The following is an 89,923-nucleotide window of genomic DNA, read 5'->3' as shown; positions in this document are numbered from 1 at the left end:
GGGGCTGGGGGGGGTGACCAAATTGCCCGCGCAGGGGGCCACAAACCCACGCCCGCCTCCCGCAGCGCGGGGGCGGGTTAAGAAACCCCCGAGGCGCCGCCCCCGAACCCCCGGTAGGGGCGCGCCCATCGCACGCTCGCGCTTCCTGATGATAGCAGTGGCGGTTTTTGCCGGCCTCGGTCTCGCCTGGTGGGCGGCAACGGGGCTGGGGCTGGTAAAGCCGATTTTCCTGCCCTCGCCGGGGAGCGTGGTGACCCAGCTCGGCAAGCTCTCGGGTGACGGCACGCTGTGGCTGGATGTCAGAGCCTCGATATACCGTATTTCCATTGGCTTCCTCATCGCCTCGGCATTGGCGATTCCGATTGGCGTGCTGATCGGCAGCTTCAGGACCTGGGAAGCGGCGATCGAGCCGCTTGTGGATTTTATCCGCTACATGCCGGTGGTCGCTTTCGTGCCCCTCTCCATCCTGTGGTCGGGGACCGGCGATGCCCAGAAGTTCCTGATCATCTTCATCGGCACCTTCTTTCAGCAGGTGCTGATGATCATGGACAATGTGAAGCGGGTTCCCGCTGATTTCATTGGCCTTGGCAGGACACTCGGCCTGCCGGATCGCAGGATCCTGACGCGCATTGTGGTTCCCAGCGCCTTGCCAGGCATCTGGGATACGTTACGCATCAGTCTCGGCTGGGCATGGACCTGGCTGGTGTTGGCGGAACTTGTCGCGGCGACATCAGGCCTCGGCTACCGCATCACCGTGTCCCAACGCTATTTCCAGACAAACACCATCATCGGCTACATCCTGCTACTGGGCGTGCTTGGCCTCATTACCGACCAGGTCATGAAGGCACTGGGAAAAGTGCTGTTCCGGCAGGAGGGCCACGTGCAATGAGGCCGGGCCGATGAGTTTGCCCAAATTGGGGATCAAAGGTCTCCACAAGAGCTTCGGCACGGGCGCGCGGCGCACGGAAGTGCTGCGCGATATCAATCTCGATCTTGCCGACAACGAGTTCGTCTCGCTGGTGGGCACGTCGGGTTGCGGCAAGAGCACGCTGCTGTCGATCGTTGCCGGACTGCAGGATTTCGACGCGGGAGATCTTGCCATCGATGGCGCGCCGATCCTGCAGCCGGGCCTCGACCGCGGCGTCGTCTTCCAGTCCTACACCCTGCTTCCCTGGCTGACGGCGCAGCAGAACATCGAGTTCGCGCTCAAGGCCGCGGGTCATGATCGCGCGACCTGCCGCAGGATAGCACGCGAGCATCTCGATCTGGTCAAGCTCCCGCACAGCGCCAATCGCTATCCGTCTGAGCTTTCTGGCGGCATGAAGCAACGGGTGGCCATAGCGCGTGCCCTTTCCTATCGACCCAAAATGCTTCTGATGGACGAGCCCTTTGGCGCGCTCGATGCCTTGACCAGGCATCAGATGCAGGAACTCCTGACGCAGATCTGGGAGGAGCACAGGCTCACCGTGCTCTTCGTCACCCATGATGTGGAAGAAGCCGTCTACCTGTCGGACCGCATCGTCGTGATGGGGATCGGCCCGGGACGCATCATGCAGACCTTCAATGTCGACATCGAGCGCCCGCGCCGGGAAGAGGTCATGGAAACCCCGGCCTTCATGGATTTGCAGCGCAGCGTACACAAGGCGATCCGCGAGGCTTCAAAACGTCCCGAAATGGTTTAGGCGGGCCACTCAATTACTTACAATCGGCGACCACCGTTGCGCCCAATCTCGATATCGCGCCATCGCGATTCCTGACCAGGGGAGCCGCGATCGGCGGCTTTCTCCTCAACCTCGAAAAAAATTTGCAGGACAATGTCGATTTCCTAAACTCCGTTCGTCGTTTCGATGCCGGCCGGTGAGTCCGGCTCAACAAGGAGACAGACGATGCGTGTGATGGTGCTCGTGAAGGCTACCGAGGACAGCGAAAAGGGCTTTGTCCCCACGCCCGAGGCGAAGGAGGCGATGGAGGCGATGGGCAGGTTCAACGACGAGCTGCGCAATGCCGGCATCTTGCTCGACGCCGATGGCCTCAAGCCCTCCTCGCAGGGCAAGCGCGTTGCGTTCGATGGTCCCCGCCGGACGGTCATCGACGGGCCTTTCGCCGAGACCCGCGAACTGGTCGCCGGCTTTTGGCTCTGGGAAGTCAAGGACATGGACGAGGCTGTCGCCTGGGTGAAGCGCTGCCCCAATCCCATGCCCGGACCGAGCGAGATTGAAATCCGGCCGCTGTACGAGATGGCTGATTGGCAATGGGAATCTGACGCCGGAGGTCACGGAAATCCATGACCGGACGCGCGAGAAGCTCAGCGGCAACTGAACCTGTCGGCCGCAACCTGCTTTGCCTTCGTTATGGCTTTGGCCGATAAGGCAGCATGACGGCAGGCGAGACGCAGCAGGCGATCGAGGCGATTTTTCGCATTGAACGTGCCCGGCTCATCGCGGGCCTGGCCCGCCTCGTGCGCAATGTCGATCTTGCAGAGGAACTGGTGCAGGACGCCCTCGTCATAGCCCTATCCGAATGGTCCAGGACCGGCGTTCCGGCTAATCCCGGCGCTTGGCTGATGACGGTCGCCAAACGCCGCGCCATCGACGCGATCCGTCGCGACAAGATGCGCGAGCGCAAGCATGAGGAGATCGCGCGGGAGCTGGACGGCGACTGCGATGGTACGGCCGAGGGAAACGAAATGGCCATGAACGACGATCTTGGCGACGAGCTGCTGGGCCTCATCTTCACAGCCTGCCACCCCATACTTTCGGCCGACGCCCGCGCGGCCCTCACGCTGCGTGTCATCGGCGGCCTGACGACGGACGAGATCGCCCGTGCTTTCCTGTCGAGCGAGGTGACGATCGCCCAGCGCATCGTCCGCGCAAAGAGGACGATCGGAAAGGCCGGGCTCAGCTTCGAGGTGCCGCGCGGCGCCGAGCGTGCGGCGCGTCTGTCCTCGGTGCTGGAGGTCATCTATCTCATCTTCAATGAAGGCTATGCTGCCACGGCAGGCGACGACCTTGTCCGCCCGAGCCTGTGCCTGGAGGCACAACGGCTCGGCCGCATGCTGGCGGGGTTGATGGCCGAGGATGCCGAGGTGTTCGGCCTGCTGGCTCTGATGGAAATCCAGGCATCGCGCCTGCCGGCACGCATCGGGCCGGACGGCGCCCTCTTGACCCTGACCGAGCAAAACCGCGCGCGCTGGGACCAGCTGCTGATCCGCCGAGGCCTTGACGCGCTGGCCCGTGCCGAAGCCCTCGGGGGCGATGGCCCCTATGTGTTGCAGGCCGCGCTTGCAGCCTGTCACGCGCGGGCGCGCAGTCCGGCCGATACCGACTGGCCCCGTATCGCAGCGCTCTACGACCGGCTGCGTGCAGTGATGCCCTCGCCGGTGGTCGATCTCAATCGAGCGGTCGCCCACAGCATGGCCTTCGGGCCCGAAGCGGGCCTGCGGCTGGTAGACGAGATTGCCGACGCCGCCGCCTTGCGCAATTATGCGCCATTGCCGGCGGCGAGGGGCGATTTTCTGTTTCGGGCCGGCCGGCTGGCCGAGGCCCGCGCCGAATTCGAGGCTGCGGCCAAGCTCACCCGCAACGTGCGCGAAGCGGCCTTTCTCCTCGCCCGCGCAGACGCTTGTGGTTGACAGCATCGCTCTCCGTGCCCGACGCGCCGCTCGGCAACATCGAAAGCCGCCAGTTCGCTCCCGGCCAGCCCCCTTCAATGAGCGTGATCAGCTCGCAACGCGAAAGGGATTAACGATGCGCAAGCCTTCGTCGAGCGCCATTGCGTGCTGCATGTCCTCCGACCAAAGTGTATCGCAGCCAGCGTGAACCGCCGCGGAGGCGATCATCGCGTCATAGGTGGAAAGGCCGTACCGCTCGGCGAGCCTCAATCCTGTTTCGTGGGTCTCGAGCGTGAGCGGATGAACCGTCAACAGGCCGCGCAGCGTGGTCAGCAGCGCATGCGTTTCGTCCCATGACATTTGCATCTTCCGACGCGCGACATTGGTGAGTTCATTGAGAACCTGCACGCTGATCGCCCCGCCATCGGCGATGACCGCCTCGGCCCGATCCGCCTTCGCCGTGTCGCCTGACGCGATATGAAGAAGGACATTGGTATCGAAAAAACTAACGGGCATTTGCCTCGTCCCGATCGAATTTGAAGTCAGCGGGAAGCCGACCGCGGAAGGCGCGGAGACGCTTCAGCAACTCCTCACGCCCGGGCTTCCGCGCGACGCCAAGCTGGCGGGCGTCAGCGACATGGATTTCGATCTCATCGCCTTCCCTGAGTTCAAGCGCTTCGACCACAGCGGCGGGAAGGCGGACCGCAAGACTGTTTCCCCATTTGGCGACCTGCATGCCACTTCCTCTCTTAGATATACGCTGGAAGAAATGTATATCCACAAGTCGTCAAGGTCAAGAATTGCAGCCAATCGGTTTATTCATTTTGGAGGAGAGGGCCTCGATCATGCCAGCAACTGCGTCGGCACGCCGAGAATCGGTCCTGCCTCGGCGAGCCGCTGGTCGAGGGTCCACACCGTGGCGCCATGCTCCGATGCCGTCGCGAGGTGCAGGGCGTCGCCAGCACGAAGCCCGAGCATATGCTGATCGGCGAATTTCGCGGCGACCCGAAAATGCCCGCCCGTCACCGGCAGCACGGTGAAGCTCTCAGCGACAAGCTTATTGAACATCGCGAGCGCTGCCGCGCGTTGCTCCAGGTCGATTTGTCCGGTCCGAAGCTTGATCGCCATGGCGCAGGACATCTCGGTGATGGTCCAGTCGCTGATCACAAGTTGCGCAGGGTCCTGCTCCGCTAGCCCAGCCCTGAACGCGCGCGGTCATGGCTTCGTTGGATAGCGCCGCGATGATCAGCGAAGTATCGAGATAGGACGTCAATAGCGATCGCCATCTCGCATCGATCGCACCAGATCGGTGGCAGCCTGAGCCTGCAGAGGCATGGTTGCGGTCAGGGATTGGAGCAGGACGGCGTCGATCCGTTTGCGAGGGCGGGCCACGGCCGTGAGCCTGGCGACCGGCTTGCCACGCCGGGTTATGTCGATCGAGTCTCCAGCTTCAACCCGGTCGACGAGCTCACTCAGATGTGCCTTGGCGTCCGCCAGATTGACCGCGTCCATGTCACGCTCCTGACCATGTAGATAGTCATATAGCGCATCACACTTGACGATTCCAGCGCAGAGTACTTTGGCACACCAGGCTGCCCCCAGGTCAGCGACCGTCGCGGCGCTCGTTCCACTTCTTGAAGCAGACCGCTGTGTGAGCGAAGCAGGTGATCGCTCCTGCAACGAGAATTGTGCCGCTTCCCGCTTGACTCACACATATCCCGGTGGTTATACATCGATCAATAGCCGAAGGGTTATCGATCCCAATGCCAAAGGCTCACGATGTACTCTTCAGAACGCTTGCCGATCCGACTCGGCGCGCTATTTTTGAGCGGCTGTGTCGCGAAGGAGAGCAGACGGTCGGGGCTCTGACGGCTCAGGCCGGGATCTCGCAACCGGCCGTGTCAAAACATCTCGGCGTTTTGAGGCAGGCCGGGCTCGTGCGCGACCGCCATGCAGGGCGACAGACCCATTATAGCGCGCAGCTTGCTGCGCTTGCCCCCCTGATTGACTGGACAAGCCAGATGACCGGGTTCTGGCAGAGCCGGTTCGACGACCTCGAAGACCTGCTCAAAAGGATGGACCAGTGAACCGAACGTCGACCGAAACACTCTCCGTCATTGTTGAACGGGAAATCGCTTATCCGCCCGAGAAGATCTGGCGCGCGCTCACGCAACCACACTTGATCGAGGAGTGGCTCATGAAAAATGACTTCAAACCTGTCGCGAACCACCGCTTCAATCTTCACGCAGACTGGGGCTCTGTCGAGTGTCAGGTGCAGACGGTCGAGCCGAACAGAACACTGACTTACACGTGGGATACCAAGGATCTCAAGAGTGTCGTCTCCTGGACCCTCACCCCCACGAGCACCGGAGCCCGCTTGCGCATGGAACAGTCGGGCTTCCGGCCGGATCAGCAGCCTTACTTCCGGGGTGCCAAAGTCGGCTGGCCGAGGTTCTTTGACGATCTGGAGCAGGTTCTGGCGCGGACGGACTGAGATCCGCTGGGCTATCCAAGCAAGGGCTCTGTTACAGAGCGACATCACGAGGCGATAATGGAGGCAAGCCAATGAAGATCAAGTTGGCCAAAGTATACGTGGACGACCAGGAAAAGGCACTGGGCTTTTACACCGAAACGCTCGGCTTTACCAAGAAGGCCGATTTCAGCAATGGGCCGTTTCGCTGGCTGACCGTTGGATCACCCGACGAGCCGGACGGTGCCGAGCTGCAACTCGCGCTCAATGACAACCCGGCTGCAAAGACCTACCAGCAAGCCATTTTCCAGCAGGGCCAGCCCGCGGTCATGTTCTTCACCGATAACGTCAAGGGCGACTACGAGCGCATAAAAGCGCGCGGCGCCGAGTTCACGATGCCGCCGACCGAAGTAACCGGCTCGACCATCGCCCAGCTGAACGACAACTGCGGCAATCTCGTTCAAATCACCCAACTGGCGCGCTGGTAAAGCATGCGTTCAGTGGCGTGGCTGCCCGGCGGGAGTCGCCAAACGGGCCGCCCGATCCGCTTCGGTTCGTCTTCAGAGGAGGTCTCAATGGATTGGAACAAATGGGTTCGGCAGATCCACCGCTGGCTGTCGATTATCTTTGCGGCGGTCGTCGCCGCCATCTTCATCAGCCTGGGAGCAGGCAAGGAACCCGCCTACTGGGTATACCTCTTGCCGCTGTTTCCACTCGGCTTGCTCCTGCTTACCGGTCTGTACATGTTCGTGCTGCCTTACGCGCCCAAGTGGCGCAACGCAGGGGGCACCGGCGCATTGGAGTGAACGCATGGCCAACAAGACGTCCATCAAGTCAGCGGCGGTCGCGAAGAAGCCCGCCGCCAAGCCTGCAGCCGCCAAGCCGGTCCTCCTCGCAGGCGGCAACCCGCAGATCCCGAAGGGTGATGGTGACGCTCCTGTGCAGGCCTACATCGCGGCCATGCCGGGCTGGAAACGCGACGTCGGCCGCCGCCTCGACGCACTCATCGAGCGCAACGTTCCCAACCTGCGCAAGGCCGTCAAATGGAACTCGCCCTTCTATGGCGTAGAGGGTCAAGGCTGGTTCCTCAACTTCCATTGCTTCACAAAGTACATCAAGCTGGCTTTCTTCCGCGGCACGTCGCTGCATCCTGTCCCTCCAGGCGAGTCCAAGCACAAGGACGTGCGCTACCTCGACATCCGCGAGGACGACCAGCTCGACGAAGCTCAACTCACCGACTGGGTAAAGCAAGCCAGCCAGTTGCCTGGCGAGCGAATGTGAGTGGAATGCGAGTCATTCCCGCAAACCCGGTGCCGACTAGCGGTATTCATGTGACGGGCGAGCGGCAACAACCCTAGGGAAAGCGACAATGATGATGAAGAGTGGCTCTATGGAAGGAAATGCAGAAAGCTCTCCCTCTCAGCTGATAGATGCGAGGATCAGTGAGCTGGGCGATTGGCGAGGCAAGACGCTTTCCCATATCCGCGCTCTCGTCAAGCAGGCTGACCCGGAAGTGGTCGAGGAGTGGAAGTGGCGAGGCGTTCCGGTGTGGTCGCACGCCGGAATAATCTGCACCGGCGAGACCTACAAGAACGTCGTGAAGGTGACCTTCGCAAAGGGCGCCTCCCTGCCGGATCCTTCAGGCCTGTTCAACTCCAGTCTCGAAGGCAACACCAGGCGCGCCATCGATATCCGTGAGGGCGAAGATATAGATGAGAATGCGTTCAAGGCGCTGATACGCGCTGCTGCCGCCCTGAACGCGGCCCGATAGTCAGCTCCGGCCGATATGGTCGGCTAGCGGGCCGAGAGCGGCGAGCAAAGCTTCGCCGGTGGCTTGCGTCGCGTTCTCATGCGGCGCGCGCAGGTTCAGCCAGCGTCTGTCGCCGGACCGTACCGCCAGCACTGCCTTCATCGCGGAGATGAGGCCGGCGTCCTGGATGATTTTGCGGAACGCCTTGATGGCGGCATCCGCGTCAGTAATGTCCTCTCCCGCCAGTGCTGCGTCGTAGAGGGCCCGGATCGCTGCGGCATTCAGATTGACCGTCGCCGAGATGCATCCCGCAGCACCGTTGGCGAGGCCTTTCGTCAGCTGTGCTTCCGAGCTCGGGAACACCGCGACCCTTGGGGCTGCCGCAATGACTGCCGCGGTGTTGTTCCAATCGCCGGCGCTGTCCTTGTAAGCCACCACGACATCCGGAAACGCTTGGCTCAAGCGGGCGGTCAGCGCCGGGCTCACCGGTACGCCGGAATTCTGCGGGATGTGGTAGAGGATCATCCTCATCGCCGGGTTCGCCACCCGTTCGATCAGCTCGCCATAGTAGCGGGCCTGTCCGTTGTCGCCGGCGGCCGTATAGAAGAACGACGGCAGCACCATCACCCCGGCACAGCCGAGCCCGACGGCATGCGCCGTCAGCTCGACGGTCTCGGCAAGTGCTGTGACACCGGTGCCGGGCATCAGATGGCTTGGCGAAATGCCGGCCTCGACCAGCCACTCCAGCGCTTGCATTCGCTCGCGCAACGAGACGGACAAGGCCTCGCCCGTGGTGCCGAACGGCGACAGGAAATGCGCTCCCTGATCCAGCACCCATTTGGCGTGGGATATCCAGAGATCGCGGGCGATCCGGCCGTCGTTTTCGAACGGCGTCAGGATCGGTGCGATGGTTCCTTGTGGGCGGATCATTTGCGTCCTTCTAAAGCCGGCATCAAAAATGTCGAGCAAGCTACATGAAGCAATGTTGCTGAGTACCGGCCGTTCGACCTCGAAAGCAAGCGGCTCGCGCATAGGCGCGCGATTGTGATCGGGCGGCGGTTCTGAGGCTCTCGAGGTATATCCTTGTCACGGGATAACGTCGTCTGGCCGAAAGGGGGGTGACAAACGAGTTCTGCTGTTTCATCAATGCCGCCTTTTGAGGAGAAGCCCATGCGGAGGATCGGTGTCGGCATTATCGGCTGCGGCAACATTTCGGATGCCTATCTGAAGGCATCGCCACAATTCCCGGTGCTCGACATTGTCGGCGTCGCCGACATCAACCGGGCGGCAGCCGAGGCCAAGGCAGCGGCCTACGGCCTGGCTGCCATGCCGGTCGACGCGCTGTTGGCCGATCCGCGCGTCGAGATCGTGCTCAATCTGACGACGCCGCAGCATCATGTGCCGGTCGGCCTGCAGGCTGTCGGGCAAGGCAAGCACGTCTATTCCGAGAAGCCGCTGGCAACGACGCTCAGCGACGCCGAGCGGCTGGTCGCGGCGGCGCGCGAACAGGGCGTGCGCGTCGGCTGCGCACCCGACACCTTTCTTGGCGGCTCCCACCAGACGGCGCGGCGGCTGGTCGATGAGGATACGGCTGGGACCATTGTCGCCGGCTCTGCCTTCATGCAGGTGCCCGGCCACGAGCTCTGGCATCCCAATCCGGATTTCTACTATCAGCCCGGCGGTGGGCCAATGCTCGACATGGGACCGTACTATCTGACCTGCCTGGTCAATCTCCTGGGTCCGGTAAAATCCGTGACCGGGCAGGCGAAGTCTTCCTACGCCACCCGCACCATCGGTTCTGGACCGCGCCAGGGCGAAACCATCCGGGTCGAGGTGCCGACCCATATTTCCGGCCTGCTCGCATTCGAGAATGGCGCCGCGGTCTCGATCACCACCAGCTTCGACGTCTGGAAGCATGAACACAATCACATCGAACTTTACGGAACCAAGGGCTCGATGATCGTCTCCGATCCCAACCAGTTTCAGGGCGACATCAGGACCAGCCAGCGCAAGGGCGACTGGACGGTGGCCGATCAGATCCATTCGTATGGCGACGGCAATTACCGGGGCCTCGGCCTTGCCGACATGGCGCAGGCGGTCGTCTCGGGCAGGCAACACCGCGCCAGTCTCGATCTTTCCCTCCATGTCCTGGAAATCATGGAATCGATCATCTCTTCAGCAGAGATAGGGCAGGGTATCGATCTCAGATATCGCTGCGCCCGGCCGGCGCCGATGCGCGCCGACCTGCCTTTCGGAATTCTGGAATAGGGAATAATGCGATGAGCAAGACGGCACTGATTTTCTGGGGCGGCTGGGAAGGTCACACCCCGGCCCGAAGCGCCGAAATCGTCAAGGAGATGCTGGCCGGCAACGGCTTCGACGTGCAGCTGGAGCAGGGGACTTCGGCACTTGCCGATCCGCAGCTGGACAAGCTCGATCTCATTGTCCCGGTGATCACCATGTCGACAATCGAAAAGCCGGAGCTGCAAAACCTGACCAGCGCCGTCGGGGCCGGCACCGGCCTTGCGGGCTTTCACGGCACTATGTGCGACAGCTTCCGCAACGAGCCGGAATACCAGTTCATGACCGGCGGCCAGTGGGTCGCCCATCCCGGCAACATCATCGACTATCACGTCGACATCACCAGGCCAGGCGATCCGGTCATGCAGGGCATCGACGGCTTCGCCTACCGTTCAGAGCAGTATTACATGCATGTCGATCCGACCAACGAGGTGCTGGCGACGACTACTTTCACCGGCGAGCATCTCGATTTCATCGCCGGCGTCGTCATGCCGGTTGTCTGGAAGCGCCGCTACGGCAGGGGCCGCGTCTTCTACAGCGCGCTCGGGCACACCGCCGACGAGTTCGCCGTGCCGCAAATGCGCACGATGTTCGAACGCGGCGCGATTTGGGCCAGCCGAAACTCGGACCTTGGATAGCCGTTCAATCTGAACGCCACGTATCGTTGTAATCTCTCATAGGGCGGCCACCCGAACGCGGACACAGGCACTGGACTGCGGCAATTGACTGCCATGGTAGCATCCAATACTTGTAGTCTCATCGAAAATTCCGTAGCTGGAGGTCGAATGAAGCAGACGTGGCGATGGTTTGGTCCGAGTGACGCGGCAACGCTTGCCCACGCAAGGCAGGCCGGCGCAACCGGCATCGTGACGGCATTGCACGACATCCCTTACGGCGAAGTCTGGCCGATCGACGCCATCAGGCAGCGCCAGGGGCTTATCGAGGCGGATCCGGCGATGGGCCTCAAATGGAGCGTCGTCGAGAGTGTGCCCGTGCACGAGGACATCAAGCTCGGCCGCGGCGATCTCGACCGGCTCTACGACAATTTCAGGCAGACCTTACGCAATCTCGGCGCCTGCGGTGTGCGCACGGTCTGCTACAACTTCATGCTGATCCTCGACTGGACCCGGACCGACCTGGCTGCGCCGCTGCCGGGCGGCGGACGGGCGCTCCGGATGAACATGCACGAGCTTGCCGCGTTCGATTGCTACATGCTGCAGCGCAAGGGATCTGAGCGCGACTATGCGTCCGATGTTCTCCAGCGGGCGAGCGAATGGTTCGAGGCGACGCCGGATGCGTCAAAAGAGCGTCTGCTTGCCAACATCATGGCCGGCCTGCCGGGCGCCTTCAAGCGCTATGACATAGCGGAATTGCGCGAAGTGGTGGCCGAGCAGTCGGGCCTGTCGCACGACCGGCTGCGCGAGAACGTCGTCCGGTTTCTCGAAAACGTGCTGCCGGCGGCCGAAGAGGCGGGCGTCACGTTGGCGATCCACCCGGACGATCCGCCGCGCGATCTCGTCGGCCTGTGCCGGATCGTCAAGAACGCCGACGACATCGCCCTTATCCTGGACGCCGTGCCATCGGCCCATAGCGGCCTCACCTTGTGCACGGGGTCGCTGGGCGCCAACCCGGCCAATGACGTGCCCGCCATCGCCAGGCGCTTTGCGCACAAGATCAACTTCGTGCATCTGCGCAACGTCAGCAAGGACCCGGACGGCTCGTTCATGGAATCCGAGCATCTGAGCGGCGATGTCGACATGGTCTCGGTGGTTTCGATCTTGCTCGACGAGCAGCAACGCCGCCGCGACGCCGGGGAACCGGCGGCGCTGCTGCCGTTTCGCCCGGATCATGGCCACGAGCTGATCGATGACGCCGCGCGGCACACCCATCCCGGCTACCCCGTGATCGGCCGTCTTCGCGGCCTTGCCGAATTGAGAGGCGTGATGACGGCGATTGCCCATCAGCGCGGCTACGGGCTGCAATGACGGCGCCCCGCCTGCTCTGCGTCGGCGCGCTCACCTACGACACGATCTTGCGCCTCGATGTCCTGCCCTCCGGCGCCGGCAAGTTCCTGCCAAGCGAGGCCGTGCAGATCGCGGCCGGCATGGCAGCAAGCGCGGCCGCGTCGGCCAGCCGCCAGGGCGGGCAGGTCTGGCTATGGGCAAGCGTCGGCGACGATGCTGTCGGCCGCGATGTCATCGGCCAGATGGAGGCGGAGCGGGTCGACTGTTCGCTGGTGCGCAGGGTTGAAGGTGGCCGCTCGGCCATTGCCACGATCCTGGTCGATGCCGCCGGCGAGCGTATGATTGTGCCCTTCTACGATGCAGTCACGCAAGCCGATCCTGACCGTCTTCCGCCCGCGGATTTTTCCCGCTTCGACGCCGTGCTGGTTGATGTCCGCTGGCCCGGAGCCGCGGCCCTGGCGCTGGCGAAGGCTCGCGAGTGCGGCATCCCGGCGATCCTTGACGCCGATGTCGCGTCGCGACCGGTGCTCGACCGGCTGCTGCCGCTCGCCTCGCATGTCGTTGCTTCGCTGCCGGCGGCACGCATCCTTTGCGGTCCGGAGATATCCGCCGGTTCTGCCGTCGCCATTCTCGGCGAACGGACCGGCGCCTTCGTGGCGGTCACCGATGGGGCGAACGGCACCGTGTTCCGCTACTCGGGCAGCAATGACGTCCGTCATCTGCCGTCGCCGCGGGTCGAAGCCGTCGACACTCTGGCGGCAGGCGACGTGTTCCACGGCACCTTCGCTCTCGGCCTGGCCGAAGGTTGGGACGAAGAGCGGGCGATAGCAGTGGCCAGCGCCGCCGCCGCCCTGAAATGCCTGCGCTTTGGCGGACGTCTTGGCGCACCGACGCGCGCGGAAACGCTGGCTTTCATGCAAGGATCGACATGATGCCGAACACGCTTGGGCCGGCTCGGTGGAAAGAGCACGTCAAGTGGCGCCCGTCGACTACCATGGCAGTCGCTGCGCAACTGTTCGAGGGAGGATAAATGGCTGAGTTCAAAAAACGCGCACTGGTCACCGGGGCGGCCATGGGCATTGGCCGTGCTGTCGCCGAAAGACTGGCCGAGCAAGGCGTCGACCTGATCCTGTTCGACCGGGCGGGCGATCAGTTGGATGAGGTAGCGGCGCAGCTTTCGGCGCGCGGCGTGACCGTGCACACCGTGCTTGGCTCGACCGCCGACACTGAGGCCTGTGGCCGCGCCGTCGAGCTTGCCCGGTCCGCGTTCGGCGGGCTCGACATGCTCTCCCACAATGCCGGCATCCAGCGTTACGGAACGGTGGAGACCACGGACGAGGCGCTTTGGGACGAGGTGATGAACGTCAACCTCAAGGCTGCCTACCTGCTCTCCCGCGCGGCGATGCCGCTGCTGCGGCAAAGCCGCGGCGCCATCGTCCATATGAGCTCGGTGCAGGGTCTGGCCAGCCAGGAAGGGGTTCTGGCCTACAGCACGGCCAAGCACGGCCTGATCGGCCTGGTCAAATCGATGGCCGTCGACTATGCGCCGCTCGGCGTGCGCGTCAATGCCGTCGCTCCGGGTGCGGTCGACACGCCGATGCTGCGGGATGCGGTGAAACTCAACGATAAGCCCGACGAGATCCTGCGCATCCTCGACAATATGCATCCGCTCGGCCGTACCGCCCGGCCGCAAGAGATTGCCGCAGTCGTCGCCTTCCTGCTGTCCGACGATGCCTCCTTCGTCACCGGCGAGGTCGTACGCGTCGATGGCGGCCTGCTGGCGCGCATCGGCGGTTCTCCGCGCAAGGAATAACGTCGGCGCTGCTGCTTGCGCAGGCATTTCATGAACGGCTTGAAGCTGCAGAGCCTATAAGGGGCGCCGATGGCAGGGCTTTTGGGAATGCGGACCATCACCGAGGGGCGGCTCGGCGAAACCGCCCCTGGCGCTTCGGTTGCGGCTAGGACGTTCGAGGTTTTGCTCGACCAGATCCTGACCTTCCGCCTGAAGCCGCACGAGCTGATTTCTGAAAAGGCGATGTCGGAAGCCCTCGGCGTGAGCCGCACGCCGGTCAGGGAGGCGCTCGCCCGGCTGGCCGGTCTTGGCTTGATCGACATTTATCCGCAGCGCGGCAGCATGGTGGCACCGCTGCGGATTGCCGATCTCGAGAAATCGCAGTTTCTGCGCGAAGCGCTCGAAGTCGGCCTGATCAAGCGCGCGGTCGAGAGCCCGCGCCGTGCTGACCTGCTTGCCGTGCTAAAAGGCGAACTGGCCGTCCAGGAGACGTTCGCCTCCATCGCGGACGACAGGCGCTTCTTCAAGTCGGACGAGCTGTTCCACCAGCATATCGCCAGTCATGCCGGGTTTCCCGGAATCTGGGCCGACATCAGCGCGGCGAAGCTGCACATGGACCGCTTCCGCTTCCTGTCTTTTCCGCGCCTCGACAGCATGTCGGTGGTCCTCGGCCAGCATCGGCGGATTGTCGATGCGCTCGAGCAGGCCGACGCCCTTGCCGCGGAAGAGGCGATGCGAACGCATCTTCGCCGCATCTTCGAGGTGCTCGAAATCGTCCGGGAGCGCTATCCCCATTATTTCGAGGCAAACGGCAGTGTGAGCCCGCTTTCGGCCGGCTCAATCCAAGCCTGAGCCTTTCTTGCGCGCTTCCGAAGGCGTCTTGGTCTTGCTGCCGGATTTGTCGGAAGCTGGCTCGGCTTTGCGATCTTGACCCTCGCCGCCTTGCTCCTTGCGGAGCTGATTTTCCACTACCGATCGCGATCCTTCCGCCGGGTCTTGTTCAGGATGAGTATCGGTTCCCGTCATGTCGGCTCCTATCCATTTTGATCAATTGCGTGCGGCGTGGGCTGACCTCCGCCGCCGGTTCTGTCGCGCCCGATCATCAGCCAGGCGGCGAACAGCACGACCAGTACGACCACGATCCAGGCGACGAAACGAGGCATCGGCCTCATGTCCCTCGCCGCCGCTTGCTGCCGCGTGCCTCCGGATCGGAGCCGGCCTCGACCGTTGGATCGGGCACGACCGGGCCGCGTTCGGCCTCGGAACCCTCAGCTTCGATCTCCTGCACGGCCTGATCCCAGTGCTCGCGCTCGCGTCCTTGCGGACGGCCTTCGCGCTCCCAGATCTCATGGGCTCGCTGCCTGATACGCTCTTCCCTATCCATGGCCTTTGCCTCCTCAGCCCCTAATCCGGCGATCGCTGGTTTGTTCCGCGGTGCCAGCGCCGTTCATCGCGGTTCAGTTGACCTGATCACCCAGCGCTCTAGATCAAACTTCGCGCCGAAGTCGCTTGGTGCGGGGAGAACAATCGTGTGGCAGCAACGCTACAAGCACGTATTGTAAATGCCGTTACAGCCGTCGGTCTTCGACCAGACCGCCCGTGCTTGCTGCTGATAATATTTGTATTGACGGCATGCTCGCCTTCCGACCAGGTCGAGCAGCAGTCGAAAACCGCGGCTTCCGCCACACAGACTGCATCGCTGGTCCTGGAGAGCTGGATCGCTGGGGGAGCCCCGTCGGAATACACGTCGCGCACTTTGCAATCGGCCGGCAAGGCGCTCGCCGATGCCGGTGCGCAAATCCAGTCCGCCAAGTCGCCTGAGCCCAGCGGGCAAGCCGGTCTGACGATGGCGGTTGGACGGCTTTCGGCAGCGGTAATTCGCGCGGCGACGGCCGTGCAGAACGGCAACCGCTCGGAAGTGGAACACGCGCAGCAGGATCTGCGGGCCGCCGCCGCCGATCTGAGCACGTCCTACGCGAAATATTTCGCGCCGAAATCATGAAGAAGCTGCTCGAAATATCGCTCGGCGTCGTCACCAGCGTTGGCGGCTTTCTTGAGGTCGGATCAGTGGCGACCGCCGCTCAGGCCGGCGCGGCGTTCAGGTTTCAGCTGATATGGGCCGTCGTCCTGGGCACGTTCTGCATCATCTTCCTGGTCGAAATGGCCGGACGCTTCGCCGCAGTTAGCCATCACACCATCGCCGACGGGATCCGGGAACGGTTTGGCTTCAACGCCTTTCTGTGGCCGTTGCTTGCGACCTTGCTGGTCAACTTCCTGGTCATGGCAGCCGAAATCGGCGGTGTTGCCATTGCGCTCGAGCTCGCCACCGGCATCGGCTTTCAGTGGTGGGCGCTGCCGGTCGCTTTTCTGGCATGGCTGTTCCTTTGGAAAGGCACGTTCGGATTCATCGAAAAAGGCGTCGCGATCCTCGGGCTGGTCACGCTGTGCTTCGTGGTTGGCGCAGTCATGCTGAAGCCCGATTGGGAGCAGGTCGCGGCCGGGGCCGTGCCCACACTGCCGGATCACGACGCGGCCAACTACTGGTTCATGGCGGTCAGCATTCTTGGTGCGTCGATCTCGCCCTATCTGTTCATGTTCTATTCGTCGGGAGCGATCGAGGACGAGTGGGACAAGAGCTATCTCGGAGCCAATCGGGCCATTGCCGGCCTGGGCATGAGTTTTGGCGGCACAATCGCTATCGGTGTGCTGATTGTGGCGGCGCTCGTGCTGGCCGCGCACGGCATAGAGCAGGTCGATGACTACCACCAACTGCCACTGATGCTGATTCCGATCTTCGGTTTCTGGGGATTTGTCCTGTTCGTTGCTTCACTAGGCATTGCCTGCTTCGGTGCCGCGCTCGAAATCGGCCTGCAGCAAGCCTACCTTGTGGCGCAGGGTTTCGGCTGGACTTGGGGCGAGAACCTGAAACCGCGCGACGACCCGGGTTTCAGCACCGTCTATACGATCTTGTTGGTTCTCGCCGCCATTCCGATCGCACTGGGCCTCGATCCGCTGAAGCTCACCATCTTTTCCATGGCGCTGACGGCCGCCAGCCTGCCGCTGACCGTGGTGCCGTTCCTCTTCCTGCTGAATGACGAGCGTTATGTCGGCGAGCACCGCAATGGCATGATAGCGAATGCCGCGGTCATCTTCATCATCGCGCTCGGTTTCGTGCTCGCGATCGTGACCATTCCTTTGCAGATATTCGGAGGCACGTGATGAAGTTGCTGCGCGACATCCTGGACAAGCAAGTAGTCGACCGCGAGCAGGTCAAGATCGGCAAGGTCGACGGGCTGGTGGCCGAGCTCAGGCCAGGCGAGCCGCCTAAAATCGTTGCGGTCGAGCTCGGCTCGATCACGCTGGGGCGTCGGCTTGGCGAGCGACCCGGGCGCTGGATGGCGCGGGTTGCGGCAAGGCTCGGCGGCAAGCGCCATGCCGAGCCGCACCGCATCGCCTGGAACAAGGTGCGCGACATCGGCGTCGACATCGAGTTCGATATCGACGTCCGCGAAACGGCGATTTTCGACTGGCAGGACTGGCTGCGCGATCATGTCATTGGGCGTATTCCGGGAGCTGGATGATGGCCACCGTCAATCTTGAGCAATTGGCTGGCAGGAATGTGCTTTCGCACGGCAAAAGCATCGGCCGTATCGAGGAGATACGCGCCGAACCGGATGGCGACGACCTGGTGGTCACCGAGTACCATGTCGGCATCTACGCGGCCTTCGAGCGTCTGTCCGCTTCGGCTATCGGCATTGCGGTCCTCGACGTCTTTCGATTGCGCAGTCGCGACAGCGTGTACCGCATTCCCTGGGACAAGCTCGACATCTCCGACCCGGCGCGGCCGCGGTTGTTATGCACGACGGAAGAACTTTCCGGTATGAAGGGGAGTATCGAGGGCGATAAACCGGAATGAACGATACTTTCCCGCCGTCGGAGAATGGGGTCCAGTGAAAGTCCTGGTTACCGGCGCCACCGGCCTGATCGGTGCCTCCGTCGTGGCACGCCTTCTTTCCGAAAGGCATGAGGTGATCGGATTGGTCCGCAGCCCCGGCGCAAACCGGGCCGGCAATTATCAATTGCTGGTGCTGGACATGGCGGCGGCGCTGCAGCCCGAAGACTGGCTACCGCATCTCAGGGGTGTCGACGCCGTCGTGAATTGTGCCGGCGTCCTGCAGGACAGCCCTCGCGAAAAGACGCGCGAAGTCCATCGCGATGCGGCGGCAGCACTCTTCCTCGCCTGTGCGCGGGCAGGGGTTGCCCGGGTAATCCACTTCTCGGCGATAGGCGTCGATCGGGCGCAGCCTTCGGCATTCTCGGCGACGAAACTGGCCGGCGACCAAGCGCTTATGGCGCTTGATCTGGATTGGGTGATCCTGCGCCCGTCCGTGGTGCTCGGCCGGCCGGTGTTTGGGGCCAGCGCATTGTTTAGGGGTCTCGCCTCGCTGCCGGTGCTACCGTCCATGCCCGGCACCGGCCGGCTCCAGGTGGTACTACTCGACGATGTGGTCTCAACAGTCGTCTTCCTTCTCGATCCCGACAGTCCGTCTCGCGTCGTGTTGGAACTTGTCGGTCCCGAACAGCTGAGCATGGACGAGGTCGTCGGCAGCTATCGCCGATGGCTCGGCTGGGCTCCTGCAGCCAGGTTTGTCTTGCCGGCGGCTGTTGCAAGGCTTCTCTACCGCCTCGGCGACCTTGCCGCGATGTTCGGCTGGCGTCCACCGATGCGCACCAACGCGGCCAGAGAGATCGCCCGAGGAGCGGTTGGAGATCCCTCGGACTGGACCGCCGCGACCGGCATACGCCCGCAAACCCTGGCGGGCCTCCTCGCGCTCAATCCGGCAACGGTGCAGGAAAAATGGTTTGCCCGGCTGTATTTCATCAAGCCTGCGATCTTCGTCGTCCTGCCCTTCTTCTGGATCGTGACGGGTATTGTGTCGCTGACCACCGGCTATAACGGTGGCATCGAGCTGATGCAAAGCACGGGGGCTGGCATCTTGTCGGCGCCGACCGTGATAGCCGGTGCTCTTGCCGACATCGCCGTCGGCGCGCTCCTAGCCTGGCGGCCAGCGACGCGAAAAGGCCTCTATGGCGGCATCGCGCTCTCGCTCTTCTACCTGGTCGTCGGAAGCCTCCTGAGCCCCGATCTGTGGAACGACCCGCTTGGGCCGTTCCTCAAGGTGTTGCCGATCCTGGTGCTGCACTTTGTGGCCTTGGCAGTGCTGGAGGAGCGTTGATGCTCTATTTCCTGCTGAAATTTCTGCATGTCATCGGCGCATCCGTGCTGCTTGGTACCGGCGCCGGTATCGCTTTCTTCATGCTGCTCGCCCACAGGACCGGCAATGCCGCGACGGTTGCGGCCGTGGCGCGTATCGTCGTCGTCGCCGACTTCCTTTTCACCGCGACGGCCGTGGTCGCGCAGCCTTTGACCGGAGCCGCGCTCGCCTGGCAGGCAGGCTACTCGCTGTCGGAGGGCTGGATCGTACTTTCGATCGCGCTCTATATCTTCACCGGAATGTTCTGGCTCCCGGTCGTCTGGATGCAAATGCAGATGCGCAAGCTGGCATCGCAAGCCGCCGCTGCAGGCGCGCCGTTGCCGCCGCGCTATCATCGGCTCTTCTGGCTGTGGTTCGCCTTCGGCTTCCCCGCCTTCGCCGCGGTACTCGGGATTTTCTGGCTGATGATCACTCGGCCTGCGATCGACTGGTGAAGACAGGCCGCGTGCAGCTGCCGGGATGAGCGATGACTTTCATTTCAGCGAATAGAGATAGGCCGCGATATCCCGCGCCTCCTGCTCGGAAATTCTGGTCGAAGGCATTGCCGTGTGCGGATTGATCTCTCTTGCGGCGCGTATCCAACGGACCATGTTTCGCGGGTTGTTGGACAATACGCCGCCGATATAGACCCGGGTGGCCAAGCTGGCGTCGAGGCGTGGACCGACCAGTCCCTGCGCGCCGGGCACGCCGGTGATCGTGTGGCATCCGGCACAGCCATTGGCCATGATGATTGGTATGGCGCGGGCGCCAACACCGCCGGTTGCATTGTCGGCCTTCTGCTCCACTCGACGGCTTTGCTCGAAGTACAACGCGATCCCGGCCAGGGCTGCAACAAGCACGACAATTGCCGCGGCGCCGAGGATGGGTCCGGACGGAGTGAAGCGCGATGTTGCGCGCACGCCGATGCTGCCAGGGGCATTGTCCGTCTTATGCGCGACCCTGACGAGCCGCTCCGGCCACAACGTCAGCGCCGCCCAAGCTGCGGCCAGCACGGCAATTGCCGTCCCGGCACCAATGACCAGCTTAGACAGCCTGGAGCGCATGCGACGCCTCCCATCTTCTCTGTCCACTTGAGCGAATCCACAGACCGGCCAGCAGCAACGCGGCTCCGCCATAAATCAGGCCGGCCGGAACCCACATCACCAAGCCGGCGAGCTGCTGGTCCTCGAGCGGGCTAAGGCTCCACAATTCCGCGCCGGCTGCGTTTACCGGGTACCACAGCCTTGGCGAGACCAGCAGCAGCACCCCGAGCAGGCCGGTGTGCAGCGAGGTGAAAAAGAGGTGCATGACTGCGCTGCCGTAGGCTTGTTCGCGGCCTGAACGCGGCAGCAGCACCCACCAGAACAGCAGCCCCGTACCAAAGAAGCTGGCATGTTGCGCATAATGCAGGACACCCTGTGCAAGCGCCGCCTCGAACAGCGCCGGAACGTGCCACGCCCAAATCGCGACGCCGTGCAGGAAGGTCGCGGCTAGAGGGCGGCTGACGGCGGCCCAAACGGTTCGAAGCACCTTCGCCTGCCCGGCTGCGCCAAATGCCAGCCGCAGCTTGGTCGGCAATGCCCACATCATCGCCGCCGCCGGACGGGAGGCGACCAGCAGGGGTGCCGCCACCGCCATCAACAGCTCGTGCTCGATCATGTGGGCGGTGAAAACGCGCTCACCCAATGCATGGAGCGGACTGACCAGTGCTGCCGCCAAAATGGCCCAGCCGGTCGCAAACAGCAGGGCTTGCCGCAACCGCAACGGGCGGCTGCGGGCACTCCGCCGCCACAGCCGAAAGGCGCCTGCCGCGTAAAGCAGTGCGACCATGGTTAGCGGCAGCGTGATCGGCAACGCCAGCGTCCAGCCGGCCTGCGGGGCGCCGGCACCGTAGCAGATCGAGGTCGAGAAGAGCGCGTCGAAGCTCATCGTAGGCAGCCGTCAACAATGAGCGAAGCCGCGCCTTGCATGACGATTACCAGCGCAAACAGCACCGCGCTGAGAATGCCGATATTGGCGACGAAATGCTCGGTGCCGCGCGTACGATCCGGTTTAAAGGCGGCGCCACCTTGCTGTCGCGCCCGCCACGAAAGCACGCCGCCGAGCAAGGCCAGCACTGTCAGCACCAGCGCAATGACCGGTATGACGGGAATATCGTGGGCGCACTGCCACTCCACGAACGCATAATTCAGCTGCGTCGACATCGCCCAGGCCAAAGGCCCGGACAACAGCCCGCCCCATGATGTGCCCAAGCGAAGCGCACGCATCTCAGTCAAGCCTCGGCATCCAGTAGATCAACAGGTAGATCGGGATCCAGGTCGCGACCACGAAATCCCAGTAGAAGACGTTGTCGCCAACGTCCCCGAAACGCCGGCCGCTATAGCCATGGCGCGTGAACATCAGGACCGTCAGCACCATCGTGTCGCCGACGTCGGTAATCAGGTGCGTTGTGTGAAGGCCGAGCAGGACCCACAGCATCGAGCCGTACGCATTGGTATCCCAATAAATGTTGAGGGCCGGAAATTCGAACCACCGCACGACAAGCGGTGCGATGCCGAGCAGCGACATGACGATCAGGCCGATGCGCACGGGCACCATGGCACAGGCTTCGGCGTAGCGGTTCAGTATGTGATTGGGCACCACGCTGGCGAGCAGCAACAGCGTGACGATGGTGCCCGGCCAATGGTTGGGCGGCGGCACGCCCAATGGCCATTTGGGCGACAGATAGGCGAGGTAAAGATAGGTGCCTGCGGCGAGCGCGAAGCCGGTGCCTTCCAGCGCCATGAAGGCGAGAGTGCCCCACCAGGTCGGGCTGCGCGGTCCGATCCCGAAGGTCGGGAGTTTGGAAAGATCGGCGACAGGACGCTGTTTCATTCCTCATCCTCCGGATCGCCTTTCGGCCAGAACCAACCGATCAAAGTGATGGCGATCGGCCCGGCTCCCCAGACCACCGCCCACGGGCTGAAGATCGAATAGAGAAAGGTGGCGCCGACGGCGAGCGCGGCGAACAATGGCCAGATCGACGGCGTCGCCGACTTCTCGCGCACATCTGGATGCGCCTCTGCCACGGTCGAAATGACAAGTTCGCGCGCGTCGACGCGAAGCCCGGTCGCGACAGGCAGCGTGTCACGTTCGGCCCAGAGCGGCTCGGCGTGGGTAACCACCGGGATCCGAGCGAAATTATAGCTCGGCGGTGGAGAGCTCGTCGCCCATTCCAGCGTGCCGGCATTCCAGGGATTGTCCCCGGCCGGGGCGCCCCTCGAGGCGCTGTACACCAGGTTTATAGTGAACAGAACGAAGCTTAGGAACAGGATGACCGCGCCGGCTGTGATGAACAGGTTGATGTTGCCCCAGCCGAGTTCCACCGGATAGGTGTAGACCCGCCGCGGCATGCCCCACAGGCCGACAATGTGCATCGGAAAGAACGCCGCATTGAAGCCTAGGAAGGCAAGCCAGAAGTGCCAGCGTCCGAGACGTTCGCTCATCATCCGGCCGGTGATCTTGGGGAACCAGAAATAGGTCGCGCCGAGCAGCGGGAACACCGACCCGCCGATCAGCACGTAATGGAAATGCGCGACCACGAAATAGGTGTCGTGCACTTGCAGGTCCAATGGCACCGACGCCAGCATCACCCCAGTCAGGCCGCCCGCGACGAACGTGAAGAAGAAGCCGAACACGAACAGCAGCGGCGTTCTGATTATCGGGCGTCCGTCCCACAATGTCGCCAGCCAGCAGAAGATCTGCAGCCCGTTCGGGATGGCGATCAGCATGCTCGAGGCGGTGAAGAAGCTCGCGCCGAGCTTGGGCAGACCGGTTGCGAACATGTGGTGAACCCACAGGCCGAACGACAGAAAGCCGACCGCGATCAAGGCCAGTACCATGCCCAGATAGCCGAATACCGGACGCCGGGCGAAAGCGGTGATGATCGAGGACACCATGCCGGTAGCCGGCAGGAATATGATGTAGACTTCGGGGTGGCCGAAGAACCAGAACAGGTGCTGGAACAGCAATACGTCGCCGCCCTCGGCGGGATTGAAGATATGGGTGCCGACCAGGCGGTCGAGGATCAGGAACGTCGACGTGATCATGACCGCCGGCATGGCGAACACGATGACGAAGGAGGTGACCAGCATCGCCCAGACATAGAGCGGAATCTTGTCCAGCGACATGCCCGGCGCACGCTGCTTCAGCACGGTGACGATGGTGGCAACCGCGACCGCCAACGATGACACTTCGGTATAGGTGATCATCTGCGCCCACACGTCGGAACGCTTGCCTGGCCCGAATTCAGGACCGGACAGCGGCACGTAGGAGAACCAGCCGACGTCGGGCGCCATGTCGAGAGCAAACGACACCCAGGCGAAGAGGCCACCGGAGAGATAAATCCAGAAGCTGAATGCATTGAGGCGCGGAAAGGCGATGTTGCGGGTGCCGACCATCAGCGGCACGAGGTAGATGCCGGTCGCCTGAACGATCGGCACCGCAAACAGGAACATCATCGTCACGCCATGCATGGTGAACAGCTGGTTGTAGCGGTCGGGCCCGATCAGCCCGCGCTCCGGCCCCGACAGTTGGATGCGCATGGCAACGGCGCTGAGGCCACCGAGGCATAGGAAGGCGAAAGCGGTGATCAGGTAGCGCCGCGCGACAATCTTGTGGTCGACGCTCGAGAGCGCACCGATGATGCCCGGCGCCGTCTGCCATGTCCGCGCCAGCCAGCGGTCAAGGCTGGAGTCGTCGAGGCTGGTATCGCGAGGACCGTCGCGCTCGGGGGCCAGGTCTCCTTTGCCGGCCGCTGCTCCCTCGCCGGCGAGCCGACGCTCACGGGCGCTGCTCATTTCAGGCCCTCGAGATAGGCGACGATCGCATTCAGTTCGTCCCCGTCCAGTCGCACCACGGGCATGTGGGCGCCTGGCTTGATCCCCTGCGGATTGGCTATCCAGGCTGCGAGATTGCCGCGGCTCATTGTCAGCGTGCCGGCAGCGAGCGTTTGCCGGCTTGCGATATGGGTGAGGTTTGGGGCGACCGTGCCGCCGGCGATGGTGCCGCCGATCTTGTGGCACATCACGCATGGCCGTTTGAGGAACAGGTCGTGGCCGGTTTTGGCCTCGGCCGACACGGGGGCGGCCGCCGGCCGCAGCTGATCGTTCAGCCAGGCATCGAAGACGGGCCGAGGTTCGGCGATGATGAAGGTGCTCATATTGGCATGCTGTGCGCCACAGAACTCGGCGCATTGCCCGCGATAGACGCCGGGCTTGTCCGCCTTCAGATCGAGAACGTTCTCGTGGCCTGGAATGACGTCCAGCTTGCCCGAGAGGTTCGGCACCCAGAAGGAATGGATAACGTCGGTCGAGGTCACCACAAGCCGCACCGGCTCGCCCGCCGGGATGTGGATTTCATTGGCGGTCGTCAGGATGCGGTTCGGCTGGTCGTTTTCGTAGCGCACCTCCCACCACCATTGATGCCCGGTCACCCGGATCGTCAGCGCCGCATCCGAGCCGATAGCAGCGAGCGTCCGGTTAGCGAAGTAGCTCAGCAGCGTAAGGCCGACCAGGATCAGGGCGGTAGCGGCGAGTGCGGCGACGACAATTCGCATCTTGCTGCGCTCGGCGGCAGCGTCGAGGACAAGCGGATCGCCGACCGGCGCCGGGCGCCGGGCCAATGGCACGATCAGCACGGCCATCACCAGAAGCCAGACCACCGTGCAGAGTGCTGTGAAGAACCAGATCAGCCATGCGAGCTCGTTCGCGGCCGGGCCCTTTGGGTCGAGCGCGGATTGCCAGCCGCTGCATCCTGCGAGGAGCAGGATGCAGGCCGTGCACCAGCACATCGTCCAGACACCGCGGCTCACGGCGACTTCCCCAGCGTCGCGGCGTCCGGCAGGCGATTCTCGGATGGATGGGGCATCATGTCGTCGTCGCGGCCCGGCGCGGCGGAGGACGGTGCGTTGCCGCTCAGTGCCCGGACGAAGGCAGCAAGCTCCCATATCTGGTCATCCGGGATCGTGTCGCGGAAGCTCGGCATGCCGTTTGGCCGGCCGTCCCTGATCGTGGCGTGGATGCTTTCGATCGAGCTGCCATAGAGCCACTTCTGGTCCATGAGGGCCGGGCCCATGCCGCCGCCGCCATTGGCATGGCAGCCGGAACAGTTGAACCAGTTGAACAGACGCTTGCCCTCGCTGAGGTGGAAGGCGTTGGCCTCGAACACGCCGGCCTTGTTGTCGGACGAGGTCGGCCGTTGGCCGCCCGGCTCGAGGGCCGTCACGGCTGCCGGTTGATCGCCCGAGCCGAGCGCCGACTGTGGACGCGTTTCGCGTTCCTCACGCTGGCAAGCGGCAAGGACGAGCATCGCCGACAGCAAGCATGGAAGGCAGCGGTTCATCGCACTGCCGCCCCGGCGACGTCGAGGCGAGGCACGCCATATTCCGCCAGGATTGCATCGATCTCGGCGCGGTGCTTGGCGAGCGCTGCGTCTACCTCGCTGCGCAGCGCATCGTCGTCGTGGCGCACACCCATCGAGATGTCGTAGATCATCGGCAGCAGCGGACCGTCGATGCGCGGCGCAACCGGCGTAATCCGCAACGGCATTTTTTGCCTGGCACCGAAGTAGCCGGCCAACGGTCCCCAGACGACGGCCATATCGATGTCGCCATTCGCGACCGCCTCAATGATGCGTGCTGGCGGGTTCGGCGCCGAATAGTCGCCATAGACGGGGAAACCGATGAGATGGCCGACGATGCCACGACGGCCAAGCGCCTGGACGGGGGGCGAGTTGGCGCCATCATCGCCTATCAGCTGGACGCCGATGTGCAGATCGCGCAGGCGAGGATCGTTGAAGGACGTGATTTCGGGCACATCTTGGCGTGTCACGAACACATAAGAAGACCGGTAGTAGGGCGCGGTCGTGCGCAGCATCTCGAGATTGGCGGGCGTGCCGGGCACAAGATCGCACAAGCCGGCTTTCAACGTGTTGCGGACGAAGCCGCGCCGCTGTGCCCACCACGTGTAGGAAACAGTCGCACCAAGCTCCCGGGCGATGAGTTCGGCGATCTTGTTTTCAAAGCCCCGCCTGGCGGCATTGGAGAACGGCATGTTGTTGGGATCGGCGCAGATCCTCAATTCGCGCGCATCGGCAACGGCGGCGACGAGCGAGAGTGCCAGTGCGCCGACCGCGGCGCCAAACCGCCGGGAAGATTTTCTCCGTGCGCGCGCAACTCGACCGGTCGTCTCAAGGGAGCCGGAACACATACAGCGTACCTCCCGGCGTGGTTACATCCTTCAGATCCTTCATGACGTTGACGAAGCCGAGCGCGGCGGTGGCGTCGCGCGGATCGAGATCGCCGGATACGATCGCGCCGGCCCAGCCGCCGACGCCCGAAAGAATCGCGACATATTGGTGCCCGTCCGGGCCGCGATAGGTGATCGGCTGGCCGATGATGCCGGACGACGTCTTGAACTGCCAAAGCAGTTCGCCGGTCCTGGCGCTGACCGCCTTGAACCAGCCTTCCATAGTGCCATAGAACACGACGTTGCCGGCGGTGGCGACGGCGCCGCTCCACACCGGAAAGTTCTCCTTCAGGCTCCACGCCGGCTTGGCGGCGGCGACATCCCAGGCGGTGAAAGCACCGCGATTGCCGCCCGGCCCGGGGATCATGCGCACGTTCATGCCGACATAGGGCGTGCCGGCGATGTAATTCACGTCGACGCCCTCTTCGTCCATGCAGAGATTGTTGTGCGGGATGTAGAGCAGACCGGTCTTGGGCGAGAATGCCGAAGGCTGCCAGTCCTTGAGGCCCGATGCGGTCGGGCAGATGTCGCGCACGACCTTGCCGGTGCCGGTCTTCTTGTCCGGATTTACAATCAGCCGGCCGGTCTTGAGGTCGACGCCCGTGCTGGAATTGACTGGCCCGAAGGGGACTGCCGACAGGACCTCGCCTGTGGTGCGATCCAACAGATAGACGTAGCCGTTGCGTTCCGGTCGGACCAGCACCTTGCGGGGCTTGCCCTGCCAGGTCATGTCGAGCAGCACCTGTTCGTTGATGCCGTCGTAGTCGTGCAGATCGTGCGGGGTCCATTGATAGAACCATTTGGCTGCGCCGGTGTCGGGATCGCGGGCAAAGATTCCGGCGGTCCATTTGTTGTCGCCGGGCCGCAGATCCGGATTCCACGGACCGGGATTTCCGGTGCCATGGAAGATCAGGTTTAGGTCCGGGTCATAGGAGATCCAGCCCCACACATTGCCGCCGCCGATCTTCCAGGCGTCGGGCGGCCACGACGTCACGCCGAGATCCTTGCCCTTGTCCATGTCGTAATGCGGCTTGAAATCGGGGCCGATCAGCACCTCGGCGTCCGGTCCGGTATTGTAGGCCGTCCAGACGACGTGCCCGTCGCCGGCGTCGAGCGCCTTGATCCAGCCGCGTACGCCCATTTCGCCGCCGGAATTGCCGACCAGCACTTTGCCCTTCACCACCAGCGGCGCCATGGTGATGGTCTCGCCGATGTTGATGTTGCCGATGTGGGTGTTCCAGACCGGTTTGCCGGTGGCCGCATCGACGGCGATCGTGTGGCCATCGAGCGTGTTGAAATAGATGCGCCCTTCGAAGAAGGCTGCACCGCGGTTGACCACGTCGCAACAGGCAACGCCCTGCGCCGCAGGCTCGGGATTGGGCTCGAACTTCCACTTCATCGGCGCGCCGGGCTTGGTAAGGTCAAGCGCGTAGAGAATGTTGGGAAACGGTGTCACGATGTACATCGTGTTGCCGACCACCAGGGGCGCAGCCTCCTGACCCTTGTTGACGCCGGTCGAGAAGGTGAAGGCCACCTGCAGGTTTTTGACGTTGTCTTCGGTGATCTCCGCAAGTTCGCTGTAGCGAGTCGAGGCGTAGTTCTTTGCCGGCATCGCCCATTGGCCGTCGTCGGGCGGAGCAGCTGCGGCAGGCGGATTTATCGCAAAGCTTGACGTTGACTGAGCAACCGCCGCGGTAGTCAGCGCGAAGCTTGCCAGCAGCGTCCATCCCAGCATCGCAGCCAATGGCCTCTTTCCCCTTTTGCCAGGCACCCTATTTTTCGCCGCCACCAGTCGCGCTTGCCTCATTGGCTGTCGAGTTTGCCGACGTTGGCGCAGAGCTCCATTAGCTGCAGCTGCGCCGTGTTTGTTGAACACTCTCCAACGCGTGAGCGGCGCAGAAGTGCCAAATGCAACGAAATAAATGTCGGGTTCGGTTGGCCAAAGTCGGCGGCCGGGCGCTCGGAACAGCCGATCCGAGTGTTCGCACTCACGTCGGAAGTAAATCTATTCCGGCGGCGGTCCGGGCTCGGCTGGAACGGAGCGGCGCCTATCGCAGTTGTGTCGAATGCTGTCTGCAGTCGAGCAACTGGCTCAATCGGTGAAAGAGCGACGAGCTATCTTGTTCGTTGGAGCCGGGGTGTCGATGAGCGTCGGCTTGCCGTCCTGGCAAAAGCTCATCGAGCACATGCAAAGCGAACTCGGCCTTCACGAGGACATGATCGGCGCACCGGAGGCCAGCTATCAGGCCCTTGCCGAATACTACCGGCTGAAGCAGGGGAGCCTCGGCCCTTTGCGCAGCTGGATGGATCGCGAATGGAGCGTATCGCGCGAAGAAGTGCAGCGGTCGGCAATCCACAAGCTCATCGTATCGCTCGATTTTCCGATCATCTACACCACCAATTATGATCGCAATCTCGAGGTTGCCTTCGAGATCCATAGCCGGCCCTTTGTCAAAGTCGCCAATGCAAAGGACTTGCCAAAGGCCACCGGCGAGGTGACGCAGATCATAAAATTCCACGGCGATTTCGACGACGACAAATCGCTGGTTCTGGCGGAGACCGATTATTTTGAGCGGCTTTCGTTCGATTCGCCGCTCGACGTGAAGTTTCGCGCTGACGCGCTCGGGCGCACCATCCTGTTCATCGGCTACAGCATGTCCGACATGAACATCCGTCTGCTGCTGCACCGGCTTTGGCAGACCTGGCGCCGCTCCGGCTATGAGAAGAATCGCCCGAAATCCTTCATCTTCATGTCCCAGCCGAGCATCGTCCAGGAGGCTGTCCTCGGCCGCTGGGGCATCGATATGCTGACCGAAGCGGCCGACGATCCTGAGGACGCGCTGCTCGCATTCCTGAACGAACTCAAGGACAGGGTGGGCCGGCCAGACGGCGCGTGAGAAAACTTGCGGAAACGGATTGGCCAGGCGCTGGGAACCGGCTGATCCGGGACCGAGCCTGAATGGGCGCACGCAAACACCAGCGAAAAATGCATGCCAAACACGACCTGTCGGCCGAGTTGGCCTATGAGATCGATTGTTTTGCCCGCAGGTGCGGCCTGACCAGGGACGAAGCACTCAAGATGATGCGAAATGCCGGCAGGTCCAACGATGGCACCAAGGCATCTGGCGAACCCGGGCCGAAGTGGCCGCATGGGTTCTACATAGCGGGCGGCCGGACGGTCATCCGGCACAGCTGCTTCGTCGTCTGTCTCGGTATCCGCATGGCAGTCGGTGGTGGAGCGCACCGCTGAGGATCGAGCGATGCAGCGGCCGCCGATGGAACATCCGCCGACAATTTTCGTTGACATGCTCCACTAGGCGAAGAGGTCGAGCATGTCGAAGTTCCAAGCCGCTACCCCGGAGCGTTTGCAGCAGCTCAGGCTCGAGGCGACAGCGCACTTTGCGCCGCTCATACTGCGCGAGGCGCTGGTGCGTCTCTGCCGAGCGTGTGGAAGCGAGAGCCTCGAACGGTTCGAGAAGACCATGGTTGACCAAATCGAGGCATCGCGTGACGAAAAGGCCGATTTCGACACAATGAAGGAATTTGCCATCGAACAGCTCTATGGCTGGATTCGAGAAGTCAGGTCTTCACCGGACATGACACAGCCGCTGGAGAATGTAGACACCCGAAGGACCCCTGGCCGCTCGGAAGAGCCGCAGACGCTGGAAGACCAGCTGCAGGCGGGTCTGGAGGATTCTTTCCCCGCAAGCGACCCGCCGGCTGTTGTTTCCACCGCGATCCCCGGCGGATCGAAGAAGCTGGTCGGAACCGACGAGGTCCTCAGGCAGCAGCGGGAGAAAAAGGCCGAGGAAGCCAGCCATTCGTGATAAACGGCTCTGCGGGGAAGCAGCCTGCCGGTTCACCCGCCGTCCGGCATGAAGGCCGTCCGGGCATGTGTGTCATGCGGCTCGCCTTCGACAAGAATCTTCGCTTCCAAAGCCGCGTCGATAAATGCTTCGCGGGCTTCCGCTGCCGTAATCTGGCCGATCTGGGCGCCATCCAATGCATCTCCCGCCATCAGCGACAACGGGGCATTGCGGGCAGGCCATTTCTCGCTTTTGAGGCAGTAAGAAGCCTCGAAAACGGAGCTGACCATTCGCGATCGTCCCGGCTTGCCGAAGTAGATGCAAACCGGAGCATCGAACTTTATCTCCAGCATGGCGGTCCTCCCGATTTAACCACCCTTGATATAAATTAGCCTCAGCAGGTCACATGGCCTGCTGGGCATTTTAGCCGACGTCGCGAACCGCAGTGGGATTGGTGCCTGCTGGTATTTCGGCGGCGACATCGTGCGCCAGAATGCCCGCCTTGCGGGCGAATGCTTCGAACGCCGCGCGCACGGTCTCGGCATCGACCTCGTCAGCCAGCCCGGCGCGACAGGCGTCGAACGCCGCCTTGTGCGCCGGGCCGCGACTCGGCCATTCGTTCAAGACGTCATAGGCCTGCCAGATATTTTCGACATGGCGAGGGAAACCAAGGCCGACGAGAATTGGAACGGGGCGGCCAAACGATTTTTTTGTCATCTGTGTCTCCGCGAAAGAGCCTGTCGCATCAACGCTGGGCGGACGCGAGGCCCATGCTCTTTAACGCGGGATTGCTGCACGGGTTGCAGCGGGTTGTTCGATCGTGCGCCGGCCGATGCTGGCGTCATTTGTTGGTCCGCATCTTTTGCCGGGGATTGATACCGCCTTGAGGCGTGGTGTCGTTCTCGACATCGCCTTCGAACGTGTTGTCGCCCTGATCGAGCCGGTCGCCCTCCTTGATCGTGCCCTTGGAACTGCCGATGCCGGGATCGTTGGCAAGGTCGCTATCGGCCGGCGTTTTGCCTTTGGCGTGCTTGTTTCCTGTCATGGGTTCCTCCTGTTTTGAGGTGGCGGACTGTCCTTGAGGTGGCGGCCCAGGCTCGCTGCGAAAATCGCGTTTCGACACGCCAATGGCGGCGCCCCGGATTTTCGGACGGCCTGGATTCCAACTCCGCGATACCGGTGGTTGTTCCGTCAAAAATATCACCGCCGGCTGGGTTGCCCAGCCAAGCCGCTCCGGTTCCCGATCCGGGTGATTTTCGCCAGCCGGAACGATCTTTCGCCCAATGCATTTAACTGGTCTGCGCTCACGAACTCATTCTGGACGGGAGCTGGACCATTGCCACCTACAGCCTACGCCTTGGCGACTCGCGAAACCGAAGAAGTTTCCATCGTCGACCTCATACCCGCTTTGAGGGCTTTCGCCCGCACCTTCTGCCGCACTCCCGATGATGCCGACGACCTGGTCCAGGAGACGCTGACCAAGGGCTTGGCCAACATTGACAAGTTCGAAGCTGGAACGCGCATGAAGTCATGGCTCTTCACGATCATGCGCAACACCTACTACACGCGTGTCAGGGCCGCGGTGAGGGAAGCGCCCGGCCTGCTCGACTGCGCTTCGCTGCGGCCGATCTCGGAAGCGACGCAGGAATGGTCCGTACAGGGCAAGGAAGTCCACCAGGCCATCCAAAGCCTTCCTGAGCACCAGCGCGAGGTTCTGATGTTGATAGGCGTTCTGGGCATCAGCTATGAGGAAACGGCCGAAATATGCGGTTGCGCGGTGGGAACCGTGAAGAGCCGGCTCAACAGGGCACGCGCCGGCGTGCTGGAATACCTTGGCGAAAGTTCCTCGCAAACCCTGATGGAAAGGCGCAGCTATCTGTCCGAAGGACAACTGGACTTCGAAGCCGAGAGGCGCCGCTAATACACGTCACGTTAGTTACTGGTTTCGCGCAAGCGCCTTTCGATAAGCGCATGCTGCAACTCGATCGCAAGTTTGGTCAGCCTGTCAGGAACCCTTTCCTGTTCGATGGCCGCAAGCAAGGAAGCGATTTCCCGGTCTATCGTCAGATCGGCACGCGTGCTGACGGAATCTTCCCTTGAGCGAGACATCGCGTTCTCTTGGCAAATGTTGGTCCCTTCACTTCACTCTGGTGGCAACAGTGCGAGTTTGCAAGAATTTGCAGGGCGTCCATGCGACCGGCATCGGTCCTTGCACAGCTTCGTCAGCGGTTGGGCTCTCGCCGCCTTTCAATTGCTCACCGGCTGCAAGCTCGCATGCTGCCGCAACGATCAGTCTTCAGGCCGCCGATCCGCTGAATGATCCTGGTACTGCTCGGACTTGACCCGATTGCCGTCGAGCCCACGCTCCTTGGTGTGCTGCTTCTTGTCTCTGTTGGACAGAACGGCGTTCTCTCCGATCTTGTCCTTGGGAAGATCGGTCATCGCGCCAGCGCCAGCGCCTTTGCCGTGACTGCCGCGACCGATGTGCTTCTTGCTGCCGGACGCCATCTTGTTCTCCTTCATACTGTCGAATAGCGGCTTTTCCCGTTCGGCATCCGAACCAGCGTTGGGCCGCAATGTTCCGATGGAAATCGTAAGCAGGAAGGCATCGCCGTCCCAGTGCCGGAAAGGCTTTTCGCCGTCGACGAGGACTTGCATGCCATTTGCGTTGGCGAAGTTATGGACATCGGCGCGATCCAGCGCCGGCGATCCGCGATATGAATAATTCAAAAGCGCGGCCATGCCCGGCCTCTTCAGCACGCGCGCGATTTCCACGAAATGTCGCTCCGCAAGGCCGGCCAGCACCAGATAGGGAAAGCTGTCGACGGCCAGCACGCGGTCGAAGCTGGCATCGCAAAAATCGGCAAGATCGAAACCGCGCGTAGGGCGGAATTCTACATTGCCGAGCCCGGCGCATCGCCGGCGGGCGATCGAGATCATCGCTGGGGATATATCGCTGCCGACGATCCGGCGCGACAGAGCGGAGAGCGCCTGTTCGAACCGACCGATACCACAGCCGATATCCAGTATGTCGCGGTCAGTGCCGGTAAAGCCTCGCCTCTCCAGCCATGCAACGATCTCAGCCGTAGCGGCAGAGAGCTTTTCCTCATTGCCCAGCGATGACAGCTGGACGCTCGCCGCCGGGGAGATCGCCGCCGCCGCGTCAAACCCGGCCGCCAGCCGCTTGACGACCGCATCGTCGGTCTCGTCCTCGCCACGCTCGTGCCGAACGGCACCACCTGTTTTGCGCAGCGTGGCGAATATCTCGGGCCTGCGCCGCAGCAGGTCGGCAATCCGTTGCAGTTTTGCCGTGTTTCGCGGGTCAGCCGAGTGCGTGTTTTGCGCAATCTTCGCCAATTCTGCAGCATCGATTCCTGTCTCGAAACGGAGAGCCAGCCTTGCGATGACGGCTTCGACGCCGGCACCGTCTGCCATGCAATCCTCCAGCACCCGCCTTGCTGATGTCGACCGCCGAGATTCCGGCTGGGTCGCGCTCATCGCCCTTTGCTCCGCGTCCAGATCTTGCGCATCGTCCACCGGTCTACGGCGCCCCAGCTGTACTTGTAGGCCTCTTGTCCGCGCAGAAAATCGAACTCTTCCGCGCCTTCGCAGATCGCCTGCCTTATCGCTTGGCCGATGAGCAGCGCGCCGGGACTTTCCTCGGCATAGGCCGGATCGAAGCCACCGAGGTAAGCGCAAGCGCGGCCCCGATGATGGAACCCGTAATAGGCGCCCACGATCGCGTTACCGATCGTGATAAGCCAGCATCGGGCAAGCACCTGTGCGACCAGCTGCGGCAGCGCCTGACGGTGGAATGCTTCCACGCGGGAATCGGACAGAACGCCGTCGCCGTGTCCGGCCCAGCGCGCGCGGTGAAGGCGGATCAGGTGGTCGAGGAATGTCTGCGGATCGGACAAAGCGGGTTCGATGGAGACACTGCCGCGTCTCGACGCGGCCCTGTGGGCGCGGCGCAATTGGCGCCTCCGCCGCGCCGGAACGCAGCCTTGAAGCGTCTGGTCGCCGGCGAGGGCGAGCACCGGGCAAGCGGCGTGACCGACGGCTTGGCACGATTCGAGCGCGGCATGCCTGATGGCAAGGCCGGCGCCGCCGGGAGGCAGGTCCTGCAAGATCCACTGTGACCAGCCGACGGAAAGAACGGCGCCACCGATGACTGCGCCGACCGGTTCGGCGATCTCGGGAAGACAAAGGACATCCAGATAGTCGCTCAACGAAATGCCGAGCGGAAGCAATCGCGCGCCGGCGTCGTGGCGTTCCAGATAGAGTGGCGCCAGGCCGACCAGATCGTCGCCACGCCAGATGGCGACCGTCGCTAGCTCGCCGGGAGCAAATGTCCGCCACCATGGCAGCAACCATGCGGGAGACTGGAACGGCGTCGCCGAGGGACTGCGCGACCAAAGTTCCCACCAGTGCGGCTCGAGGGCTTCGAGGTCCGCCGGATCGTCTATGATCTCACTGCGGAGCATGTCGCGCTCACTTTGCCGTCGCGAGCTGCCCGCTGTCTGTGCCGAGCCGTGCCAGCGCCCGATAGGCGTCCATGTAGGAGGAAACCATGCGGTCGAGTGAAAAGCGCCGCCGCGCCTCGGCCCGGCAGGTCTCGGGGTCCAGGCTGGGTGCGGCAGCGATGGCTTCGGCCATCTCGTCGACATCCCCGACCAGATACCCGGTCTTGCCGTGCTCGACCACATCCGGCAGTGCGCCATTCGGGAAGGCCACCACGGGGGTGCCGCAGGCGAGCGCCTCCATGGCGACGAGCGAACTGGTTTCCGCGGCAAGGCTCGGGATGACTAGGCAGCGGGCTGTATTCAGCAGGCGCCGCTTGGCGACAAAGCCGAGCGGACCAAGGAAGCGGCGCCGGTCGTCCAGCCGGGGTTCGACCTCGTCGCGAAAATACGCTGTGTGCGTTTCATAGGGGTAGACCTTGCCACCGATGACCAGCGGCACGCTGGCCTTCTTGGCTGCGTCCAGCGCCAGATGGATGCCCTTTTCCGGGCAGACGCGGCCGAGCACGAGCGCAAAGTCGTGTTTGGCCTGCGGTTCGCTCAGCGCGTCGACGTCCACTCCGTTGGGAATCGGCCCGATCAGCCTGGCTCCCGGCGGCGCGGTTCTTTGCTGAGCCGCCGATACCGCATGCAGCCACAGATCCTCCCGCGCCGGATTGAGAGCGTCGGCCGGATACCAGTCGAGCGGCAAATGCAGGGTCACCAATGTCGGCCCGTCGCCCGGCAGATAGGCATCGAAATCGATACCGTGCAAATGGACCACGTCGATTGGCCAGCGAGCGCGTGCGGTAGCAATTGCGGCGCAATGAACACGCTGCGCCCGGCGCTTCGCCGCTTCATCGAGCACGCCCGGTTCGGCCGGCGTCTCGATGAGGACACCCGCAGCGCTCGAGCCCTGGCAGCCGATCACGATCGAGCGGTGTCCGGCCTGTACGAGCGCCTGGTCGAGCACCGACAGCACCTGCTCGGCACCACCGACCGCATCCGGCCCGACCGGGGCGAGGGGATAGGCGACGTTGAGGACGGTGAGCGTCATGACTGGAGAGCCGAAGCTCCTCACGCTGCGGAGGCGCGCAGCCTGCCGACCGAAGGGGCAGCGATGCTGCCGGCATATCGGCGCGTCATTGCCGCGCAGAAGTCGGCGAATTCCTCCGGCACCAGCGGCGGACTGCTGTGGTGCGGCATCATTCCGCGGTGTTCCGGCGTGAAGCAGAAAGTAACCGTCACGTCGAAGTCGGCCAAAGCCTCCATCTGCCGGTCGAACCAGTCAAGTGCGTTCGGCCTGAAGCTGTCGGCCCAGGAAAGCCCGGTGCGCAGATTGGTGACGCCGAGCCGTTTCATCCAGGCAACGGCGTCGTCCAGCCGGTGATCTTCGAAATGGAACCACTGCACCAGTCCCATTGCCGGCGTGTGGTGCAGGAACTCCTCGAGCGCGGGCTTTGGCGTGCCGTCCTGGCGGAGCAGGCCCATGTAGAAATGGCGGTAGTAAGACGAGCCTTCCGCCTCGCGATGGCGCGTCGTCGCTTCCCACTCGCGCGGCAGGTCGTAGAGGCTATACCATTGGATGCGCGGTGCGTTGCCGATCAGCAGTTCCGCGGTCCGGCGCAGGCCCCAGACCTGCACCTCCTCGGCGCCGAAGGTCGACACGCCGACCTCACTGACCCATACCGGAAGATCGGTGACAGCCGAAATCTCGCCGATCTTCTGCGGCCATTCGTGGATCTGCCAGAGGTTCCAGTCGAGCGGGAAACCGTGCACGGCGACAGCATCGACATGATCGAGCACGTCGAACTCCTTCATCCGTGTCATGAAACCGGCATCGATCGGCGAGATGCCGCCAAGGACCTTGGTCAAGGCCGGATTCTCCGACGCGATCGCGTCGGCGACCAGGGTTGCCATGTTGGCGAAGCGGCTCCAGTCGGGGTCGAGCTCGGGATCCCAGTGGGATTTGTTGTTGGGCTCGTTCCAGATCATCGCGGCTTCAATCATTTATTTGTCCTTTCGACGGGTAGACGACGCCGCCACCGGCCGGCACGTCGGCGGTGCGGCAGAAATAGACCTCCTGCTCCGGTTGCAGGACGATCTCGAAGCCGGCGCTGCGCAGCATGGCTTCGGTGCAGGCGCGATTGGGAATCCACCAGTTGGTCGGGTCGTCGGCGTAACGATGCTCGATGAAATGCAGCTTTGGGAAATCCGGCCGGTCGAACAGGTCGTGGGTCCAGAAATGATAATTCTGCTCGAGCGCCGGCACGTTGGTGCTGCCGCGCTGCATCGACTGGAAGATCATCAGGTCCCGGGCGACGTGCTCCCGGATCAGATCGAGTGCGAGCAAGGGATGGCGCAAATGGTAGAGCACGCCCATGAACAGCACGATGTCGAACCGCTCATGCAGGGCGCCAACGTCGTAGACCGAGAGCTGCCGGAATTCGATGTCGCAGTCTGCTACCTCAGCGGCAAAGCGCGCCTGCGCCAGGTAAGCCTCATCGAAATCGATGCCAAGCACGCGGCCGGCGCCGCGGCGTTTCATCTCGATCGAATAGAAACCCGCATTGCAGCCTATGTCGAGCACCGCCTTGCCGGAAAGATCGGCGGGAATCGCGTCGGCGAATTTGCGCCATTTGATCAGCGGATAGTTGCCAAGGAAATGGTCGGGAGCGGTTTCGATGCCGGCCAGTTCCATATTGTGGAACCATGGGCCGAGCGCATCGATACGGCGGCGGATTTCGGCATCGGAATGCAGCATGGCTAGCCTCCTTCGCCTGCGAGGACAGGGACGTGCTGGTGGCCGGGCAGCGTAATGGCGACTTGGTCGTCCTTGGTACCGGCGGCGCTTTCAAGCAGGCGAAGTGCGGTGCGGTAGCCGTTGAAGGTGCCGACGTCGACATAGGCGGTGCCAGCCTTGATGCCATAGGCATCGCCTCCGGCGGCGAGATAGGCATTGACCAGCGTGCCGATATATTCGTCGCACCGGTCCCGTTCCCGCCACAGCGCGGCGAGCTGGTGAAGGGTGCGGCCGGGCATCTTGAACGCACCCCAGATCCAGTTCGATTGGGCATTCTGCTGCTTGACCTGGATTTGCTTCACCCGGTCGTCCTGGTCGACAACGACGGCGTCGAAGAACTCCGGCTGGTCCACCGGAAACAGCAGGAAGGACAGGCCGTCGTCCGGGAGGGCCAGGAAGCCGTCTTCGGGAAACCAGATCGTATCGGGCAACCCGACCAGAACGGTCTCATCGGCTGTGACGAGCGGTGCGGCACGGAAGATGGCGTCGCAAAGGCCGACCGGAGAGGGCTGCACCACAAACAGCGCAGTCGCGTCGGCATAGCCGGCAGAATAATATTCGAGGATATCCGACTTACCCGAGCCGATGACGAAGCAGATCTTGTCGGCCCCCCCGCGCACCATGCGGCGCACCAGGTATTCGCTGACCGCGCAAGGCCGCTCGGTGTTGCCGTCGATGCGGCTGCCGACCGGCAGAAGCTCCTTCGAAAAGCCGAGCGGCTGGATGCGGCTTCCCCGTCCGGCTGCGGGCACGATGCCCAACATCAAACTGCCTCCTTCAACGGCTCGCCATGCGTGGAGCCGTGCAGTGCATCAGACAGGATGCGGTCGAATTCCTTCGCGCGCCGCGCCGAGGTGTGTTCGTCCAGCACCCGCTCGCGCGCTCGGCTGCGGATAGCGTCAAGCTCGGCGTCGGACAGGTCGAGCGCGGCGACCACGTCGTCGGTGCTGTTCGCCACGACGATCTCTTCGCCGGGCCGGAAAAAGGCCTCCAGTCCCGGCCATGTGTCGCTCACCATCGCGGCACCGCAAGCGGCGGCTTCGAACAGCCGGCCGGAAGGACACCAGCCCCTTTCGGCCATCGCCTCGCGGGTCACGTTCAGGGTCAGCCGTGATGATGAAAAGAAGGCGGGGTGGTCGGCCGGCGGCAGATGCCGGACGAAGAAAATATTGTCGCTCCACGGGAATTCCTGCGGATATTGTGCGCCGCCAATGATGAAGCGGCGCTCCGGCAGGCGCGCAGCCGGACTGACCAGCAGCCTCTCGACCCCGGCCTGGCGGTCTGCCGCATAGGTTCCAAGATAGGAAAGGTCGCCGGCAAACTCCGGCCTGGGCGGGGCGGGCCGGTGTCGCTCTGGATCGACATGGCCGTAGAGCGGCATGACGCGACGCGCACCCAGCATCGACCTCAATGCGTCGATCGCGGTTCCTCCCGTGTAGCTCAGCACGAGATCGAAATCGCGAAGCCCTTCCGGCCCGAAATAGGCCGGAGGATCACCTTGTTCGATCCGCGCCAGCGTCACCGGCGTATCCAGATCGTAGAACACCTTCAGCCCGCGACAGGCCTGGTGGGCAAGGCGCGACGCGCTCACGGCATCGGGGCAATAGGAGGTGACGATGACCACATCGGCCTCATTCATCGCCTGCTCGGCAACGCGCTGGATGTCCTCCCAATCCTGATAAAGGACGAGGTTGCCGCCATCCAACTGGTCGAGGTCGCGCGTCCCGGCATAATAGGGAGTGTTGCGTTCGAAGAAGGTGATAGACCAGCCCAGCCCGGCCATCGCCCGGATCAATCCGCGCCACAGCGTGGCGTGCCCATTGCCCCACGACGATGTCACGGTAAGACCGAAAATGACCATGCGCATCCGGCAATTCCTCGTCAGGCAGCTTCGTTGAGTCTGATCAGGTTCGACCCCCAGTCCCCCCAAACAACCGTGGTGATCGACGCTGGGTCGATATCGAAGCGAAAGCAGTTTCCCAGCGACAGGCCGAGCACCTTGCACACGGCGGCCTTGATGACGTCGGCATGGCTGACCAGTGCGACGCCCTGGTTCTGGTAGGTGCCGCGGACCTGCTCGATCAATGAGACGACGCGTTGCTGCACGTCCAGCATGGTCTCGCCGCTCGGTGTTCTCGCCTGCTGACGCTGGTCGTTCCACACCCGCCAGTCGGCATCCTGGTTCAGCTCTTCGAAGGTCTTTCCCGACCAGGTGCCGAAGTCGATCTCATCGAGTTCCTCGCGGATCACGATTTCACCGGCATTGCAGGCGAGCGCGATCGGATTGGCGGTCTCCTGCGTGCGTTCGCGCGGGCTGCAGAAGATTGCCGCTATCGCCTCGCGTGCCATGCGGTCTGCCAGATGCGAGGCCTGTGCCTTGCCGGCTTCGCCGAGGCAAACGCCGGCCATCCGTCCGGCAAGATAACAGCCGACATTGTCGTGCGCGGCGTGGCGCACCAGAAAGAACGTCGTCGTCATTCCGCGGCATCGAGCATCGGCTCGTCCTTGCCGGCGATGAAAGAGAGCGTGCGCTGGCGGGCTTCCGCGTCGGTGAACTGCTCGGGCGGCGATTTCATGAAATAGCTGCAGGGACCGGTCAGCGCGCCCGCGATACCGCGGTCGAGCGCCAGCTTGGCGCAACGCACCGCATCGATGACGACGCCGGCCGAATTGGGCGAATCCCACACTTCCAGCTTGAGCTCGGCATTCAGCGGCACACCGCCGAAGGTCGTGCCTTCGACCCGGATATAGGCCCACTTGCGATCGGTCAGCCACGGGACATGGTCGCTCGGCCCGACGTGAATGTTGCCGGGCTCCAGGGGAACGTCGATCTGGCTGGTGACGGATTGCGTCTTTGAGATCTTCTTCGATTCCAGCCGCTCGCGTTCCAGCATATTGAGGAAGTCGGTGTTGCCGCCGAAATTGAGCTGGTAGGTGCGATCGATGCGCACGCCGCGCTCGCGGAACAGGTTGGCGAGCAGCCGGTGGACGATCGTCGCACCGACCTGGCTCTTGATGTCGTCGCCGATCAGCGGCAGGCCGTGCTGCTCGAAGCGCCGGCGCCACTCCGGCCGCGAGGCGATGAAGACCGGTATGCAGTTGACGAAGGCACAGCCGGCCTCGAGCGCGCACTCGGCATAAAAGCGCGTTGCCTCCTCCGAACCGACAGGCAGATAGGACACCAGGATTTCGGCGCCGCTTTCGGCGAGGATCTTGCTGATGTTGGCGACGGGTTCGTCGGCCTCCTGGATCTCGTCGCGCAGATATTTGCCGATGCCGTCCAGTGTCGGCCCGCGTTCGACGCGAACGCCGGTAGCCGCCACATCGGCAAAGCGGAAAGTATTGTTCGGCGCGCTGTAGATCGCGTCTGCCACATCGCGTCCGACTTTGCCCTTGGCGACATCGAAAGCGCAGACCACCTCGATGTCCTTGACATGGTAGCCGCCAAGATCGGCATGCATCAGCCCGGGGATGGGCTCATTGCTTCTTGCGTCACGGTAATAGGTGATGCCCTGAACAAGGGAGGAGGCGCAGTTGCCGACGCCGACTATTCCGATCCGAACTTTCTTCGATCCCACGAAACCGCTGCCTATGCTGTTGAAGGTAAGTTCTTCGTGCCAAACCACCTGCCTCGCTGATTGTTCCTTGCCGGCTGCAAAAATCGTGCAACCGATGGTGGATCAAAGTAGCGCTCGCCGAGTTGTGCAGTGAGGCCAACCGGGACGGGACAATGATCGTCTATGGCGACCACAAGCGAATTGAGAGCGCGCGACATGTTCGCGGCTCGGCCTGCGAAGCGGCCGGGCACATTGCGGATATGCCAAGCGGGATCGGACGGCACGCAGCCCTGGTCGGCCTGTTCATCAAGATCTCGGAATTGGTCCAGGGCCTTGCCGATGCTGAATTCGAGGCCAACGGCATGGACAGGAATTCCCGACAGCGGATCGCGGGCGCAAATCTCCTGGTCGGCTTGGCCCGGGACGTGGGCAGATCGTGGGCGGCCGGATTCGCCATCGACGGCCCGGTCGATGCCGAAGTGCCGCGAATGCTGGCCGAACTCGATTGCGATGGCGAAATCCTCATCGGCACGGCCGAGGGCTACGCCCATTACGCGCTCTATCCGGAGAGCTATTTCGTCGCCGCACGGCAGTCGGGTCTCGATGCGAACACATGCGTAATCGGCATCCGCAGCATCGGCCTGGGATTGGCAGCGATGGTGGCGGCAGCCATCGGCGCGCCGGCGCCCGTCAGCGTCCGTCCGACCGGTCATCCGTTTCGCAGGCGGCTTGCCGCCGATCCGGAACTGATCGGCGGCTGGAGGACAAGGCCATCGGCCCATTTCGCTGTCGTCGATGAGGGCCCCGGCCTGTCCGGCAGCTCGTTTCACGCAGTCGTCGCATGGCTGCAAAGGCTGGGCATCGATCCCAGGCGCATCCATCTGTTCCCAAGCCATTCGGCTGGCCCGGGCCCCGAGGCATCGACGAACAGTCGGGAGGCATGGACGGTTTGCCAAAAACACACCGCGGATTTCGAACGGACTTTCCCCGCTGGATCCGCTGTCCCGACGTTGCGGGATTGGGTGGCCAGGACGATCGGCCGCACAGCGGTCAGCTTGACCGAAATATCTGGCGGAGAGTGGCGTCGCTTGCACTATGGCTCGCTGGATCATTGGCCCCCCGTCCACCGCGGCTTCGAGCGGCGAAAGTTTCTTGCTTCTGCGGGCCGGGAAAAATGGTCGGTCAAATTCGTCGGCCTCGGTGAAATCGGAATGCACAAGGCCGAGACTGCCAGGAGGCTGAATGACGCAGGCTTTGGCCCGGACATCGCCGGGCTGTGCCATGGCTTCCTCGTTGAACGCTGGATCGACGGTACAACGCTGGACCGGGCAAGGCATTCGAAAGAAAAAATGGTCGCTCATCTCGCGCGCTATCTGTCCTGGCGCGCAGCCAATCTGCCCGCCTCCGAACAGGGCGCCTCGCTGGAGGCGCTTGCCGACATGGCCGTGCGGAATACAAGTGAGGCGCTGGGCGAAAGCCGCGCGGCGGAGCTGCAGACCTGGTTCTCGAAACAGGCTCCGCCCAAGACCATGCAGCGGGTCGAGATCGACGGGCGGCTTCATCCGTGGGAGTTCATCCTTTCGCGCGGTGGAAGGCTGGTCAAGACGGACGCCCTCGACCATTGCCGATCGCACGATCTGATCGGCTGCCAGGACATCGCCTGGGACATTGCCGGCGCCCGTGTCGAGTACAGCCTCTCCGACGCAGCGACTGCGGCACTGTGCAAAGCTGTCGAGGCGACTACGTCTCGTCCCGTCGATGCCAATCTGGTCCACTACTACGAGCCCTGCTATCTCGCCTTCCAGCTTGGCTTGTGGAGCATGGCTGAGCGATCGGGCGATGATCGGGAACAGATCCGGCTGGCGGCCGCGGCAAGACGTTACGCTGCCGCGCTGCTTCGTTTCCTGGAAAGCCAAGGCGACCTGCCGCCGCTCGAGCGGGATCAGTCCAGCCGGCGAAGCATATCCGCTTCCTTTTCGAGGATGGCCGCTACCTCCTCGCGCTGAAGATGCGTCATCATCAGGCTCACACAACATTCCAGATAGGTGATGGAGGCGCGCCGCAGGAAGGCAGCCGTCTCCTTTGCGGCCATTTGTTCGATGTCTTTGGCGGATCGCTTCGGATGCACAATCGTCTCCATGCCGGTACCTTGGCAGAACCAGAAGCTGGACGGGTTGTTCCCGCGACGAGAAAAAGTGACCAAATCCGAGACGACGGCGCTTTCCGTCGTGACCAAGCAGCGGCCAGACGCTCCCCGCCTTCAGGCCGGCAGATTTTGCAGCCGGCCTGATGCAGAACGCACGGTGGCGGCAATTCGACGTCTTCCGTCGATCATCTGCGCCGTCTCAAGCTCGGCAAAATAGCCGATTGTGCGCACCAAACCCTGCCTGAGCGGCACTTTTGGCGACCAGCCGAGAAGCTTCCTTGCGCGGGAAATGTCGGGTTGCCGACGACGAGGATCGTCTTGCGGCAGCGGCAGGAATTTCAAGCCCGATTTGGTTGCGGTCATGCCTCTCACCAGGCTCGCCAGTTGCAGGATGGTGAACTCCCCCGGATTGCCCAGATTGACGGGCTGGCTCGGATTGGGATCGACCTCCATCAACCGGATCAAGCCGTCGACCAGATCGGAAACGTAGCAGAACGACCTGGTCTGCAGCCCGTCGCCGAATATCGTCAGCGGCCGTCTCTCGAGTGCCTGCATGATCAGATTGGAAACGATCCGTCCATCCGCAGGATCCATCCTGGGACCATAGGTGTTGAAGATGCGCGCTACACGGATATCGGTTTTTCCCATTCTCAAATAATCGAAGCACAAGGTTTCGGCGGTGCGCTTGCCTTCGTCATAGCAGGCGCGGGGGCCGATGCAGTTCACGTGGCCGACATAGTCTTCCTTCTGCGGATGCTGTTCGGGATCGCCATAAATTTCGCTGGTGGACGCCTGCAGGAACCGGGCGCCATTGCGGGCGGCGAGCTCCAGCAGATTGAGCGTTCCGATGACGCAAGTCCGCGTCGTATGGACCGGGTCGGCCTGGTAACGCGGCGGCGAGGCCGCGCACGCCATGTTGAAGATGCGGTCAACCGGTTCGCCAAGCTCCAACGGTCGGCAAATGTCTTGCTTGATCAGCCGAAAATCCGGACGATCGGCGATCGATGCTATGTTCTCCATGCGGCCGGTAAGGAAATTGTCGACGCAGATCACGCGCCAGCCGGCCTGGAGCATTGTCTCGCAAAGATGCGAACCGAGGAAACCTGCGCCGCCGGCGACAAGCACGGTCTTGGTCCGTTGCGCCTTTCTTGATAGCTGCATCTCTATCTTCTCCCGTCTGCGGGTCATGCTGCGCTCTCGACGTCCAGATCGAGAACAGAACGTGGCGATTTGGCCTGCGCCAGCAGCGAAACGAATTCGCGGGCTCTTGCGATGCTTGTGTGAGCTGCGAGGATGAGCACGCGCGCCTGCCTGGCCATGGCAAGCCGGGCGCCGTCGGATTCCCCAGACAGGATACCGATTACGTCCTCGGTCCTGCGCGCCGTGTGGATCGTCCGCTCTGGAAACAGGCTGTCCAGTCCGGCCCAGCTATCGCTGATGATCGCCGTGCCGCAGGCGGCTGCCTCGAAGAGGCGCACGCTGGGCGACCATCCGGCCGCGATCATGGAACTGCGCGTGACGTTCAACGTGTAGCGTTGGCGGCTGTAAAAGGCGGCGTGATCTGCCGGCGGCAGGTGTTCGATGCGATCCACATTGTCCGGCCAGGCGATTTCGCGCGGATATTGCGAGCCTGCCACGACGAAGCGGCGCTCCGGCATGCGACGCGCCGGTTCGAACAGCAGGGCCTCTAGCGTCGCCTGGCGGTCGGGGCTGTAGGTGCCGAGATAGCCGAGATCCCAGCGGATTGGATCACCGGTTCCGTGATGCCGTTCCGGGTCGACGGAGCAGTAGAGCGGCTCGGCCCGCCTCGCGCCGAATTCCGCCGTCAGACGGGCAAGCGTCGGCCCGCCGGTGAAGGAGAAGTAGACGTCGAAATACGGGACCTGCCGCCTGGCAATGTACTCGCAATCATCGGTCGAAAGCTTTGCCAGCGTGATCGGCGTGTCGATGTCGTAGAAGCAGAACTGACCCGTGCACAGCGATGCCACGACGTCGATGATTTCAGGGCCTTCGGGAACGAAGGAGCCGACGACCACGATATCGGCATCGCGCAGACAGCGCGCAAAATTGCGGCGAAGATCATCGATCGTTTCATAGTAGCGCAAGGCGCAGAAATCGGGATCGCGCAGATCCCGGTGACTTGCGTACCACGGCACGTCGCGTTCGAGAAAAGTGACGCGGTGGCCGAGTTCGTGGAGACCTTTAAGCAGCCCCCGAAAGGTGGTGGCGTGGCCGTTTCCCCAGGATGAGGAGAGCGACAGGCCAAGAAAGACGATGTCGAGCGGCTTTGTCATTCGGCCGCCTCCACGGTCGGACGCTCGAAATGGCGCCTGAAGATGGCGTCGGCTAAAACGGCACGTGTCGTGTAGGTATGTTCGCCAAGCACGCGCCGAAGCGCCGATGTCCCGATCGCCTTAGCCCGTTCGGCACTAAGGCTTTGCATGATCTCGGCGACGTCCTCGCCATCGCGCGCGACCAGGATTTCCTCGCCGGGTTTCAGGAACAGGTCCACGCCGAGCCAGGCGTCGGTGATGAGGCATGCGCCGGCGCCCGCCGCCTCAAAAACGCGCGTCGCAGGTGAAAAGCCATTGGCCGCCATGCTGTCGCGGCTGATGTTCAGCACCGCCTTGGCCGTGACGTTCAATGCATTGTGGTCGCGCGTGCCGACATGGCCGAGCCATCGGACATTGGCGGGCATCTGCTTGTCGCCCCAGCCCGATCCGCCGAGCAGGAAGCGCTGATCGGCGGAGCGGCCGGCCGGGTCGAGGAAGAAGGCTTCGACGCGCGCCTCGCGGTCCGGCAGCCGGTTGCCGAGAAAGGCGAGATCGCAGGCAAAGCGCATGTCCTTGCCGACCGGATGATGCGTTTCCGGATCGAGCGCATTGTAGATCGGCACGCATTCGGCCGCCCCCATTGCCCGATAGGCCCAGACCACCGGGTCGCCGCCGCCATAGGTCAGCACGAGGTCGATTTCCTGCAGCGCGCGATGCAGCGGATGGTCGGGCTCGTCGCGCAACTGGCCAAGCGTCGCCGGCGCATCGACATCCCAGAATACGGTGAGCGCACCGGCACGGGCGTGATCGAGCACCGCCCGCAACAGCGCGTCGTCGGCGAAACCGACGCCGCTCGCCTTGACGACGATATCTGCCTCCGCCGCCCGCGCCGCCACCTGCATCAGCGCCTGTGGGGTCGCCTCATAGACGACGACGGCACACCAGTCCGGCGCCTCGATGTCGCGGTTCTTCTGGCGATCGTAGACATCGGGCTCATAGAAGGTGATGTCATAGCCGAGCCTGGCCAGAGCCTTGAGCAGCCCGCGGTAATAGGTGGCCGCGCCGTTCCAGTAGGACGACAGCAGGCTTGACCCGTAAAATGCAATCTTCATTCGGCGGCCTCCGTTGCAAGAATCGTGTCCGCGGCTTGGCGGCGCCCGCATTCGGCGAGCACGCCGAACAATTGATCCGCCCGGTGCCGGCATGTGTGCCGCAAGCGGATGGTCTCGAGGCCCGATGTCGCCAGAGAAGCGGCGAGATCCGCGTCGTGCAGCACGGCGCGAAGATGACGCCGCATCTCGGAACCGTTGTTTGCAAACAGAAAATCTACGCCGGGCCTGAACAGGCGTTCGACATCGGACCACGGCGCCGAAACGAGCGGGATGCCGCAGGCGAGCGCCTCGAACATGCGGATGGTCGGGATGCCGGGCAGGCTTTCGCGGTATGGACGCCTGGGGATGTGCACTGTGATGCGGTTTGCTGCAAACGCCTTCGGCACGTCGGCGTTGGCGATCCAACCTTCGTAGCGCAGGCCGGCGGCCGCAAGGTCGGCGAGCGCTTGCCGTGGATAGCGAACGCCGTGGACAGTGCCGCTCAATCCGAGCTCACGCACCGGCTCGACCAGGAATTCCCTGATTTCGGCGCTGCGCTCGTCGTCGCCCCAATTGCCGATCCAGATCAGGTCGGCGCAGCGCTCGATTTCAGGATGGGGCTCGAACAGATGGTCATCGGCTGCCTCGTGCCAGGTAAAGACCCGCTTGCCCCATCCGGCGCGAAGATAGCTTTCCCGCAGCGCCTCGCCGAAGGCGAGCACGCCGTCGTAATGTTCAAGCTGCAAGGCAGAAATCGCTTGCGTGGCCGAGATGGCGCGATGGTGCGTGTCGTGGAACAGCAGCGTGAAACGGCCGCCAGTTGCTTTCGCCTTGCCCAGCCGCGCAACAAGGTCCGGCTCGGTCCACTCATGCACGATCACCACATCGGCATCGGATATCCAGGCTTCGTGGTCGAAAGCGGCATCGTAGGTCACCGGCATCAACTCGGGGAAATCCTTCCGGAATCGCTCGATCGCGAAGGACCCTTTCTCGGCTACCAGGTTCGACCGGCTCCAGCCGTCGGCGGGTTCCAGCGCGATCGCCTGGTGCCCGCGCGCGACCAGCTCGCGCATGATGCCGCGCAGGAAATGTGCGTTGCCGTGGTTCCAGTCGGAAACGATCGAATGGGTGTAGAATAAAAATCGCATAATCAATTATCCGCCATGGTGGCCAGGGCCGCCTTGTCGTAGACGCCGCGCATGGCGGTCGCCTGCCTTGCCAGTGAAAATCTGCGGCTTCGGCGCGCCGCCGCCTCACCGAGTTCTCGCCGGCGCTGCGCGTCATTGCAAAGGCCATTGATGCAGCTGGCGAGATCGCCCGGATCGCGCACGTCGTAGAACAGGGCCGCGCCGTCCCACAGTTCCCGGTAGGTCGCGATATCGGCGAGCACCAAGGGCGTTGCCGACATTGCGGCTTCCAGCGTGGCCAGGCCGAACGGTTCGTAGAGCGACGGCGATACGAAGATACCGGCCCGAGCCATCAGCGAGCGCACTTCCTCATGTGGCACCGGCCCGAGGGGAACGGCGCCACTGAAGCCAACATGCTGGCCGTCCGGCCCTTGCTGCGAGCCGGCGACGAAGACCGGCCATTGCGTCAGGGAGGCGGCCTGGTCCAGCACCGCCGCATTCTTTCCTTCGTCCCACCAGCGCGCGGCGGCGAAAACGACCGATTCCCGTCTTTCGCTCTTCGCGCCGGGCCGCGCCCCGTTGCCGACGACGCTCAGGCGCGCGATCGGCCCGTAGCAGGTTTCGAGCATGTCGGCATGGCTGCGGCTGGGCGCAACGACCATTCCTGCTTTGTCGAGACCGCGCCGGTTGCGGTCCTTCTGCCAAGCCCATTCGCCGTCCGCCGCCTGTCCCTTGACGGCGTGGAACCATGTCACCACGCAGGAATGCGACACCGCCACGACGGGGCAGGGCACGTCGAGCCCCGCGGCCTGCGTCGGCGCGTTGAGATGGACGATTTCGACGGCGTAGTCACGTATGAGCGGGTGCAGCTCCTGCTGCAATGTGTCGAGGTCGTGCTCGTTGCGGGTCATCCAGTCGGGCGGCGTGTTGAGCCATGTCAGCGTTGCGAATGACTGGGCCTCCTCGGCCTGCTGCCTGGACGGTTCCGGACCAAGCCCGGCAAGCACGACGCTGTCGCCGCCGGCGACCAGTTGCCTGGCCAGATCGAGCGCATAGCGCCAGACGCCGCCAACCGCATCGACAGTCATCAGGATACGCCGCGGCCGCGGGCTCAGTGTCCGCAACATGTGGCCTCCAATTCGGCCAGCGGACGCGGCCGCTTCTCCTGGATGTCGCTGAACGTTCGGAAGGATGCGAGATAATGTTCATGCGCGCGCTCCCAGGCGAGATCGTCCGGCTCGCCCCAAAGTTCGCGGTAGCTCGGCGAACTCGGATAAGGATAGAGCGGCACCGGTTCGTTGGCCCAAACGCCGTTGTCGATCAGGTGCTTCCGCCAATAATCGACGAGCGCGGGATCGTCCTCGACCACGCCGATCAGATTGGCCTGCACGAACGGCACGTGGCGCCTTGCGTCGACCAGCAACGCGGCCAGCTCCTCGGTGCCCAAACGGCAGCGTTTTGCCAGCATGGCGCGGCCTTCCACCGTCAGGCTTTCGAGGCCCGCCTCGATCGAGACGCAGCCGGCGGCACCGAGCAGCTTCAGCAATTCCGGCTTCCAGAGGTCGATACGGGTCTGCACGCCGAACTTCACATCACGATCGACCAGCGCCTCCAGCAATGCCTTTTGCGGCAGGAAGATCTCGTCGATGAAATAGATGTAGCCGACGCCCTGTGCGATCAGCCGGTCGATCTCGGCGATCACTGCTTCGTGGTTCCGGCGGCGATAGGCATCGCGGAAATCGATCTTGGCGCAGAAACTGCAATTATACGGGCAGCCGCGCGACGCCTCGACCTCCGCTCCAAAGCCGACCTGGTCGTCGTCGAAGCGGTGATGATGGTGCGAATGGGCGGCAATCCAGTCTGATGGCCATTCGAGCGCTGGGTGATCGATGAACGAGCTCGCATGCACGCCGCCGTTCGAGACCAGTTCTCCATCCTCGAAGTGGGCGGTGGACGGCACCGCACTCCAGTCGTCGCGGCGGGCAAGTTCCGCGACCACTTCCTCGCATTCGCCGCGCACGACGATGTCGACGCCAAGCTTGCGCAAAGTCGGCGTCGGCGTCGCCGAGCCATGCGGCCCGACGGCGACGGTGCGACCGCCGCGCCCGGCAAGATGGTTGAGGAAATCGGCCGGCACGCGCAACTCGGGCGGTGCGCAGCGCCAGAACAGGTAGGTCGGCGCGGTGCTGACGATGGTCATGTCAGGCTCGAATGCGGCGACGCGATCGGCGAGCGCGGCGTTGTCGAGCTTCTGGATCTGCCCGTCCAGCATCAGCACCTCGTGGCGGGCTGCTTCGAGCAGCGCTTTCGAATAGCCGAGTTCGAGCGGCAGATGCGGCTGGCGGCAGCCGAAATAGATGCTGTCCTGGTACGTCCAGGACGGATTGACCAGAGCGACCCTCATGCCACGTACCTCGCCGGTTCGGGATGCGGGTCGAGGCGATGACGCTGCAGCCAGTCGGCGAGGTCGCGGATGCCGTTTTGCCACGGGACGTGCGCTTTCCACCCCAGCGCCGCCTCGATCGCGCGCGTGTCGGCGACGAAGAACGGTTGGTCGCCGGTGCGTTCGCGGTCGTAACGAATCGGAACGTCCCGTTTCGTTATGTCGCGAATCTCCTTCAGCAGCATGCGCAGGCTGACGGCGTTTTCCGGTCCGCCGCCGAGATTGAATGCTTGGCCCTTGATCGCCTCGATGCGGTCGAGCACGGCGCGATAAGCCGCGACCGCGTCGGCAACATGGAGGATGTCGCGCACCTGCTTGCCATCACCGTAGATGGTGATCGGCCGGTCGGAGAACGCGTTAAGCAGGAAATGGGCGACCCAACCCTGATCCTCCGTCCCGAACTGGCGCGGTCCATAGATGCAGCTCATGCGCAGCACCGCCGTCGGCAGGTCGTATGACTTGGCGTAGTCGAGGACATACTGGTCCGCCGCGCCCTTGGAGCAGCCATAGGGCGTGCAGAAATCGAGGCCGCGCGTCTCGTCGACGCCGTGCGCTCGGACGCCCGCGTCGCGAGGCGCGTATCTGCCGTCTTCTTCGCGCATAGCAAGGTCGGCGAGGCGGCCATAGACCTTGTTGGTGCTGGCGAAAACGACGGGGATGCGCTTGCCGCTGCGGCGAGCGGCTTCCAGGACGTTGAACGTCCCGCGCAGGTTGATGTCGAAATCCTCGTCCGGCCGAACCAGGCTCGTGGTGACGGCGGTCTGCGCGGCAAAGTGGAAAACCGCCCTCGAGCCTGCCACCAACGGCGTGAGCGCCTCGGCGTCACGGACATCGGCGATTTCGACAGCGAGGCGGTTGCCGTGCTTTTGCGTCAGCCATTCCAGGTTCTGTTCGACGCCGGGACGGCTCAGATTGTCGATGACCAGCACCGGCTCGCCGTCCGACAACAGGCTGTCGGCGAGGTTCGAGCCGATGAAGCCGCTGCCGCCGATAATGGCGACGGGGGCTTCGCGAAAATTGCGTGAATCCGGTCTCATGATACCAGCCCTCGCGCTTCGAGTTCCCGCTTCATCTCGGCGCTGCGATCGATGGCGACCGTGTTACGCACCCAGGCGACGAAATCGCCGAGCGAATGCTCCAGCCGGTGCTGCGGCTGGAAGCCGAGCAGTTCGCGCGCCTTGGAGATGTCGGCAAAGCAGTTGCGGATATCGCCGGAGCGTGCCTTGCCGAGGATTTCCGGCTGGCGGCCAGGCACGCCCATCGCTTCGGCGAGCAGCCGGGCGACCTCGCTGACCGGGTAGGCCCGGCCGCTTCCGATGTTGATGACGTGGCTGCGCGCCTGCGGCTGTTCCAGCGCCAGCCGGAAGGCGAGGGCGACATCGCGTACATGAACGAAGTCGCGCTGCTGTTCGCCGTCTTCGAAAATCAGCGGCCGCTGGCCATTGGCGATGCGCGAGGCGAAGTTCGCCAACACGCCGGTATACGGGTTGGAGAGTGCCTGTCCGGCACCGAAGACATTGAACAGGCGCAGCGCCACCGCATCGACGCCATAGGCTTCGCCGAAGATCAGCACGGCTCGTTCCTGGGCGTATTTCGTCAACGCGTAGATCGAGGCGAGGTCGACCGGTTTCTGCTCGTCGGTCGGCAGCGGCAACAGGACTTCTCCTTCCGGCGAGAGGGGATTCCATTGGCCGCTGCGGATGTCGTCCGGCTGCCGTCTTGCATTGTCGATGCGCTGGCCGTCCGGCGTGGCATAGAGACCCTCGCCATAGACGCTCATCGACGAAGCAACGACGATACGTTCGATCGGGCGTTTGATCAGCACTTCCAGCAACGTGGCGGTGCCGAGGTCGTTGGCGCCGACATAGCGGGCGATCTCGTACATGGACTGGCCGACGCCCACTTCAGCCGCCAGGTGAATGATCGCGTCGACATCTTCGACCGCCTCTGTGACGGCGTCGCGATCGCGAACGTCGCCTTTGATCAGCTTGGCGCCTGGCGGCAGGCTGATTGCCTCGCCGCCATGCACCTGATCCAGCAGCGCATCGAGAATTGAAACCCCATAGCCATGTTCAACGAGTTCCTGGGCGACGTGGCGGCCGATAAAACCGCAGCCTCCCGTGACCAGTATACGTTTCACGACAACTCCTCATACGAATGGCTTTGCCGCCCCAAACTTCCGGGCGAAAGGTTTGTTCCCTTGCTTCAACAAAGTTCAGGAGGCTCGCCGGGGTAGGTTCAACCAGGCGTGGGAACATCGAAGGCTGCTTGGTGTTAGGAGCCATGTTCGACCAACCGCGCGCACATGCCGGGCAGCGATGCATCTGCTGGTTGTGTGGAGGCAGACCGGCAGCGCGGGGTCTCGCGGTCTGCGGTGGAATCGAAGGGAGATTGCGATGTCTGAATCGAAGACGACCACCGATCACGACGAAATCCGCCGTTGGGCCGAGGATCGCGACGGGCGGCCGGCGGTGGTGCGCACCAAGGGCGAGGGCGGCATACTGCGCATCGACTTCGGCGAGCCTGAAGAGACGTTCGAGCCCGTCGAATGGGACGAGTTCTTCAGGATCTTCGATGAGAACGAACTGGCGTTCCTCTACCAGGATGAGACCAGCGGCGGAAAGACTAGCCGCTTCAACAAGTTCGTCGAGCGCAGCCGGAAAGGCTAACATCGTCTAGTACCCCTGCACAGAGGATTCGACGGGTTCGATGGGTTGTAGCCTGGGTAGGATATCGGGTTTGACGAGCAGTTCAAATGCTGCGCCGAGGCCCGGTTGCCTGCGGATCAATCCGGCCCGCTCGAGGGTGAGCACCATCTGATGGACGGAAGGCGCGGTGACGCTGAAGAAGCGCTGCATGTCGCGTTGGCCGCAGAACTATTCGAGACGACGGAAGCGATCGAGCGCGTCCTCGTCATAAGGGATGCCTCCCAACTCTCGGGGTGCGCCGAGGCTAGACTTCGCCTGGAAAAGGCGACGACGCGCATCATCGACTATGGCGGCGGCGACTCACGCAAGAACCCCTTCACGTGAGGATCGTGCTTGCAGATGGCGTCGCCGCCTACGTCGGATCGGCCAACCTGCTCAGGCGCTCGAAGGTAGCAAACCCGAGTGCGGAATGTTATCGAGGGTCCGGCTGTTCATGCCGTCAAAGTGCTCATCGATGCGGTTGCCAACATGGCGGAAGCAATCTCCACGAGGTGCTGACCACGAAACGGTATCATGGAACTATTGCCAATGCCGTCATGGCGAGAGTGTTAGCGCAATCGCTGTCACCGGAAGCGCGCGCTTATGTGCCGTGCTGGAATGCACATGAAGAATCCGCGTCCGCGCGGCCTCGTCGATTTCCTTGCCTTCGAGGAAATCGTCGATCTGTTCATACGTGACGCCATGGGCATCTTCGTCAGGACGAAGCGGGACAAGGTTCTCCAGGTCGGCGGTCGGGATCTTGTCGACGAGTTCGGGCGGAGCGCCCAGATGCGCGGCCAAGGCTCGCACCCTGCGTTTGTTTAGCCCCGAAAGAGGAAGGATATCGGCGGCGCCGTCGCCGAACTTGGTGAAGAAGCCCATCAGTGCCTCGGCCGCATGGTCGGTGCCGATGACCAGTCCTCGGCTGGCGCCGGCGAGCGCGAACTGGGCAATCATGCGCTGACGCGCCTTGATGTTGCCAAGCAAGAAATCCTCGCGGCCTGCGTCGCCGAACTCGACACCAGCCCGCTTGATCGAATCTAGCATTGCGCGTCGGCAGCCGGCTTGATGTCGACCCGATGCACTTCGTCCGCCCCTATGGTGTCCAAAGCCCGCTGGGCGTCGCTCTCGTCGGCCTGGTTGCCATACGGGAGCCGAACGGCCAGGAATTTGGCGTCGTATCCAGCCGTTCGCAGTTCCTCAACGGCCCGTTGAGCCAGAAGGGCCGCGGCAAGTGAATCCACCCCGCCGCTGATCCCCAGCACATAGGTGCTGAGCCCCGATGCACGCAGATACGTGCCGAGAAAGTCGATACGCCGGCGTGCCTCCAGCGCGACGTCAACACTGGGAGCGACACCCAACGCGTTGATAATCATTTCCTGTTCGGTCATTGGCAGTGGGTGCTCCTGATATCACAGCAATGACGGGTTCGATGGGTTGTAGCCTGGGTAGGATATCGGGTTTGACGAGCAGTTCAATGCTGTGCGCGAGGCTGGGTTGCCTGCGGATCAATCCAGCGCGCTCAAGGGCGAGCACCATCTGATGGACGGAAGGTGCGGTGACGCCGAAGAAGCGCTGCATGTCGCGTTCGGCCGGCGCGCGACCGTTGAGCAGGCCGTAGGTCCAGATGAAGGCGAGGTACTGGCCCTGCTTTTAGGTGAAGCAGGGTCGGTCCGGCGGCCGTCCGCCAACTAATTGATTCATTTTCTGATTCTTCCGGAACCTCCGCAACCGAAGGAGGCCTTCCGGATGAATGTACGCTATCGCGTCGATCTCGACCAACCCGAACGACGGACTCACAGCCATGCTGGCAGGCGGAGCATCCGGCGCGCAAGCTCAAGCGGGCGCAGATCCTGCTTGCTGCCGATGCCGGCCGCAGTGACGAGACCGTTGCCACAACGGTGGCGGTCGGCGGCTCCATTGTCTACCGCACCAAGCGCCGCTTCGTGGAGATGGGCCTGGAGGCGGCGCTCAGCGAAGAGCCACGCGCAGGCGCGCAACGCAAGCTGACGGGCAAGGAAGAAGCCCTGCTGGTAGCCACCGCCTGCTCCAGTCCGCCACCGGGTCGGGCCCGTTGGACACTGGATCTGCTGGCCGATGCGTTCGTCAAGCCGACCGAGCACGAACAGCTGTCGCGCGAGACGGTGCGCCGGCGCCTAGCCGAGAACGATCTCAAGCCGTGGCGCAAGGACATGTGGTGCATTCCAAAGGTTGACGCGGAGTATGTCGCGCGCATGGAGGATGTGCTCGACCTCCATGCCGAGGCACCGGACCCGAAGCGGCCGGTGGTGTGCTTCGACGAAAGCCCGACCCAACTCATCGGCGAGGTGCGTCAGCCAATCCCGGCCGCGCCGGGAAGGCTGGAGCGCTACGACTGCGAGTACAAACGCAACCGCACCGCAAACCTGTTCGTCTTCCTCGACGCGCATCGTAAGCGCTGTTTGCCTCGCACCTTGACCACGACGCCGTTGTGCCGTTTCGAAGACTGCCGCTGTGACGGAGATGGCAACAATGCGCCAACAGCGGACGTTGTTGGATTGCGATCCGCAGCACCAAGGTGACGAAGGCCGTCAATATTCTTCGCGTTGACAGCGGTTCTGTGGGAAGCGAAAGCTGCGTCCAATAGGAAGCTCGCGCTACCTCTTCTCCAGGCCTTTGAGATGTTCGATGAAGGCCCGCAGTTTGGGGTGAACTTGAGACCGCTGCGGGTAGTAGAGGTACACACCCGAGCTTGTCCCGGTGAAGTGGTCCAGAACGACTTCGAGCTTGCCGCTCGTCAACTTGTCGCTGATCGCTTCTTCAGGGCTGTAAACGACCCCTAAGCCGTCGACGGCCGCATCGATCGCCAGCAGAACATCATTGAGGATCAGCGGCCCCTTTACCTGAACCTCAAATTCCTTGCCGTCGCTCTCGAACTCCCACCGATCGTACACACGATTGCCAGCTCCCGCGCAGATGCAAGGATGGGCCAACAGGTCTTTTGGATGTTCAGGGTGCCCATGCTTGTCAAGGTAGGCCGGTGCAGCAGCCACAACCCATCGGACGGGACCGAAGAGTTTGAGCGCCACGACATCTTTGGCAAGGATGTCTGACACCCGTATTCCTGCATCAAACCCGCGCTCGAATATGTTGGTGGCCGCGTTCTCGAAGAAGATCTCAACCGTCACATCCGGGTACTTTTCGATAAAGGTCGCGATCAGCGGCCTAAGGAAGTTCGGATAGACGGTCTGCGGGACATTCAAGCGCAGACGACCGGCAGGCTTGTCCGCTGCGCTTCCCGCGTCCTTCATAGCGGAAAGGATCGCATCCAGCGCCGGTCCCGCCTGTTGCAGGAATTTCTCCCCGGCTTCGGTCAAGCTCGTAGCTCGTGTCGTTCTTGTAAGCAGGGTGACGCCCAGGCGAGTTTCGAGGTGTCTGATCATCTTGCTTATCGCAGGTGGCGAAACCCTGAGTGCTTCTGCCGCCGCCGTGAAGTTCCGCTTCTCGGCGACAAGCGCAAACGCCACAAGCCCATCAAGCTGATCCTTGTCCATTATGAACCTCTGGTTAATGTCGCATCAACTCGAATGCCATTTTTTGAAAGGAACGGCCATCGTATTCTGCGCTCACTCACGAAGACACAGCCGCAAACGCTGATGTGTTTCGGAGGTTGATCAAACCCAGTGGAGGTGCAGCACCATGAAGAACTATGCAGACGATTTCGAAACAGGCGCTCCCGAGATGCCAAGCCGCCGTAAATTGTTCGCCGCTGGGCTAGGCATCGCCGCAGCGTCGCTGCTGCCTCTTTCCGAGTCGAGAGCTCAAACGGCAACATCGGGTGCCGCAGCCACAGGTGCAAGGTCATCGAACCTTCAGCGTCGCATGCTCGGCTCGCTGGAAGTCTCTGCCATGGGGATGGGCTGCCAAAACTTTGCCGGGATGTACAGCCCGCCCACGAACAGGCAGGAGGCGGTGCGGATCATCCGGGCGGCGCATGACCGGGGCGTGACCTTTTTCGACGTCGCTGAAGTCTATGGACCCTTCCTGGGCGAGGATATTGTTGGCGAAGCGCTTTCGCCGATCCGCGACCAGGTGATCATCGCGACCAAGTTCGGCTTCGACATCACGCCCGAAGGCCGGGTCACAGGCGTCAACAGCCGCCCTGACAATATCAAGCGGGTGACCGAGCAACAGCTCCGCCGCTTGAAGACGGACTACATTGATCTTCAATACCAACACCGTGTCGATCCGACCGTGCCCGTCGAAGACGTGGCCGGAGCGGTGCAGGAATTGATCCGTGAAGGCAAGGTCCGCCACTTCGGCCTGTCCGCTGCAGGCGAAGCGACCATCCGCCGCGCCCACAAAGTGCAGCCAGTCACGGCGGTGCAGAATGAATACTCTGTCTGGACCCGCGATCCGGAGGTGGAGGTTCTGGCGACCTGCGAGGAGCTTGGCATCGGGTTCGTGCCATGGAGCCCGCTCGGCATGGGATACCTGACCGGTACAGTCACCCCCATGTTCGTGCATGGCCCTGCCGACCTACGGGCCAACCTGCCGCGCTTCACGCCTGAAGCCCGCCGCGCCAACTGGCCGGTGGTCGAACTGCTACAGCGCGTAGGCGCACGTCGTCAGGCTGCGCCCGGCCAGGTCGCCCTTGCCTGGTTGCTCGCCCGCAAGCCGTGGATCGTGCCCATTCCCGGCCCGATAACGGAGGACCAGATGGACCAGAACATGGACGCGCTGCAGGTCCAGTTGAGTGCGGCCGATGTCAAGGAGATCGATGACGGCTTTGCCCGGATCACGGTCCAGGGCGCGCGTCTGAGCCCACCAATGCTCGCGATGATCGATACCGGCGCAAAACTTGGAACGAGTTCCAAGGGCGGAACCGGCATGTCACCGGTCAGGTGACCAACCCACAAGAACCGACGGGCTGAAGTCTAGCCGGGTACCTGCGGCGCTTCTTGTCCGAGGCGCTGCCACCTCTGTGGTCCTCGCTCCGGTCTTTCCGGATCGGTAGGGCCAGCCAGAGAGCACAACGAAGGAGACTACCATGAATAACAACAATCGGGTCGCTGTAATCACTGGTGCATCCTCCGGAATCGGTGAGGCGCTGGCACGTGAGCTTCTTTCAGAAGGATATCGCGTAGCCCTTCTAGGGCGGCGCCTCGAGCGTGTCGCGGCACTCGCAGACGAACTCGGCGAAGGCGCTATCGCGATCCAGGCTGACGTGACCGACCGGGACTCCATCGCTGGAGCCGCCGCGCGCGTCCAGGAGTTCGGCGGCGCCGATGTTCTAGTCAATAACGCAGGCGTGATGCTCACAGCGCCGTTTGGATCGGACAAGCGATCCGAGCATCGGCAGATGGTCGAAACCAATCTCCTGGGTGCCATGACTGTGACTGAGGTTTTCCTTGACCAACTCCGCGCCAAGAAGGGAGATCTGGTGAACATCTCTTCTGTGGCAGGTCGCGTAGCTCCAGCCGGGTTCGCTGCCTATTCGGCAACCAAATGGGGGATCAACGGCTGGTCCGAGGCGCTTCGCGTCGAACTCCAGCCAGACATCCGCGTGATAGTCATCGAGCCTGGTGCGGTGGCGACAGAATTATCCGACCACATCACCCACGAGGAAAGCAAAAAGTCTGCTCAGGACTACCGCGACAACGTTGCAATTCCGGCTCAGGACATCGCCGAAATCATAGCCTTTGCTCTCAGCCGGCCGAAGCGGACGTCCCTCAACGAGATCCTGGTCCGCCCGACCGTGCAGGCGATGTGAACAACTGTCTTACAGCCCGCCGCAAGATCGGTGAAGGGCTGACAACATGAAAGGACACATGAGATGAGTAACAAAGTGTGGTTCATCACCGGGGCAGGACGTGGCCTCGGCCTGGACATTGCCAAGGCGGCCCTGGCAGCCGGCCACAAGGTGGTCGCGACTGGCCGTAATCCAGACAAGGTGGCGAACGCTCTAGGTGCTTCCGACGACCTTCTTGTCGTGAAACTCGATGTCACCAGGGCCGCTGACGCCGACGCCGCCGCGCAGGCGACCCTTGAGCGGTTCGGACGGATCGACGTGCTGGTCAACAACGCGGCCAGCTTCTACGCCGGGTATTTCGAGGAACTGTCTCCCAAGCAGATGCAGTTGCAGCTAAGCACGAGCCTTGACGGTCCGATGATCGTGACGCGGGCGTTCCTTCCGGTCATGCGCAAGCAGCGCTCCGGCCAGATCGTCTCGATCTCCTCGACGGCAGGTCTGATGGGCTTTGAATTCTGCACAGCCTACTCTGCTTCGAAGTTTGGCCTCGATGGCTGGATGGAAGCGCTGCAGACTGAAGTCGGTCCGTTCGGCATCGAGACGATGATCGTCAACCCAGGCTTTTTCCGCACGGAGCTTCTGACGGAGGAGTCCACCAGTTACGCGGAAATCGCGATCGAAGATTATCACGAGCGACGCACGGCACAGATTGCCTTCTGGAAGTCCCAGAACGGCAAGCAGGGCGGTGACCCCGCTAAGCTGGCACGCGCTCTAATCACGCTCGCTGAGCAGGACGAACTGCCACGGCGCTTCCTCGCTGGCTCTGACGCTATCCAGGTGGCGGAGCAGAAGATTGCTCTCTTGCAGCAGCAGATCGAAGCGTACCGAGAACTGTCGAGTTCTCTCGCCATAGACTGAGGACGCTGGAACGCCCTGAGTCCACACCCTGCGTGCGGGCTTTGGGGCATTCGCCGATCCTCTATCTGCGTACCTTCCGAAGTCCGCTTTGGGCCGACTGTAGTCTTCGGGGCCACATTACTTCCCCTTGTAAGCCCAAGGCAGCAGCTCATCGATCCGGCTCTGCTTGTGACCGTTGACGATGGCGGTGAGCGTATTGATCAGGTAGGCCTGCGGATCGACAGCGTTGAGTTTGCTGGTCTCGATGAGCGATGCGATGGTGGCCCAGTTCTCGGCTCCAGCGTCGTGCCCCGCAAAGAGTGCATTCTTGCGATTGAGGGCTATCGGCCGGATGGTTCGCTCGACGCTGTTGTTGTCGATCTCGATGCGGCCGTCGGTCAGGAAGAGCTTCAAACCATCCCAATATTTGGCGATGTACGCCAAGGCCTCGCCGAGTGGAGACTTGGTCGCGACACGGGCCCGGTGATGGACGAGCCAGGTCTGCATGTCGGTGACCAGTGGCGTTGATCGTTCCTGTCGTCCGGCGAGGCGAGCCTCCGGATCAAGGCCACGCAGTTCGGCCTCGATCCGACCCAGTTCGCTGATCCGCTTGACGCCCTCTTCGGCGATAGGTGCTGCTCCGTTGCGGGTTATCTCCACCAGCTTGCGGCGAGCGTGTGCCCAACAATAGGCAAGCCGGATGTCCGAGCCGACACGGTCAGGTGCGATCAGTCTGTTGTATCCGGCATAGCCATCGACCTGCAGGATGCCGGAGAAGCCCTGCAATATCCGCTCGGCATGAATGCCCCGAGCGTAGGTGAAGGCCACACCAGGCGGAGCACCGCCGCAACTGGATGTTCTCGACCGAACAGGCGCGCCTCAAATTGGCCAAGGCCTATCCAAAGCCAACCGCCAAAGAGTCATAATCCATGTGCAGAGATGCTAGTTGCCGGCGGGCATGGTCAGTGCAGCAGGTTTGCTCCGCGTGCCTTGACGATGTTTCGCATGATGCCGTTAAGCCAGTCCTCGGTGGAGGAACCGGATCGTCTCCTGTCGATCTCGCCGATCGCCTGCTCGAGCGTCCGCTCGACCAGCCGGTCGGAAGCGTCAACGTCTCCCAGCAGCAGACGCGCTGCGAGCCTGAGCTTAGGCAGCAGGGAAAATACGTCGTCTGACGGCTCGGTCGCCAGATTTCCGCTTGATGCTTTGGGCTCGGAGGGGAAGAGAGCATCGAAAACAGCCTGGCCGTCCGAGGATTTTCTGAGGCTGCTGGCATACCGAAGGCGCTCAGGAATAACGATGTCTTCGTCGCCGCTGAAAAACACGAACGGCACGCCGCGGCGCATCAGTTCGTCCGCGATCGGGAATACCCGTCTTCCGTTGAGATTGACGTCCAGGATTGCGGCTTCCGCCTCATCGGTATGCTTCGACGCCTGTTCGACTGTCGCCACGGGGCCAAGCACGACGGCGCCCATCTTGCTGAAATAACGTGCAAGATCGCCCGCCAGCATCCATTCGTCCTCGACGATCAGGATATGCAAGCCTTGCAGGTCGCGCACCTCATTGTTCCTTCTTTCTGCGGGAGTCACGGCTGTCGGCGCGGACTTGTACAAAATGACGGGACAAGGCCTCTTGCAACCGTTCCGCGCGCGCGAGCAGACGAGGCGGGATTTCTTCGGATACCGGGACCTTGGCCAGATCCGGCGAACGTAACGAGATTTGTTTTGCCGGCTTTATCTCAGGTGGTCGTTTTGCCATTGGAACCGCCTCGAAAACCGGATGTTAATGCCCACCGGCGGTGCTTTGTTCCGTTCGAGGACCATTTACTGGCCTGAGGCTCGGTCCGGTCCTAAAGCACGTCGCGTTTTGCCGGCCTCATGCGACGCGCTTTAGGCTGTTGTTTTTATTCATCTCGTTATCGCAAAACCGCTGCACACTTTTGCGCGACATGCATTAGTCTGAGGTCCGATTTGGCGGTTTCGCAGCCGCGGCTGTTACCGAGGCGTGGCATGGTATTCCAGAACGGAAGATTTCCCATTGTCGGCGTCGGCGCATCGGCCGGCGGCATTCCCGCGATCGAGGGCCTGTTCAAAGGACTGACCGGCGGCACCGGCATGGCGTTCGTCGTCGTCACTAATCTGAGCCCAGAACGCGAAAGCCTGCTGCATGACGTTATCGCACGTTACACCGGAATGCCGGTCATCGTCGCCGAGGAGGGCATGGCGGTCCAACCCGACCAAGTCTATGTGATGCCGCAAAACGTCGTCCTCACCATCCGTAAGGGCGCGCTTTCGCTACGCCGGCCGAACACGCTTAACCGCGAGCGCAAACCGATCGACATCTTCTTCCGTGCACTGGCCGAGGACCAAGGGGAGTACGCCGTAGGCATCATCCTGTCGGGGGGCGATTCGGACGGCACGCTGGGCGCCCGGGCGATCAAGGAACATGGCGGGTTGACGATTGCCCAAGCCTCCAACGGTTCCGGCGCGCGCAACCCGGACATGCCGCAAAGCGCGATTTCGAGCGGCCTGATCGATATCGCAGCGCCCGCCGAGGAGATCGGCGCAAAGCTTCAGGCGTTTGGCCGCGGCTTCAATGTGCTGAACGGGCTGGCCGAGGGGGGTGGCGAGCACAAAGCTGACGTGGATCGGGCCGCCGATGAAATCGACCCCACTCTGCGCGGCCATTCCGGTCACGACTTTTCCAGCTATAAGACGAAGACGTTCTCCGCCAATGAAGAGGCGCAGTCGACTAATGAGGAGCTTGAGGCCTCGAAGGAGGAGAAGCAGTCGCTCAACGAAGAGCTCAGCACCATCAACGCAGAGCTGACCAGCAAGATTGAGGAGCTCGACCGCGCCAACAGCGATCTCAGAAACCTGTTCGAAAGCACAGAGATCGCAACCATATTCCTCGACCGCAACCTTGTGGTGCGGACCTTTACCCCCGCTGCATCGGCCTTCTTCAATCTGCGCCCATCCGATGTCGGACGGCCGCTGACCGACCTTTCAAGCCAGCTCGACTATCCCGAGCTGAGGCCTCACATCGAGGCAGTGCTCGAGACGGGAGAGATCCTGAACCATCACCTTGCGCGCGACGACAAGGGCCGGTTCTACCTGGTTCGCATCAACCCGTACCGGGACAAGAGCGGCAGCATCCAGGGCGTCGTCGTGACCCTGATCGACGTGACGACGCTGGCGCAGGCGGAAGAGCGTCAGCAGGTGCTCATCTCCGAGCTGAACCATCGCGTCAAGAACATGCTGGCGGTCGTGGCCAGCATCACCAACCGGACCCGTGAAAACTCGGCATCGAAAGAGGAGTTCGCCGAAGCCTTGATCGGGCGCCTGCATGCCATGTCACGAGCCTATAGTCTGCTCTCGCGCGAGAGCTGGACGGAAGCCTCCGTCGAGGAACTGCTGCGTCAGGAACTCGATCCCTTCGGCCCCGAACGGTTTGAGCTCGATGGCAAGAGGGTAAATCTCAAGCCGGCACAAGGGCTTTCCTTCGGCATGGCCATCCACGAACTGGCGACGAATGCCGCCAAGTATGGCGCACTGTCGAGGCCTGCCGGGCGGATAGTTGTCAAATGGTCGGTGGCCGACGGAACCTTCAAGCTCGTCTGGCGCGAGAAGGGCGGCCCCCGCATCAAGGAGCCAACCGACAGCGGCTTCGGCCTTACCCTTCTGCGCGGAGAAATCGGCTATAGGCTGGGCGGAAAAGTTGAAACAAGTTTCCGCTCAAATGGTTTGGAGGCGGAAATCGCATTTCCTCTGACCCGCGAGGGCTCGTCGTGACCGGAAAGGTGCGTGTGCTGATCGTCGAGGATGAATGGCTGATCGCCGACGATGCGGCGGCTTACCTGCGCAAAGCCGGCCATCAGGTGGTTGGACCTGTTTCGTCGGTGACGGCGGCACTCCGGCTCGTTGGCGAAGGCGGCGTCGACGCGGCGTTACTGGATATCCAGTTGAACGACGAAACCAGCTATCCGATTGCGGAAGCGTTGCGGACGCGTGGTGTTCCGTTCGCCTTCCTCTCAGGCTTTGGTGAACGCGAAATTCCGGCCGGGTTCCGCGCTTGCAGGATCGTGCAGAAGCCGGCGAGCCAGAGTGCGATCCTGAATGCCGTGGATGAACTCGCGCGAGCCGGCTGAGGTCGCGATTTGAAAGTCGCGCCAGGGCACATCGGCGTGGTGCGTGCCTGCCGCGAACGACGAACGCCTATGGCAATATCCGCACCGGTACCGATTTGACCGCCGGAACATGAGCCTTCTCGGCTCTGTGCCACAAAGGAACCAGCGGGTTGAGCTCGGGGTAGTAACCGGCGCAATTTCCCTCCGGCACCGAGTAAGGTGTAACGCGCAGCCCGTGCACGCGGCGCTCCACACCGTCCTGCGCATTGGCTTCGAGATCGACTTCCTGTCCGGCGCTCAAACCGAGGCGCTGGATATCCTTCTCGTTCATCAACAGCACCATGCGTGTGCCGCTGATGCCGCGCAGCCGGTCGTTGTAGCCGTAGACGGTCGTGTTGAACTGGTCGTTGGAGCGCACCGTGATCAGTGTCAGCACATCACGGCCGGCGACATCGATGTCGGGATCGGTTTCAAGGCCACTTGGCAGCTTGAAGTTGGCCTTCTTGTTCGGCGTCTCCCACACCCGCTTGCTCGCCTTGATGTCGCGATGGAAGCCGCCGGGCGTCAGGAAACGCTCGTTGAAGTCGCGGAAATGTTGGGGGTAGCAGCGCTCGATTTCGTCGCGGATGCGGGAATAATCCCCAACCCACTCGTCCCATGGGATCGAACTTCTGCCCGGCACTGTCGCCTTGGCAAGCTCGGCAACGATCCTGGGCTCGGAAAGCAGATGCGGCGAAGCCGGAGGTCGCGATCCGAACGAGCCGTGGATACAGGCGGTGGAATCCTCTACCGACACCCTTTGGTCGCCGCTTGCCTGATGATCTCTTTCCAGCCGTGACAGGCAAGGCAGCAAATAGGTTGTCCGCCCGGCGATCAGGTGGCTGCGGTTGAGTTTGGTCGCGATCTCGACATGCAGGTCGAGCCCACGCCAGGCCTTTTCGACCAGGCCGGTTTCCGGAACGGCCCGCACGAAATTGCCGCCCAGTCCGACGAAGCCCTTGACCGATCCGTCGATGACGCCTTCGCAGGTTTCGACCGTATCGCGACCTTTCTCGCGCGGCGGTTCAAAGGCATAGAATTCGGCGAACTTGTCGAGCGGGACGAGCTCGGGTTTTTCCGATATGCCGACGGTGCGCTGCCCCTGGACATTGGAATGCCCGCGCAGCGGCGAAATGCCGGCGCCGGCTTTTCCGATATTGCCGCGCAGCATCAAAAGGTTGCACAGCATCTGGACGTTCTCGGTGCCGTGCCGATGCTGGGTCAGGCCCATGCCGTAATTGCCGATCACCGCGTTGGCATGGCTGTAGACCTCGGCGACATGTTCCAGGTCGGTCTGCGCAATGCCGGATCGCGCGACGATATCGCTCCACTGGGTTTTGCGCAGGAAGGCTTCGAACTCGGCGAAGCCATGCGTGTGCTCGGCGATGAAAGCCGTGTCGAGGACACGCGTCCTGCCGCTTTCGCGGGCGGCATCGTCGAGCGCCTGCAACGCTTTGGCGATGCCCGTTATCGCAGCAATGTCGCCGCCGGAACGAACCTGGAAGAAGTCGCTGGACATTTTGGTGCCAGGCCCGGGCGACAGCATGTCGACAGGGTTTTGCGGGTTCTTGAAGCGTTTCAGTCCCCGCTCGGGCAAGGGATTGAAGGTGAAGACGGGCACGTTGCGTTGACGTGCCTCCTGCAGCGGATGCAGCAGGCGCGGCGCCGTCACCCCGGTGTTGTGCCCGAAGAAGAACATCATGTCGCATTTCGCAAAGTCTTCGAGCTGCACGGTCCCGACCGGCGAGCCGATCGATTCCGGCAAGCCGACCGAGGTCGATTCATGACACATGTTGGACGAATCGGGCAGGTTCGAAGACCCATAGATTCGTGCAAAAAGCTGGTACATGAACGAGGCTTCGAGCGAGGCCCGGCCAGACGTGTAGAACACTACCGATTTGGGATCGAGCCGCCGCAGTTCGGCAGCTATGTCGCGGAACGCATCGTCCCAGGAGACCGGCTCGTAACGGTCGGTGGCGGCACTGTAGCGCATGGGCTCTGTTAGCCTGCCCTGTTTCTCCAGATCGTGGTCCGGCCAATCGAGCAGTTCCGTCACCGAATGCTCGGCGAAGAAAGCGGGTTCGCAGCGCAGCTTGGTCTGGTCCCACATCGTCGCCTTGGCGCCGTTTTCACAGAATTCGAAAGGCCTCGGCTGGGCTGGCTTTGCCCATGAGCAAGACATGCACATATAGCCGTCGGCCTTGTTCTGCTTGAGCAGCGTGCTCCATATCCCGGACAATAGCAGGCCTTCGCCTCGCGCCTTGCGGACCAAGGATCTCAGCGATCCCCAGCCGCCTGTCGGGTGGTCGTATTTCTTGGTTTCGATGCGATCGGTTACGGCGGGTCTCATGCAAGCCACTCCCTGTGGAAGAGCGCTCATACGAACCCGCGGTGAGGCTGAATGTTCCGGGCTGGGTCCGTACCGTCACGCCGTCCGTCTAACCGGAACCATTTCCGCCATCGTTTGTTCGGCTCGAAGAAAGGAGCCGCGCAAAATGGAGCGACGTAATGCATTAATTGCGATGGTGATTTCGGCCATCATCATCGTCGGCCTTCTCATAGGCTTTTTGTACGGCGATATGGGCTGGCAGACTTCGCCGCTCAAAAGAGCCCCTGAACAGAACCAGGGTGGCAATGCTCCGGCCGATACCTCGCCTGCCGCCGGCATCAAGAAGAACCCCAAGGAAAATACCGAAATGCCAGGCCAGCAATGACGTAGGGCCAGCAATGAAATTCAGCAGCAAGGCAATGCCACGAACTGAAACGGGTTCCTGTTTTTGCGGCGCCATAACGGCGGAGATGCGCGGCGAGCCTTTCTGGATTTGCTCCGATCACGATGACGACTGCCGCAAGGCGATAGGAAGCCCTCTGTCGGTGTGGGTCGGTTATCGGCCTTCCGAATTCACATTGCTCACCGGCACACCGAAGATATTTTCGAAAACCCCAGGCGTGCTCCGGTCCTTCTGTGCGGATTGTGGAACATCGATCAGCTATGTCGACCAGGGCCTGCCCGACGAACTCTATCTGGCGATCGGCTTCCTCGATCATCCCGAACGGTTTCCGCCGCGGGCCCACGCATATTGGGACATGAGGCTTCCCTGGGTCGACTTTCCAGACGAGCTGCCGCGGGTGGGGACGTATTCGAGGCGGCGCGATCCGGCGTTCGGAAATCCGGCAGACCGATAGCCTACTGCCCGCCTGCAGGTGGAAACGTACCGTTCGCAGCCCCGTACGAAAACGACAATTGGCGCACGGCTGAAAACGCGCGATCATGTGCCAATGGGCCGCCGTTTGGATGACAAGCTCGATTGCAAGGCGTGCGGGACGATCCTGATGGAGATTCCCGACAATCCGAAGGATTCGACGCCGATCCATTGCAGCAATTGCGGCGCCTATCTCGGCGAATGGGGCGATCTGCAGGAGGATTTCTTCAGGCAGGCGTTCGGTGCCCAGGCCTTCGATCTGAACAACGGAAACATTATCAAGAAATAATCCTGGATCCCGCCGGCCCCAAGCCACGGCCTGTGGACCCGGCTCGTTGCGGCAATCACCGTTAATGTCGGACCCTCGGGAACCTTTCTCCCGAGCCGCTTGTTTGGGTGGCGGAAGGAGAAACGCCATGAGCACAAAACCTCCCCCTGTGCCGCCGAAGAATCTGAGCCCAAAGGGCGCCGGTGACAAAAAATCGGTAGCAGCCGAACAGGGACCGCAATCAGCCGTTCCGGATCCCGACAAGCAGGGCCAGCAAGGCAATACGAAGGTCAACACCACCCATCAAGGCAACGTCCAGGATCGCTAGGTCATGTCCACGTCGAAGAAGACTCCTGCCAGCATCCGCCAGGGCGGTCCCGGCGCCGCGCACGAAAACGCCAAGAAGCCGCTGAGCGTCGAAAAGCCGCCGGCCGACTCCGACCGTCGCAGCCACAGCAAAGTCTCCGGCGGCGGCGGCGAACGCGACAGCCACCATACCCACGACCCCGAAAAGAAAGGCGACACTCGGCCCGCGCATCAGGACAAGTGAAATCGGGCGGCGACGCGACGATCGGTGAGGTTCGAGCGAAGTGTCAGCGGGAACGGCGCGCCAAGGCAAACGGCACGACGTTGTCGACCACCGGCAAGTCGAACAGCATCGGAAGCCCCCGCGTCGCGGCCATTTCCACGATCAGCTCCTCGATCGAGTGATCGGTCAGACGGGTCTCGACGCCCAGCCGGATCATCGCCGCCAGCTTGTGCACCGGCACCGGCACGGACTTCGCCCGGTCGTCGAGCAGCTTGCTGATTTCGATCACGACGTCGGCGTCGATATTCCTGGGCAAGTCTCGCATAAGCGCCTCCCCGCCAAACGAAACGAAAAGCCCGCCGCACCTTTCGATACGGCGGGCGATCCAGTAATGCGTACCGGCGAGGGGATCGGGGTGGGCGTGCCGGCGCGCGCAGATCGCAAGTAATTTTAGTTAAATCCGTCAACTTCGATGTGTCACGGAAAAACGTCTGTACGTTTTTTACCGAACCGCGCGGATCGTTAGCTGTCCCCGCCGTCGCGCGGCGCGGCAGCACGGATGGCGCGATCCATTGCCCTCCGGACAGCGAACTCAAACAGTATACATTATAAACTTAAAACATCTTGCCAGGTGATCCAGCCTATGCTCCACTTGAGCCGGGAACATGGCTGATAGGTCGATTTCTGCCGACACGTGGCTGCATTTCAAACGGCACGACTGCGAGAACACAGCCTCAAACGATATACGAAATCTTCGCATGGGAAGGCGTGGATGACGGAAACGATAGAGCTCAAACGGGTTGGCGATGGCAATCTGCGTGCCCAGGTCTATCAACAAATCCGGCTGACGATACAGCATGGCGAATTGGCGCCTGGCCAGAAGCTCGTCGACGTCGATATTGCCGCCCAGCTCGGCATTTCCAGAATGCCTGTCCGCGACGCCTTGATGCAGTTGGTGCATGAGGGCTATCTCGTCGGCACCACACGCGGCTTCACCCTGCCCACGCTTACCGCGACGGATGTCGCCGACATCTTCGAGGTCCGCCGCCTGCTTGAGCCACGGGCCGCCGCGCACGCCGCACGGACACTTGACGCCGCTGGCCTCAAGACCCTGGCAGCCGCGCTTCGGGAGGCCGAGGCTGCGGCCGCCGCCGGCGATGCCGACCGCTTTTTCCAGGCCAATTCGGCATTCAGGAATTGTTGGCTCGGCGCCGTCGAGAACGAGCGCCTTTCCCAAACGATTGCAAGGTTCGCCGACCACGTGCTCGTCGTCCGCTTAAGGACGCTGTCGCACCAGCCGACGCAGGCCGTTATCGTTGCCGGCATGCGCGCAATCTATGAGGCATTCGTCAAGCGCGACGCCGTCGCCGCTTACGACCGCATGACCCGCTTCATTCAGAACGCCGAGGAGCGTTTCATGAAGCTTAGCCCACCGTTTCAAGACTCCAACGGTGAAGGTGAGGGCATGTCGCGGCAGGGGAAAGCATGATCAGGAAGCAGCACCCGCTGAAAGGGCCGAACAGGTTCAAGCTCGGCGTCTTTTCCATGAACGCCGATGGCGGCCTGGCAATGACCACCGTTCTCGAGCGCTGGCATGCCCGCTGGGAAGACAACCTCAACTCCGCCTGCATCGCCGATCGCGCCGGCCTCGAGTTTCTGCTGCCGATCGCCCGCTGGCGCGGCTTCGGCGGTTTGACGCATGTGCGGGAATGGTCGTTCGAGACTTTCACCTGGGCGGCGGGCCTTGCTGTCGCCACGGAAAACATCGGCCTGTTCATGACGGTGCATGTGCCGCTGGTTCATCCGCTGCAGGCTGCAAAAGCGCTGGCGACGGTCGACCACATCTCCAATGGGCGGGCCGGCTTGAACATTGTCTGCGGCTGGAACCCCGACGAGTTCGCCATGTTCGGGCAGACGGTCGGCGATCGAACCTACGATCAAGCCGAGGAATGGATCAACATCATCGTGCGTGCCTATCAATCGAGGGAGCCGTTCGATTTCGGCGGCGAGTTCTATGATCTGAAGGGGGTCGTCAGCCGCCCACCAAGTCTGCAGGCGCCACGACCGGTGACCATGAACGCCGCCTTCGGCGCGCCAGGGCGCAACTATGCAGCGCGCCACTGCGACTATTTGTTTTCGACTTTTTCCGAAATCGCCGACGGCCGTGCGCATGTGGTCGACATCACCAACCGAGCGGCCGAAGTCGGACGCGAAGTCGGCGTCTATACGGTCTGTCACGTCGTCTGCCGGGAGACCCAGCAGGAAGCCGAGGACTACTACCGGCATTACGCGCTGGAATGCGCGGACGAGGGTGCGGTCGACGAGCACATGCGCAAGAAGAAGGAATTCGCGAACTCGCACGACGCGAAGGCTTTCACCGAATATCGGCAAAGGTTCGCCGGCGGTGCCGGAACGTTCCCGCTCATCGGCACGCCGGAAAAGATCGTCGACGATCTCACTGAGATCATGGACCAGGGCTATTCCGGCGCCGCCCTTACATTCGTCAACTACACCTACGAATTGCCCTTCTTCTGCGACCGCGTGCTGCCGCTGATGCGCCAGGCCGGGCTTCGAGTCAATTGATGCCGGCGGCCGCCATTCCGACCCCGTGGGTGGATGGGCACGACGCCATCAATCCGCGCGCCTTCAAGCAGGCGATGCGGGCGGTGGCGGGCTCGGTCGCCATCCTTGCCTCGGAACATCACGAGATCGGCTTTTGCGGCATCACGGCGACGGCTCTCTGCTCGTTCAGCGCCGAGCCGCCGTCGCTGCTGGCCTGCGTCAACCGCGGCAGCACCTTTGCCTCGGCCATTCGCGAAGACTTGCCGTTTTCGGTCAATCTTCCCGCCGGCGACCAAGAGAACGTTGTGCGTGCCTTTGGCGGCATGACCAAAGCCAAGGGCGCCGCGCGGTTCTCGTCCGGATCATGGGTGCGTGGCGAAACCGGCGCGCCCTTGCTTGTCGGCGCGCGGGCAATGTTCGAATGCCGGGTGGCCGAAATCATTGTGCGGGCGTCGCACATGATCGTTATCGGCATCGTCTCAGGCGTCGCGCTGGATCGCGCTGACCGATCGCCGGTCTTCTACGCGCATGGGCGGTTCCTGACAGTAGGAGATGATGCCAACTAATCGCCGTTCACGCGGCGGCGCAGCGATTGCAATTTTAGATCGACCCGATCATGGGCGAACTATCAGAGGGAGTACGGCAATGCGCATTTGGAAATCCCTTGTTCTGGCTGCACTCATGTCGGGCTTGGCGGGTAGCGCCACGGCCGAAGAGGTCGTCCTCAACGCCGTGCATTTTACGCCGACGCAGAACGGCTACGCCCAGAGCTTCTTGAAATTCGTTCAGAAGGTGAACGAAAAGGGCAAGGGCGTGGTCCAGATCAACGTGCGTGGCGGGCCGGAGGTCATTCCGCCGATCCAGCAGGGCGCGGCGCTCAGGAGCGGCCTGATCGACGTGATCGACACACCGGCAGGGCAGTTCCTGGAGCTCGTGCCCGAAGGCGAAGTTTTCTCCGCATCGACGAAGACGCCGTGGGAGGTCCGCGACAATGGCGGCTGGGATTTCATCAACGGAATTTTCGAGAAGAAGGCCAATGCCCATCTGCTGGCGCATGTCGACGCGGGTTCGGGCTTCAACGTCTTCACCGTCGACGAACCTAAGCTCAACGATGAAGGCAGCATCGAGTGGAGCAGTCTGAAGATCCGCTCGTCGCCGCTCTACCGCGATTTCCTTGAATCCTTGGGCGCAACGGTCATCGTCCAAGCGCCGGGGGATGTCTACACCTCGCTCGAGCGCGGCGTCGTTAATGCCAACGCGTATACCGTGTTTGGCTATGCGTCGTTCGGCTGGGACAAATTCACCAAATACCGTGTCGACCCGCAATTCTTCAAAACCGATGTGCTGATCTCGATCAACAAGGCGAAATGGGACACGCTGTCACCCGAGGCGCAGAAGCTGCTTGCCGACACGGCCGTCGAATACGAGCGCGTGAGCTATGACGCCAATCTCGCCGAGTCCGAAAAGCAGGCACAGGCAATGATCGGCGGCGGGCAGAAGGTGATCAGCTTGACCGGCGCCGGCCGCGACAAATTCCTGGCGGCTGCCACGCAGGCGAGCTGGGCGAGAATGGCCAAACGCGATCCTACCAACATCGATCAGTTGAAGAAATTCTTCCAGTAGCCCGAGCGGAGGGCGCTGGTGCGCCCTTCATCAAGGTGGACATGAGGGTCGTCGGGAATGGACAGATCGTTTGCAGCGATTGGGAAGCTGAGCCTTGCGTTGGCGGCGGCGGCAAAAGTGGTGCTTGGCCTCATCATCGTCGCGGTGGTTGCTGATGTGTGCGTCCGCAATCTGGGCCTGAGGCCGCTTGCCTGGGCAGTATCGGCGACGGAATACGGTCTGCTCTATGCGGCATTTCTGCCGATGCCCTGGCTGGTCCACAGCAAGGGCCATGTCTTCGTCGAGTTCCTGCGCCAGGCGCTGCCGGTGCGGGCACGGGCGGTGCTTGAAAAGCTGGTCTATCTCGCCTGCATTGCCGTCAGCCTCTACCTTGGCAGCGTCGCTCTGTCTTCGCTGACAAGTGCTGTGGCGGGCGGCGAATACGAAACGCGCAGTTTCGATATGCCGAAATGGCTGGTCTTTCTGCCCATCATGCTCGCCTTCTATCTCTCGGCGCTGGAATGGCTCAGATATCTGCTCGGCCGTGACACGCTGTACACGCTCGATCCGCTGGAAATGGAAGGGCTCTGACCGGTGGCCTGGCTGTTTCCATTCGCCGTGCTCGTCGGCACCATCCTAGTGTTGATGGGGCTTGGGCTGCCGGTCGCCTTCGCGTTCTTCGTCACCAATGTGATCGGGCTGTACCTGTTCTTCGGCGGTTCGATCGGCGTGACGCAGATGGTCGCCAACTTCTCCGACGCTGTCTCGACCTATGCGCTTGCTCCGCTGCCGATGTTTCTCGTCATGGGCAGCCTGTTTTTCCGCTCCGGCCTCGGCGAGAAGGTCATCTACGCGCTCGACCTGTGCATCGGCAATCTGCGCGGACGCCTCGCTTATGTCGTCCTCGCCGCCGGCACGATCTTTTCCGCGCTGTCAGGTTCCAGCCTCGCCAATACCGGCATGATGGGCTCGCTGATGGTGCCCGAGATGCTGAAGCGAGGCTACAAGCCTCATATGGCCTACGGCCCGGTGCTTGGCGCCGGAAGCCTTGCCGTCATCATCCCGCCATCCTCGCTGGCCGTCTTGCTCGGCTCGCTTGCCCAGATCGACGTCGGCGCGCTGCTCATAGCGGGGGCTCTGCCTGGACTGCTGCTCGTTGTCATGTACGCGGCCCTGATCTTCGCGCAGACGAAGATCGATCCGGACGCCGCTCCGCACTATCCGGTACCCGCCGTTCCCGCGGCCGAGAAGGTGAGGGCGGTCGCCGTCAACATCATTCCGATGAGCGTCATCGTGTTCATGGTGGTCGGCACGATCATCCTTGGGATAGCGACGCCGACGGAATCGGCCGGACTCGGCTGTGCCGCCGTCTTCGCCTTGTTGTTTGTCTACCGACGGTTCAGCTGGTCGGTTGTCTGGAAGTCGCTGGACGATGCGATGAAGGTCACCGGCATGACCTTCCTGATCATCTCGGCTTCGACGACGTTCTCGCAGATATTCGCCTTCTCCGGCGCCTCCAACGGCTTTATCCAGTTCATCGTCGGCTACGATCTTGGACCGTATCCCATGCTGCTCATGATGGTGCTCGTCATCCTGTTGCTCGGCATGTTCATGGATCAGGTCTCGATGATGCTGATCACGCTGCCGATCTTCCTACCGATCGCCCAGCAATTCGGCTACGAGCCGGTATGGTTCGGGCTGATCCTGCTGCTCGCCTACGAGGTCGGCTTCACCACGCCGCCGTTTGGTCTGCTGCTGTTCATCATGATCGGCGTTGCGCCGAAAGGCACATCGCTCAAGACGGTTGCCATGGCTGCGGCGCCTTACATCGCGCTGACGCTTCTGCTGATCCTGCTGATTGTCCTCTTTCCGCAGATCGCTCTCTTTCTTCCGAATTTGATCTAGTCGAACTCGATCCAGCAGGTGTCCACATGCGCTTTGCCTATCTTGCTTTCTTCCATGATGACCGCGAGGCAAATTTGGCCATCGCCGGCGAAGATGTTGACGCCGTGCGGCGTGTGATTGCTTCAACGCCGGGCCTTGCGCTTGCAAACATCTATCTACCCGAAGTGGCGACGGACATGTTCAACAACGATGGTCCACCGCCGGTCTTTGGCTTCCAGCTCTATTTCGACGAACTGGCGGACATGGAGGCGGCGCTGGCGCCGTCCGGCCATCTGCAGACGCTTGCCGCACCTGGTATGCTGTCGAGCATCGCCGGTTCGAGGCCGACGCAACAGGCAATGTGCGTGCGTCCGTTTCCCGTCGACGACGCTGGCGTCAAGACATCCGGGCTCCCCTGCAGCTATCTTGTCCACTATCCCGGGCCGGCCGAAGACATGAATGCCTGGCTCTACCACTATGTGACGCATCATCCGCAATTGATGCGGGGCTTCCCCGGTATTCGCCACATCGAGGTTCTGTCGCGACTGGATTGGTGCGGTTCGCTTCCCTGGCCGCGGGTCGACCATATGCAGCGCAATCGGGTCATGTTCGACAGTCCCGCGGCATTGACGCACGCGCTGCAATCGCCGGCGCGGCTGGAGATGCGCGCCGACTACAAGACCTTCCCGCCGTTTTCAGGCGGCAGCCGGCATTTCCCGATGTCGACGGAAGCCATGCCTCCTTTGTCGCGGACCACCGCAACCTAGCGCGAACAGTTTTCGCCGACGCCGAAAATTTCTGGAGATTTCATGTACGACTTTCGCAAGAAATGTGTCTCTCTCGATCGCCTCATCGGTACCTTCTGTGCCATCCCGCACCCTGTGGCGGTCGAAGTGGCCGCCGCCAGCGGGGTCGATTTCCTGTGCATCGACTGGGAGCATTCGCAGATCGGCCGCGAACGGCTCGAGGATCTGATCCGCGCCGCCGATGTCCACAGGATTCCCGCGATGGTGCGCGTTCCCGGCCACACGCCGGAGTGGATGGCGGCCGCGCTCGACGCCGGCGCGTCGGGTGTCCTGGTACCCCGCGTCTCCACGGCCGAGCAAGCGCGCATGGCGGTCATGGCCTGCCGGTACCCGCCGGTCGGCGCCCGCGGTGTCGGCCCGGGCCGCGCCGCCGGTTATGGCTACAGGATTCCGGACTACCTCAAATCGGCCAACGAGGTCCTGACGGTCGCCATCCAGGTCGAGACGGCCGAAGGGCTCGCCAACATCGACGACATCGTCCAGGTCGACGGCGTCGACGTGGTCTTCATTGGCCCCGGCGACCTGTCGGTCTCGATCGACGCGATGGGGCCGGCCGGCCAGGACAAGCTCAATGCCGCGATTATGAGGATCGCGGCCGCGGCGCGCACGGCGCGCAAGGCCGTCGGCATCTTTCGCCCTTCGGCGGATGATGTCGGCAAATGGTCGCGGCACGGCATCAGCTTCTACATGCTGGCCAGCGATACGATGTTTCTCGGGGCCGGCCTTGCCGCCGGCGTCGCCTCGGCGCGCAGCGCCTCATAGCAAGAGTTTGCCATGAAGATCATCAAGACCGACGGCGTGTTGTCAGTCGAGGAAGAGCAGCTGCGCTACCTCGACGGCTTGAGCGCCGAGTTTGTCGAAAAGACGCTGCTCACGGAAGATGCCCTGATCGAACACTGCCGCGACGCCGACGCATTGATGGTATTGCGGGAGCCGATCACGGCTCGCGTTTTGGCGGAACTGAAGAGGCTCAAGGTCATCGGGCGGTTCGGCGTAGGGCTCGATTCGATCGACGTCGAGGCCGCCAGCCGTGCCGGTGTTCAGGTAACCTACGTGCCGGACGCCAATCTGGTTGAAGTCAGCACCCACGCCATAGCCCTGATCCTGGCCTTGACGCGCAGGCTGAAACAGTTCGACAGCGCGGTGCGCGCCGGCCGCTGGGCTGCAATGACCGACGGCGCCGGCATCACGCGGCCCGACAGGCAGATCCTCGGCCTGATCGGCTTCGGCCAGATCGGGCGGCTGACTGCCGAGCGGGCGCGGGTCTTCGGCTACCACATCATCGCCTACGACCCGCATATGCCGGCCGAGCGCATCGCGGCCAGTGGTGCCGAACCGGTCGGCTTCGACGATCTGCTGGCCAGGGCCGATATCGTCTCGCTGCACGTTCCAGCGACACCGGAGACCAGAAACATCATGTCGGCGCAAGCCCTGTCGCGGATGAAGGAAGGGGCGATACTCATCAACGTGGCCCGCGGCGGCCTGGTCGACGAGGTCGCATTGGCGGACGCGATCCGGCGCAGCCATCTGGCAGGCGCCGGCATCGACACGTTCGAGCGGGAGCCGCCTTCGCCCGACAATCCGCTGCTGGCGCTGGACACCGTCCTGGTCAGTCCACACGCGGCGCACTACTCGACCCAGTCTTACGCGGAGGTTCGCAACAAGGTGTTTGCCGATGTCGCATCGGTCCTGCGCGGCGGCAAGCCGGTATATCCGGTCAACCGGATATGACCAATTCCCGATGTCTGCACCACCTCTATCCGCCTGCTCCGCGGAACCCAAGTCCTGCAAGTCGGCGTTCGCAGGGCGATAAGGGGCAGCGCAACCTGTCGCGGTTGTCCGGTTTGCCACATTTTGTTCTTGCTTTGTGCCGGCAGCTATGCTACTAATTTGCGTATGGTGCTGATTCGCACCGAGGACCCGCCGCAAGGCGGTTTTTTTGTCTTTAGGTTTCAGCGCCATCCGTCGAGGCTCTGCTCGGCTTGTCGCGACGCTCGACGATGTAGATGTGATCGGCGACCAGCACCACGTCGCCATGCTGGTTGATCACCTCGCAGCGCTCGACGACCCGGCCTGAATCGGGTCGCTTCGGGTCGTCTTCCCTAGCCGAGATGGTGGTGCGGGTCCTGATCGTATCGCCGATGAACACCGGCTTGATGAAGCGCAGCCGGTCGTAGCCATAGGAGAAGGCAACCGGGTTGACGACGCTGGCCGTCAGCCCGACGCCGACCGAAAACACCAGCGTGCCGTGGGCGATGCGCTGGCCGAACGGCGTCGTCTTCATGAACTCGGCGTCCATGTGGTGGGGAAAGAAATCGCCGGTATGGCCGGCATGGACGACGAAATCGGTCTCGGTGATGGTGCGCCCGCTGGTCATGCGCGACGAGCCGATCCGGTAGTCCTCGAAATAGACAGTCTGCTCCATGTCAGGGCCTCGCCGCGATCGGTGTTGCCGGCGCCGCGCTCGATCGGTAGGCGGCTTCGACCAGCGCCATCGTGTTCCAGCCGTCTTCGACGGAACTGACAAGCTCGGCGTCCTCGCCCGACGCGTAGCGCTGGACATTGGCCATGCGGCCGGCAAAGGCGTCCGGAAACCATGCGCCGACGAGTGGAACCGCAACCCAGTCCGTGCCGCCTTTGGGGTAGATTTCGAGAATGTCCGGCTCGCCGCGCGGATAGTCGAGGTTGACGCCCAGTTTGAGGTAAGCGGCGCCTTCGGTGCCGCAGATGCGGAATTCGCAGGCCTGATGTTTTCGACCGAATTTGTGATCGTGATTGATCGACAGTGCACAGCGCACGGTGTCGCCATAGTCGAGGATCGCGCTGGTGCGCGTTTGCGCAACCTTATGGCCGGGGTGGCCGAGTGTCTTGGCATGAACCCCCTTGGGGTCGCCGAGCAATTGCCGGATCAGGTCGAGATAATGGATGGAATGCATGGTGATCTCGACGCGCGGCGCCTGCAACAGGAATTCCCAGAGCTGCCAGGGTGTCGCCAGCGCCAGCCATGCGTCGAAATCGACCACGTCGCCGAGCCAGCCCTTGGCGATCGCATCCCTGAGCGCCAGCATCATCGGCGCGAAGCGCAGCTGGAAATTCACCGCCGCCTTCAGGCCTTTGGAGCGGCAGATTTCGAGGATGTCGGTCGCCTCGATGAGATTGCTGCCCATCGGCTTCTGGATCAGCGCCACCGCACCATCGGGCAGCGCCCTGAGCACCCCGGCATGATAGGCCGGCGGCGTCGCCAGATCGAAGACGGCGTCCTTGATTGACGCAGCTTCCTCGACCGACCGGTAAGCGGTGACGCCCCATTTCTGCGCCAGTCTTTCCGCCTTGGCCAGGTCGGGGTCGAAAAGCCCGGCAACCGGGAAACCGGCTTTCCCATAGGCCGGGAAATGCGCATCGCCGACGATCGAGCCGGCGCCGAAGATCACGATCGGCCTGGGCTTTGACGGCTGTGCCCAGGCCTGGGAGAGCGAGGCAGGATCGAAAATGTCATCAGTCATAATGGAAGACTTCGTCCATCGACGCCCACCACTCGCCCTCCTTGCGGGTCGGCAGCGGCTCCTGGCACGGCATGCAGAGCGCCCACCATTCCTGCGTCGTGGGATCGGCGGCCATCTTCGCCATGTCGGCGGCATAGTCGGTGCCGTGGTACTCGAAGGTGCTGAACAAAAGGTGCTCCGGCTCCCTCAGATAAATCGAATAATTCTTGATGTTGCAGGCGGAAATCATCTTGAGGACGTCCGGCCACACAGCAGCGTGAAGCCGCACATACTCGGCGACTTTCTCCGGCTTGAGGCCGAGCACCATTCCCATTCGCTGCATGTCCGCCTCCTATTTTTCTATCGCCATGGTGAATTCCGCGATGCTCTTCGCCTTGATCGCATCCCAGTCCCAGTCGATGCCGATGCCGGGTTCGTCCGGTGCCAATGCGTGCCCGTCCTCGATACGCATTTTCTTGCCGGTCAGCTGGTCGAGCTGGGGAATATACTCGACATATCTGCCGTTCTGAACGGCGCATGTCAGGCTGACATGCAGTTCCATCAGGAAATGCGGGCAGACCGGTATGTCGAACGCCTCGGCTGCATGCGCCACCTTCAGCCACGGCGTGATGCCGCCGATGCGGCCGACATCGACCTGCACGATCGAGCACGCGCCCTTCTGCATATATTCGCGGAAATGCCGGATCGAGTAGAGCGACTCGCCGACGGCGATCGGCGTCGACGTCGCATTCGACAGGCGGATATGGCCGTCTATGTCGTCGGCCGGCAACGGTTCCTCGATCCAGGCGAGATCGAGTTCACGCAAGCGCTCGGCCCGGCGGACTGCCTCGTCGACCGAGAAGCCCTGGTTGCAGTCGGTCATGATTTCGTAGGAGTCTCCAACCGCCCGGCGCACCGCCGTCAGCCGGACAAGATCCTCGGAGCCGTGCGGCTTGCCGATCTTGACCTTCGAGCCGCGAAAGCCCTTGCCCTTGGCGGCCAGCGCATCCGCGACCAGCGCCTCGGTTTCGATATGCAGCCAACCGCCTTCGGTCGTGTAGAGCGGGCAGCGGTCCTTGGCGCCGCCGGCCAGCTTCCACAGCGGCAGCCTCTGTTTCTTGGCCCGCAGGTCCCAAAGGGCAGTGTCGATGGCCGCCAGCGCGATTGCCGTGATCGCGCCGATCGTCGTGGCATGGGTGGCGAACTCCAGCTCGTGCCAGATCGCCTCGATCATGTCGGCATCGCGGCCGATCAGCCGCGGCGCAAGGTGGTCGGCCAGCAGCCGCATCACCGAAGAGCCGCCCGTGCCGATCGTATAGCTGTAGCCGGTGCCGACCGCGCCGTCGGCGTCGGTGATGGTGACGATCGGTGTTTCCTGGCTGACAAAACTCTGGATGGCATCGGTGCGCTTGACCTTCGGCACCAGGTCGACCATCCGCAGTTCGATTTTCTCGATCTTTGCCATGATTTTAACCTCGCAATGTCCTGCCTGTTTCGGCGGAAAACAGATGGGCCTGCGACAGGTCCAGGCTCATCTTGACCCGGTCGCCGGCTTTCAGCGGCTTTGGATTGAGCATCCGCGATACCCAGTCGCTGCCGTTGAATTCGGCGAACACCAGCGTCTCGTTGCCGAGCGGCTCGGTGACGGTCACCGGCAACTCCACCTGGTGGACGTCGACGTCTTCGCCGGAGCTGATGCCATGCCCGGTCGGATAGATGTCGTCGGGCCTGAGGCCGAACACGACTTTGTCGCCGGTTCCGACATTGGCCTTGAACTGGCTGGGCAGAGGCAATCTCTCGCCGCTGGCGAACAGCAACTGTCCGTCGTCGACAACCGCCTCATGCAGGTTCATCGGCGGCGAGCCGATGAAGCCGGCGACGAAGCGTGTCTGCGGCCGGCGGAAGACCTCGTCGGGTGTGCCGACCTGCTCGATGAAACCGTCACGCATGATGACGATACGGTCCGCCAATGTCATCGCTTCGACCTGGTCATGGGTGACGTAGATCACCGTCGACCGGACCTTGGCATGCAGTTTCTTGATCTCGGTGCGCATCTGCGTCCGAAGCTTGGCGTCGAGATTGGAAAGCGGCTCGTCGAACAGGAAGACGTCGGGATCGCGCACGATGGCGCGGCCCATGGCGACGCGCTGGCGCTGTCCGCCGGACAGCTGCGACGGCCGGCGGTCGAGCAATTGGTCGAGGCCGAGAATGCCGGACGCTTCGGCGACGCGACGGTCCATTTCTTCCTTCGCGGCGCCGGCTATCTTGAGCGAGAAGCCGAGGTTTTCGCGCACGGTCATATGCGGATAGAGCGCATAGGACTGGAACACCATCGAGATGTTGCGCGAGCGCGGCGGCAGGTCGTTGACCATGCGGCCGCCGATCTCGATGATCCCGTCGCTGATCGCCTCGAGGCCGGCGATCATGCGCAGGGTTGTCGACTTGCCGCAACCGGACGGCCCGACCAGCGCGATGAACTCGCGGTCGGCGACCTCGAGGTCGATGCCGTGCACCACCGCCACCGGGCCGTAGCTTTTGGTGAGGTTCTTGAGCGATACGGTTGCCATGTCAGCCTTTCACCGCGCCGGAAGTGAGGCCGCCGACGAGGTGTTTCTGGACGATGAAGGTAAGCGTGAGCGCCGGTATGACCATGACCACGGCGAGCGCGCACATGCCGCGCCAGTCGATGGTGAATTCGGCCGTATAGTCGAGCAGGCCGACCGGCAGGGTCTTGGAGTTGATCGAGCGCGTCAGCTGCGAGGCGAGCGCGAACTCGTTCCAGGAGGTGAGGAAGGCAAAGATGCCGGCCGAGGCGATGCCGGGCCCGGCGAGTGGAAACTCGACCTGCCAGAAGGCCTGCCAGCGCGTGCAGCCGTCGATCTGCGCGGCTTCGGCGAGATCTTTCGGCACCTGGCGGAAAAAGCCGTCGATCAGCCAGACGGTGAACGGCACGTTGAGCGCGACATAGACCAGGATCAGCCCGAAATGCGTGTCGATGATGCCGAGCCGCGCAAAGACAAAGAACAGCGGCAGCGACAGCGCGATGCCGGGCACCGTGCGCGTCAGCATCAGGCCGAGGAACATCGCCGACTTGGCGCGAAAGCGGTAGCGCGCAAAGGCGTAGCCGCCGGCCATGCCGATGACGATGGCGATCACCGTCGAGGTCACCGAGATGATCAGCGAATTGCGGAAGTAATCGAGCACCGGAATGCCGCCCTGGCCGACGCCGCTGAACATGGCGACGTAGGCGTCGAGCGAGAGTTGCTGCGGGATCCACACCGGCGGCTTGGCCATGATTTCGACGGTCGGCCGCAGCGAAGACAGCACGATCCAGATGCCGGGCAGGCAGATGACCAGCATGGCCAGGAACAGTCCGATGCCGTGAACGATTCCGAGCGCTTTGTTGCCGACGCGATGCAGGCTGTTCTGGTCCATCCTCACCACTCCGCCGCGATCTGCGTGCGCGCTGCGGCGAGCTTGCGGTAGAAATAGACGGTGAACAGGATCGACAGCAGGATCGAGAAATAGGCCATGGCATTGGCCATTCCCATCCTGGCGTCGCTGTAGGCGGTGCGGGCGACCAGCGTCCAGACCAGTTCGGTGCGGCCGGCGGGGCCGCCGTCGGTCATGATCTTTACGATGTCATAGGCGCGCGCGACGTCGAGTGAGCGGATGGTCATGGCGATAAAGGCAAACGGCATGATGAACGGCCAGGTGACATAGCGGAATGTCTGCCACGGCGTGCAGCCGTCGACGCGGGCCGCCTCGACCGGTTCGCGCGGCATCGCCAGCAGCCCGGCCAGGATCAGGATCGCGAACACCGAGGTCGACGACCAGATCTCGGCGATCAGGATGGCGATGAAGGCGAGATTGCCGTCGATCAGCCACGGGATGGCGCGATCGGTCAGGCCGAGCCCCTGCAGGGCATTGTTCACCAGGCCGATATTGTCATTGAACATGAATTTGAACTGGAAGCCGACGAGGATCGGCGAAAACATCATCGGAAACATCATGATGGTGCGCAGGATCCGCTGGCCGCGCGATGCCTTCTCCACCAGCAGGGCCAGCCCGAGCCCGATCAGCATTTCCAGGTTGAGCGCCACCGTCAGCAGCACCACGGTGCGGGCAAAGGCGACCCAGAAAGCGCGGCTGGTCAGGATGGTGACGTAGTTGCGCGCGCCGATGAAGACCCAGAACGTCTCCGGCCTGGTCAGCCGGAACGGCGTGAAGCTGGAATAGAGCGAAAGCAGCAGCGGCACCACCACCACCGCCGCCAGAACGATCACCGCCGGCAGCAGGAGCAGCAATGGCGGCGAAGGTCTCCAGCCTTTCATGGCGATCCGGTTCTGGTTGGTGCCCGGACACCGAAGGCCGCCATCGGCGAGCTGGGATCAAGACAAAGCGTGTTGCGCATGGTTCGTAAAAAGTTCGGGGACGCCGCTCTTCGATGAGCGCGGCGCCCCCTTGGGAGAATGGTCAAAGCTTGCCGGCGTCCTCGAGGATTTGCGTGGCCTTGGCGGCAGCGTCGTCCAGCGCCTGCTTGGAGGTCTTGTCGCCAAGGATGGCGGCCTGCAATTCGGGATAGACGGCGTTGGAGATTTCGATCCATTCAGGTGTCTGCGGCACGGCAAAAGCGTGCTTTGCCTCTTCCTGGAAAGCCGCCAGCACTTCCTTCTTGTAAGGATCGTTGGCCGCCTGCTGGATGTCCCAGTCCCACACCGCCGTGCGGGTCGGCAGTGGGCCGCTTGTCGCCTCGAGCTTCTGGCTGTCCTCATTGGTCAGGAACCAGACCAGCGACGCCGCGGCTTCCTTGCTGGCGCAGTTTTCGGTGACCGAAAATCCGTGGTGCCCCGACCAGCCGGTGCGAATGCCTGCCGATCCCTTCGGCGCCACCTTCACGCCGACATTGCCGGCGACCTTCGACGACTTCGGATCGTTGAAGAAGCCTGCCCAGCCCGGCCAGTCGAGGTTGATGGCGACGGTGCCCGAGGCAAAGCCCTGGCCGAGATCGTCCCACAGATAGTTGGTGGTGCCGGCCGGCACCGCCTTGGCCTTGTAGAGATTGACGAACCAGTCGAGCGCGTGCACGCCGGCTTCCGAGTTGAAGGCCGGCTTGCCATCCTTGTCGAGGTATTCGCCGCCGTCGGCGATGAGCATCTCGTAAAAGCGGCCGTTGATCGCCTCTTCCTTGCCGGCGAACTGGGTACCGTAGAAATCGGGCGGGCTGGCGAAGAATTCCGCCTGCTGGGCGACCTCGTCCCAGGTGTCGGGCGGTGTCAGTTCCTTGCCGTACTTGGCCTTGTAGGCGGCCTTCTTGGCTTCGTCCTGGTAGAGGCTCTTCTGGTAGTAGAGCGCCGAGACGTCGAACTGCGCGCGCGGCAGCATCACCAGCTTGTCGTCGAGCGTCGAGGCCTTGATCGTCGACGGCACGAAGGCGTCGATCTCCTCCTTCGGCAGCAGCTTGTTGAGGTCGGTGTAGATATCAGGATATTGCGGCGCGAAGGACGAATGGTTCGACCCAACGCACCAGTTGATGCTGCCGGAGGCGATGTCCGACTTGATTTCCTTGTCGAGCTCGAAGTGGTTTTTCTTCGAGATCACGTTGACCTTGGCGCCGGTCAGTTTTTCCCATTCGCCGATGCGTGCGTACAGCCCTTCATATTGCTGGCCGCCGATCAGCTTGGCGTCGATGGTGACGCCGTCGAATTTGCCGGGCAGGTCGGCAGCAAGGGCACTCGCACCCAGTGCGAGCAGCGTTACGCCGGCCGACAGGCCGCAAAACAGTTTCGTCATTGGTATCCTCCCAAGAGTCTGCGTCGATCCATAGCGAGGGCGGATCGGCAGCTTCATTCATATACAAACAAAACATTTATAGGATCGTCAAGCCGAAAGTTCTTCCGGAAGCAATGCCGTTATGCGTATATGAAAGGTGAAATTCACTGGAGAAGCCCAATGGCAGAGGACGAGGAAGATGACCGCTATCGAGCCCCGGCGTTGGACAAGGGGCTCGACATTCTCGAGCTGCTGGCCGGCGTCGACGGCGGCCTGACGCAGGCGGAAATCGCCAAGAAGCTCGACCGCAGCCCGAACGAGTTCTACCGCATGCTGGACCGGCTGGTGCGGCGCGGCTATGTCACGCGGCCGGATGGCGACCGTTATTCGCTGACGCTCAAGCTGTTTGGCCTGGCGCAGCTGCACGCGCCGGTGCGCCGGCTGGTTTCCTATGCGACGCCGCTGATGCGCGAACTGGCCGAAACCACACAGCAGGCAAATCAGCTCGTCGTCTTCGACCGCGGTTCCGCGGTGGTGATCGCACAGCAGGAGGCGCCGGATTACTGGGGCATCTCCATCCGCGTCGGCTCGCATATCAGCCTGTTCGACACCGGCTCCGGCCATGTGTTGCTGGCGTTCCGCCCGCCGGACGAGCGCCAGATGATGATCTCAGAACATCTGCGCAGCACCGACAAGCCACCGCAATCGCCGGAATTCTTCGCCCGCCTCGACCAGATCCGGGAACGCGGCTACGAGATGATGGCGTCGATGCAGACGGCAGGCGTGTTCAACCTGTCGACACCCGTTCTCGGCTCGGACGGCAAGGCGATCGCCGCACTGTCGATCCCCTACATAACCCTGGTCAACGCACCCAAGGCGCCCGACATCACCAGGACGATAGAGCTGCTGCTGGCAGCGACCGAAAAGCTGTCGCAACTGGCGGGGTCGACCGTCAAGCAATCGCGATGAATTCTTATTTGAATGAAGATTTTCTCCGTGAGATGATCTCGAAGTCGCCAAGGAGGAGCGCGCCACCATGATCTTCGACACCCATCTGCACCTGATCGACCAGTCCGCGCTACGCTATCCCTGGCTGGCCGGCGTGCCGGCACTCAACCGCGATTTCTCCTACGACGAATATGCACTCCAGGCGCGCCGGGCTGGCATCGAGGGCGCGTTGCACATGGAAGTCGATGTCGATCCAGCCGACATCGAGGCCGAAACCGGCCATGTCAAAGCGCTCTCGCAGCAAAAGGGCAGTTTGCTGAGGGGAGCGATTGCCTCCTGCCGTCCGGAAGAGCCAGGCTTTGCCGCCTATCTCGAGCGCCAGCGCGCCGATCCTTTCGTCAAGGGCTTTCGCCGCGTGCTGCACGTCATGCCGGACGAGCTTTCGGAGGGCGCGCTGTTTCGTGAAAACATCAAGCGGCTAGGCGGCAGCGGCCTGACCTTCGACCTTGTCGTTCTGCCGCACCAGATCCCCAAGGCGACGGCACTCGCCGACCTGGCGCCGGACATGCAGTTCGTGCTCGACCATTGCGGCGTGCCGGACATCAAGGGGGGTGCCGAGCACCCTTGGCGCGAGCACATGGCGGAAATCGCGCGGCGCCCGAACGTCGTCGGCAAAATTTCCGGTGTGGTCGCATATGCGGATGCCGGATCCTGGACTGTCGAAACGCTGCTTCCCTATGTCGAGCACACCATCGAATGCTTCGGCTGGGACCGCGTCGTCTGGGGCAGCGACTGGCCGGTCTGCACGCTCGGCGGCGGGCTTGCGACCTGGATTGCGGCAACGCACGCGCTGCTTGCCGGCACCAGCGCCGATGAACGGCAACAACTGCTGTCCGGCAACGCCAAGCGGCTGTGGAGTTTGTAGAGCATTTTGCAGCCAAGTGGAATCCCTTGGCGTCGCACAAATGCGGCTCAAACGAATAGGTGGCCTCAGATCGTCGCCGACACGTGCCGCTCGCGACCGTAGAGCGAAACCAGGAGCACGATGACCAGGCCAAGTGCCGCCTGCACGGTCGAGGGCCGGAAGCCGAGCCCGATCAGCAGCGTGTTGATTTCCGTCAGCACCAGGACGCCGGCAATGGTGCCGAAATAGCTGCCGCGGCCGCCGACAAGGGCGGCGCCGCCGACCACCACGGCTGCGATCGTCTGGAACAGATAGGGCTGGCCGACATCGCCATAGGCCGAACCGGTGAAGCCGAGCAGCAGCACGCCGGCCGCGGCGGCGAAGAAGGCGCTCGCGGCATAGGTCACGGTCCACATGCGGACCGGATCGATCAGCGCCAGCGGCGCAGCACCTGGATTGCTGCCGAGGGCATAGAGGCGGCGGCCGTAGGGCGTGCGCGCCAGCACCAGCGCCACCAGCAAGGTCAGCACCGCGACGCATGGCACCAGCCCCGGCACCGGCAGCGGTCCGACCGAACCGCCGATCGAAACGAAGGCGGAAACCGCTGCAGGCGCCGATCCGGACGGAAAGCCACCGGTCCACAACAGGACGGCACCTTGCACGATCATGCCGGTGCCGAGCGTGACGATCAGCGGGTGGATGTCGAGCCCGCGCGAGATCAGGCCGTTCAGCGCCCCGATCAGTATGGCGAGCGCGACGACGGCCGCGCAGACAAAAACAAAATTCCAGCCGTCGCCGTAGAGCTGTGCGGCAACGACATTGGCAAAGCCGATGATGAAGGGGATCGACAGATCGATACCGCCGAGAATGACGACGAGGGTCTGGCCGATCGATGCCACCGCCAGCAGCGAGGCGATCACCAGCAGCGCCCGGATGGCGAAGGGCTGGGAGTAGCCCGGGATGAGCAAGGTGCCAAGGACATGCAAGGCGACAGCGACGGCAAAGGCACCGGCGACGCGGGCATTGGTGGATTGGAACCAGTTCCGGCTCATGCTTCTCAGCCTTTCCGCCCTGATAGCCGCTCCTGCAGCGCCGTCATGATCACGGCCACAACCAGGATCGCGCCATAGGCGATCTGCAGCACATAGGTGGAGACGTTGAAGGCGGTCAGCACGCTCTGCAGCAGGAAGATGTCGACAGCGCCGATCGCGGCCCCGGCGAGCCCGCCGCGCCCGCCGGCAAGGCTGACGCCGCCGAGCGCCACCGCGGCAATCGCGATCAGCGTGTAGCTTGGCCCGATATTAGGGTCGGCCGAACCGATCAGCGCGGTCAGCATCAGGCCGGCACAGGCGGCAAGTATGCCGGTCATGACATAGGCGATGAAACGGACTTTGGTGACTGGAACGCCGGCCGTGTAGGCGGCGCGATCGTCGCTGCCCACCGCCATCAGCTGGTCGTAATAAGGCGTCTGCCGCACCAGCCACCAGAACAGGAAGATCAGCGCCAGCGGCAGCGCCGACCAGGGTCCGGCCATTGCCTTCAGCCAGCCCGGCGCCGGCCCGATCGGCGCCGGCAGGATGGTCAGCGTCATGCCGGTGAGGATCAGATAGGTGCCGAGCGTTGCGACGATCGGCTGGATGCGGACGATGGTCGCCAGAAAGCCGTTGGCGGCGCCGACGATCGCGCCGATCAGAAGCGCCGCCGGCACGATGAACAGCGGCGAAGACATGCCAAGCCTGAGAAACAGCACCTGGATCACCATCGCATTGACGAAGCCCATCAGCGGCCCGACGGAAATGTCGATGCCGCCGCGCCCGGCGAGGATCACCGGAGCCGAGGCGACCGCTGCGCCGATCAGCGGCGCGGCGAGCCCGATCAGCGCGCCCCAGGCGGCAGGATGGAAGCGCGCCGGATTGAGCAGCAGATTGACCGCGATCAGGATGGCCAGCAGCACTGCCGCAAAGCCAGCGCCGCGCCATCGCGCCGCCATGCGCCGCAACCCGCTCATGCGGCGCGTCCGAACATGGCGGCGATCACCGTATCGCTTTTCATCGCGTCTCCGGTGATTTCGGCCGCGACCTGCTGTTCGCGAAATACCAGCACGCGATGGCAAAGCAGCAGGATCTCCTCGATCTCGCTCGACAGGATGACCAGAGCCATGCCGTCCGCCGCCAGTCCACGAAACACATCGTAGAGGACATGGCGCGTCGCCACGTCGACACCGCGCGTCGGATCATTGAGGAGCAGGATCGCCGGTTCCAGCGCCAATGCGCGGGCCAGCAGCACCTTCTGCTGGTTGCCGCCGGAAAGCGTGGTGATCGGGGCGTCCGGCCGTGGCGCGATGATCGACAGTCTGTCCCGGTAGCTCTCATAGCGCTGCCGCCGCGCGGCGAAGCTGAGCAGGCCGAAACGCATATCGCGCGACAGCGTCGAGACGGCAAAATTGTCGAGCACCGATTGGGTCGGAAAAATGCCGGTGGTGCGCCGGTCGCGCGGCAAATAGGCGATGCCGCCGGCGACCGCCTTGCGGAAATTGGTGATCGCGCGCGCTCCGGTTGGCGCCTCGACGGTCACCTCGCCGCCGGCCGGGCGTTCCAGGCCGGCCAGCACTTTCAGGAACCGCTCCTGTCCGTGGCCGTCGAGGCCGGCAAGGCCGACGATCTCGCCCGGCGCAATGGTTTGCGTCATGGGGCTTGCGCCCGGCGCGATCACCAGGCCACGCACCGAAAGGCTGGCGCGATCAGCCATGCGCCAGCTCCGCCGCCGTGCGTGGCGCCATCGCTCTGAGAAGTTCGGATGCGGTGGACGTGCCGCGTTCCTCAGTCGTCACCACGCTGCCGCCGCGCAGCACGGAAATCCGGTCCGAAAGCGACATCACCTCGTCCATGCGATGGGTGATGAACAGGATCAGGCAGCCTTCGGAGGCAAGCTTGCGCATCATGGCAAAGACCGCCTCGCGATCGGCAAAGTCGAGCGCCGCTGTAACCTCGTCAAGGATGAGAATGCGCGGGCTGCGCACCACGGCGCGGGCGAGCACTACCAATTGCTGAACCGCAAGCGGCACTTGCCCGGCCAACTGGTCGAGCGGGATCTCGGTCACCGCGAAGCGCTTCAGCACCGCTTGCGCGCGTTGCCGCCGCTCGGCGCGCGGCACGGTGCGCGTCAGCAGGCCGTCGAGGCCGAGCAGGATGTTGTCCGTCACCGAACGGTCAGGCGCGATCAGCACTTCCTGGAACACGGTGGCCAACCCGGCGGTCTGGAACGCCGCCGGCGAGAGGCCGGTAAAGGGCGCTCCGTCGAGCAGGATCGCGCCGCTGTCCTGCTGCACGATCCCCGACAGCAGCTTGACCAGGGTGCTCTTGCCCGAACCGTTCTCGCCCAGGATGGTGTGGATCGTGCCGGCGCGGAATGCGATGGAGGCATTGGCCAGCGCAATCGTTTCGCCGTAGCGTTTCGAGATGGCCTGGACTTCCAGCATGAGCAATCCTGATGTAGAAAGCCGGCACCGCTGGTGCGGAGCCGGCCCTCATAAATGCTACTTGGCGCAGGCGTCCGGCACCTTCGAATAGTCCCAGCCCTTGGTCGGTGCCGGATTGGCGAAATAGGCATCGAGCCATTCCTCCGGCATCGGATCCTTCGGCGGGACCGGGAAGATCGAGACGGCGTCCGGCGTTATGCAGTCCTTGTACCAGGCGCCGAGGTCGGCATTGTGCACCGGCGGAATCGGGATCAGCAGCGTGTTGAGCTTGGGCTTCTGCCCATCCAGCATGCGCGCCCCGACACGAAACAGCGTCTCGGCCGTCCAGTGCGGCAGAACCGCATGGCCTTCGAAGCGGTATTTGTCGGGATTGGCCTTCCAGTAGCCGAGCGCATCGCCGGTGATCGAGCCGGTGATCAGCGGGGCAGGGCGGCCGGCCTCGGCAAAGGCCTCGGCGACGACGCGGCTTTCGCTGCCCGTCGTCCACACTGCATCGATCGGCGCCGGATTGGTGGCGATTGCCTGCAGCACCGCCGTCTTGGTAACGTTGGCCGTCCAATTGCCGTTGACGCTGCGCGAGACCTTGAGCTTTGAATTTTCGGCCAGCGCCTTGTCGGCACCCTGGCGCTCCTGCACGACGATCGGGTGACCGGCAATGCCTTCGACCAGAAGCACGCTGCCGCCGTCCGGCATTGCTTTGCCGATCGCCGTCATCATGTCATAGCCCCAGCGCGCATAGTTGGAATCGACATTGATCGCATTCGGGCTGGTCACCGACCCAGCTGCCGTGATGAAGGGGATGCCGGCTTTGGCTGCGGCATCGATGGCATCG

At 62.8% G+C, this 89,923-nt stretch carries 106 protein-coding genes and 5 pseudogenes (1 of these 111 cut by a window edge); 52 read left to right on the top strand and 59 right to left on the bottom strand.

Annotated elements, in window-relative coordinates:
- The first annotated feature begins 148 nt into the window (after positions 1-148).
- From NKI67_RS14695 to NKI67_RS14680, 4 genes are all read left to right on the top strand, one after another.
- Positions 149-889, top strand: coding sequence for an ABC transporter permease (locus NKI67_RS14695; protein WP_036238341.1), 741 nt, complete (start codon positions 149-151; stop codon positions 887-889).
- 10 nt (positions 890-899) lie between these two features.
- Positions 900-1,682 (top strand): ABC transporter ATP-binding protein, encoded by a 783-nt coding sequence (locus NKI67_RS14690; RefSeq protein WP_023676185.1) that lies wholly within the window; start codon positions 900-902, stop codon positions 1,680-1,682.
- A 165-nt stretch (positions 1,683-1,847) separates the two neighbouring features.
- Positions 1,848-2,288: a YciI family protein gene (locus tag NKI67_RS14685; RefSeq protein WP_245274676.1), complete on the top strand. Its 441-nt coding sequence runs from the start codon at positions 1,848-1,850 to the stop codon at positions 2,286-2,288.
- Between the two features lie 86 nt (positions 2,289-2,374).
- Entirely contained in the window at positions 2,375-3,631 is a 1,257-nt protein-coding gene (locus NKI67_RS14680; protein ID WP_023676184.1) for an RNA polymerase sigma factor, read from the top strand.
- 87 nt (positions 3,632-3,718) lie between these two features.
- Here NKI67_RS14680 and NKI67_RS14675 read toward each other — a convergent pair whose 3' ends face one another.
- The 4 genes and pseudogenes from NKI67_RS14675 to NKI67_RS14660 form a co-directional block, all read right to left on the bottom strand.
- Positions 3,719-4,126, bottom strand: coding sequence for a PIN domain-containing protein (locus tag NKI67_RS14675; protein ID WP_023676183.1), 408 nt, complete (start codon positions 4,124-4,126; stop codon positions 3,719-3,721).
- Entirely contained in the window at positions 4,116-4,346 is a 231-nt protein-coding gene (locus NKI67_RS14670; protein ID WP_023676182.1) for an AbrB/MazE/SpoVT family DNA-binding domain-containing protein, read from the bottom strand. The genes NKI67_RS14675 and NKI67_RS14670 overlap by 11 nt, the downstream gene beginning before the upstream one ends.
- Before the next feature lie 107 nt (positions 4,347-4,453).
- Positions 4,454-4,829 (bottom strand): annotated as a pseudogene (locus NKI67_RS14665) (type II toxin-antitoxin system VapC family toxin).
- A 50-nt stretch (positions 4,830-4,879) separates the two neighbouring features.
- Positions 4,880-5,122, bottom strand: a complete 243-nt coding sequence (locus NKI67_RS14660) for a type II toxin-antitoxin system Phd/YefM family antitoxin (protein WP_023676181.1) — start codon at positions 5,120-5,122, stop codon at positions 4,880-4,882.
- 251 nt (positions 5,123-5,373) lie between these two features.
- Here NKI67_RS14660 and NKI67_RS14655 point away from each other — a divergent pair, with 251 nt between their 5' ends.
- The 6 genes from NKI67_RS14655 to NKI67_RS14630 all read left to right on the top strand — a co-directional run bounded on the left by NKI67_RS14655 (position 5,374) and on the right by NKI67_RS14630 (position 7,851).
- Entirely contained in the window at positions 5,374-5,697 is a 324-nt protein-coding gene (locus NKI67_RS14655) for an ArsR/SmtB family transcription factor (RefSeq protein WP_023676180.1), read from the top strand.
- Positions 5,694-6,104, top strand: coding sequence for an SRPBCC family protein (locus NKI67_RS14650; protein ID WP_023676179.1), 411 nt, complete (start codon positions 5,694-5,696; stop codon positions 6,102-6,104). The genes NKI67_RS14655 and NKI67_RS14650 overlap by 4 nt, the downstream gene beginning before the upstream one ends.
- Positions 6,105-6,175: 71 nt before the next feature.
- Complete coding sequence (locus tag NKI67_RS14645; protein ID WP_023676178.1) at positions 6,176-6,568, top strand: VOC family protein; 393 nt, start codon at positions 6,176-6,178, stop codon at positions 6,566-6,568.
- Positions 6,569-6,655: 87 nt separating this feature from the next.
- Positions 6,656-6,886 carry a hypothetical protein gene (locus NKI67_RS14640; RefSeq protein WP_023716563.1) on the top strand — a complete coding sequence of 77 codons (231 nt, stop codon included), beginning with the start codon at positions 6,656-6,658 and terminating at the stop codon, positions 6,884-6,886.
- Between the two features lie 4 nt (positions 6,887-6,890).
- Positions 6,891-7,361 (top strand): DUF1801 domain-containing protein, encoded by a 471-nt coding sequence (locus NKI67_RS14635; protein ID WP_023676176.1) that lies wholly within the window; start codon positions 6,891-6,893, stop codon positions 7,359-7,361.
- Positions 7,362-7,452: 91 nt separating this feature from the next.
- Positions 7,453-7,851: a DUF1801 domain-containing protein gene (locus tag NKI67_RS14630; protein ID WP_023676175.1), complete on the top strand. Its 399-nt coding sequence runs from the start codon at positions 7,453-7,455 to the stop codon at positions 7,849-7,851.
- Here the strand turns inward: NKI67_RS14630 and NKI67_RS14625 are convergent, their stop codons facing one another.
- Positions 7,852-8,760: a dihydrodipicolinate synthase family protein gene (locus NKI67_RS14625; RefSeq protein WP_023676174.1), complete on the bottom strand. Its 909-nt coding sequence runs from the start codon at positions 8,758-8,760 to the stop codon at positions 7,852-7,854.
- A gap of 240 nt (positions 8,761-9,000) precedes the next feature.
- On the opposite strand from NKI67_RS14625, the gene NKI67_RS14620 reads away from it, so the two are divergent.
- The 6 genes from NKI67_RS14620 to NKI67_RS14595 all read left to right on the top strand — a co-directional run bounded on the left by NKI67_RS14620 (position 9,001) and on the right by NKI67_RS14595 (position 14,739).
- Positions 9,001-10,098 (top strand): Gfo/Idh/MocA family protein, encoded by a 1,098-nt coding sequence (locus NKI67_RS14620; protein WP_023676173.1) that lies wholly within the window; start codon positions 9,001-9,003, stop codon positions 10,096-10,098.
- A gap of 11 nt (positions 10,099-10,109) precedes the next feature.
- Positions 10,110-10,769 carry a ThuA domain-containing protein gene (locus tag NKI67_RS14615; RefSeq protein ID WP_023676172.1) on the top strand — a complete coding sequence of 220 codons (660 nt, stop codon included), beginning with the start codon at positions 10,110-10,112 and terminating at the stop codon, positions 10,767-10,769.
- 147 nt (positions 10,770-10,916) lie between these two features.
- Positions 10,917-12,116: a mannonate dehydratase gene (uxuA, locus tag NKI67_RS14610; protein ID WP_352645673.1), complete on the top strand. Its 1,200-nt coding sequence runs from the start codon at positions 10,917-10,919 to the stop codon at positions 12,114-12,116.
- Positions 12,113-13,027: a PfkB family carbohydrate kinase gene (locus NKI67_RS14605; protein ID WP_023676170.1), complete on the top strand. Its 915-nt coding sequence runs from the start codon at positions 12,113-12,115 to the stop codon at positions 13,025-13,027. The genes uxuA and NKI67_RS14605 overlap by 4 nt, the downstream gene beginning before the upstream one ends.
- A gap of 98 nt (positions 13,028-13,125) precedes the next feature.
- Positions 13,126-13,908, top strand: a complete 783-nt coding sequence (locus tag NKI67_RS14600) for an SDR family NAD(P)-dependent oxidoreductase (RefSeq protein WP_023676169.1) — start codon at positions 13,126-13,128, stop codon at positions 13,906-13,908.
- A gap of 69 nt (positions 13,909-13,977) precedes the next feature.
- Positions 13,978-14,739 carry a GntR family transcriptional regulator gene (locus tag NKI67_RS14595; RefSeq protein ID WP_084641055.1) on the top strand — a complete coding sequence of 254 codons (762 nt, stop codon included), beginning with the start codon at positions 13,978-13,980 and terminating at the stop codon, positions 14,737-14,739.
- Here the strand turns inward: NKI67_RS14595 and NKI67_RS14590 are convergent.
- Genes NKI67_RS14590 through NKI67_RS14580 form a run of 3 tightly spaced genes read right to left on the bottom strand, consistent with a single transcriptional unit; the run spans position 14,725 to position 15,271 of the window.
- Positions 14,725-14,913 (bottom strand): hypothetical protein, encoded by a 189-nt coding sequence (locus NKI67_RS14590; RefSeq protein ID WP_156937321.1) that lies wholly within the window; start codon positions 14,911-14,913, stop codon positions 14,725-14,727. The genes NKI67_RS14595 and NKI67_RS14590 overlap by 15 nt on opposite strands.
- A gap of 8 nt (positions 14,914-14,921) precedes the next feature.
- The gene (locus NKI67_RS14585; RefSeq protein WP_280952094.1) at positions 14,922-15,050 is read right to left on the bottom strand and encodes a hypothetical protein; all 129 of its coding nucleotides are present in this window, start codon (positions 15,048-15,050) and stop codon (positions 14,922-14,924) included.
- 5 nt (positions 15,051-15,055) lie between these two features.
- Complete coding sequence (locus NKI67_RS14580) at positions 15,056-15,271, bottom strand: DUF2934 domain-containing protein (protein ID WP_023676165.1); 216 nt, start codon at positions 15,269-15,271, stop codon at positions 15,056-15,058.
- Positions 15,272-15,490: 219 nt separating this feature from the next.
- Between NKI67_RS14580 and NKI67_RS14575 the strand changes: the two genes are divergently transcribed.
- The 6 genes from NKI67_RS14575 to NKI67_RS14550 are packed head-to-tail and all read left to right on the top strand — an operon-like array spanning position 15,491 to position 19,597.
- Complete coding sequence (locus NKI67_RS14575) at positions 15,491-15,889, top strand: hypothetical protein (RefSeq protein ID WP_245274675.1); 399 nt, start codon at positions 15,491-15,493, stop codon at positions 15,887-15,889.
- The gene (locus tag NKI67_RS14570) at positions 15,886-17,106 is read left to right on the top strand and encodes an NRAMP family divalent metal transporter (RefSeq protein WP_023676163.1); all 1,221 of its coding nucleotides are present in this window, start codon (positions 15,886-15,888) and stop codon (positions 17,104-17,106) included. The genes NKI67_RS14575 and NKI67_RS14570 overlap by 4 nt, the downstream gene beginning before the upstream one ends.
- A complete protein-coding gene (locus tag NKI67_RS14565) occupies positions 17,106-17,468 on the top strand; it encodes a hypothetical protein (RefSeq protein ID WP_023676162.1) in 363 nt (120 codons plus the stop codon). The genes NKI67_RS14570 and NKI67_RS14565 overlap by 1 nt, the downstream gene beginning before the upstream one ends.
- Complete coding sequence (locus NKI67_RS14560; protein WP_023676161.1) at positions 17,468-17,803, top strand: hypothetical protein; 336 nt, start codon at positions 17,468-17,470, stop codon at positions 17,801-17,803. Before NKI67_RS14565 ends, NKI67_RS14560 begins: the two co-directional genes overlap by 1 nt.
- 34 nt (positions 17,804-17,837) lie before the next feature.
- Entirely contained in the window at positions 17,838-19,124 is a 1,287-nt protein-coding gene (locus NKI67_RS14555; protein WP_023676160.1) for an SDR family oxidoreductase, read from the top strand.
- Entirely contained in the window at positions 19,124-19,597 is a 474-nt protein-coding gene (locus NKI67_RS14550) for a DUF2269 family protein (RefSeq protein ID WP_023676159.1), read from the top strand. Before NKI67_RS14555 ends, NKI67_RS14550 begins: the two co-directional genes overlap by 1 nt.
- 39 nt (positions 19,598-19,636) lie before the next feature.
- Here the strand turns inward: NKI67_RS14550 and NKI67_RS14545 are convergent, their stop codons facing one another.
- Genes NKI67_RS14545 through NKI67_RS14505 form a run of 9 tightly spaced genes read right to left on the bottom strand, consistent with a single transcriptional unit; the run spans position 19,637 to position 28,163 of the window.
- Positions 19,637-20,206, bottom strand: coding sequence for a c-type cytochrome (locus NKI67_RS14545; RefSeq protein WP_023676158.1), 570 nt, complete (start codon positions 20,204-20,206; stop codon positions 19,637-19,639).
- Positions 20,187-21,071 (bottom strand): cytochrome c oxidase assembly protein, encoded by an 885-nt coding sequence (locus tag NKI67_RS14540; RefSeq protein WP_023676157.1) that lies wholly within the window; start codon positions 21,069-21,071, stop codon positions 20,187-20,189. Before NKI67_RS14540 ends, NKI67_RS14545 begins: the two co-directional genes overlap by 20 nt.
- Positions 21,068-21,409 (bottom strand): hypothetical protein, encoded by a 342-nt coding sequence (locus NKI67_RS14535; protein WP_023676156.1) that lies wholly within the window; start codon positions 21,407-21,409, stop codon positions 21,068-21,070. The genes NKI67_RS14540 and NKI67_RS14535 overlap by 4 nt, the downstream gene beginning before the upstream one ends.
- Position 21,410: 1 nt before the next feature.
- Complete coding sequence (locus NKI67_RS14530) at positions 21,411-22,016, bottom strand: cytochrome c oxidase subunit 3 (protein ID WP_023676155.1); 606 nt, start codon at positions 22,014-22,016, stop codon at positions 21,411-21,413.
- Positions 22,013-23,980: a cytochrome c oxidase subunit I gene (gene ctaD / locus NKI67_RS14525; RefSeq protein WP_023676154.1), complete on the bottom strand. Its 1,968-nt coding sequence runs from the start codon at positions 23,978-23,980 to the stop codon at positions 22,013-22,015. The genes NKI67_RS14530 and ctaD overlap by 4 nt, the downstream gene beginning before the upstream one ends.
- Entirely contained in the window at positions 23,977-24,972 is a 996-nt protein-coding gene (gene coxB / locus NKI67_RS14520; protein ID WP_023676153.1) for a cytochrome c oxidase subunit II, read from the bottom strand. Before coxB ends, ctaD begins: the two co-directional genes overlap by 4 nt.
- Positions 24,973-24,989: 17 nt before the next feature.
- Complete coding sequence (locus NKI67_RS14515) at positions 24,990-25,523, bottom strand: c-type cytochrome (RefSeq protein ID WP_023676152.1); 534 nt, start codon at positions 25,521-25,523, stop codon at positions 24,990-24,992.
- Positions 25,520-26,389, bottom strand: coding sequence for a substrate-binding domain-containing protein (locus NKI67_RS14510; RefSeq protein ID WP_023676151.1), 870 nt, complete (start codon positions 26,387-26,389; stop codon positions 25,520-25,522). Before NKI67_RS14510 ends, NKI67_RS14515 begins: the two co-directional genes overlap by 4 nt.
- A complete protein-coding gene (locus NKI67_RS14505; RefSeq protein WP_156937325.1) occupies positions 26,370-28,163 on the bottom strand; it encodes a methanol/ethanol family PQQ-dependent dehydrogenase in 1,794 nt (597 codons plus the stop codon). The genes NKI67_RS14510 and NKI67_RS14505 overlap by 20 nt, the downstream gene beginning before the upstream one ends.
- Positions 28,164-28,494: 331 nt before the next feature.
- Between NKI67_RS14505 and NKI67_RS14500 the strand changes: the two genes are divergently transcribed.
- The 3 genes from NKI67_RS14500 (at position 28,495) to NKI67_RS14490 (ending at position 30,255) form a co-directional block, all read left to right on the top strand.
- On the top strand, positions 28,495-29,325 hold the full coding sequence (locus NKI67_RS14500; protein ID WP_023676149.1) for an SIR2 family NAD-dependent protein deacylase: 831 nt from the start codon (positions 28,495-28,497) through the stop codon (positions 29,323-29,325).
- A 62-nt stretch (positions 29,326-29,387) separates the two neighbouring features.
- Positions 29,388-29,678 (top strand): hypothetical protein, encoded by a 291-nt coding sequence (locus tag NKI67_RS14495; RefSeq protein WP_156937320.1) that lies wholly within the window; start codon positions 29,388-29,390, stop codon positions 29,676-29,678.
- An 82-nt stretch (positions 29,679-29,760) separates the two neighbouring features.
- Entirely contained in the window at positions 29,761-30,255 is a 495-nt protein-coding gene (locus NKI67_RS14490; RefSeq protein WP_023676147.1) for a hypothetical protein, read from the top strand.
- A 32-nt stretch (positions 30,256-30,287) separates the two neighbouring features.
- Here the strand turns inward: NKI67_RS14490 and NKI67_RS14485 are convergent, their stop codons facing one another.
- The 3 genes from NKI67_RS14485 to NKI67_RS14475 all read right to left on the bottom strand — a co-directional run bounded on the left by NKI67_RS14485 (position 30,288) and on the right by NKI67_RS14475 (position 31,279).
- Positions 30,288-30,587, bottom strand: a complete 300-nt coding sequence (locus NKI67_RS14485; protein WP_023676146.1) for a DUF982 domain-containing protein — start codon at positions 30,585-30,587, stop codon at positions 30,288-30,290.
- Between the two features lie 70 nt (positions 30,588-30,657).
- The gene (locus tag NKI67_RS14480) at positions 30,658-30,951 is read right to left on the bottom strand and encodes a DUF982 domain-containing protein (protein WP_023676145.1); all 294 of its coding nucleotides are present in this window, start codon (positions 30,949-30,951) and stop codon (positions 30,658-30,660) included.
- A gap of 124 nt (positions 30,952-31,075) precedes the next feature.
- Positions 31,076-31,279 carry a hypothetical protein gene (locus NKI67_RS14475; RefSeq protein ID WP_023676144.1) on the bottom strand — a complete coding sequence of 68 codons (204 nt, stop codon included), beginning with the start codon at positions 31,277-31,279 and terminating at the stop codon, positions 31,076-31,078.
- Between the two features lie 312 nt (positions 31,280-31,591).
- Here NKI67_RS14475 and NKI67_RS14470 point away from each other — a divergent pair, with 312 nt between their 5' ends.
- Both NKI67_RS14470 and NKI67_RS14465 read left to right on the top strand, forming a co-directional pair.
- Complete coding sequence (locus NKI67_RS14470; protein WP_023676143.1) at positions 31,592-32,155, top strand: sigma-70 family RNA polymerase sigma factor; 564 nt, start codon at positions 31,592-31,594, stop codon at positions 32,153-32,155.
- 50 nt (positions 32,156-32,205) lie between these two features.
- Positions 32,206-32,334 carry a hypothetical protein gene (locus NKI67_RS14465; protein ID WP_280952093.1) on the top strand — a complete coding sequence of 43 codons (129 nt, stop codon included), beginning with the start codon at positions 32,206-32,208 and terminating at the stop codon, positions 32,332-32,334.
- A gap of 189 nt (positions 32,335-32,523) precedes the next feature.
- Here the strand turns inward: NKI67_RS14465 and NKI67_RS14460 are convergent, their stop codons facing one another.
- The 10 genes and pseudogenes from NKI67_RS14460 to NKI67_RS14415 form a co-directional block, all read right to left on the bottom strand.
- Positions 32,524-32,742, bottom strand: coding sequence for a hypothetical protein (locus tag NKI67_RS14460; RefSeq protein ID WP_023676213.1), 219 nt, complete (start codon positions 32,740-32,742; stop codon positions 32,524-32,526).
- 225 nt (positions 32,743-32,967) lie between these two features.
- Positions 32,968-33,669, bottom strand: a pseudogene (locus tag NKI67_RS14455) (class I SAM-dependent methyltransferase); the annotation flags it as partial.
- A 59-nt stretch (positions 33,670-33,728) separates the two neighbouring features.
- Positions 33,729-34,718, bottom strand: coding sequence for a GNAT family N-acetyltransferase (locus NKI67_RS14450; RefSeq protein ID WP_031211613.1), 990 nt, complete (start codon positions 34,716-34,718; stop codon positions 33,729-33,731).
- 7 nt (positions 34,719-34,725) lie between these two features.
- On the bottom strand, positions 34,726-35,790 hold the full coding sequence (locus tag NKI67_RS14445; RefSeq protein ID WP_023676140.1) for a glycosyltransferase family 4 protein: 1,065 nt from the start codon (positions 35,788-35,790) through the stop codon (positions 34,726-34,728).
- A gap of 20 nt (positions 35,791-35,810) precedes the next feature.
- Entirely contained in the window at positions 35,811-36,743 is a 933-nt protein-coding gene (locus NKI67_RS14440) for a glycoside hydrolase 5 family protein (RefSeq protein ID WP_023676139.1), read from the bottom strand.
- Entirely contained in the window at positions 36,736-37,497 is a 762-nt protein-coding gene (locus NKI67_RS14435; RefSeq protein WP_023676138.1) for a TIGR04290 family methyltransferase, read from the bottom strand. Before NKI67_RS14435 ends, NKI67_RS14440 begins: the two co-directional genes overlap by 8 nt.
- A gap of 2 nt (positions 37,498-37,499) precedes the next feature.
- The gene (locus NKI67_RS14430; RefSeq protein WP_023676137.1) at positions 37,500-38,300 is read right to left on the bottom strand and encodes a nucleotidyltransferase family protein; all 801 of its coding nucleotides are present in this window, start codon (positions 38,298-38,300) and stop codon (positions 37,500-37,502) included.
- Positions 38,300-39,403 carry a CgeB family protein gene (locus tag NKI67_RS14425; protein WP_023676136.1) on the bottom strand — a complete coding sequence of 368 codons (1,104 nt, stop codon included), beginning with the start codon at positions 39,401-39,403 and terminating at the stop codon, positions 38,300-38,302. The genes NKI67_RS14430 and NKI67_RS14425 overlap by 1 nt, the downstream gene beginning before the upstream one ends.
- Positions 39,404-39,417: 14 nt before the next feature.
- Positions 39,418-40,014 carry a histidine phosphatase family protein gene (locus NKI67_RS14420; protein WP_023676135.1) on the bottom strand — a complete coding sequence of 199 codons (597 nt, stop codon included), beginning with the start codon at positions 40,012-40,014 and terminating at the stop codon, positions 39,418-39,420.
- Positions 40,011-41,114: an inositol-3-phosphate synthase gene (locus NKI67_RS14415; protein ID WP_023676134.1), complete on the bottom strand. Its 1,104-nt coding sequence runs from the start codon at positions 41,112-41,114 to the stop codon at positions 40,011-40,013. Before NKI67_RS14415 ends, NKI67_RS14420 begins: the two co-directional genes overlap by 4 nt.
- A gap of 152 nt (positions 41,115-41,266) precedes the next feature.
- Between NKI67_RS14415 and NKI67_RS14410 the strand changes: the two genes are divergently transcribed.
- Complete coding sequence (locus NKI67_RS14410) at positions 41,267-43,099, top strand: hypothetical protein (RefSeq protein WP_023676133.1); 1,833 nt, start codon at positions 41,267-41,269, stop codon at positions 43,097-43,099.
- Here the strand turns inward: NKI67_RS14410 and NKI67_RS14405 are convergent.
- Genes NKI67_RS14405 through NKI67_RS14365 form a run of 9 tightly spaced genes read right to left on the bottom strand, consistent with a single transcriptional unit; the run spans position 43,036 to position 52,313 of the window.
- Entirely contained in the window at positions 43,036-43,329 is a 294-nt protein-coding gene (locus tag NKI67_RS14405) for a hypothetical protein (RefSeq protein WP_031211608.1), read from the bottom strand. The genes NKI67_RS14410 and NKI67_RS14405 overlap by 64 nt on opposite strands.
- 24 nt (positions 43,330-43,353) lie before the next feature.
- The gene (locus NKI67_RS14400) at positions 43,354-44,400 is read right to left on the bottom strand and encodes a UDP-glucuronic acid decarboxylase family protein (RefSeq protein WP_023676131.1); all 1,047 of its coding nucleotides are present in this window, start codon (positions 44,398-44,400) and stop codon (positions 43,354-43,356) included.
- Between the two features lie 23 nt (positions 44,401-44,423).
- Entirely contained in the window at positions 44,424-45,533 is a 1,110-nt protein-coding gene (locus NKI67_RS14395; protein WP_023676130.1) for a CgeB family protein, read from the bottom strand.
- Positions 45,530-46,624 (bottom strand): CgeB family protein, encoded by a 1,095-nt coding sequence (locus NKI67_RS14390; RefSeq protein ID WP_023676129.1) that lies wholly within the window; start codon positions 46,622-46,624, stop codon positions 45,530-45,532. The genes NKI67_RS14395 and NKI67_RS14390 overlap by 4 nt, the downstream gene beginning before the upstream one ends.
- A complete protein-coding gene (locus NKI67_RS14385) occupies positions 46,621-47,751 on the bottom strand; it encodes a CgeB family protein (protein WP_023676128.1) in 1,131 nt (376 codons plus the stop codon). Before NKI67_RS14385 ends, NKI67_RS14390 begins: the two co-directional genes overlap by 4 nt.
- 2 nt (positions 47,752-47,753) lie before the next feature.
- Entirely contained in the window at positions 47,754-48,857 is a 1,104-nt protein-coding gene (locus NKI67_RS14380) for a glycosyltransferase family 4 protein (protein WP_023676127.1), read from the bottom strand.
- Positions 48,842-50,134, bottom strand: a complete 1,293-nt coding sequence (locus tag NKI67_RS14375) for a TIGR04295 family B12-binding domain-containing radical SAM protein (protein WP_023676126.1) — start codon at positions 50,132-50,134, stop codon at positions 48,842-48,844. The genes NKI67_RS14380 and NKI67_RS14375 overlap by 16 nt, the downstream gene beginning before the upstream one ends.
- Positions 50,131-51,210, bottom strand: coding sequence for an NAD-dependent epimerase/dehydratase family protein (locus tag NKI67_RS14370; protein WP_023676125.1), 1,080 nt, complete (start codon positions 51,208-51,210; stop codon positions 50,131-50,133). The genes NKI67_RS14375 and NKI67_RS14370 overlap by 4 nt, the downstream gene beginning before the upstream one ends.
- Positions 51,207-52,313, bottom strand: coding sequence for an NAD-dependent epimerase/dehydratase family protein (locus tag NKI67_RS14365; RefSeq protein ID WP_023676124.1), 1,107 nt, complete (start codon positions 52,311-52,313; stop codon positions 51,207-51,209). The genes NKI67_RS14370 and NKI67_RS14365 overlap by 4 nt, the downstream gene beginning before the upstream one ends.
- Positions 52,314-52,569: 256 nt before the next feature.
- Between NKI67_RS14365 and NKI67_RS14360 the strand changes: the two genes are divergently transcribed.
- Together NKI67_RS14360 and NKI67_RS14355 are read left to right on the top strand one after the other, a co-directional pair.
- Entirely contained in the window at positions 52,570-52,842 is a 273-nt protein-coding gene (locus NKI67_RS14360) for a hypothetical protein (protein WP_023676123.1), read from the top strand.
- Between the two features lie 105 nt (positions 52,843-52,947).
- The gene (locus NKI67_RS14355) at positions 52,948-53,205 is read left to right on the top strand and encodes a hypothetical protein (RefSeq protein ID WP_051406109.1); all 258 of its coding nucleotides are present in this window, start codon (positions 52,948-52,950) and stop codon (positions 53,203-53,205) included.
- A 210-nt stretch (positions 53,206-53,415) separates the two neighbouring features.
- On the opposite strand, the pseudogene nadE reads toward NKI67_RS14355, so the two are convergent.
- A pseudogene (gene nadE, locus NKI67_RS14350) lies at positions 53,416-54,251 on the bottom strand (NAD(+) synthase).
- Between the two features lie 358 nt (positions 54,252-54,609).
- On the opposite strand from nadE, the pseudogene NKI67_RS14345 reads away from it, so the two are divergent.
- A pseudogene (locus NKI67_RS14345) lies at positions 54,610-55,292 on the top strand (IS630 family transposase); the annotation flags it as partial.
- Positions 55,293-55,496: 204 nt separating this feature from the next.
- Here NKI67_RS14345 and NKI67_RS14340 read toward each other — a convergent pair.
- Entirely contained in the window at positions 55,497-56,393 is an 897-nt protein-coding gene (locus NKI67_RS14340) for a LysR substrate-binding domain-containing protein (RefSeq protein ID WP_023676118.1), read from the bottom strand.
- A 328-nt stretch (positions 56,394-56,721) separates the two neighbouring features.
- On the opposite strand from NKI67_RS14340, the gene NKI67_RS14335 reads away from it, so the two are divergent.
- From NKI67_RS14335 to NKI67_RS14325, 3 genes are all read left to right on the top strand, one after another.
- Positions 56,722-57,747 carry an aldo/keto reductase gene (locus tag NKI67_RS14335; protein WP_051406112.1) on the top strand — a complete coding sequence of 342 codons (1,026 nt, stop codon included), beginning with the start codon at positions 56,722-56,724 and terminating at the stop codon, positions 57,745-57,747.
- 142 nt (positions 57,748-57,889) lie between these two features.
- Positions 57,890-58,612, top strand: coding sequence for an SDR family oxidoreductase (locus tag NKI67_RS14330; protein ID WP_023676116.1), 723 nt, complete (start codon positions 57,890-57,892; stop codon positions 58,610-58,612).
- A gap of 63 nt (positions 58,613-58,675) precedes the next feature.
- Positions 58,676-59,509: an SDR family NAD(P)-dependent oxidoreductase gene (locus NKI67_RS14325; RefSeq protein ID WP_023676115.1), complete on the top strand. Its 834-nt coding sequence runs from the start codon at positions 58,676-58,678 to the stop codon at positions 59,507-59,509.
- A 117-nt stretch (positions 59,510-59,626) separates the two neighbouring features.
- On the opposite strand, the pseudogene tnpC reads toward NKI67_RS14325, so the two are convergent.
- The 3 genes and pseudogenes from tnpC to NKI67_RS14310 all read right to left on the bottom strand — a co-directional run.
- Positions 59,627-60,334 (bottom strand): annotated as a pseudogene (gene tnpC, locus NKI67_RS14320) (IS66 family transposase); the annotation flags it as partial.
- A 116-nt stretch (positions 60,335-60,450) separates the two neighbouring features.
- The gene (locus tag NKI67_RS14315; protein ID WP_036238319.1) at positions 60,451-61,047 is read right to left on the bottom strand and encodes a response regulator; all 597 of its coding nucleotides are present in this window, start codon (positions 61,045-61,047) and stop codon (positions 60,451-60,453) included.
- Between the two features lies 1 nt (position 61,048).
- Positions 61,049-61,246, bottom strand: a complete 198-nt coding sequence (locus NKI67_RS14310; RefSeq protein WP_156937318.1) for a hypothetical protein — start codon at positions 61,244-61,246, stop codon at positions 61,049-61,051.
- A 251-nt stretch (positions 61,247-61,497) separates the two neighbouring features.
- On the opposite strand from NKI67_RS14310, the gene NKI67_RS14305 reads away from it, so the two are divergent.
- A complete protein-coding gene (locus tag NKI67_RS14305) occupies positions 61,498-63,279 on the top strand; it encodes a chemotaxis protein CheB (RefSeq protein ID WP_352645662.1) in 1,782 nt (593 codons plus the stop codon).
- A gap of 14 nt (positions 63,280-63,293) precedes the next feature.
- Positions 63,294-63,635 carry a response regulator gene (locus NKI67_RS14300; protein WP_245274673.1) on the top strand — a complete coding sequence of 114 codons (342 nt, stop codon included), beginning with the start codon at positions 63,294-63,296 and terminating at the stop codon, positions 63,633-63,635.
- Between the two features lie 67 nt (positions 63,636-63,702).
- Here NKI67_RS14300 and NKI67_RS14295 read toward each other — a convergent pair whose 3' ends face one another.
- Complete coding sequence (locus tag NKI67_RS14295) at positions 63,703-66,003, bottom strand: FdhF/YdeP family oxidoreductase (RefSeq protein WP_023676111.1); 2,301 nt, start codon at positions 66,001-66,003, stop codon at positions 63,703-63,705.
- Positions 66,004-66,148: 145 nt separating this feature from the next.
- Here NKI67_RS14295 and NKI67_RS14290 point away from each other — a divergent pair, with 145 nt between their 5' ends.
- The 5 genes from NKI67_RS14290 (at position 66,149) to NKI67_RS14270 (ending at position 67,674) form a co-directional block, all read left to right on the top strand.
- Entirely contained in the window at positions 66,149-66,367 is a 219-nt protein-coding gene (locus NKI67_RS14290) for a hypothetical protein (RefSeq protein ID WP_023676110.1), read from the top strand.
- A 34-nt stretch (positions 66,368-66,401) separates the two neighbouring features.
- Entirely contained in the window at positions 66,402-66,839 is a 438-nt protein-coding gene (locus NKI67_RS14285; protein ID WP_023676109.1) for a GFA family protein, read from the top strand.
- Between the two features lie 93 nt (positions 66,840-66,932).
- Positions 66,933-67,145 carry a hypothetical protein gene (locus tag NKI67_RS14280; RefSeq protein WP_036238316.1) on the top strand — a complete coding sequence of 71 codons (213 nt, stop codon included), beginning with the start codon at positions 66,933-66,935 and terminating at the stop codon, positions 67,143-67,145.
- Between the two features lie 127 nt (positions 67,146-67,272).
- Positions 67,273-67,452, top strand: a complete 180-nt coding sequence (locus NKI67_RS14275; RefSeq protein ID WP_023676107.1) for a hypothetical protein — start codon at positions 67,273-67,275, stop codon at positions 67,450-67,452.
- A 3-nt stretch (positions 67,453-67,455) separates the two neighbouring features.
- The gene (locus NKI67_RS14270) at positions 67,456-67,674 is read left to right on the top strand and encodes a hypothetical protein (RefSeq protein ID WP_023676106.1); all 219 of its coding nucleotides are present in this window, start codon (positions 67,456-67,458) and stop codon (positions 67,672-67,674) included.
- A 43-nt stretch (positions 67,675-67,717) separates the two neighbouring features.
- Here the strand turns inward: NKI67_RS14270 and NKI67_RS14265 are convergent, their stop codons facing one another.
- A complete protein-coding gene (locus NKI67_RS14265) occupies positions 67,718-67,978 on the bottom strand; it encodes a hypothetical protein (protein WP_023676105.1) in 261 nt (86 codons plus the stop codon).
- Positions 67,979-68,425: 447 nt separating this feature from the next.
- Here NKI67_RS14265 and NKI67_RS14260 point away from each other — a divergent pair, with 447 nt between their 5' ends.
- The 9 genes from NKI67_RS14260 (at position 68,426) to NKI67_RS14220 (ending at position 76,238) form a co-directional block, all read left to right on the top strand.
- Positions 68,426-69,142, top strand: coding sequence for a GntR family transcriptional regulator (locus NKI67_RS14260; protein WP_023676104.1), 717 nt, complete (start codon positions 68,426-68,428; stop codon positions 69,140-69,142).
- Complete coding sequence (locus NKI67_RS14255) at positions 69,142-70,236, top strand: LLM class flavin-dependent oxidoreductase (protein WP_023676103.1); 1,095 nt, start codon at positions 69,142-69,144, stop codon at positions 70,234-70,236. Before NKI67_RS14260 ends, NKI67_RS14255 begins: the two co-directional genes overlap by 1 nt.
- Positions 70,236-70,781, top strand: a complete 546-nt coding sequence (locus tag NKI67_RS14250; RefSeq protein ID WP_023676102.1) for a flavin reductase family protein — start codon at positions 70,236-70,238, stop codon at positions 70,779-70,781. Before NKI67_RS14255 ends, NKI67_RS14250 begins: the two co-directional genes overlap by 1 nt.
- 79 nt (positions 70,782-70,860) lie before the next feature.
- Positions 70,861-71,838, top strand: coding sequence for a TRAP transporter substrate-binding protein DctP (dctP, locus tag NKI67_RS14245; protein WP_352645658.1), 978 nt, complete (start codon positions 70,861-70,863; stop codon positions 71,836-71,838).
- 57 nt (positions 71,839-71,895) lie between these two features.
- The gene (locus NKI67_RS14240; protein ID WP_023676100.1) at positions 71,896-72,408 is read left to right on the top strand and encodes a TRAP transporter small permease; all 513 of its coding nucleotides are present in this window, start codon (positions 71,896-71,898) and stop codon (positions 72,406-72,408) included.
- A 3-nt stretch (positions 72,409-72,411) separates the two neighbouring features.
- A complete protein-coding gene (locus NKI67_RS14235; RefSeq protein WP_023676099.1) occupies positions 72,412-73,722 on the top strand; it encodes a TRAP transporter large permease in 1,311 nt (436 codons plus the stop codon).
- A 26-nt stretch (positions 73,723-73,748) separates the two neighbouring features.
- Positions 73,749-74,468, top strand: coding sequence for a hypothetical protein (locus NKI67_RS14230; RefSeq protein WP_023676098.1), 720 nt, complete (start codon positions 73,749-73,751; stop codon positions 74,466-74,468).
- Between the two features lie 42 nt (positions 74,469-74,510).
- A complete protein-coding gene (locus NKI67_RS14225; protein WP_023676097.1) occupies positions 74,511-75,269 on the top strand; it encodes an HpcH/HpaI aldolase family protein in 759 nt (252 codons plus the stop codon).
- A 12-nt stretch (positions 75,270-75,281) separates the two neighbouring features.
- The gene (locus NKI67_RS14220; RefSeq protein WP_023676096.1) at positions 75,282-76,238 is read left to right on the top strand and encodes a C-terminal binding protein; all 957 of its coding nucleotides are present in this window, start codon (positions 75,282-75,284) and stop codon (positions 76,236-76,238) included.
- Between the two features lie 214 nt (positions 76,239-76,452).
- Here NKI67_RS14220 and NKI67_RS14215 read toward each other — a convergent pair whose 3' ends face one another.
- The 8 genes from NKI67_RS14215 to NKI67_RS14180 all read right to left on the bottom strand — a co-directional run bounded on the left by NKI67_RS14215 (position 76,453) and on the right by NKI67_RS14180 (position 83,782).
- Positions 76,453-76,932, bottom strand: a complete 480-nt coding sequence (locus NKI67_RS14215) for a MaoC/PaaZ C-terminal domain-containing protein (protein WP_023676095.1) — start codon at positions 76,930-76,932, stop codon at positions 76,453-76,455.
- Position 76,933: 1 nt separating this feature from the next.
- Complete coding sequence (locus NKI67_RS14210; protein ID WP_023676094.1) at positions 76,934-78,010, bottom strand: Gfo/Idh/MocA family protein; 1,077 nt, start codon at positions 78,008-78,010, stop codon at positions 76,934-76,936.
- Positions 78,003-78,332 (bottom strand): L-rhamnose mutarotase, encoded by a 330-nt coding sequence (locus NKI67_RS14205; RefSeq protein WP_023676093.1) that lies wholly within the window; start codon positions 78,330-78,332, stop codon positions 78,003-78,005. The genes NKI67_RS14210 and NKI67_RS14205 overlap by 8 nt, the downstream gene beginning before the upstream one ends.
- Before the next feature lie 9 nt (positions 78,333-78,341).
- Positions 78,342-79,454 (bottom strand): mandelate racemase/muconate lactonizing enzyme family protein, encoded by a 1,113-nt coding sequence (locus NKI67_RS14200; protein ID WP_023676092.1) that lies wholly within the window; start codon positions 79,452-79,454, stop codon positions 78,342-78,344.
- Positions 79,455-79,458: 4 nt separating this feature from the next.
- The gene (locus tag NKI67_RS14195) at positions 79,459-80,556 is read right to left on the bottom strand and encodes an ABC transporter ATP-binding protein (RefSeq protein ID WP_023676091.1); all 1,098 of its coding nucleotides are present in this window, start codon (positions 80,554-80,556) and stop codon (positions 79,459-79,461) included.
- Position 80,557: 1 nt separating this feature from the next.
- Entirely contained in the window at positions 80,558-81,424 is an 867-nt protein-coding gene (locus NKI67_RS14190; RefSeq protein ID WP_023676090.1) for a carbohydrate ABC transporter permease, read from the bottom strand.
- Between the two features lie 2 nt (positions 81,425-81,426).
- Positions 81,427-82,323 carry a carbohydrate ABC transporter permease gene (locus NKI67_RS14185; protein WP_023676089.1) on the bottom strand — a complete coding sequence of 299 codons (897 nt, stop codon included), beginning with the start codon at positions 82,321-82,323 and terminating at the stop codon, positions 81,427-81,429.
- Positions 82,324-82,465: 142 nt separating this feature from the next.
- Positions 82,466-83,782, bottom strand: coding sequence for a type 2 periplasmic-binding domain-containing protein (locus NKI67_RS14180; RefSeq protein ID WP_023676088.1), 1,317 nt, complete (start codon positions 83,780-83,782; stop codon positions 82,466-82,468).
- A gap of 159 nt (positions 83,783-83,941) precedes the next feature.
- Here NKI67_RS14180 and NKI67_RS14175 point away from each other — a divergent pair, with 159 nt between their 5' ends.
- A complete protein-coding gene (locus NKI67_RS14175; protein ID WP_023676087.1) occupies positions 83,942-84,730 on the top strand; it encodes an IclR family transcriptional regulator in 789 nt (262 codons plus the stop codon).
- Between the two features lie 67 nt (positions 84,731-84,797).
- Positions 84,798-85,634, top strand: a complete 837-nt coding sequence (locus NKI67_RS14170; protein WP_023676086.1) for an amidohydrolase family protein — start codon at positions 84,798-84,800, stop codon at positions 85,632-85,634.
- 65 nt (positions 85,635-85,699) lie between these two features.
- On the opposite strand, the gene NKI67_RS14165 is transcribed toward NKI67_RS14170, so the two are convergent.
- The 5 genes in view from NKI67_RS14165 to NKI67_RS14145 are tightly spaced (at most 57 nt apart) and all read right to left on the bottom strand, a layout consistent with a single transcriptional unit that may run on beyond the window.
- Positions 85,700-86,665 (bottom strand): ABC transporter permease, encoded by a 966-nt coding sequence (locus tag NKI67_RS14165; RefSeq protein ID WP_023676085.1) that lies wholly within the window; start codon positions 86,663-86,665, stop codon positions 85,700-85,702.
- A gap of 5 nt (positions 86,666-86,670) precedes the next feature.
- Entirely contained in the window at positions 86,671-87,621 is a 951-nt protein-coding gene (locus NKI67_RS14160) for an ABC transporter permease (protein WP_023676084.1), read from the bottom strand.
- On the bottom strand, positions 87,618-88,361 hold the full coding sequence (locus tag NKI67_RS14155) for an ATP-binding cassette domain-containing protein (RefSeq protein WP_023676083.1): 744 nt from the start codon (positions 88,359-88,361) through the stop codon (positions 87,618-87,620). The genes NKI67_RS14160 and NKI67_RS14155 overlap by 4 nt, the downstream gene beginning before the upstream one ends.
- Positions 88,354-89,091, bottom strand: a complete 738-nt coding sequence (locus tag NKI67_RS14150) for an ATP-binding cassette domain-containing protein (RefSeq protein WP_023676082.1) — start codon at positions 89,089-89,091, stop codon at positions 88,354-88,356. The genes NKI67_RS14155 and NKI67_RS14150 overlap by 8 nt, the downstream gene beginning before the upstream one ends.
- 57 nt (positions 89,092-89,148) lie before the next feature.
- On the bottom strand, positions 89,149-89,923 hold the 3' portion of the coding sequence (locus tag NKI67_RS14145; protein ID WP_352645651.1) for an ABC transporter substrate-binding protein. 413 nt of this gene lie beyond the right edge of the window; 775 of the gene's 1,188 nt are visible here — the last part of the coding sequence; the start codon falls outside the window, past its right edge — the gene reads right to left on this strand; the stop codon is at positions 89,149-89,151.

The organism is Mesorhizobium sp. M0408, assembly GCF_040321495.1.
GTDB lineage: Bacteria > Pseudomonadota > Alphaproteobacteria > Rhizobiales > Rhizobiaceae > Mesorhizobium.
Note: the sequence above shows the minus strand (reverse complement) of the source record. Positions and strands in the feature narration are given on the sequence as shown.

Excerpts from the sequence above, each read along its gene's own strand:
- NKI67_RS14695 (WP_036238341.1), top strand. The coding sequence starts at position 149 with ATGATAGCAGTGGCGGTTTTTGCCGGCCTCGGTCTCGCCTGGTGGGCG.
- NKI67_RS14690 (WP_023676185.1), top strand. The coding sequence starts at position 900 with ATGAGTTTGCCCAAATTGGGGATCAAAGGTCTCCACAAGAGCTTCGGC.
- NKI67_RS14685 (WP_245274676.1), top strand. The coding sequence starts at position 1,848 with ATGCCGGCCGGTGAGTCCGGCTCAACAAGGAGACAGACGATGCGTGTG.
- NKI67_RS14680 (WP_023676184.1), top strand. The coding sequence starts at position 2,375 with ATGACGGCAGGCGAGACGCAGCAGGCGATCGAGGCGATTTTTCGCATT.
- NKI67_RS14675 (WP_023676183.1), bottom strand. The coding sequence starts at position 4,126 with ATGCCCGTTAGTTTTTTCGATACCAATGTCCTTCTTCATATCGCGTCA.
- NKI67_RS14670 (WP_023676182.1), bottom strand. The coding sequence starts at position 4,346 with ATGCAGGTCGCCAAATGGGGAAACAGTCTTGCGGTCCGCCTTCCCGCC.
- NKI67_RS14660 (WP_023676181.1), bottom strand. The coding sequence starts at position 5,122 with ATGGACGCGGTCAATCTGGCGGACGCCAAGGCACATCTGAGTGAGCTC.
- NKI67_RS14655 (WP_023676180.1), top strand. The coding sequence starts at position 5,374 with ATGCCAAAGGCTCACGATGTACTCTTCAGAACGCTTGCCGATCCGACT.
- NKI67_RS14645 (WP_023676178.1), top strand. The coding sequence starts at position 6,176 with ATGAAGATCAAGTTGGCCAAAGTATACGTGGACGACCAGGAAAAGGCA.
- NKI67_RS14640 (WP_023716563.1), top strand. The coding sequence starts at position 6,656 with ATGGATTGGAACAAATGGGTTCGGCAGATCCACCGCTGGCTGTCGATT.
- NKI67_RS14635 (WP_023676176.1), top strand. The coding sequence starts at position 6,891 with ATGGCCAACAAGACGTCCATCAAGTCAGCGGCGGTCGCGAAGAAGCCC.
- NKI67_RS14630 (WP_023676175.1), top strand. The coding sequence starts at position 7,453 with ATGATGAAGAGTGGCTCTATGGAAGGAAATGCAGAAAGCTCTCCCTCT.
- NKI67_RS14625 (WP_023676174.1), bottom strand. The coding sequence starts at position 8,760 with ATGATCCGCCCACAAGGAACCATCGCACCGATCCTGACGCCGTTCGAA.
- NKI67_RS14620 (WP_023676173.1), top strand. The coding sequence starts at position 9,001 with ATGCGGAGGATCGGTGTCGGCATTATCGGCTGCGGCAACATTTCGGAT.
- NKI67_RS14615 (WP_023676172.1), top strand. The coding sequence starts at position 10,110 with ATGAGCAAGACGGCACTGATTTTCTGGGGCGGCTGGGAAGGTCACACC.
- uxuA (WP_352645673.1), top strand. The coding sequence starts at position 10,917 with ATGAAGCAGACGTGGCGATGGTTTGGTCCGAGTGACGCGGCAACGCTT.
- NKI67_RS14605 (WP_023676170.1), top strand. The coding sequence starts at position 12,113 with ATGACGGCGCCCCGCCTGCTCTGCGTCGGCGCGCTCACCTACGACACG.
- NKI67_RS14600 (WP_023676169.1), top strand. The coding sequence starts at position 13,126 with ATGGCTGAGTTCAAAAAACGCGCACTGGTCACCGGGGCGGCCATGGGC.
- NKI67_RS14595 (WP_084641055.1), top strand. The coding sequence starts at position 13,978 with ATGGCAGGGCTTTTGGGAATGCGGACCATCACCGAGGGGCGGCTCGGC.
- NKI67_RS14590 (WP_156937321.1), bottom strand. The coding sequence starts at position 14,913 with ATGACGGGAACCGATACTCATCCTGAACAAGACCCGGCGGAAGGATCG.
- NKI67_RS14585 (WP_280952094.1), bottom strand. The coding sequence starts at position 15,050 with ATGCCTCGTTTCGTCGCCTGGATCGTGGTCGTACTGGTCGTGCTGTTC.
- NKI67_RS14580 (WP_023676165.1), bottom strand. The coding sequence starts at position 15,271 with ATGGATAGGGAAGAGCGTATCAGGCAGCGAGCCCATGAGATCTGGGAG.
- NKI67_RS14570 (WP_023676163.1), top strand. The coding sequence starts at position 15,886 with ATGAAGAAGCTGCTCGAAATATCGCTCGGCGTCGTCACCAGCGTTGGC.
- NKI67_RS14565 (WP_023676162.1), top strand. The coding sequence starts at position 17,106 with ATGAAGTTGCTGCGCGACATCCTGGACAAGCAAGTAGTCGACCGCGAG.
- NKI67_RS14560 (WP_023676161.1), top strand. The coding sequence starts at position 17,468 with ATGGCCACCGTCAATCTTGAGCAATTGGCTGGCAGGAATGTGCTTTCG.
- NKI67_RS14550 (WP_023676159.1), top strand. The coding sequence starts at position 19,124 with ATGCTCTATTTCCTGCTGAAATTTCTGCATGTCATCGGCGCATCCGTG.
- NKI67_RS14545 (WP_023676158.1), bottom strand. The coding sequence starts at position 20,206 with ATGCGCTCCAGGCTGTCTAAGCTGGTCATTGGTGCCGGGACGGCAATT.
- NKI67_RS14540 (WP_023676157.1), bottom strand. The coding sequence starts at position 21,071 with ATGAGCTTCGACGCGCTCTTCTCGACCTCGATCTGCTACGGTGCCGGC.
- NKI67_RS14535 (WP_023676156.1), bottom strand. The coding sequence starts at position 21,409 with ATGCGTGCGCTTCGCTTGGGCACATCATGGGGCGGGCTGTTGTCCGGG.
- NKI67_RS14530 (WP_023676155.1), bottom strand. The coding sequence starts at position 22,016 with ATGAAACAGCGTCCTGTCGCCGATCTTTCCAAACTCCCGACCTTCGGG.
- ctaD (WP_023676154.1), bottom strand. The coding sequence starts at position 23,980 with ATGAGCAGCGCCCGTGAGCGTCGGCTCGCCGGCGAGGGAGCAGCGGCC.
- coxB (WP_023676153.1), bottom strand. The coding sequence starts at position 24,972 with ATGTGCTGGTGCACGGCCTGCATCCTGCTCCTCGCAGGATGCAGCGGC.
- NKI67_RS14515 (WP_023676152.1), bottom strand. The coding sequence starts at position 25,523 with ATGAACCGCTGCCTTCCATGCTTGCTGTCGGCGATGCTCGTCCTTGCC.
- NKI67_RS14510 (WP_023676151.1), bottom strand. The coding sequence starts at position 26,389 with ATGTGTTCCGGCTCCCTTGAGACGACCGGTCGAGTTGCGCGCGCACGG.
- NKI67_RS14505 (WP_156937325.1), bottom strand. The coding sequence starts at position 28,163 with ATGCTGGGATGGACGCTGCTGGCAAGCTTCGCGCTGACTACCGCGGCG.
- NKI67_RS14500 (WP_023676149.1), top strand. The coding sequence starts at position 28,495 with ATGCTGTCTGCAGTCGAGCAACTGGCTCAATCGGTGAAAGAGCGACGA.
- NKI67_RS14495 (WP_156937320.1), top strand. The coding sequence starts at position 29,388 with ATGGGCGCACGCAAACACCAGCGAAAAATGCATGCCAAACACGACCTG.
- NKI67_RS14490 (WP_023676147.1), top strand. The coding sequence starts at position 29,761 with ATGTCGAAGTTCCAAGCCGCTACCCCGGAGCGTTTGCAGCAGCTCAGG.
- NKI67_RS14485 (WP_023676146.1), bottom strand. The coding sequence starts at position 30,587 with ATGCTGGAGATAAAGTTCGATGCTCCGGTTTGCATCTACTTCGGCAAG.
- NKI67_RS14480 (WP_023676145.1), bottom strand. The coding sequence starts at position 30,951 with ATGACAAAAAAATCGTTTGGCCGCCCCGTTCCAATTCTCGTCGGCCTT.
- NKI67_RS14475 (WP_023676144.1), bottom strand. The coding sequence starts at position 31,279 with ATGACAGGAAACAAGCACGCCAAAGGCAAAACGCCGGCCGATAGCGAC.
- NKI67_RS14465 (WP_280952093.1), top strand. The coding sequence starts at position 32,206 with ATGCTGCAACTCGATCGCAAGTTTGGTCAGCCTGTCAGGAACCCTTTC.
- NKI67_RS14460 (WP_023676213.1), bottom strand. The coding sequence starts at position 32,742 with ATGGCGTCCGGCAGCAAGAAGCACATCGGTCGCGGCAGTCACGGCAAA.
- NKI67_RS14450 (WP_031211613.1), bottom strand. The coding sequence starts at position 34,718 with ATGCTCCGCAGTGAGATCATAGACGATCCGGCGGACCTCGAAGCCCTC.
- NKI67_RS14445 (WP_023676140.1), bottom strand. The coding sequence starts at position 35,790 with ATGACGCTCACCGTCCTCAACGTCGCCTATCCCCTCGCCCCGGTCGGG.
- NKI67_RS14440 (WP_023676139.1), bottom strand. The coding sequence starts at position 36,743 with ATGATTGAAGCCGCGATGATCTGGAACGAGCCCAACAACAAATCCCAC.
- NKI67_RS14435 (WP_023676138.1), bottom strand. The coding sequence starts at position 37,497 with ATGCTGCATTCCGATGCCGAAATCCGCCGCCGTATCGATGCGCTCGGC.
- NKI67_RS14430 (WP_023676137.1), bottom strand. The coding sequence starts at position 38,300 with ATGTTGGGCATCGTGCCCGCAGCCGGACGGGGAAGCCGCATCCAGCCG.
- NKI67_RS14425 (WP_023676136.1), bottom strand. The coding sequence starts at position 39,403 with ATGCGCATGGTCATTTTCGGTCTTACCGTGACATCGTCGTGGGGCAAT.
- NKI67_RS14420 (WP_023676135.1), bottom strand. The coding sequence starts at position 40,014 with ATGACGACGACGTTCTTTCTGGTGCGCCACGCCGCGCACGACAATGTC.
- NKI67_RS14410 (WP_023676133.1), top strand. The coding sequence starts at position 41,267 with ATGATCGTCTATGGCGACCACAAGCGAATTGAGAGCGCGCGACATGTT.
- NKI67_RS14400 (WP_023676131.1), bottom strand. The coding sequence starts at position 44,400 with ATGCAGCTATCAAGAAAGGCGCAACGGACCAAGACCGTGCTTGTCGCC.
- NKI67_RS14395 (WP_023676130.1), bottom strand. The coding sequence starts at position 45,533 with ATGACAAAGCCGCTCGACATCGTCTTTCTTGGCCTGTCGCTCTCCTCA.
- NKI67_RS14390 (WP_023676129.1), bottom strand. The coding sequence starts at position 46,624 with ATGAAGATTGCATTTTACGGGTCAAGCCTGCTGTCGTCCTACTGGAAC.
- NKI67_RS14385 (WP_023676128.1), bottom strand. The coding sequence starts at position 47,751 with ATGCGATTTTTATTCTACACCCATTCGATCGTTTCCGACTGGAACCAC.
- NKI67_RS14380 (WP_023676127.1), bottom strand. The coding sequence starts at position 48,857 with ATGTTGCGGACACTGAGCCCGCGGCCGCGGCGTATCCTGATGACTGTC.
- NKI67_RS14375 (WP_023676126.1), bottom strand. The coding sequence starts at position 50,134 with ATGAGGGTCGCTCTGGTCAATCCGTCCTGGACGTACCAGGACAGCATC.
- NKI67_RS14370 (WP_023676125.1), bottom strand. The coding sequence starts at position 51,210 with ATGAGACCGGATTCACGCAATTTTCGCGAAGCCCCCGTCGCCATTATC.
- NKI67_RS14360 (WP_023676123.1), top strand. The coding sequence starts at position 52,570 with ATGTCTGAATCGAAGACGACCACCGATCACGACGAAATCCGCCGTTGG.
- NKI67_RS14340 (WP_023676118.1), bottom strand. The coding sequence starts at position 56,393 with ATGGACAAGGATCAGCTTGATGGGCTTGTGGCGTTTGCGCTTGTCGCC.
- NKI67_RS14335 (WP_051406112.1), top strand. The coding sequence starts at position 56,722 with ATGCTCGGCTCGCTGGAAGTCTCTGCCATGGGGATGGGCTGCCAAAAC.
- NKI67_RS14330 (WP_023676116.1), top strand. The coding sequence starts at position 57,890 with ATGAATAACAACAATCGGGTCGCTGTAATCACTGGTGCATCCTCCGGA.
- NKI67_RS14325 (WP_023676115.1), top strand. The coding sequence starts at position 58,676 with ATGAGTAACAAAGTGTGGTTCATCACCGGGGCAGGACGTGGCCTCGGC.
- NKI67_RS14310 (WP_156937318.1), bottom strand. The coding sequence starts at position 61,246 with ATGGCAAAACGACCACCTGAGATAAAGCCGGCAAAACAAATCTCGTTA.
- NKI67_RS14305 (WP_352645662.1), top strand. The coding sequence starts at position 61,498 with ATGGTATTCCAGAACGGAAGATTTCCCATTGTCGGCGTCGGCGCATCG.
- NKI67_RS14295 (WP_023676111.1), bottom strand. The coding sequence starts at position 66,003 with ATGAGACCCGCCGTAACCGATCGCATCGAAACCAAGAAATACGACCAC.
- NKI67_RS14290 (WP_023676110.1), top strand. The coding sequence starts at position 66,149 with ATGGAGCGACGTAATGCATTAATTGCGATGGTGATTTCGGCCATCATC.
- NKI67_RS14285 (WP_023676109.1), top strand. The coding sequence starts at position 66,402 with ATGCCACGAACTGAAACGGGTTCCTGTTTTTGCGGCGCCATAACGGCG.
- NKI67_RS14280 (WP_036238316.1), top strand. The coding sequence starts at position 66,933 with ATGGGCCGCCGTTTGGATGACAAGCTCGATTGCAAGGCGTGCGGGACG.
- NKI67_RS14275 (WP_023676107.1), top strand. The coding sequence starts at position 67,273 with ATGAGCACAAAACCTCCCCCTGTGCCGCCGAAGAATCTGAGCCCAAAG.
- NKI67_RS14270 (WP_023676106.1), top strand. The coding sequence starts at position 67,456 with ATGTCCACGTCGAAGAAGACTCCTGCCAGCATCCGCCAGGGCGGTCCC.
- NKI67_RS14265 (WP_023676105.1), bottom strand. The coding sequence starts at position 67,978 with ATGCGAGACTTGCCCAGGAATATCGACGCCGACGTCGTGATCGAAATC.
- NKI67_RS14260 (WP_023676104.1), top strand. The coding sequence starts at position 68,426 with ATGACGGAAACGATAGAGCTCAAACGGGTTGGCGATGGCAATCTGCGT.
- NKI67_RS14250 (WP_023676102.1), top strand. The coding sequence starts at position 70,236 with ATGCCGGCGGCCGCCATTCCGACCCCGTGGGTGGATGGGCACGACGCC.
- dctP (WP_352645658.1), top strand. The coding sequence starts at position 70,861 with ATGCGCATTTGGAAATCCCTTGTTCTGGCTGCACTCATGTCGGGCTTG.
- NKI67_RS14240 (WP_023676100.1), top strand. The coding sequence starts at position 71,896 with ATGGACAGATCGTTTGCAGCGATTGGGAAGCTGAGCCTTGCGTTGGCG.
- NKI67_RS14230 (WP_023676098.1), top strand. The coding sequence starts at position 73,749 with ATGCGCTTTGCCTATCTTGCTTTCTTCCATGATGACCGCGAGGCAAAT.
- NKI67_RS14225 (WP_023676097.1), top strand. The coding sequence starts at position 74,511 with ATGTACGACTTTCGCAAGAAATGTGTCTCTCTCGATCGCCTCATCGGT.
- NKI67_RS14220 (WP_023676096.1), top strand. The coding sequence starts at position 75,282 with ATGAAGATCATCAAGACCGACGGCGTGTTGTCAGTCGAGGAAGAGCAG.
- NKI67_RS14215 (WP_023676095.1), bottom strand. The coding sequence starts at position 76,932 with ATGGAGCAGACTGTCTATTTCGAGGACTACCGGATCGGCTCGTCGCGC.
- NKI67_RS14210 (WP_023676094.1), bottom strand. The coding sequence starts at position 78,010 with ATGACTGATGACATTTTCGATCCTGCCTCGCTCTCCCAGGCCTGGGCA.
- NKI67_RS14205 (WP_023676093.1), bottom strand. The coding sequence starts at position 78,332 with ATGCAGCGAATGGGAATGGTGCTCGGCCTCAAGCCGGAGAAAGTCGCC.
- NKI67_RS14200 (WP_023676092.1), bottom strand. The coding sequence starts at position 79,454 with ATGGCAAAGATCGAGAAAATCGAACTGCGGATGGTCGACCTGGTGCCG.
- NKI67_RS14195 (WP_023676091.1), bottom strand. The coding sequence starts at position 80,556 with ATGGCAACCGTATCGCTCAAGAACCTCACCAAAAGCTACGGCCCGGTG.
- NKI67_RS14190 (WP_023676090.1), bottom strand. The coding sequence starts at position 81,424 with ATGGACCAGAACAGCCTGCATCGCGTCGGCAACAAAGCGCTCGGAATC.
- NKI67_RS14185 (WP_023676089.1), bottom strand. The coding sequence starts at position 82,323 with ATGAAAGGCTGGAGACCTTCGCCGCCATTGCTGCTCCTGCTGCCGGCG.
- NKI67_RS14180 (WP_023676088.1), bottom strand. The coding sequence starts at position 83,782 with ATGACGAAACTGTTTTGCGGCCTGTCGGCCGGCGTAACGCTGCTCGCA.
- NKI67_RS14175 (WP_023676087.1), top strand. The coding sequence starts at position 83,942 with ATGGCAGAGGACGAGGAAGATGACCGCTATCGAGCCCCGGCGTTGGAC.
- NKI67_RS14170 (WP_023676086.1), top strand. The coding sequence starts at position 84,798 with ATGATCTTCGACACCCATCTGCACCTGATCGACCAGTCCGCGCTACGC.
- NKI67_RS14165 (WP_023676085.1), bottom strand. The coding sequence starts at position 86,665 with ATGAGCCGGAACTGGTTCCAATCCACCAATGCCCGCGTCGCCGGTGCC.
- NKI67_RS14160 (WP_023676084.1), bottom strand. The coding sequence starts at position 87,621 with ATGAGCGGGTTGCGGCGCATGGCGGCGCGATGGCGCGGCGCTGGCTTT.
- NKI67_RS14155 (WP_023676083.1), bottom strand. The coding sequence starts at position 88,361 with ATGGCTGATCGCGCCAGCCTTTCGGTGCGTGGCCTGGTGATCGCGCCG.
- NKI67_RS14150 (WP_023676082.1), bottom strand. The coding sequence starts at position 89,091 with ATGCTGGAAGTCCAGGCCATCTCGAAACGCTACGGCGAAACGATTGCG.